This is a genomic window from Martinezella rhizogenes (assembly GCF_007002745.1).
GTDB classification, from domain to species: domain Bacteria; phylum Pseudomonadota; class Alphaproteobacteria; order Rhizobiales; family Rhizobiaceae; genus Agrobacterium; species Agrobacterium cucumeris.
Map to the genome: position 1 here is coordinate 1 of NZ_SGNY01000013.1, position 114,043 is coordinate 114,043.

Annotated in this window: 103 protein-coding genes and 17 pseudogenes (1 of these 120 cut by a window edge); 43 read left to right on the forward strand and 77 right to left on the reverse strand. The window is 57.4% G+C overall.

Annotated elements, in window-relative coordinates; translation table 11 throughout:
* Positions 1-98: pseudogene (locus tag EXN68_RS28135) on the reverse strand (3-oxoadipate enol-lactonase); the annotation flags it as partial.
* Positions 99-193: 95 nt separating this feature from the next.
* Here EXN68_RS28135 and pcaQ point away from each other — a divergent pair.
* Positions 194-1,138 (forward strand): pca operon transcription factor PcaQ, encoded by a 945-nt coding sequence (gene pcaQ, locus EXN68_RS25570; RefSeq protein ID WP_142843420.1) that lies wholly within the window; start codon positions 194-196, stop codon positions 1,136-1,138.
* Here pcaQ and EXN68_RS25575 read toward each other — a convergent pair.
* Positions 1,132-1,362: pseudogene (locus tag EXN68_RS25575) on the reverse strand (4-hydroxybenzoate 3-monooxygenase); the annotation flags it as partial. The gene pcaQ and the pseudogene EXN68_RS25575 overlap by 7 nt on opposite strands.
* Before the next feature lie 481 nt (positions 1,363-1,843).
* Positions 1,844-2,605: an IclR family transcriptional regulator gene (locus EXN68_RS25580; RefSeq protein ID WP_142843421.1), complete on the reverse strand. Its 762-nt coding sequence runs from the start codon at positions 2,603-2,605 to the stop codon at positions 1,844-1,846.
* 138 nt (positions 2,606-2,743) lie between these two features.
* Here EXN68_RS25580 and EXN68_RS25585 point away from each other — a divergent pair, with 138 nt between their 5' ends.
* The 13 genes from EXN68_RS25585 (at position 2,744) to EXN68_RS25645 (ending at position 17,303) form a co-directional block, all read left to right on the forward strand.
* Entirely contained in the window at positions 2,744-3,451 is a 708-nt protein-coding gene (locus EXN68_RS25585) for a 3-oxoacid CoA-transferase subunit A (RefSeq protein ID WP_142843422.1), read from the forward strand.
* Positions 3,448-4,143 (forward strand): CoA transferase subunit B, encoded by a 696-nt coding sequence (locus EXN68_RS25590; protein WP_142843423.1) that lies wholly within the window; start codon positions 3,448-3,450, stop codon positions 4,141-4,143. The genes EXN68_RS25585 and EXN68_RS25590 overlap by 4 nt, the downstream gene beginning before the upstream one ends.
* A 10-nt stretch (positions 4,144-4,153) precedes the next feature.
* Positions 4,154-5,359: a 3-oxoadipyl-CoA thiolase gene (gene pcaF, locus EXN68_RS25595; protein ID WP_142843424.1), complete on the forward strand. Its 1,206-nt coding sequence runs from the start codon at positions 4,154-4,156 to the stop codon at positions 5,357-5,359.
* A gap of 586 nt (positions 5,360-5,945) precedes the next feature.
* Positions 5,946-6,638, forward strand: a complete 693-nt coding sequence (locus tag EXN68_RS25600; protein ID WP_205125329.1) for a TetR/AcrR family transcriptional regulator — start codon at positions 5,946-5,948, stop codon at positions 6,636-6,638.
* A 698-nt stretch (positions 6,639-7,336) separates the two neighbouring features.
* Positions 7,337-7,741, forward strand: coding sequence for a cupin domain-containing protein (locus EXN68_RS25605; protein ID WP_142843426.1), 405 nt, complete (start codon positions 7,337-7,339; stop codon positions 7,739-7,741).
* A gap of 177 nt (positions 7,742-7,918) precedes the next feature.
* The gene (locus EXN68_RS25610) at positions 7,919-8,959 is read left to right on the forward strand and encodes an aliphatic amidase (protein ID WP_142843427.1); all 1,041 of its coding nucleotides are present in this window, start codon (positions 7,919-7,921) and stop codon (positions 8,957-8,959) included.
* Positions 8,960-9,025: 66 nt separating this feature from the next.
* Positions 9,026-10,168: an AAA family ATPase gene (locus EXN68_RS25615; RefSeq protein ID WP_142843428.1), complete on the forward strand. Its 1,143-nt coding sequence runs from the start codon at positions 9,026-9,028 to the stop codon at positions 10,166-10,168.
* A gap of 165 nt (positions 10,169-10,333) precedes the next feature.
* Positions 10,334-11,899, forward strand: a complete 1,566-nt coding sequence (locus tag EXN68_RS25620) for an ABC transporter substrate-binding protein (protein ID WP_142843429.1) — start codon at positions 10,334-10,336, stop codon at positions 11,897-11,899.
* 57 nt (positions 11,900-11,956) lie between these two features.
* The gene (locus tag EXN68_RS25625) at positions 11,957-12,898 is read left to right on the forward strand and encodes an ABC transporter permease (protein ID WP_142843430.1); all 942 of its coding nucleotides are present in this window, start codon (positions 11,957-11,959) and stop codon (positions 12,896-12,898) included.
* Complete coding sequence (locus EXN68_RS25630; RefSeq protein WP_142843431.1) at positions 12,898-13,779, forward strand: ABC transporter permease; 882 nt, start codon at positions 12,898-12,900, stop codon at positions 13,777-13,779. The genes EXN68_RS25625 and EXN68_RS25630 overlap by 1 nt, the downstream gene beginning before the upstream one ends.
* A 3-nt stretch (positions 13,780-13,782) precedes the next feature.
* Positions 13,783-15,441 carry an ABC transporter ATP-binding protein gene (locus tag EXN68_RS25635; protein ID WP_142843432.1) on the forward strand — a complete coding sequence of 553 codons (1,659 nt, stop codon included), beginning with the start codon at positions 13,783-13,785 and terminating at the stop codon, positions 15,439-15,441.
* 64 nt (positions 15,442-15,505) lie between these two features.
* On the forward strand, positions 15,506-16,324 hold the full coding sequence (locus EXN68_RS28090) for an AraC family transcriptional regulator (protein ID WP_142843433.1): 819 nt from the start codon (positions 15,506-15,508) through the stop codon (positions 16,322-16,324).
* A 283-nt stretch (positions 16,325-16,607) separates the two neighbouring features.
* Positions 16,608-17,303: a GNAT family N-acetyltransferase gene (locus EXN68_RS25645; protein ID WP_142843434.1), complete on the forward strand. Its 696-nt coding sequence runs from the start codon at positions 16,608-16,610 to the stop codon at positions 17,301-17,303.
* Between the two features lie 831 nt (positions 17,304-18,134).
* Here the strand turns inward: EXN68_RS25645 and EXN68_RS25650 are convergent.
* From EXN68_RS25650 to EXN68_RS27985, 4 genes and pseudogenes are all read right to left on the reverse strand, one after another.
* Positions 18,135-18,773 carry an NADPH-dependent F420 reductase gene (locus EXN68_RS25650; protein ID WP_142843435.1) on the reverse strand — a complete coding sequence of 213 codons (639 nt, stop codon included), beginning with the start codon at positions 18,771-18,773 and terminating at the stop codon, positions 18,135-18,137.
* Positions 18,774-18,806: 33 nt separating this feature from the next.
* Positions 18,807-19,610 (reverse strand): inositol monophosphatase family protein, encoded by an 804-nt coding sequence (locus EXN68_RS25655; protein WP_142843436.1) that lies wholly within the window; start codon positions 19,608-19,610, stop codon positions 18,807-18,809.
* A 349-nt stretch (positions 19,611-19,959) separates the two neighbouring features.
* Positions 19,960-20,785 (reverse strand): annotated as a pseudogene (locus EXN68_RS25660) (IS30 family transposase); the annotation flags it as partial.
* A pseudogene (locus tag EXN68_RS27985) lies at positions 20,786-21,051 on the reverse strand (IS21 family transposase); the annotation flags it as partial.
* A 185-nt stretch (positions 21,052-21,236) separates the two neighbouring features.
* Between EXN68_RS27985 and istA the strand changes: the two are divergent.
* Positions 21,237-22,447: pseudogene (istA, locus tag EXN68_RS25665) on the forward strand (IS21 family transposase).
* Between the two features lie 36 nt (positions 22,448-22,483).
* Positions 22,484-23,363 (forward strand): annotated as a pseudogene (gene istB / locus EXN68_RS25670) (IS21-like element ISRel3 family helper ATPase IstB).
* 54 nt (positions 23,364-23,417) lie between these two features.
* Here istB and EXN68_RS25675 read toward each other — a convergent pair.
* The 7 genes and pseudogenes from EXN68_RS25675 to EXN68_RS25705 all read right to left on the reverse strand — a co-directional run.
* Positions 23,418-23,669, reverse strand: a pseudogene (locus tag EXN68_RS25675) (IS21 family transposase); the annotation flags it as partial.
* Positions 23,670-23,765: 96 nt separating this feature from the next.
* Positions 23,766-24,551: pseudogene (locus EXN68_RS25680) on the reverse strand (hypothetical protein).
* Between the two features lie 271 nt (positions 24,552-24,822).
* Entirely contained in the window at positions 24,823-25,935 is a 1,113-nt protein-coding gene (locus tag EXN68_RS25685) for a class II histone deacetylase (RefSeq protein WP_142843437.1), read from the reverse strand.
* Between the two features lie 204 nt (positions 25,936-26,139).
* A complete protein-coding gene (locus tag EXN68_RS25690; RefSeq protein ID WP_142843438.1) occupies positions 26,140-26,946 on the reverse strand; it encodes an ABC transporter permease in 807 nt (268 codons plus the stop codon).
* Positions 26,939-28,180 carry an ABC transporter permease gene (locus EXN68_RS25695; protein WP_142843439.1) on the reverse strand — a complete coding sequence of 414 codons (1,242 nt, stop codon included), beginning with the start codon at positions 28,178-28,180 and terminating at the stop codon, positions 26,939-26,941. The genes EXN68_RS25690 and EXN68_RS25695 overlap by 8 nt, the downstream gene beginning before the upstream one ends.
* 3 nt (positions 28,181-28,183) lie before the next feature.
* Complete coding sequence (locus EXN68_RS25700; protein WP_142843440.1) at positions 28,184-29,302, reverse strand: ABC transporter ATP-binding protein; 1,119 nt, start codon at positions 29,300-29,302, stop codon at positions 28,184-28,186.
* A gap of 372 nt (positions 29,303-29,674) precedes the next feature.
* Positions 29,675-30,721: an extracellular solute-binding protein gene (locus tag EXN68_RS25705; RefSeq protein WP_142843441.1), complete on the reverse strand. Its 1,047-nt coding sequence runs from the start codon at positions 30,719-30,721 to the stop codon at positions 29,675-29,677.
* A gap of 412 nt (positions 30,722-31,133) precedes the next feature.
* Between EXN68_RS25705 and EXN68_RS28225 the strand changes: the two genes are divergently transcribed.
* Both EXN68_RS28225 and EXN68_RS25715 read left to right on the forward strand, forming a co-directional pair.
* Positions 31,134-31,496 carry a MarR family winged helix-turn-helix transcriptional regulator gene (locus tag EXN68_RS28225; protein ID WP_404944534.1) on the forward strand — a complete coding sequence of 121 codons (363 nt, stop codon included), beginning with the start codon at positions 31,134-31,136 and terminating at the stop codon, positions 31,494-31,496.
* A gap of 63 nt (positions 31,497-31,559) precedes the next feature.
* Positions 31,560-32,040: pseudogene (locus EXN68_RS25715) on the forward strand (DDE-type integrase/transposase/recombinase); the annotation flags it as partial.
* Between the two features lie 36 nt (positions 32,041-32,076).
* On the opposite strand, the pseudogene EXN68_RS27990 reads toward EXN68_RS25715, so the two are convergent.
* Positions 32,077-32,421: pseudogene (locus EXN68_RS27990) on the reverse strand (transposase); the annotation flags it as partial.
* Between the two features lie 286 nt (positions 32,422-32,707).
* On the opposite strand from EXN68_RS27990, the gene EXN68_RS25725 reads away from it, so the two are divergent.
* From EXN68_RS25725 to EXN68_RS27770, 4 genes and pseudogenes are all read left to right on the forward strand, one after another.
* A complete protein-coding gene (locus tag EXN68_RS25725; RefSeq protein WP_142843442.1) occupies positions 32,708-34,075 on the forward strand; it encodes an aminotransferase class III-fold pyridoxal phosphate-dependent enzyme in 1,368 nt (455 codons plus the stop codon).
* A gap of 151 nt (positions 34,076-34,226) precedes the next feature.
* A complete protein-coding gene (locus EXN68_RS25730) occupies positions 34,227-35,687 on the forward strand; it encodes an aldehyde dehydrogenase family protein (protein WP_142843443.1) in 1,461 nt (486 codons plus the stop codon).
* The gene (locus EXN68_RS25735) at positions 35,674-37,314 is read left to right on the forward strand and encodes an FAD-dependent oxidoreductase (protein ID WP_237681490.1); all 1,641 of its coding nucleotides are present in this window, start codon (positions 35,674-35,676) and stop codon (positions 37,312-37,314) included. Before EXN68_RS25730 ends, EXN68_RS25735 begins: the two co-directional genes overlap by 14 nt.
* Positions 37,315-37,483: 169 nt before the next feature.
* Positions 37,484-37,742 (forward strand): annotated as a pseudogene (locus EXN68_RS27770) (IS630 family transposase); the annotation flags it as partial.
* Positions 37,743-37,905: 163 nt separating this feature from the next.
* Here EXN68_RS27770 and EXN68_RS25745 read toward each other — a convergent pair.
* The 9 genes from EXN68_RS25745 to EXN68_RS25785 form a co-directional block, all read right to left on the reverse strand.
* Positions 37,906-39,078, reverse strand: coding sequence for a threonine aldolase family protein (locus EXN68_RS25745; protein ID WP_161991483.1), 1,173 nt, complete (start codon positions 39,076-39,078; stop codon positions 37,906-37,908).
* Positions 39,079-39,172: 94 nt separating this feature from the next.
* A complete protein-coding gene (locus tag EXN68_RS25750) occupies positions 39,173-39,538 on the reverse strand; it encodes a cupin domain-containing protein (protein WP_142843446.1) in 366 nt (121 codons plus the stop codon).
* 915 nt (positions 39,539-40,453) lie between these two features.
* Complete coding sequence (locus tag EXN68_RS25755; RefSeq protein ID WP_142843447.1) at positions 40,454-41,950, reverse strand: leucyl aminopeptidase; 1,497 nt, start codon at positions 41,948-41,950, stop codon at positions 40,454-40,456.
* Positions 41,951-42,424: 474 nt separating this feature from the next.
* Positions 42,425-43,714 (reverse strand): MFS transporter, encoded by a 1,290-nt coding sequence (locus EXN68_RS25760; RefSeq protein WP_142843448.1) that lies wholly within the window; start codon positions 43,712-43,714, stop codon positions 42,425-42,427.
* Between the two features lie 168 nt (positions 43,715-43,882).
* On the reverse strand, positions 43,883-44,575 hold the full coding sequence (locus EXN68_RS25765) for a type 1 glutamine amidotransferase domain-containing protein (RefSeq protein WP_142843449.1): 693 nt from the start codon (positions 44,573-44,575) through the stop codon (positions 43,883-43,885).
* A gap of 297 nt (positions 44,576-44,872) precedes the next feature.
* Complete coding sequence (locus EXN68_RS25770) at positions 44,873-45,700, reverse strand: alpha/beta fold hydrolase (RefSeq protein WP_237681491.1); 828 nt, start codon at positions 45,698-45,700, stop codon at positions 44,873-44,875.
* A gap of 181 nt (positions 45,701-45,881) precedes the next feature.
* Positions 45,882-46,718, reverse strand: a complete 837-nt coding sequence (locus tag EXN68_RS25775; RefSeq protein WP_142843538.1) for an alpha/beta fold hydrolase — start codon at positions 46,716-46,718, stop codon at positions 45,882-45,884.
* A 251-nt stretch (positions 46,719-46,969) separates the two neighbouring features.
* The gene (locus EXN68_RS25780) at positions 46,970-47,416 is read right to left on the reverse strand and encodes a GlcG/HbpS family heme-binding protein (protein WP_142843450.1); all 447 of its coding nucleotides are present in this window, start codon (positions 47,414-47,416) and stop codon (positions 46,970-46,972) included.
* 62 nt (positions 47,417-47,478) lie between these two features.
* Complete coding sequence (locus EXN68_RS25785) at positions 47,479-48,177, reverse strand: type 1 glutamine amidotransferase domain-containing protein (protein ID WP_142843451.1); 699 nt, start codon at positions 48,175-48,177, stop codon at positions 47,479-47,481.
* A 146-nt stretch (positions 48,178-48,323) separates the two neighbouring features.
* On the opposite strand from EXN68_RS25785, the gene EXN68_RS25790 reads away from it, so the two are divergent.
* Positions 48,324-49,238, forward strand: coding sequence for a LysR family transcriptional regulator (locus EXN68_RS25790; RefSeq protein ID WP_142843452.1), 915 nt, complete (start codon positions 48,324-48,326; stop codon positions 49,236-49,238).
* A gap of 254 nt (positions 49,239-49,492) precedes the next feature.
* Here EXN68_RS25790 and EXN68_RS27840 read toward each other — a convergent pair.
* From EXN68_RS27840 to EXN68_RS27775, 14 genes and pseudogenes are all read right to left on the reverse strand, one after another.
* A pseudogene (locus EXN68_RS27840) lies at positions 49,493-49,713 on the reverse strand (ATP-binding protein); the annotation flags it as partial.
* Between the two features lie 286 nt (positions 49,714-49,999).
* The gene (locus EXN68_RS25800) at positions 50,000-50,917 is read right to left on the reverse strand and encodes a LysR family transcriptional regulator (RefSeq protein ID WP_142843453.1); all 918 of its coding nucleotides are present in this window, start codon (positions 50,915-50,917) and stop codon (positions 50,000-50,002) included.
* 164 nt (positions 50,918-51,081) lie between these two features.
* The gene (locus EXN68_RS25805; protein WP_142843454.1) at positions 51,082-51,747 is read right to left on the reverse strand and encodes an RraA family protein; all 666 of its coding nucleotides are present in this window, start codon (positions 51,745-51,747) and stop codon (positions 51,082-51,084) included.
* Positions 51,748-51,765: 18 nt separating this feature from the next.
* On the reverse strand, positions 51,766-52,587 hold the full coding sequence (locus tag EXN68_RS25810; RefSeq protein WP_142843455.1) for a carbon-nitrogen hydrolase family protein: 822 nt from the start codon (positions 52,585-52,587) through the stop codon (positions 51,766-51,768).
* 26 nt (positions 52,588-52,613) lie between these two features.
* Complete coding sequence (locus tag EXN68_RS25815; RefSeq protein WP_142843456.1) at positions 52,614-53,348, reverse strand: HpcH/HpaI aldolase family protein; 735 nt, start codon at positions 53,346-53,348, stop codon at positions 52,614-52,616.
* A 26-nt stretch (positions 53,349-53,374) separates the two neighbouring features.
* Positions 53,375-54,166: an ABC transporter permease gene (locus tag EXN68_RS25820; RefSeq protein WP_142843457.1), complete on the reverse strand. Its 792-nt coding sequence runs from the start codon at positions 54,164-54,166 to the stop codon at positions 53,375-53,377.
* 14 nt (positions 54,167-54,180) lie between these two features.
* Positions 54,181-55,071, reverse strand: coding sequence for an ABC transporter permease (locus EXN68_RS25825; RefSeq protein WP_142843458.1), 891 nt, complete (start codon positions 55,069-55,071; stop codon positions 54,181-54,183).
* Between the two features lie 3 nt (positions 55,072-55,074).
* On the reverse strand, positions 55,075-56,103 hold the full coding sequence (locus tag EXN68_RS25830) for an ABC transporter ATP-binding protein (RefSeq protein ID WP_404944535.1): 1,029 nt from the start codon (positions 56,101-56,103) through the stop codon (positions 55,075-55,077).
* Positions 56,104-56,368: 265 nt separating this feature from the next.
* A complete protein-coding gene (locus EXN68_RS25835) occupies positions 56,369-57,439 on the reverse strand; it encodes an extracellular solute-binding protein (RefSeq protein ID WP_142843460.1) in 1,071 nt (356 codons plus the stop codon).
* Between the two features lie 754 nt (positions 57,440-58,193).
* Positions 58,194-58,637, reverse strand: coding sequence for a pyridoxamine 5'-phosphate oxidase family protein (locus EXN68_RS25840; protein ID WP_161991484.1), 444 nt, complete (start codon positions 58,635-58,637; stop codon positions 58,194-58,196).
* A 188-nt stretch (positions 58,638-58,825) separates the two neighbouring features.
* A complete protein-coding gene (locus EXN68_RS25845; protein ID WP_142843462.1) occupies positions 58,826-59,176 on the reverse strand; it encodes a cupin domain-containing protein in 351 nt (116 codons plus the stop codon).
* Positions 59,177-59,412: 236 nt separating this feature from the next.
* Positions 59,413-60,135 carry a pyridoxamine 5'-phosphate oxidase family protein gene (locus EXN68_RS25850; RefSeq protein ID WP_142843463.1) on the reverse strand — a complete coding sequence of 241 codons (723 nt, stop codon included), beginning with the start codon at positions 60,133-60,135 and terminating at the stop codon, positions 59,413-59,415.
* A 193-nt stretch (positions 60,136-60,328) separates the two neighbouring features.
* Positions 60,329-61,774 (reverse strand): MocR-like pyridoxine biosynthesis transcription factor PdxR, encoded by a 1,446-nt coding sequence (pdxR, locus tag EXN68_RS25855; protein WP_142843464.1) that lies wholly within the window; start codon positions 61,772-61,774, stop codon positions 60,329-60,331.
* Between the two features lie 138 nt (positions 61,775-61,912).
* A complete protein-coding gene (locus EXN68_RS27775; protein WP_193559557.1) occupies positions 61,913-62,206 on the reverse strand; it encodes a hypothetical protein in 294 nt (97 codons plus the stop codon).
* Between EXN68_RS27775 and EXN68_RS25860 the strand changes: the two genes are divergently transcribed.
* The 4 genes from EXN68_RS25860 (at position 62,171) to EXN68_RS25875 (ending at position 65,323) form a co-directional block, all read left to right on the forward strand.
* The gene (locus EXN68_RS25860) at positions 62,171-62,902 is read left to right on the forward strand and encodes a YggS family pyridoxal phosphate-dependent enzyme (protein ID WP_237681503.1); all 732 of its coding nucleotides are present in this window, start codon (positions 62,171-62,173) and stop codon (positions 62,900-62,902) included. The genes EXN68_RS27775 and EXN68_RS25860 overlap by 36 nt on opposite strands.
* Before the next feature lie 215 nt (positions 62,903-63,117).
* Positions 63,118-63,849 carry a helix-turn-helix transcriptional regulator gene (locus tag EXN68_RS25865; RefSeq protein ID WP_309546943.1) on the forward strand — a complete coding sequence of 244 codons (732 nt, stop codon included), beginning with the start codon at positions 63,118-63,120 and terminating at the stop codon, positions 63,847-63,849.
* A gap of 73 nt (positions 63,850-63,922) precedes the next feature.
* Entirely contained in the window at positions 63,923-64,588 is a 666-nt protein-coding gene (locus tag EXN68_RS25870; RefSeq protein WP_142843466.1) for an acyl-homoserine-lactone synthase, read from the forward strand.
* A 183-nt stretch (positions 64,589-64,771) separates the two neighbouring features.
* Positions 64,772-65,323, forward strand: coding sequence for a hypothetical protein (locus tag EXN68_RS25875; protein ID WP_142843467.1), 552 nt, complete (start codon positions 64,772-64,774; stop codon positions 65,321-65,323).
* Between the two features lie 11 nt (positions 65,324-65,334).
* Here the strand turns inward: EXN68_RS25875 and EXN68_RS25880 are convergent, their stop codons facing one another.
* The 5 genes from EXN68_RS25880 to EXN68_RS25900 all read right to left on the reverse strand — a co-directional run bounded on the left by EXN68_RS25880 (position 65,335) and on the right by EXN68_RS25900 (position 69,413).
* On the reverse strand, positions 65,335-67,146 hold the full coding sequence (locus EXN68_RS25880) for a relaxase/mobilization nuclease domain-containing protein (protein WP_237681493.1): 1,812 nt from the start codon (positions 67,144-67,146) through the stop codon (positions 65,335-65,337).
* A gap of 175 nt (positions 67,147-67,321) precedes the next feature.
* Complete coding sequence (locus tag EXN68_RS25885; protein ID WP_142843469.1) at positions 67,322-67,714, reverse strand: hypothetical protein; 393 nt, start codon at positions 67,712-67,714, stop codon at positions 67,322-67,324.
* A gap of 5 nt (positions 67,715-67,719) precedes the next feature.
* Complete coding sequence (locus EXN68_RS25890; RefSeq protein WP_142843470.1) at positions 67,720-68,121, reverse strand: hypothetical protein; 402 nt, start codon at positions 68,119-68,121, stop codon at positions 67,720-67,722.
* A 3-nt stretch (positions 68,122-68,124) separates the two neighbouring features.
* Positions 68,125-68,874: a ParA family protein gene (locus EXN68_RS25895; RefSeq protein WP_142843471.1), complete on the reverse strand. Its 750-nt coding sequence runs from the start codon at positions 68,872-68,874 to the stop codon at positions 68,125-68,127.
* Positions 68,875-69,017: 143 nt separating this feature from the next.
* Positions 69,018-69,413: a hypothetical protein gene (locus EXN68_RS25900; RefSeq protein WP_237681494.1), complete on the reverse strand. Its 396-nt coding sequence runs from the start codon at positions 69,411-69,413 to the stop codon at positions 69,018-69,020.
* A gap of 133 nt (positions 69,414-69,546) precedes the next feature.
* Here EXN68_RS25900 and EXN68_RS25905 point away from each other — a divergent pair, with 133 nt between their 5' ends.
* From EXN68_RS25905 to EXN68_RS25930, 6 genes are read left to right on the forward strand one after another with little or no spacing between them, the layout of a single operon-like run.
* The gene (locus EXN68_RS25905; protein WP_142843473.1) at positions 69,547-70,227 is read left to right on the forward strand and encodes a thermonuclease family protein; all 681 of its coding nucleotides are present in this window, start codon (positions 69,547-69,549) and stop codon (positions 70,225-70,227) included.
* Positions 70,227-70,880, forward strand: coding sequence for a thermonuclease family protein (locus EXN68_RS25910; protein ID WP_237681495.1), 654 nt, complete (start codon positions 70,227-70,229; stop codon positions 70,878-70,880). The genes EXN68_RS25905 and EXN68_RS25910 overlap by 1 nt, the downstream gene beginning before the upstream one ends.
* Positions 70,877-71,500 (forward strand): thermonuclease family protein, encoded by a 624-nt coding sequence (locus tag EXN68_RS25915; protein WP_142843474.1) that lies wholly within the window; start codon positions 70,877-70,879, stop codon positions 71,498-71,500. Before EXN68_RS25910 ends, EXN68_RS25915 begins: the two co-directional genes overlap by 4 nt.
* On the forward strand, positions 71,501-71,815 hold the full coding sequence (locus EXN68_RS25920; protein WP_142843475.1) for a hypothetical protein: 315 nt from the start codon (positions 71,501-71,503) through the stop codon (positions 71,813-71,815).
* A gap of 8 nt (positions 71,816-71,823) precedes the next feature.
* Positions 71,824-72,195, forward strand: coding sequence for a hypothetical protein (locus tag EXN68_RS25925; RefSeq protein ID WP_142843476.1), 372 nt, complete (start codon positions 71,824-71,826; stop codon positions 72,193-72,195).
* A gap of 21 nt (positions 72,196-72,216) precedes the next feature.
* Positions 72,217-72,756 carry a hypothetical protein gene (locus EXN68_RS25930; protein WP_142843477.1) on the forward strand — a complete coding sequence of 180 codons (540 nt, stop codon included), beginning with the start codon at positions 72,217-72,219 and terminating at the stop codon, positions 72,754-72,756.
* Positions 72,757-72,789: 33 nt separating this feature from the next.
* Here EXN68_RS25930 and EXN68_RS25935 read toward each other — a convergent pair whose 3' ends face one another.
* Positions 72,790-73,131 carry a helix-turn-helix domain-containing protein gene (locus EXN68_RS25935; protein WP_142843478.1) on the reverse strand — a complete coding sequence of 114 codons (342 nt, stop codon included), beginning with the start codon at positions 73,129-73,131 and terminating at the stop codon, positions 72,790-72,792.
* 303 nt (positions 73,132-73,434) lie between these two features.
* On the opposite strand from EXN68_RS25935, the gene EXN68_RS25940 reads away from it, so the two are divergent.
* The 3 genes and pseudogenes from EXN68_RS25940 to EXN68_RS28140 all read left to right on the forward strand — a co-directional run.
* Positions 73,435-74,781 carry a hypothetical protein gene (locus EXN68_RS25940; RefSeq protein ID WP_142843479.1) on the forward strand — a complete coding sequence of 449 codons (1,347 nt, stop codon included), beginning with the start codon at positions 73,435-73,437 and terminating at the stop codon, positions 74,779-74,781.
* Positions 74,782-74,963: 182 nt separating this feature from the next.
* Positions 74,964-75,424 (forward strand): annotated as a pseudogene (locus EXN68_RS25945) (mobile mystery protein A).
* Positions 75,421-75,558, forward strand: a pseudogene (locus tag EXN68_RS28140) (mobile mystery protein B); the annotation flags it as partial. The pseudogenes EXN68_RS25945 and EXN68_RS28140, both read left to right, overlap by 4 nt.
* Positions 75,559-75,598: 40 nt before the next feature.
* Here EXN68_RS28140 and EXN68_RS25955 read toward each other — a convergent pair.
* From EXN68_RS25955 to EXN68_RS26030, 15 genes are all read right to left on the reverse strand, one after another.
* On the reverse strand, positions 75,599-75,931 hold the full coding sequence (locus EXN68_RS25955; RefSeq protein ID WP_142843480.1) for a hypothetical protein: 333 nt from the start codon (positions 75,929-75,931) through the stop codon (positions 75,599-75,601).
* 82 nt (positions 75,932-76,013) lie between these two features.
* Entirely contained in the window at positions 76,014-78,776 is a 2,763-nt protein-coding gene (locus tag EXN68_RS25960) for a type IV secretory system conjugative DNA transfer family protein (RefSeq protein WP_142843481.1), read from the reverse strand.
* Entirely contained in the window at positions 78,745-79,794 is a 1,050-nt protein-coding gene (gene virB11, locus EXN68_RS25965; protein ID WP_142843482.1) for a P-type DNA transfer ATPase VirB11, read from the reverse strand. Before virB11 ends, EXN68_RS25960 begins: the two co-directional genes overlap by 32 nt.
* Positions 79,791-81,125 (reverse strand): type IV secretion system protein VirB10, encoded by a 1,335-nt coding sequence (gene virB10, locus EXN68_RS25970; RefSeq protein WP_142843483.1) that lies wholly within the window; start codon positions 81,123-81,125, stop codon positions 79,791-79,793. Before virB10 ends, virB11 begins: the two co-directional genes overlap by 4 nt.
* Positions 81,126-81,134: 9 nt before the next feature.
* A complete protein-coding gene (locus EXN68_RS25975; protein WP_237681497.1) occupies positions 81,135-81,947 on the reverse strand; it encodes a TrbG/VirB9 family P-type conjugative transfer protein in 813 nt (270 codons plus the stop codon).
* A gap of 17 nt (positions 81,948-81,964) precedes the next feature.
* Positions 81,965-82,699 carry a VirB8 family type IV secretion system protein gene (locus tag EXN68_RS25980; protein WP_142843485.1) on the reverse strand — a complete coding sequence of 245 codons (735 nt, stop codon included), beginning with the start codon at positions 82,697-82,699 and terminating at the stop codon, positions 81,965-81,967.
* Positions 82,700-82,804: 105 nt separating this feature from the next.
* Positions 82,805-83,881, reverse strand: a complete 1,077-nt coding sequence (locus tag EXN68_RS25985; protein ID WP_237681498.1) for a TrbL/VirB6 family protein — start codon at positions 83,879-83,881, stop codon at positions 82,805-82,807.
* 211 nt (positions 83,882-84,092) lie between these two features.
* Positions 84,093-84,884, reverse strand: a complete 792-nt coding sequence (locus EXN68_RS25995) for a conjugal transfer protein (RefSeq protein WP_142843488.1) — start codon at positions 84,882-84,884, stop codon at positions 84,093-84,095.
* 27 nt (positions 84,885-84,911) lie between these two features.
* Positions 84,912-86,084, reverse strand: a complete 1,173-nt coding sequence (locus EXN68_RS26000; RefSeq protein ID WP_142843489.1) for a lytic transglycosylase domain-containing protein — start codon at positions 86,082-86,084, stop codon at positions 84,912-84,914.
* Positions 86,062-88,581, reverse strand: coding sequence for a VirB4 family type IV secretion/conjugal transfer ATPase (locus EXN68_RS26005; protein ID WP_142843490.1), 2,520 nt, complete (start codon positions 88,579-88,581; stop codon positions 86,062-86,064). Before EXN68_RS26005 ends, EXN68_RS26000 begins: the two co-directional genes overlap by 23 nt.
* Positions 88,582-88,584: 3 nt before the next feature.
* The gene (locus EXN68_RS26010) at positions 88,585-88,911 is read right to left on the reverse strand and encodes a VirB3 family type IV secretion system protein (RefSeq protein ID WP_142843491.1); all 327 of its coding nucleotides are present in this window, start codon (positions 88,909-88,911) and stop codon (positions 88,585-88,587) included.
* A 2-nt stretch (positions 88,912-88,913) separates the two neighbouring features.
* The gene (locus EXN68_RS26015) at positions 88,914-89,273 is read right to left on the reverse strand and encodes a TrbC/VirB2 family protein (protein ID WP_142843492.1); all 360 of its coding nucleotides are present in this window, start codon (positions 89,271-89,273) and stop codon (positions 88,914-88,916) included.
* On the reverse strand, positions 89,270-90,328 hold the full coding sequence (locus EXN68_RS26020; RefSeq protein ID WP_237681499.1) for a lytic transglycosylase domain-containing protein: 1,059 nt from the start codon (positions 90,326-90,328) through the stop codon (positions 89,270-89,272). Before EXN68_RS26020 ends, EXN68_RS26015 begins: the two co-directional genes overlap by 4 nt.
* Before the next feature lie 682 nt (positions 90,329-91,010).
* Positions 91,011-91,673: a hypothetical protein gene (locus EXN68_RS26025; RefSeq protein ID WP_237681500.1), complete on the reverse strand. Its 663-nt coding sequence runs from the start codon at positions 91,671-91,673 to the stop codon at positions 91,011-91,013.
* A gap of 497 nt (positions 91,674-92,170) precedes the next feature.
* Positions 92,171-92,917, reverse strand: coding sequence for an SDR family oxidoreductase (locus tag EXN68_RS26030; protein WP_142843495.1), 747 nt, complete (start codon positions 92,915-92,917; stop codon positions 92,171-92,173).
* 127 nt (positions 92,918-93,044) lie between these two features.
* Here EXN68_RS26030 and EXN68_RS28145 point away from each other — a divergent pair.
* Together EXN68_RS28145 and EXN68_RS28150 are read left to right on the forward strand one after the other, a co-directional pair.
* Positions 93,045-93,410: pseudogene (locus EXN68_RS28145) on the forward strand (cupin domain-containing protein); the annotation flags it as partial.
* Positions 93,411-93,477: 67 nt separating this feature from the next.
* Positions 93,478-93,894 carry a helix-turn-helix domain-containing protein gene (locus tag EXN68_RS28150; protein WP_309546944.1) on the forward strand — a complete coding sequence of 139 codons (417 nt, stop codon included), beginning with the start codon at positions 93,478-93,480 and terminating at the stop codon, positions 93,892-93,894.
* A 109-nt stretch (positions 93,895-94,003) separates the two neighbouring features.
* On the opposite strand, the gene EXN68_RS26040 is transcribed toward EXN68_RS28150, so the two are convergent.
* The gene (locus EXN68_RS26040) at positions 94,004-94,891 is read right to left on the reverse strand and encodes an NmrA/HSCARG family protein (RefSeq protein WP_142843496.1); all 888 of its coding nucleotides are present in this window, start codon (positions 94,889-94,891) and stop codon (positions 94,004-94,006) included.
* Between the two features lie 99 nt (positions 94,892-94,990).
* Here EXN68_RS26040 and EXN68_RS26045 point away from each other — a divergent pair, with 99 nt between their 5' ends.
* On the forward strand, positions 94,991-95,395 hold the full coding sequence (locus EXN68_RS26045; RefSeq protein WP_142843497.1) for a winged helix-turn-helix transcriptional regulator: 405 nt from the start codon (positions 94,991-94,993) through the stop codon (positions 95,393-95,395).
* A gap of 73 nt (positions 95,396-95,468) precedes the next feature.
* Here EXN68_RS26045 and EXN68_RS26050 read toward each other — a convergent pair whose 3' ends face one another.
* The 3 genes from EXN68_RS26050 to EXN68_RS26060 form a co-directional block, all read right to left on the reverse strand.
* Positions 95,469-95,726 carry a hypothetical protein gene (locus EXN68_RS26050; RefSeq protein WP_142843498.1) on the reverse strand — a complete coding sequence of 86 codons (258 nt, stop codon included), beginning with the start codon at positions 95,724-95,726 and terminating at the stop codon, positions 95,469-95,471.
* An 884-nt stretch (positions 95,727-96,610) separates the two neighbouring features.
* Positions 96,611-96,934: a hypothetical protein gene (locus EXN68_RS26055; RefSeq protein WP_142843499.1), complete on the reverse strand. Its 324-nt coding sequence runs from the start codon at positions 96,932-96,934 to the stop codon at positions 96,611-96,613.
* Positions 96,935-97,329: 395 nt separating this feature from the next.
* Complete coding sequence (locus EXN68_RS26060) at positions 97,330-97,764, reverse strand: DUF3846 domain-containing protein (protein ID WP_142843500.1); 435 nt, start codon at positions 97,762-97,764, stop codon at positions 97,330-97,332.
* Between the two features lie 616 nt (positions 97,765-98,380).
* Here EXN68_RS26060 and EXN68_RS27995 point away from each other — a divergent pair.
* A pseudogene (locus EXN68_RS27995) lies at positions 98,381-98,779 on the forward strand (thermonuclease family protein).
* A gap of 156 nt (positions 98,780-98,935) precedes the next feature.
* Positions 98,936-99,049 (forward strand): annotated as a pseudogene (locus tag EXN68_RS28230) (WGR domain-containing protein); the annotation flags it as partial.
* A gap of 636 nt (positions 99,050-99,685) precedes the next feature.
* Here EXN68_RS28230 and EXN68_RS27780 read toward each other — a convergent pair.
* A complete protein-coding gene (locus EXN68_RS27780; protein WP_011982966.1) occupies positions 99,686-99,856 on the reverse strand; it encodes a hypothetical protein in 171 nt (56 codons plus the stop codon).
* A gap of 472 nt (positions 99,857-100,328) precedes the next feature.
* On the opposite strand from EXN68_RS27780, the gene EXN68_RS26075 reads away from it, so the two are divergent.
* Positions 100,329-100,607: an HU family DNA-binding protein gene (locus EXN68_RS26075; protein ID WP_142843502.1), complete on the forward strand. Its 279-nt coding sequence runs from the start codon at positions 100,329-100,331 to the stop codon at positions 100,605-100,607.
* Positions 100,608-100,717: 110 nt separating this feature from the next.
* Here EXN68_RS26075 and EXN68_RS26080 read toward each other — a convergent pair whose 3' ends face one another.
* The 12 genes from EXN68_RS26080 to EXN68_RS26135 all read right to left on the reverse strand — a co-directional run bounded on the left by EXN68_RS26080 (position 100,718) and on the right by EXN68_RS26135 (position 111,035).
* Complete coding sequence (locus EXN68_RS26080; protein WP_142843503.1) at positions 100,718-101,032, reverse strand: DUF736 domain-containing protein; 315 nt, start codon at positions 101,030-101,032, stop codon at positions 100,718-100,720.
* A 712-nt stretch (positions 101,033-101,744) separates the two neighbouring features.
* Complete coding sequence (locus tag EXN68_RS26085) at positions 101,745-102,722, reverse strand: hypothetical protein (protein ID WP_161991485.1); 978 nt, start codon at positions 102,720-102,722, stop codon at positions 101,745-101,747.
* Positions 102,719-103,342 (reverse strand): RES family NAD+ phosphorylase, encoded by a 624-nt coding sequence (locus EXN68_RS26090; RefSeq protein WP_142843504.1) that lies wholly within the window; start codon positions 103,340-103,342, stop codon positions 102,719-102,721. The genes EXN68_RS26085 and EXN68_RS26090 overlap by 4 nt, the downstream gene beginning before the upstream one ends.
* A complete protein-coding gene (locus tag EXN68_RS26095) occupies positions 103,314-104,030 on the reverse strand; it encodes an antitoxin Xre/MbcA/ParS-like domain-containing protein (protein ID WP_142843505.1) in 717 nt (238 codons plus the stop codon). Before EXN68_RS26095 ends, EXN68_RS26090 begins: the two co-directional genes overlap by 29 nt.
* Positions 104,031-104,158: 128 nt before the next feature.
* A complete protein-coding gene (locus EXN68_RS26100) occupies positions 104,159-105,085 on the reverse strand; it encodes an ArdC family protein (protein WP_142843506.1) in 927 nt (308 codons plus the stop codon).
* 251 nt (positions 105,086-105,336) lie between these two features.
* Positions 105,337-105,795 (reverse strand): ProQ/FinO family protein, encoded by a 459-nt coding sequence (locus EXN68_RS26105; protein WP_142843507.1) that lies wholly within the window; start codon positions 105,793-105,795, stop codon positions 105,337-105,339.
* 150 nt (positions 105,796-105,945) lie between these two features.
* Positions 105,946-106,545: a hypothetical protein gene (locus tag EXN68_RS26110; protein WP_142843508.1), complete on the reverse strand. Its 600-nt coding sequence runs from the start codon at positions 106,543-106,545 to the stop codon at positions 105,946-105,948.
* A 410-nt stretch (positions 106,546-106,955) separates the two neighbouring features.
* Complete coding sequence (locus EXN68_RS26115; RefSeq protein WP_142843509.1) at positions 106,956-107,291, reverse strand: hypothetical protein; 336 nt, start codon at positions 107,289-107,291, stop codon at positions 106,956-106,958.
* Positions 107,288-108,175 (reverse strand): DUF7007 domain-containing protein, encoded by an 888-nt coding sequence (locus tag EXN68_RS26120; protein ID WP_142843510.1) that lies wholly within the window; start codon positions 108,173-108,175, stop codon positions 107,288-107,290. The genes EXN68_RS26115 and EXN68_RS26120 overlap by 4 nt, the downstream gene beginning before the upstream one ends.
* Positions 108,172-108,648 carry a hypothetical protein gene (locus tag EXN68_RS26125; protein ID WP_142843511.1) on the reverse strand — a complete coding sequence of 159 codons (477 nt, stop codon included), beginning with the start codon at positions 108,646-108,648 and terminating at the stop codon, positions 108,172-108,174. The genes EXN68_RS26120 and EXN68_RS26125 overlap by 4 nt, the downstream gene beginning before the upstream one ends.
* A gap of 68 nt (positions 108,649-108,716) precedes the next feature.
* On the reverse strand, positions 108,717-109,190 hold the full coding sequence (locus EXN68_RS26130; RefSeq protein ID WP_142843512.1) for a hypothetical protein: 474 nt from the start codon (positions 109,188-109,190) through the stop codon (positions 108,717-108,719).
* Between the two features lie 93 nt (positions 109,191-109,283).
* Entirely contained in the window at positions 109,284-111,035 is a 1,752-nt protein-coding gene (locus EXN68_RS26135) for a ParB/RepB/Spo0J family partition protein (RefSeq protein WP_142843513.1), read from the reverse strand.
* A gap of 795 nt (positions 111,036-111,830) precedes the next feature.
* Here EXN68_RS26135 and EXN68_RS26140 point away from each other — a divergent pair.
* A complete protein-coding gene (locus tag EXN68_RS26140; RefSeq protein ID WP_142843514.1) occupies positions 111,831-112,613 on the forward strand; it encodes an NYN domain-containing protein in 783 nt (260 codons plus the stop codon).
* Positions 112,614-112,724: 111 nt separating this feature from the next.
* Here the strand turns inward: EXN68_RS26140 and EXN68_RS26145 are convergent, their stop codons facing one another.
* On the reverse strand, positions 112,725-114,043 hold the final stretch of the coding sequence (locus EXN68_RS26145) for a DEAD/DEAH box helicase family protein (RefSeq protein WP_142843515.1). Its footprint extends 3,784 nt past the window's final position; the window shows 1,319 of its 5,103 coding nt (coding positions 3,785-5,103); its start codon lies off the right edge, out of view; it ends in the stop codon at positions 112,725-112,727.

The following is a 114,043-nucleotide window of genomic DNA, read 5'->3' on the forward strand; positions in this document are numbered from 1 at the left end:
GTGCCAAGCGAATTGATGAAGGCGATGACCGGCTTGCCGCTGTCCAATCCCTTGACGCGATAATGGATCACGGTCTCGCCGCAGCGCAGAAAATGCATGATGTGCTCCTCCCTGTCGGGGATATTGCAAGCCGGTTCCGGTTAAGTAAAATGACATTATCGATGAAAATCATAACCTATGGATTATACGAGCGATGGTCGACCAGCGTATCAAGTTTCGCCACCTGCAGACTTTCGTGGAGGTGGCGCGCCAGAAAAGCGTCATCCGCGCCGCCGAAATCCTGCATGTCAGTCAGCCGGCGGTGACAAAGACCATCCGCGAACTGGAAGAGATTCTTGGCGTGTCATTGTTCGACCGGGAGGGGCGCGGCATCCGCATCAGCCGTTATGGCGAGGTGTTTCTGCGCCACGCCGGTGCGACGATGACGGCGCTGCGACAGGCGGTCGATTCGGTCTCGCAGGAGGCGGCACGGGCCGGTCCGCCGGTGCGGGTCGGCGCTCTGCCCACGGTTTCGGTGCGGATCATGCCGCAGGCAATGGCCGGTTTTCTGGCGGAAAAGACCGGCAGCCCGGTGAAGATCGTGACGGGCGAAAACGCCGTGCTTCTGGAGCAGCTGCGTGTCGGCGATCTCGATCTCGTCGTTGGGCGTCTCGCCGCGCCGCAGAAAATGGCGGGCTTTTCCTTCGAGCATCTTTATTCGGAGAAAGTGCGCTTCGTGGTGCGCGCCGGCCACCCATTGCTGTCACCCGGCCTTTCGGTGTTCGATCACCTGCATGAATATCCGGTGCTGATGCCGACGCGGCAATCGGTGATTGGTCCTGTCGTCGAGCAGTTCCTCATCGCCAACGGCGTGTCGGCCCTGCCGATCCGCATCGAAACCGTGTCCGACGCCTTCGGCCGCGCCTTCCTGCGCACCAGCGATGCGATCTGGATCATCTCCGAAGGCGTCGTGGCGGCGGATGTGACGGACGGCATTCTGGCGATCCTGCCGGTCGAAACCGGCGATACCAGCGGGCCGGTGGGGCTGACGGTGAGGGCCGATACGCAGCCCTCGCTGCCGTTGTCGCTGTTGATGCAGGCTATTCGCGAGGCGGCGGGTGAGTTGCTGGATGGGAAAACGGAAGCTGCTTCTCAGTAAGGAAGCCCGACATAATTTTCCGCAAGGGCCGTGGAAGCGGCGCGCGATTGCACGAGGTAATCCAACTCCGCTTCCTGTATGCGCTGGCCGAAATCTCCCGTATCGGGAAAACGATGCATCATCGTCGTCATCCACCATGAGAAACGCACAGCCTTCCAGACGCGGGAAAGCGCCTTCTGCGAATAGGCATCAATGCCGGCTTCGGACCTGTCACGATATAATTTCCAAGTTCATCAGGCCTGTCATGAAGGGTAGGTGATCACGCTCGTCCCTGCGAAGTGAACCAAAAACTCCGACCGGGCTTCTGTAACCAAGGCACTTTCGCGGTCGGTCGGTGAGGTCGCGTGCCCGCTGATTGAGTTCCTGTTGGGGTATGACCGTGGTCAGTAGCCGCATAAGCCTTTGCAAACGATGCCGACGCTCTGTGCGGATGTCGTCGGCGTCCGTTGGGAAGAAGCCGCTTTTGTGACGCTCACGATCGCGGGGCTTATTGCGCCTAATCGCGCGATAGATCGTGGAGCGATAAGACTGAGTGGCGGGCTATTTCAATTATTGGCCCGTTGCGTTCGACAAAGTGATAGAGGCGGCGGCGGATTTCATCCTAGAAACACTCGTCCCTCCGGTCTTCCAACCGGTGCATGATGCCGCCCGCCTGGCCGCTGGCCGAACAGCGAAAATGGGTGATTCCGGCGCGCGGTAAGAGCCTCAGACCAGCATTCGCGCCAGTTCCCGCTGAACGGAAAGAAGCGCTGGGAGATAACGCTCCACCAGTTCCTCCATCGAGGCGACTGAAGCGGCAAGCCCGACATTAAGCGCGGCAACCGTCTGGCCGCGCATGGTTTTCAGCGGCACGGCGATGGAGCGAAGGCCAATCTCCACTTCCTGATCAATCAGCGCATAACCGCGATGGCAGGTCACCTCGATTTCGGTGAGCAGGGCTTGCATGTCTGTGATCGTGTTTTCCGTGCGGGCAACCAGCCGGGAAGCTCCGAGAATGTCGCGTTGCCGCTCGGGTGTTTGTGCGGAAAGCAGAACGCGACCCATGGAGGTGCAATAGGCGGGCAGACGCGAACCTGGCATCAGCGCAATGGACATGACCCGTTGCTGGGCGGCGCGGGCGACATAAACGATTTCGGTCTCGTCCAGGATGGAAACCGAGGTGCTCTGGCCGATCTCCTCCGAGAGACGGTCGATGAGCGGCTGGACGATCTTCGGAAGCGGCATGGTGGCCAAACAGCCGGTGCCGAGCCGCAGCACCTTTGGCGTCACGGTGAAGAACTTGCCGTCATAAGCCGCATAACCAAGTTCCGAAAGCGTCAGCAGACAACGCCGCGTCGTGGCGCGGTCCAGCCCGGCGATCTCGGCGGCATCGGAGATGGAAAGCCGCGGCCGCTCGGCGCTGAAGGCCTCGATGACCCGCAAACCCTTGGCGAGACCGCCCATCATGTCTCTTTCACTGACGGCCATGCTCAAGCTCCATTTGTGCGATATACGAACAAAAATCATATAACGCACAAAACTCTTGCCGTCGAGACTGTTTCGGCTTTACCTCAGGGCCACGCAGCCTTGCAGGTCCATCCGCTCGGCTGGATGGAGGTTTTGAGAATGGACAAGACAATCAAGAGCGCCGAAGAGGCGCTTTCGGGCATCGGTGACGGTGCGACGATCATGATCGGCGGTTTTGGTGGCTCCGGCGCGCCGATCGAGCTGATCCACGCGCTGATCGACAAGGGACCGAAGAACCTGACTGTTATCAACAACAATGCCGGCAATGGCCGCATAGGCATCGCCGCGATGATCGATGCCGGCATGGTCAAAAAGATGATCTGCTCCTTCCCGCGCTCTTCCGATCCGCGCGCCTTCACAGACCGGTATCTGGCCGGCGACATCGAGCTGGAACTGGTGCCGCAGGGCACGCTTGCGGAGCGCATCCGCGCCGGCGGTGCCGGCATTCCCGCCTTCTACACCCCGACGGGCTTCGGCACGGAACTGGCCAATGGCAAGGTCATCGCAGAATTCGACGGCCGCTCCTATGTGCAGGAGCGCTGGCTGAAAGCCGACTTTGCCATCGTCAAGGCCGAGCTTGGCGATACCTACGGCAACCTCACCTACAACAAGGCGGGTCGCAATTTTAACCCACTGATGTGCATGGCTGCAAAGACTACCATCGCCCAGGTCTCCAAGATCGTCGCCGCCGGCGAGATCGACCCGGAGCACGTCGTCACACCCGGCATTTTCGTGAACGGCGTCGTGGAAATCCCCGATCCGCGACAGGAAGAAGTCCTCATTCGCGCCGGAGTAGCCTACGCATGACCCAGACCATCGACACCCGCGACGATATCAAGCTTTCCAACGCCCAGATTGCCTGGCGCGCGGCGCAGGACATCGAGGACGGCGCTTACGTCAATCTTGGCATCGGCTTTCCGGAAATGGTGGCGCGCTACCAGCCGCCCGGCCGTCAGGCGATCTTCCACACCGAAAACGGTATATTGAATTTCGGCGAGGCCCCGCCGGAAGGCGAAGAGGACTGGAACCTCATCAATGCCGGCAAGAAGGCCGTGACATTGAAGCCGGGTGCCGCCTTCTTCCACCATGCCGACAGCTTCGCCATGGTGCGCGGCGGGCATCTGGATGTGGCGATCCTCGGTGCTTATCAGGTGGCGCAAAATGGCGATCTCGCCAATTGGCGCGTCGGTTCCAAGGGCGTGCCGGCCGTCGGCGGCGCCATGGATCTGGTGCATGGCGCCAAACAGGTTTTCGTCATTACCGAACATGTCACCAAGAACGGCGAACCGAAGCTGGTTGAAAAATGCAGCTTCCCGCTGACCGGCGTCGGCTGCATCACCCGCATCTATACCAGCCATGCGGTGATCGACGTGGTGGACGGCCGTTTCGTGCTGCGCGAAAAACTGCCGGCGATGACGTTTGAGGAATTGCAGGCCATGACCGGCGCGCCGATCATTGTGGATGGTGCGGTAGCCGATCTCGTTGCCCCGGAACTTTAAGGATAAATCCATGACCGAAGTCTATATCTGCGATTATATCCGCACGCCCATCGGCCGCTTCGGCGGCGCGCTCTCCTCCGTGCGGGCCGACGATCTCGGCGCGGTGCCGCTGAAGGCGCTGATGGAACGCAATACTTCCGTCGATTGGGAAGCCGTCGAGGATGTGATCTTCGGCTGCGCCAACCAGGCGGGCGAGGACAACCGCAATGTGGCGCGCATGTCGCTGCTGCTTGCCGGCCTGCCGGTTTCCGTGACCGGAACGACGATCAACCGGCTGTGCGGCTCGGGCATGGACGCCGTCATCGCAGCCGCGCGCGCCATCAAATCGGGCGAGGCGGAACTGATGATCGCCGGCGGCGTGGAAAGCATGAGCCGCGCGCCCTTCGTTCTGCCGAAGGCGGAAAGCGCCTTTTCGCGCAATGCCGAAATCTACGATACCACCATCGGCTGGCGTTTCGTCAACCCGCTGATGAAGGCACAATATGGCGTCGATTCCATGCCCGAAACGGGCGACAATGTCGCGGTCGACTATCAGGTCTCGCGGGAGGATCAGGATGCTTTTGCGGTGCGCAGCCAGCAGAAGGCGGCTGATGCTCAGGCCAACGGCCGTCTCGCCAAGGAAATCGTCCCGGTGACGATCCCGCAGCGTAAGGGCGATCCGGTTGTTGTCTCCAGTGACGAACATCCGCGGGCGACCAGTCTCGAAGCGCTGGCGAAGCTGAAGCCGGTGAACAAGCGCGATGGCGCGACGGTAACGGCGGGCAATGCATCCGGCGTCAATGATGGCGCGGCCGCGCTCATCATCGCTTCAGCGGAAGCGGCGAGAAAATATGGTCTGACACCGATTGCCCGCGTTCTCGGCGGGGCCACCGCCGGCGTGCCGCCGCGCGTCATGGGCATCGGCCCGGCGCCGGCCTCGGCCAAGCTCCTGGCACGGCTCGGGTTGAAGCAGGAGCAGCTCGACGTGATCGAGCTGAACGAGGCCTTCGCCAGCCAGGGCCTTGCCACACTGCGCCAGCTCGGCATTGCCGACGACGATGCGCGGGTGAATGCCAATGGCGGGGCGATCGCGCTTGGCCATCCGCTCGGCATGTCAGGAGCAAGGATCACGGGAACAGCAGCGATCGAATTGCCTTTAGCTGCAAAACGTTACGCACTGGCGACTATGTGTACTGGTGTGGGACAAGGGATCTCTATCGCCTTTGAGCGAGTGTGATAACGCAAACCAACAAGGATGATCTTGTTAGACAAAGTATCTAGTTTCCAAAAACTTAGGGGAATGCTGCGCTCCTATGAAGACCCTGGCCTCCGAGGCTTACTATCTCTCCATGGAAGAGAGGGCTGGTTACGACCAGCAAAAGCACGTCCTCCAGCGTCTCCTATAATGGCCGTCTAAAATGAAGAGCCAGCCCATCAAATTGGCCGTGCGGTCGAGTGTTCAACACTTGGCAGCACCTTCGAATGGATTCATGATCCACGGTCTGCCGACGGACGCAGGGTGCTTGACATTCCGTTCTCTTCTACCATGAAATCCGTCAGAGGCCGCCAACTGCTTTTACAACTGCCTGCATTAGCGCCTCATAGACAAGGATCAGCGACCTCATCGCTTGGGGTGGGTAGGCATTCTTTAGTAAAGCGAACGTTATCTCCAGCGGGCCATCGAGAAAGGACAATTTCGACGAAAGTGCGATCTTCTTCTATCTTTCAAAGCATGTCCTGCGCCTTTACAATACGCGTCGCGTAGCACAATATATGAGCATAAACTCTCTTCTTACATCTCGCATTCGAGACGACGCATGCCCATGGATCAGACCAACCAGCCTCGCAAACGCCCCCGACAGGCGCGTTCCGCCGCAACGGTCGCCAATATTCTGGAGGCGGCAGCTCGCATTCTGGAAACGACGGGACCGGCTGGTTTTACGACCAATGCCGTGGCACGCGTCGCTGGTGTGAGTATCGGTTCGCTCTATCAGTACTTCCCCACAAAGGAGGTCATCACGCGCGAGCTCATTGCCAGGTCGAACAATGAGCTCCTGGTCGAGATTCGAAAGATCGCGAGCGAAGGCCCGCCGCGCAACAGGCTCGAGCGCATCCTCGAGGCAGCCGTCGCCCTCCAATTGCGACGCCCGGCTCTCGCCCGGCTGCTGGACCAGTTGGAGAAGCAGTTGCCAATAGTCCCGGACCGAGATACCAACGAGGCCCTTATCGCCATCATCACGAATTGCATTCAAGGCGCGGGCTTCAGCTGCGATCCCAACGTTGAAAGCCTCGACGTCATCGCCATCGTCAAGAGCATTGTCGATGCGGCTGGCGAGCGGGACGAAACCGATCAGCTCCAGCTCTCGATCCGCGTCAAGCGTGCTGTTTTCGGTTATTTGCGCGAGCCGGTGTCAGTGCAGAACAACGACTGGGGGCGGAAACAATGCGCTCCCCTGAGTGGTTGCCACGGGCTCATGACAGCCGACGGGGGTGGTAATGTTGTGGCGGTAGGATAGGGGCGAACCTAAGCATTAGCAGCGTTACCCCGGCGCGGACTCACGGAGGCAGGATCATCCCGAGTGTGAAAGATCTTCCGACTCCGAAGGCAACGACCGGAGTCACAGAAACGGCAATAGGCCTGATAATAGAGCAAGTGTGGCAGATTCTGCCAGTGCCCGGCACGCAAAGAGCACGTCTGCCTAGCGAGGGTCGTCCTTGCGGCTGATCAGGGCCGCTAGCGGATTCGCGATCATGAATGCCGCGGTGAAGCTTACAAGCAGGACACCCCCGAGGCGGGGCTCATGCTGTACTCTTGAAACATTGGCGCAATCCACCTCCCGAAGCCAAAGAAGAGCACATTTTCGGAGACAGATAGTTGTCGCGGCCCAATCGGCCTGTCTTTCGATCAGCCGCGCTAGCTTTTCGATGAAGTGATCATGTCATCCGAATAGATATTTGAGAAATTTATTTAATGGATTTTAGATATTCAGATGCGATTACATCGCGATAAAACAGACCTGAACCGTCTGCCCGTGTTTCTGGCCCTTATGAACACATTCCACGGCTGGGCAATCGGAGGGATTAGTACCCAACCGATCTGCAACTTGAAGCATTTCACCGCTATCGGTGTCCATTTCACGACAAACATTGTCATTTTGTTTCCCCAAGACCCTTCGTACACTCTTCTAATCAACCACTTTAAATGGAGGAAACAATGACCACAGGCTTATTCAAGGAAATCGGCTTTATTCGTCAGGCAGATATGCAACCAGGTCCGATAACCCCTGGACAGAACCGCCGCAAGGCGCTTGAAGTAGGTGATCTCTGGGTAGGACAGTGCCACGTTACCGCGCTTGATGCGCCCAGTCAGTGGCATCATCATCAGGACTTCGACAGCGTGATGTACATGCTCTCGGGTCGTATCCGCGTTGACCATGGCGTAGGCGGAAAAGAATCCTTCGAGCTTGGCGAAGGCGAATACGCCTATTTTCCCCGTCGAAAGATCCACCGTTGTGAAATCCTCGAAGGCGGTGACAATGTTCACTACGTCTTTGTCCGCGTCGGCAAGGGCGAAACGGTCGAGAATGTCGGCGGGCCGGAAGGGTTTGACAAAACCTGATCGCATTCGCCGACGAATGACAGTTCGCGTCCCTGAGACGCGTCATTTCACATGATCTTATCCGGTTGAGGAACAGGAAATCCCGTCGCCGTCGGCTTTGACGCTCATGCGGCCCAACCGACGGCGCGCCGGATTTTCTCGGATGATCAACCCTTTAATCGAAAGAGGAGAGCTTCAGTGAGACACGGTGATATTTCCAGCAGCCCCAATACTGTGGGCGTGGCCGTCGTGAACTACAAGATGCCGAGGCTTCACACCCGCGAAGAGGTACGCGCGAATGCCGAAAAGATCGGAGAGATGATCGTCGGCATGAAGCAGGGCCTGCCCGGGATGGATCTGGTGGTATTCCCTGAGTATTCGCTTCAGGGGATAATGTATGACGAGCAGGAAATGTATGACACTGCCGCCACGATTCCGGGTGACGAGACCGAAATATTCGCCCGTGCGTGTCGAAAGGCCAATGTCTGGGGCATATTTTCGCTCACCGGCGAGCGGCATGAGGATCATCCGAAAAAGCCGCCCTACAACACACTTATCCTGATGAACAACAAGGGCGAGATTGTCTCGACCTACCGGAAGATCCTGCCTTGGTGCCCCATCGAGGGCTGGTATCCCGGCAGCGCGACCCAGGTCGCCGAAGGACCAAAAGGCCTCAAGGTCTCGATGATCATCTGCGACGACGGCAATTACCCGGAGATCTGGCGCGACTGCGCGATGAAGGGGGCCGAGCTGATCGTGCGCTGCCAGGGATATATGTATCCGGCCAAAGAGCAGCAGGTGCTGATGGCAAAGGCCATGGCCTGGGCAAACAATTGTTACGTCGCAGTTGCCAATGCAACAGGCTTCGATGGCGTCTATTGCTATTTCGGCCATTCGGCGCTGATCGGCTTCGACGGTCGCACCTTGGGCGAGTGCGGCGAGGAGGAATACGGCATCCAATATGCCCAACTCTCGATCCCCGAGATCCGCGACGCCCGTGCGAATGATCAGTCGCAGAACCACCTCTTCAAGCTTCTTCACCGCGGATATACCGGGGTCCATGCCGCCGGAGAGGGGGATCTGGGCATCGCCGATTGCCCGTTCGAATTCTACAAAACCTGGGTGACGGATGCCAAAAAGGCCCGCCAGCAGGTCGAAGAATTCACCCGCACATCCGTAGGCGTTGCCAATTGCCCCGTTGGCAGCCTTCCGACCAAAGCCAGGGAAAAGGAAGCTTGAGGCCTCCGCTGAGGGGAGCTGGTGCATGCAGTGTCACACAAGCGCATGAGACGGAGTTCGGAAGACATGCCTTTCCTCAACGACATGCTGGCCGATACCGCAAGGCGGCAGAAAAACGCTGACGCCCTGTGTGCGGAAACACGTTCCGTCGAAAACGTGATTGCGACTCATCGGTTGGCGAGCGGGACCGGTCTGAACAGCCGGTTCCAGTTTGATGTCGATATAATCGCAAGCCATCTGCACCGCGACATAATCGGACAGGCTGACGCGATTGAGGCGGTAGTCGATATGCTGCGGATAGTCCGCGCCGATATCGCAGATCCACGTCGCCCACTTTACACGTCACTTCTGATGGGCCCCACAGGCGTTGGCAAAACCGAACTAGTGCGGGTGCTTGCCCGGGCGATGCATGGCGATGCCGATGCGCTATGCCGGATCGACATGAACACGCTTTCGCAAGAGCATTACGCTGCAGCAATCTCGGGGGCGCCGCCAGGCTATGTCGGATCGAAGGAGGGGCGAACCATCCTCGACCAGGACAAGATCGAAGGCACCTCCGGCATGCCGGGCATCGTATTGTTCGATGAACTCGAGAAGGCCAGCCCGACCGTGGTGCTGTCTTTGCTGAACGTCTTTGACAACGGTATCCTGACGACTGCCTCGGGTGAGCGCACCTACTCCTTCAGAAATGCGATCATCTTCATGACCTCGAACCTTGGTGCCGAGGAGTTGCGCCGGAAGGCCGAGGCGGAAGAAGGCCCGTTATGGCGAAAGTTCCTGCAACCGGGCAGCCTTCGTGCTCCCGCCAGCGCCATCGCGCAAAAGGCTTTGCTCGGTCGCTTTCCACCCGAATTCGTCAACCGGATAGACCACATCGATGTCTTCAACTGGATTGACCATGCCTGTATCGACGCCATTGTCGAGCTTGAACTGGAAAAACTGAACCGTCGTCTCACCCGCCACGAGACGCATATCGAGATTTCGCCGTCCCTCAGAAAATATCTCGCCAAGGAAGGTTTCGACCGCCAGTTCGGTGCTCGATCACTGCGGCGAGCAGTTCGACGTTTCGTCGAAATTCCTTTCGCCAGACACCTGTTGTCTGAACCACCCCCGGCAGTTGGGCAGGGCCGTTGCTACATCTGCGAATTGCGCCAAGGCAGCGTTTCCTTCCGCCAGGTTGCCGGAGAGGGCGACAATAACTTTCGATAGGTCCCGGTTTGATACCAAGGCTGATACCGGCGTGTGGCCGCAAGATGATGACTGGGAATACTCAACGGACGCGGGTCTGCCACGCAGAGGCTCTTGGTCCACAATTCAAATAAGCCGACAGTAAGATCGAATGTGGAAGGCTACAACAAACCAGAGAGGAATAAAATGTTCAAGAACATCATCGCCACACTTTTTAGCTTAGCCTTAATAACCGACGTCGCGTGGGCCGAGACAACCGTTAACGCCGTCATGCACTCGGGGTTACGCGTACTGGACCCTGTCACCTCAACCGCACAGATAACGCGTAATCATGGTTATATGATCTATGACGTGCTGATCGCGCAGGACGCAAAATTCCAGCCGCAACCACAGATGGCTGACTGGACTGTCTCCGACGACAAACGAACCTACACCTTTGTTTTGCGCGATGGCTTGAAATTCCACGATGGGCAGCCGGTGACGGCGGCCGATGCAGTAGCCTCTTTGAACCGCTGGGTTCAGAAGGATCCGGGCGGGCAGGTCATCATGGACCGCACGGAAAAGCTCGACGCTGCCGATGACAAAACCATTACCTGGACCCTCAAGGAGCCTTTCGCTCCCATGCTGGAAATCCTGTCCAAACAATCGACCTTGGCACCCTTCATCATGCCCGCGCGTGTAGCGAAAACGCCCGTGACCGAGTCGATTTCCGATTACACCGGCTCCGGTCCTTTCATTTTCGTCAAGGATGAATTCCAACCCGGCATCAGCGTCACCTATGCCAAGAACAATGACTATGTGCCTCGGAAGGAGCCTGCCGACTGGATGGCCGGCGGCAAGGTGGTGCACGTGGACAAGGTGAAGTGGGTGAACATGCCGGACATCCAGACAGCGGTGAATGCGCTGTCGAGCGGCGAGATCGACTATATCGAACAGATGGAAGTCGATCTGGTACCGCTGCTGGAAAACGACCCCAATGTCACGGTCGAAATCCGCGAACCGATTGGTATGCAAATCATCGCACGCATGAACTTCCTGCACCCGCCCTTCGACAACGTGAAAGTCCGGCAGGCGGCACTCAAGGCAATCTCGCAGGAGCCTGTCCTTGCAGCAATGGTCGGCAATCCGGATTTTTACTCGATCTGCGGCGCAGTGCTGGGTTGCGGCACCCCATTGGAAAGCGAGACAGGTAGCCAGACGCTGACACAAGGCGGCGGCGTTGAGGAAGCCCGGGCATTGTTGAAAGAAGCGGGCTACGACGGCACACCGGTCGTATTGCTGGCGCCAACAGATCTGTCGGCGTTGTCAACGCAGCCGGTCGTCATTTCCCAGATGCTGCGTAATGCCGGCTTTACCGTCGATCTGCAACCGATGGATTGGCAGACGCTGGTGACGCGTCGTGCCTCGCAGGCAGCTCCGGCCGACGGCGGCTGGAACCTCTTTGCGACCTATTTGATCGTACCCGAAATCTCCAACCCGATTTCGAACCTGATGCTAAATGGTCGCGGTACCGATGCCTGGTTCGGCTGGCCTACGGACGACAAGATCGAGACCCTGAAAAAGGAATACATAGCCGCCACCGACGCCGAGACGCGGAAGGCTGTTGGCGAAAAGATCCAGAAGCATGCGATCGACAACGTCCTGTTGGTGCCGCTGGGGCAGAATACCCTTCCCCAGGCGAGACAGAAAAGGATCACCGGCATGATCAACTCGCCTGTACCGGTATTCTGGAACCTGCAGAAGGCCCAGTGATGCGTCATGCGGGGGCGCCAGGAGCGCCCTTGCCTCTCTTTGAACCGGAGGTTCTCCATGCTAGGTTATATCTTGCGCCGGATTCTGGCCGTGATCCCGGTCATGTTGCTGGTCGCCGTGTTTGTCTTCGCCCTCCTACGCCTGACCCCCGGGGATCCGGCCGCGATCATCGCCGGCGACCTGGCTGCGCCCGCACAACTCGAACGCATCCGCGAGGCCATGGGGTTGAACCAGCCGGTGCATATCCAGTTCATTAAATGGATAGGCCAGCTTTTACGCGGCGATATGGGTACTTCTCTAATTTCCAATACGCCGGTTTCGTCGATGATCGCAGACCGGATAGGCCCGACCCTGGCAATCGCGTTATTGACCATCATAATGTCGATCTGCATTGCCGTGCCGATGGGTGTCATCGCCGCATGGAAACATCGCAGCGCTGCCGACTATGCAGTGATGAGCTTTTCGGTGCTGGGCTTCTCGGTTCCGGTCTTCGTGATCGGCTACGTCTTCATCCTGATCTTTTCGCTGAAACTGGGCTGGTTCCCTGTCCAGGGCTATACATCGATCATCTCCGGGTTCGGGCCTTTTCTGTCCAATGCCTTCCTACCCGCGCTCACGCTGACCGCAATCTACGTGGCGCTGATCGCCCGGATGACCCGGGCTAACATGCTGGAAGTGATGGGCGAAGACTATATCCGCACCGCCAGAGCCAAAGGCGCTCCCGAACGACGCGTGCTGTTCCGCCACGCGCTCAAGAATGCCGCCGTGCCGATCCTCACCGTAATCGGTTCAGGCTTTGCACTGCTGATCGGCGGCGTGGTGGTGACGGAAACCGTCTTCAACATCCCTGGCATCGGGCGACTGACCGTCGACGCAATCCTGGCCCGTGATTACCCGGTCATTCAGGCGATGATCCTGCTGACCAGTTTCCTATACGTGCTGGTGAACCTGCTAATCGATCTCAGCTACACCTTCTTTGACCCGAGGATCCGTTACTGATGAGGGATAAACTACAAGTACAGCCCGCTTCCGCCACGCAGCCTTTCCTTCGGCTGATCCGCCTGCCCAACCTGGGTCTGACTCCGATGGTTGCCATCGTAGTGCTGTTGCTGATCGTTGCGGTCACCATTCTGGCACCTTGGATTGCCCCACACGATCCCCTTAGGATGGACCCGCTCGTTCGCTTGAAAGGCCGGATCGATGGCCATCCGCTCGGCACGGACAATTTCGGCCGTGATGTCCTCTCGCGCGTGCTGATCGGGGGGCGCCTGTCCCTGGCCATCGGCATCACGACAGCGGTGGTGGCCGTGTCTTTTGGAATGGTGATCGGCATGATCGCCGGCTTCTTCCGAACCGCAGATGCGGTGATTATGCGGATGATGGATGCATTGATGGCGATCCCTTCGATCCTGCTGGCCATTGCGCTGGTGGCGCTGAACGGCCCTTCTGTCGGCTCTGTTATCGCCGCCATCACCATCCCTGAAATCCCCCGCGTGGTGCGCCTTGTCCGGGCCGTCATGCTCGCCGCGCGAGAGGAACCGTATGTCGAGGCCGCCATCGCCCTAGGCTCGTCCATGCCGAAAATTCTCTTCCGACATCTGATGCCGAACACGCTTGCACCGCTGATTGTCCAGGGCACTTACATCCTCGCGTCCGGCATACTCACCGAAGCGGTCCTCAGCTTCCTGGGCGCAGGCGTTTCTACCGAGACGCCAACCTGGGGCAACATCATGGCCGAGGGGCGGATGTTTTTCCGCATCAAACCGGAACTGATCCTCTATCCGGGGCTGATGCTGTCGCTGTGCATCCTATCGATCAACCTCCTGGGCGATGCAGCACGCGACATGCTGGATCCCCGGCTCAAGAAACGCGCGGGGTAACCAATGCAGTTCAAGTCACGCAATTTCGACGCCATTCCGTCGGCCCTCTGCGTCGAGGACCTTACGGTTGCTCTGGCCAATTCGAAGCTTCAGGTGCTGAAGGGCATCGATGTCACAATCAGGCAAGGCGAGACGGTCTGCCTGGTCGGTGAATCCGGATCGGGCAAATCGGTGACCTCGCTGGCCATAATGGGTTTGCTGCCTCAGGCATTGGAGGTGTCGAAAGGCAAGATTAACCTCCAGGGGCAAAACCTCCTGCCGCTCTCGCAGGCGCAGATGCGGGAGCTTCGCGCGGCCCGCGTAGCGATGATTTTTCAGGAGCCCATGACGGCGCTCAACCCGGTCCTTCGCATCGGCGATCAAATCATGGAGGTAATGGAGCTTCACACCAACCTGAGCCAGTCCGAGCGCCGCAAACGCGCCAAGGCAATCATGGAACAGGTCCACCTGCCAGATGTCGATCGCATCTTTCGCAGCTATCCGCATCAGCTGTCGGGGGGGCAGCGTCAGCGAATCATGATCGCGATGGCCCTCGTACTCGAACCCGTGTTGCTGATCGCGGACGAACCGACGACCGCGTTGGACGTAACCACGCAAAAGCAGATATTGTTGCTGATCGACGAGCTTCAACACAAGCACGGCACTGCCGTGCTGTTCATTACGCATGACATGGGGGTTGTCGCCGAGATAGCCGATACGGTGTATGTCATGAAGCATGGTGAGGTCGTCGAGCACGGCCAGGCCGAGCAATTGCTGCGCCATCCACGTGAAGACTATACGCGAAAGCTTTTGTCATCGGTCCCAAGCCTTATGCCGCGCGCGCCACGCAGCGAAGGAGCCGAGGTGGTTCTGTCGGTGGAGCGGCTGAACAAAGTATACGGTGGCGATGGCATTCTCAAAAAGCTTCCGCAGGCCCATGCGGTAAAAGATGTGAGTTTCACCCTGACGCGCGGGCGGACGCTCGGGATTGTCGGCGAATCCGGCTCCGGCAAATCGACGGTCGCGCGATGCATCATGAGGCTGATCGACCCGACCTCGGGCCGGGTGGTGCTGGATGGCAGCGATATCGCCAGCCTGTCGCGTGGTGCCTTGCGCCCACATCGCAAAAAGCTTCAGGTTGTTTTTCAGGATCCAATGCGTTCGCTGAACCCACGCTGGGCCATCGCACAAAGCCTTATCGAGGGACCGTTGAACTACGGTACTTCGTCTTATGATGCGATTGCGGAGGCGAAGCGCTTGCTGCGCGTCGTCGGCCTGCCCGAGGACGCGATGCGTCGATACCCTCATATGTTCTCCGGGGGCCAGCGACAGCGGATCGCGATTGCACGGGCAGTGATGATGCGCCCTAATGTACTGGTCGCTGACGAGGCCGTATCTGCGCTCGATGTTTCGGTTCAGGCGCAGGTCTTGGAGCTATTGGATCAGCTTCAGCAGGAGTTCGGGATCGCTATTGTCTTCATTACCCATGATTTGCGGGTCGCCGCCCAGATCTGCGACGATCTGATCGTCATGCAGCGCGGCGAAGTGGTGGAACAGGGACCAGCAAGCCGCATACTCGGCGCGCCGGCCCACGCATATACTCGCGCCCTGATCGACGCTGCCCCGGGACGAAATTGGGACTTCCAAAACTTCTGTTCGATGAACGAGGTCCGTATCACTTGAAACGTTTGTCAAGGGCCCGGGTCCTTGGCTTGCGAGAGGAGGAGTAAAGGCATATTTTGAAAACATGTTAGCGAACCAGGCATTCTTGTCGCCGGAGCGTGATGCTCGCCTTGCTGTCTATGAATGTGCGAACAGACCGGCAGTCGGGTTTTCGGCGGACTATCCGGCCGGGCTGGTCTCGGGAATGCACAGTCACCGGCGTGCGCAACTGATCTATGCAATCTCGGGCGTGATGCGGGTTGAAACGGACAAGGCGTTGTTCGTCCTGCCGCCGAGCAAAGCACTTCTCCTGTCAGCCGACACTGCGCACTCCATTACGATGGAAGGGTACGTTGCCATGAGGCAGCTATTTCTGAACCCAGAAACGGCGAGCAGCATGGCCAGTGCACCGAGGGTCATGTCGGTTACGCCTCTTCTGCGCGAGCTTCTCGTAGCGCTTTGCGGTGAGCCGCCCGACTGGAAGCTGGATGGTCGCGGCAGTCATCTCGTGGCGCTGATCATCGGAGAAATCGCCTGCGCTCGGACACTGCCGACGAAACTGCCCCTGCCGAAAGACCCCCGCGTCAAAAATCTTGTTCGGGCCATACTGGATTATCCCGGTGATCGCCGCGGCCTCGACATCTGGGCCGATAATCTTGGCGCATCGGCTCGCACGATAGACCGGGTATTCCTGCGCGAAACCGGATTGAGCTTTGGGCAATGGCGGCTACAGGCACGCCTGAATGCGGCATTCGTGCTCCTGATGACCGATGGAAATATTACCCGCATCGCCGCAGAGGTGGGCTTTGCAAACCCTTCCGCCTTCGGTGTTGCCTTCCGGCGCACCTTTGACTTGACCCCCGGTCAGGCACGAGACCTTCAGCGCCAGCAACCCGAAGATTGACTGTTTCACGACAGAAATTGTCATTCCCGTCTCAATCTGCTTATGCAATTCTCAAGACGAGAGGGTGCGAGGAACGAAAACACCTTGCACGGATTGACTAAGATATCCGTTACGCTCGCCACCTTAGGCGCGGATTCGCACGCAAAAGATGTAATGCTCATAGCTGTGGCTGTGGCTGTAACGGACAGGCCGCGCTAGATGTTTTTATGGTGATCTTTCCCTTCTGAAACGCAACCTAGAATAAACGACTCCGAGGAATTTCCCGGCACTGGAGAGGATTGGAATGCTAACGGTCGGATTTCAAAAACCACAAAAGCAAGTGATTCAAGGTAGGTCCGTTTCGCTGGTGCCGCTGGTCGCCGCCGATCATGCGGAGGACTTATTGGTAGCGGCAACGGTGCCAAATCGGCAAGAGAAATACCGTTACCTTGCAGATCTACCGCCTGACACGATCGAAGAAGCCCTAAGCTGGGCGGAGAAAGCGGAAAAAAGTGAAGATCCTATGTTTTTTGCCGTAATCGATCAGGATACTGGAAAGGCAGTGGGTCGGCAGGCGTTGATGCGGATAGATACGACCAATGGCGCGGCGGAAATCGGTAACATTTACTGGGGTCCAGCCATGGCACGGAGTATCAAGGCGACCGAAGCACTCTTTCTCACTATGGAGTATATTTTTGATAGGCTCGGTTATCGTCGGTTCGAATGGAAATGTGACAATAACAACGAACCGTCAAAAATCGCCGCCAATCGATTTGGTTTTGCCTATGAGGGCCTTTTTCGACAGCATTTCATTATTAAGGGCAGAAACCGCGACACAGCATGGTTTTCAGTTATCGACAAGGAGTGGCCTTTGCTGAAGACGGCATATCAGATTTGGCTGGATGACGATAATTTTGACGCTGAGGGAAAGCAAAAGGTGGCCCTTTCCGCTTTGACAGCAAAAGCATTGGGACGAGGAAACCTCCCTTCGCTGGTCTGACCCAATACCCACCAAATATCGGGAAGAAGGCAGTGATTACCCCGGATATCCATGTGCGAGGTTTGCAGGTATTACAGCAGCCTAACTCCTTAACTGCCTGTACATTCGCTGCCAATGCGCCGAATCCCTCGAATGCCGCATTCAAGTCAGTATGAACCGATAGCAGTTGCGGGTCGTCGGGAAACTGCGTGTCTCAGGAACGTGGTCACAATGCCCGATGACCGCTGCAGCATATGAATCCTTGTGAGTATCGATGCCAAGTAGTGTGCGGGAGGTTGTGCAAAAACCATTGGGGATTTGAACGGCCATGGCAGGCTGGTGATGTCCAACGTCACCAACTCCATAGGAGCCCCACCATGACCAGGAATGAGAATAAACCATCGATAGCCGCCGTCAAAGATTTGATGGGTTAGAACCACGACGCGTTGCGCAAGATAGTGCAGGATCTGCTGCAAGCGATGCTGAAAAGCGAGATGACCGAGGCGCTCGGTGCCGCTAAGAGCGAGCGGGCCGAGGCTCGGATCGGCTCCAGAGTCTCGACAACTTCACTTTATAGATCCCTGCGGACAGGCTATGACCTGGACGGCGCGCTGCTACGCAGGGCTTCGCGCGCCGTCGGCCACGGCAGAGCAACCTTCCCGATGTGCGATGGCAGCAAGCTCATTTCCCGAGACCTCGACCAAGGGGCCTATCCTAACAACGTCACGCTGGACTTCGCATGGCTCGGCAGTCCTATGCCCAACTCCAGTCTAGATATGCCAGAACGGTGTGGAACAAGCTTCACGGAGAACCCGTGGCGCTGTCCGCGAATGTCACGGCCTCTTCGCGTGCCTATCGTGCAATTGTAAGAGCGAAAGGGGCAAGCCCGTGGTTAGCAATGATCGGTGGGACGAAATTCATGAAGCCTTCGGGCCCTCGCGCGGAGATGATGCCTCCCAAGTCTTCAATCAGGCCGTCTGTCCAGCCAAATTCCAACAAAAGGGCACGGACCAAATGCTTAGCATCAATGCTGTTCCCAGATAGAAAAGCCATAGGCTTAACCGACAAAATGTCAGGATCGGCTATCACCGAAAACAGCATGGTGTTCAGCGTTTTTACAATGAGTGCGTCTGGAACCGCCTCCTGAAGCTTTTCACCAACACTGCTTCCTGGGTACAGCAAGCCCCGCGGGTTTCCGTTGCCGTCCCGCAGTAGAGCGTTCGACACGTCTACGACAACCTTACCTGCCAGATGATCTGAGAATGGTTTTAGATACGCAACGCTGGTCTCGCCCGGTGTCGCGTTAAAAATGACATCATTGTCGCTAACAGCTTCTTCCGAGGCGACGAAGCTTCCCGAAGGCCCCTGCCAGTTAGACGCGGCCTTGCCGATATCGCGAACGCCGACAGTGAATTGTTTTCCAGATTTTTCCAGGCGTTTGGCAATCGCGGTCGCGACACGGCCAGCACCGAGGATGGCGATCTTTTTCACTTGCTATTCCTTCTTGCTAATGGGTTTTATTGATCAGAATACTGAGCCCAGCAGTTCGACAAGGGACCCGGAAAGTTGAGGAGGGGCGGCCAGGAAGTCATGGCTCTCCAAAGACCAGGGACGACCGTTGATATCCGTGACAGTGCCGCCAGCCTCCTGCACAAGAAGTGCACCGGAGACTAGACCAGAGTGAATCGCGCTTAACTGCCAGAAGGCATCCATCCTGCCGTCAGCGACACGGACGAGTTGCATGGTCGAGGGTACAGAAACACTAACCGTTAGTGCATGCTGCAGCAATCGATAAGTTGAATCGGCAATCTGTCGGTACACTTCGGCGCTCTCGCCAGGCGTGGCCTGGCCCGTCCCGACCAGCGCCCCGTTAAGCTGGTTTTTTACGGAAACCCGGATTGGAGCGCCGTTGAGAAATGCTCCACGGCCTCGGCTTGCGGTATAGGTCTGGCTCAGAAGCGGGAGATGCACGGCCGCGTGAACGGGGACATTGTCACGGATCAACGTCGCAGTAATGCACCATTCCGTCGTGCCGTGTACATGATTAATAGCACCTTCCACCGGATCAATAACCCACCGCTCACCGAGCGAAAGCAGGCCATGGGCATTCTCGTCTTGTTCTATCGGGATATCCGGTTGAATGCTCGCCAACCGCTTGCGGAGAATGTCGGTCGATACTGCATCAATGTCATGGATCAGATTGGTGATCTCATCGCGTGAGGCCGGGCGACGATTGGCAGAAAAACGTTCTTTGAGCTCAAACCCGGCCATCGAGACTGCGTCGACCATTCCGAGGAGAGTACGTTGGTCTTCTAGTGTTTCAATCATTTTATATTCCTTTACGATCCTCGTTGAAAGACAAATATGTGAGTAAATGCTCTCTTTTGGCAACTCGCATTGGGAACCGCTTGTACGCATGGATTAGACGCCCCATAAACCCCACAAGCGCCCGCAGCAGGCACACTCCGTTGCCACAGTTGCCAATATCCTCGAGGCCGGAGCTCGCATTTGGGACGGCGAGATTGGCAGGTTCACGATCCATGCAGCTAACTCGGCGACGTCGGCATCGGCGCTCTTTCAGTCTGCTCACGGAACATGCGATCACGCGCGCGGGATTGCCAGCAAAACCGTGGAAAAGCTAACCCAAGTGCATCATGCCGGCGTCTAGGGTAGGGGATCACCCCTCTTCCTGCAAATGTGCCATGAACACTTCTGCCGGGGTTTTGTATCCGAGGCACTTTCGAGGTTGGTCGTTGAGGTAGCGTGTGAGGTGAATGAGGTCTCGCTGAGAGATGGTTGCAAGATCCTTATCGCCTGGCATGAAGCGGCGAATGCGCTTGTTGGCGTTTTCCACGGCTCCCTTTTGCCACGGTGCACTAGGATCACAGAACCAGCTACGCGCGCCGATCCCTTCTTCCAAAGCCCTAAATCCAGCAAACTCGGTACCGCGATCAAACCTGAAGCTCTGATGCGCGAAGGCCGGCAAAGGAGAAAACGCTCTGATGAGCTTGTCCATGATCGGGCGAGAATGCCGGCTCGGATTCTTGATGAGAACGGTTTAGCGGCTCTCGCGCTCGACGAGGGAGGTGACATTGGCATGGCCGAGTGGACGTTCGAAGATGAGGAGGTCCGCCCTCCCAATGCCCAAACTGCGATCTATCTCCAATAAAATCAGGCCGTTGGGATATGCGGTGCGAGGCTGGAAACGCACCGTCCCGTGGCTTCCTGGAGCGCAGTGGACGACGTTTGCGGCGTGCTTCCAGTAGATACTGATAGAGACCAAGGGCATAATCTTCCTTGCTGTAGATAAAACGATAGATTGTCTCTTTACAGACACGCACGGGGCTGTGCCCCTCCAACAACAGGCGCCCGGCGATCTGCTCGGGAGACCAGCGTGCCTCCAACTGATTGATGATCTCGGTTCACAAATTCGGGTGCCGCCGCAGCTTTCTCAGCCGGCGTCGCCGGTCTTTGGAGATATCGTGAGCTACCGTGCTGTAGTAGGCGAACGTCAGTTGCGACGCGCTCAGAACTGCGACATAGATCTGAGCTGCGCGGATCTCGCCGGTAGATGGATCGATGATCGGGATCGTATGGCCAGCATAGTCGCATTCCATGCGACACCAGCAACGTGACGGCTGCGGTAGGTGGGCCTGGCTCGGCTTTCATGATCGGCAAACCGGCCGCAAAACCAGGTGTACCCATAGCCATCCGGATGAGCTTCCCGGTATTCTTGCCACAGCAAATGGAGCGTGACGCCCTTGCGCTTCAGCTCGCTGGCCATCTTCGGCCAGTTCGGCTCGACGGTATTGTCAGTACCGGAGCAATACTCCCCATTAGTGCCGTTTGAATCTTCCCCAGGTGCTGCGGCCGCTGGTCTTCCGGGGCGCGCCCCGGAAGACCAGCGGCGCGTCATCGCCGATACTCCTTCCGATGGTCGGAAGGGGGACATTGGTGATCAAGCTGAGGGAGACGATCATGATCCTGGATCTGCATCAGCAGGGGCTGACGGTGTCGGCTATTTCCAGAGAAACAGGCATCGATCGCAAGACGGTGCGCAAATACATTGAACGAGGCCTTCAGGCTCCGGCTTATGGACCGAGAAAGCCTCGCGCGACGGTTATCGATCCGTTCGCTTCATACCTGCGGGAGCGGGTGAAGGCCTATCCCGGTCTCACTGGCAGTCGGTTACTCCGAGAACTCCGGGATCGAGGTTATGCCGGCGGTTACACCGCCGTCACAGACTTTCTTCGTGACGTGCCACCTCCGGCAAATCCAGGTTTCGAAGTTCGCTTCGAGACGCCGCCAGACGAACAGGCCCAAGTCGACTTTGCCCAGTTCCATGTCGTTTTCACCGATGAGCCAATGACACCAAGGATCGTCTGGTTGTTCTCGATGGTGTTGGGACACAGTCGCCTCATCTGGGCTCGCTTCGTCATGCACCAGAACCTGCCGACCGTCCTACGTTGCCACATCTCCGCTTTCGAGGCGATTGGTGGTGCGCCGCGGGAGTGCTCTACGACCGGATGAAGACTGCCGTTATCGGCGAAGGTCAGACGGAGGGCATCATCTACAACCGCGCTCTGATCGATCTGGCCCGCCATTATGGCTTCCATCCTAAGGCGGGCAAGGCCTACCGAGCCAAGACAAAAGGCAAGGTTGAGCGGCCGTTTCGGTATATCCGAGAAGACTTCTTCCTCGCTCGGTCGTTCCGCAATCTCGACGACATGAACGCCCAGCTCCGGCACTGGCTCGACACCGTCGCCAATCCAAGGAAGCACGCGACGACCCAACGTGTCGTCAACGAGGCCTTCGCCGAGGAGCGGCCGTATCTGCGGCCGCTACCCCTGGCACCGTTCAAGTCCGTTCTAAAGCTGGAGCGCCGCGTATCGCGGGAAGGCATGGTCAGCATCGGCGGCAACACCTACAGCGTTCCGGATGCGACCCGCAGTCAAACGGTAGAGGTTCATTCGCTTGCCGACGAGGTCCGCATCTTCGAGAACGGCACTCTGATCGCGGCTCATCCTGTCCTGGAGGGCCGTAAACAACGTCGGATTCATCCTGATCACCGACGAGCAATCACGACGCAACACTGGCCACAAACACGAGGCGAAGCCCTTGTCGTCAAACCCGCCGGCGACACCGTGCTGCAGCGGTCTCTATGACGCCGTCGGCAAGGTCTTGGCAAAGGAGAACCGCCCATGAGTGCAACACTCGATGCCGTACCATCCATGATCGACCGTATTCGCCATGACCTGGTCGGCCTGAAGATGCCGCGCGCACTGGAGGCGCTCGACCATGTTGTGCGACGCCTCGAACACGGCGAGCTGTCTGCCCTTGAAGCGATCGATATCCTTCTTTCCGAGGAGTTGACCCTGCGCGAGAACAGCCGCATCAAGACGGCGCTACGAATGGGCAGGCTTGCGACGATCAAGACACTCGTTGGTTTCGACTTCACCTTCCAGCCTTCGCTTGACCGCGATCGCATCTTCACCCTGGCGCAGCTTGGCTTCGTCGATCGACACGAGGCCGTGCATTTCCTCGGCCCACCTGGAACCGGCAAAAGTCATCTTGCCACGGCGCTCGGCGTCGAAGCCGTAAAAGCTGGAAAGAGCGTCTACTTCACGAACCTTGCCGACCTCAAAGGTTCGTTGGCCCGTTCAGAACGAGAGGGTCGACTTCAGGAGCGCATTCGCTTCTTCTGCAGGCCAAGCCTGCTCATCGTCGATGAGATCGGATATCTGCCGGTCGTCCAGGGTGGCGGCAATCTGTTCTTCCAACTCGTGAACGCCCGATATGAAGAGGGGCGATGATCCTGACGTCAAACCAAGGCTTCGCTGAGTGGGGCGATGTTTTGGCGATCCTGTCGTCGCAACCGCGCTGCTCGACAGCCTGCTTCATCACGCCGTCGTCGTGCAAATCGAGGGATCGAGTTACCGGTTGCGGCAGCATGCCGAACTCATGCCGGAGCACGTTCGATCCAAAGCCCTTATAGCGCCCCCGGCATTCGCACCACCTCAAAAGCCACGCGGCCGGCCGCCGAAAAATCCGCAATACGCCCTGTCGTCCACGTCGGCATAAGTGGGGAATTTTACTTCGGCACAACTGGGGAAAATTCACCCGGCATTGACAGGTATCGCGTGGAGGCCGTCCCATACGCCGGAATAGTCGATGCTCGAGAACGTCGTCCTCGTCCAGGCCCGGAGGTAGAGGCCAGACCGCAAGCCCAGATTCCCTTGCCCGCAGTAGGTACGTCGAAACCGATGTCTTGCTGATCTTCAGCCGATCGGAAACGGCACGTATCGATAATCCCTGCTCGAAGGTAAGCCGCAGGATCGATCGGATATCCTTCACGTCAGTATGTCTCGCTTGCTTCAGCCTGGGCATCATGTCCTCGCTCAAACCACGAGGAGAATGTGCCAGATCGGCGCTCACGAAAATCGATCTAAATCCGCCGCGAGAACTGTCCGCGGCTTTGTGAAATCACTGTCCCGTACTTATTGAAATCGGTGTCCGCGACTTACTGAAATGCCTGTCCGCGACTTTGTGAAACCCGCAATCTGACTCCAATTGCAGGCAGGCGGACCAAAGCGGCGTCTTGTGGAAGGCTCCGTCTTGAAGAAGCGTGAGCCCTTCTCGTGCCTCATAAAGCAGGCCCAGCCAGCACAGGCGCCGCAGGACGCCATATTGGAGATAGGATTTGAGGTCCCAGGCTTCCAGGGTCATTTCGGTGGCGGACAGAGGTGCCATGTCTGGATAGAGGATCTTCACGACCTCCAATGGCGTACAGCCCTCTCTCGCCTTGATATTGAGAAGATTGAGGAACATGCGCCACCAACGTAACCGAGCTTGGACCTCTTCTTTGCGCTCGGTAGCGTGGACATAGGAGTAGAGATAATCCGTGGCGACGAGATCGAAGAAGGCTTACGGGTTCACCAGAAACTCGCGACCTCGTTTGGTTGGCAGCAGCACATCCTTTTTCTGGCGAAGAAGCTTCAGATGGCGGGTCATGTCCCGCACGACCCAGAGCGGCGGCATGTCACTTTCGTTCAGCACTTTGTTCATGCTGTAGAGGTCTTCGGCTGTGAAGTCGGGCCAAAGGAAATTCACAGCGGCCCAGTGCACGAACTTGCGGTTCATGGCGCCGGTCGCGGTCAATCCTATGCCACCCTCAGCGTCAGCATAGGCAACCGCAAGAAGTATGCCGCGAAGAAGAGGTGACAGCTCGGCGACATCGACGTCACCCTGCAGCTTGATTTCCGGAAGCATCGTTCCGCTTTGATTCCTACCCGCCCCATGCTGCGTATCGGAGTATCAGCCGGCGATGGAAGAATTGCTACTGAGAAAGCTAAAGCCGAAGGGGCGTGTTTACCACCCGCCCCGATCTGATCTTGCAACCCGGTCCAGCCGGTCAGATCGGGGCTGGTAGGTGTGCCGTGTGGCGACCAAAGGACATTTCTACTTTGCCCGGCGGCGGACATTCCAACCTTGCCGCCACAATTCGCGCATGGTTTCGACATGCCTGCGGGATCGGCCGTTACTAAAAAAGATACTTGGCCATTTCATCGATCAGCATTCTTTGATGTACGACCATTCGTTTGTTCGGCTGCCGTAGAATGAGCCCTGCTAGAAGAGGATCTTGAACACCGGTGCTAAATCCTGAAAGTGCCTCCAAAACGGCTAGACCACAGAAAGGGATGTATACTTCTGAATAACCGCCCTCATGAATGACGGCAACTCTGCCGCCGCACAGACAATCCGCCGCCTCCAGTATAGCATCGGTCATCGCTCGAAACGTTTCGCTGTGCAGTAACATTCGACCCATGGGATCGAGCCCGCAAGCGTCAAGTCCATTTGCCACGACAATCAAATCCGGTCGAAACGCTTCAAGTGAGGGCTGTACGATCCGTTTAATCACATAAGCGTAAGCTTCATCTCCGCACCCGGGAGGCAGAGCAATATTCAAATTGGATCCAACTCCGCGGCCTTCTCCGCGAAATTCAATAGTATCGTTTGGTTCAAAGGAGAAATTTTTTTCTTGGTGGATCGAAATCGTTAAAGTATTCGGGTCTTGGTAGTATATCGATTGTGCACCGTTTCCATGGTGCACGTCCCAATCAATTATCGCTACTTTGTCAATTCCATGACGCGAGCGGGCGGCCTCTATCGCTATTGGAATGTTTGCTAAAAGACAATTACCCATAGGCTTGTCAGCAAGACAATGATGACCGGCTGGCCTTGAAAGAGCATACGCATTTTTGGCCCTTTTTGTTACCACCGAATCAACTGCTGAAATAGCCAAGCCGGCCGAAATCGCAGCAACTTCGTATCCCCCGGGAGCAAACGGCGCAGTTCCTCCCAGATCACCACCGCAGGTGTCGCTCAGCTCTTTGAAGTCCTCAAGATATCGCCGCGTATGAATTCTAAGCAAGTCCTCTATCGACGCTGGTTGCGCTGACGGCATTCCGAGCTGTCCAGCTAAACCGGAGACTTGGACTAAAGAAAGCAATCGTCGTTTTGAGTCAGGCGAATCTGCCGTCCCACTGCCTGAGGAGGGCTGTACCCATCCCCCTACCGGGAGCGTGTGAACGTAGGGTGTACCGGAAGTGTGCCAAAATGTCTGTTCGTGCGAAAACAGGAGCGTGCTATTCATATGTATCCCTCGCTATTCGTCCGTCACGGCCCTGTTGTGCCTTGTGTTGAAAGTTTACGGTAATTTCGGTTTCTTGGTTGGACTGACCCAACGTTATTGCGATCGAGAGGCCCAAGCGCCGGTCGACCTATCAGTTTCCGTTTTGCCCACGAGGGCCATGTGAGTGGGCCCTAATAGAGATATCAGCGTGCTTTGCGAGTTAGATCAACGTTGTCGTGAACGGAGCCAATCAGCAAAACCGAAAAGAAACGTCGTGGCGAGGATCAACAACGTTGATATCGCAACGATACTAGGATCAAGCCGATATTGGAGCGACGACAGCAACTGCCTCGGAAGAGTGAATTGTTGTGGACCTGCAAGAAATACTGCAACGACCACTTCATCAAACGACTGGACAAAAGCCAGTATTGCCCCCGAGAGCACGCCAGGTAGAATAAGCGGCAGAACGATAGTCCGGCCAACGGTGCTAGGTGACCCGCCGAGACTTAGTCCGGCTCGGATTAATTGAGGATCCAATCGTCGCAATGACACCGATACCATCAGAACAACGAATGGCACGCTCAAAATTGTGTGCCCAAGTACCATCGCCCAATATGATCCCAGTAGACCAATCTTCGCCATAAAGAAATAGAGAGCCAACGCGGTGATTACCGTGGGAACAATAAGGGGAGCCAAAAACACACCGGTTAGTAAGAGTGCAGCGCGTTTTGACCGAAGCTGATATAGGCCGTAGGCCGCTGACGTGCCGAATAATGTTGCTAGCAAGCTTACCGGTACCGCAATCGCAATACTGTTCTTCAAAGCTGCAAGCCAAGGGTCCGGTCTCAATACTGTATGGTACCAATCGAGTGTAATGCTCTCAATCGGATACCGAAGATCAGCAGAGCTGTTGAACGAGAGCGGAATGATCGCCAAAATAGGAGCCAGTAGGAAAAGCGAAACTAGGCCGGCAGAAAGTGTGACCAACGAGACGGCAACGCCGCTGGACCTAACACTTGTAGATTTAGCCATGATTGTCTTCCTTTTCACCTAACAACTTTCTTACCGCAATGGCGAACACTGCTACGGCTCCCAACAATACGACCGCGAGCGCACTCGCCATCGGCCAATTCGCGCTCTGTAAAGCTAGTTGTGCAATGACAGTACCAAGCATTGCGTCGCGCGCACCGCCTACAAGCGTGGGCGTTATGTAAAACCCAAGGGTCACGATAAATGCTAGTGAGCCGCCACTTACAACGCCCTGCATAGTTTGTGGAAAATAAACCTGAAAGAATGCAGCGGCCGGTTTCGCACCAAGAGATTTAGCAGCCCTGATTTGCTCATGACCGATCGTTTTCATGGTCGTTAAGATTGGCAATACAACGAACGGGAGCATCATATGGATCATCGCGATATAAACTGCGCCTCTTGTGTAGAGAAGCTCCAATGGAGATGAAATAAGTCCAAAGTACATCAGGAATTCATTAATAAGTCCGTTTTTCTGAAGCAGCAGCATCCAAGCGGCTGTCCGGGCCAGTAGGGATGTCCATAACGGTACAAGAATTAGTAGAAGCAATATTCTCGCCCTGCGCTCCGGCGAATGTGCGATTGTCCAGGCAACGGGATAGCCGAGGACGACGCAGCAACATGCAACCACTAAGGCGACCCAAAATGTCCTAATAATTAGAGAAATATAGATTCTTTGATCTGACGGCACGTTGCTGATTTGTCCGTCTTCGTTGTAAGAGAGGTCAAACGCCGCAAGCAAATGCGCACCAGTAATAGGCGATGTAGAAGCTTTAAGGGTCCGCCAATATTCGGCATCATCCCAGCGTTTATCGATCCTGACCAACTCTTCCCTGTTAATTTCATGTGACGTTGCTTTCAAATCGGTCCTTGTGGCAAGCAAGAGTGACCGGAAGCCCGCTTTTTTCTGATTCAGCGCCGCTACCGCGCTCATAAATGTTTTTTGGCTGCTGCTTCGTATGTCGTCGGCTAAAGATGTATAAACTTCGTCGCTTGGCGGTTGAGTGCTGTCCCAGTTACTGAGACTGGCGGAAGTGCGCGGGAACGCATCTGGGATTTCAGGCGCATGCACACTAGTAAGAAGTAGTAGGAACAGAGGCAGAACGAAAGAGATTGCCAGTAGCGCAAAAAGAGGCGCGATCAAGAAAATCGCACTTATACGACGGCGCGTCGAGGAGGATTTAGACCCATGTAGGGGTTTCAATCCAGTTTCTGGTTTCCTCACGAGAGACTTGATCACCGATTAGTCCCTCTCAGCTTTTTTGTTTGTGGGATCGAGCGCACGACAGTCAGAAGTCTGCCAAGCTAATGATAACCGCATTCCGATTTGGATTTGTAAACCATCTGCAGGTGGAATCTCAGCCAGTATCATGTCGGTGCTATCGAGCAAACAACGAAGCCGGATGCGCGACCCGATGTAAATCTTTTCAACTACACTACCGCAGACGACGTTTTCGTCTTTACCGTCCGACTCAATGATACGAAGTTGTTCGGGACGGATAGCTAAGTTCACCGATGCGCCGGGAAGATGGGAGCCTATCAGGCTAGCTAGGACCAGTGTTCCGTCTCGTAGCTCTACCTGGCAAGTGGTGCCATCAATGGCTTTTAGCATCCCCTGAAGGGAGTTGTTCTCTCCAATAAAATTGGCAACGAAAGATGTATTCGGGCGCTCGTAAACTGTATCCGGTGAACCAATTTGCTGTATCGTTCCTTGGTCGAAAACCGCTATACGATCCGACATCACAAGCGCCTCTTCCTGGTCGTGCGTCACATAAATCATACTTATACCGAGTTCGGAATGAAGACGGCGTATCTCTAGCTGCATGTGCTCGCGCAGACGGCGGTCAAGGGCGCCGAGTGGTTCGTCAAATAGGACGACCTCCGGCGAGAATACCAGCGCCCGTGCCAAAGCGACGCGTTGTTGCTGCCCCCCCGACAACTGTTTTGGGCTTCGATCTCCCATTGCATCAAGTTTCACCATCGCCATTGCTCTTGTGACTTGGGCCTTGATCTCTTCTCGATTGAATCCTCGTTGCCGAAGAGGAAACGCGATATTCTGTGCGACGGTCATGTGAGGGAATAGCGCATAGTTCTGGAAGACGACACCGAAGTTGCGTCTGAAAGATGGAACCTGTTGGAGATCTCGGCCCTTAAAAACCATCTCTCCCGAAGTTGCATCTTCGAAACCTGCCATGATCATTAACAGCGTTGTCTTCCCTGAACCTGACGGCCCCAAAAGCGTAAAGAATTCTCCTTGCTCAATCTTGAGGTTCACGTCCTTGAGAACAAAGGAGCGTCCGTCATACGTTTTGCGTAACGATTGAAACTCGAGCAATGGTTCGGTTGAGGGGGGGTTCGGCATTGAGTGCTCACTATCTGAAATCTGAGGAAACAACTTGCGTTGCTGAAGTCAAACTCATTCTGGTTAGCGACCGACGCCGCTACGAGAGTTTAAAGCCGTCATGAATGGACGTTTATGTCGCACGAAAGAGGCTTGAGACCGGACACCCTTATCTAAGGATACGAACTCTTTCGCGATGGGAAAGTCGGCCCGCTCCGGTGCGATATTGCCCGACCTTAAGCTTTACCGTACACGAATCTCATGCTTTCGCGATGCTGCTCTGACTTCCTCAATGTATGGAATAGATACACGAATCCATTCGGTCTGATGGACGCGCCGCTATGGACACCTACTTCAAACCATACATCGAGGAAGTCGAAACCGGTTGGACTTTTAGCTCTTGCTCCAGGAGTTCCATCTTTGAGTCAAGCGATCACCATTGTCGAGCCAAAAGGAAACTGCGTCTGGTGTGCCCAGATCAATCGCGGTGTCCAAATTGCGTCCAACCGGCAAAAGCTTCACCAAATCAGGCGGCAACAAATCAATCGTCTTCTTCATTGCAGGGCCCATTGGCATCGCCTTGATAAAATCGGCCTCGCGCTGAGGGTCTGCATAAAACCTCAAAAATCTTTCAGCGGCATCTCCCTTGTCGGCGTCGGCGACGATACCGAAAGCGTCATAATTGAGAAGTGCGTGATCCCACAGCATGCCCAGATCGTCATTCTTGCTGTTTTGCAATGCTATGCGATGGCTATACGCGGTAGACATTGTCACGTCGCCCCCGGTGAGCATGTCTATCGACTGGGCGCTCGTGTCCCAAAACAAAAGCTGTTGCTTGATCGTATCAAGTTTGCGGAACGCTCTGTCCACGCCCTCATCCGTGCGAAGAGTCTTATACAGATCAGCGCGAGTTACTCCATCAGCAAGGAGCGCAAATTCAAGAGAGAATTTAGGACTATTTCTCATGGCGCGCTTGCCAGGAAATTTCGTCAAATCGAAGAAATCATTGATAGAGACAGGGGGCGGCGACGACGATTGCTTCTTGTAAGCCACAGTGACCGCTGTGATTCCCACACCGACCCCGCATTTGAACACGGCGTTCGGGTTGAAAACATCCTCAAGCCCGAGCGCTTTCAAATCCAATGGACGGAGGTATCCTTCGTCGCAGGCTCTAATTTGTTCAGCAACCTCGGTTTCAACGATATCCCATGGGCGCTGCCCAGTATCGATCGTTGCTTGGATTTGACCCCACTGAGTACTTGATTCCTCCACTTGAATTTTTACACCTTCCTTCTCAGCAAACGGCTTGAAAAAATGTTCCGACATTTTTTCGGTATAGAGGCCGCCTGGTGATGTTAAGGTTAAATCGCGAGAGTAAGATATATTGGGTATCGACGTTGTTACGCAGACTGCAAGTACGGTGGACATGATGTTTTTCATAGCATTCCCCTTTTTTATTGATGCCTTGTTGAGTAACGTCTGCTTGGATTTCTTTCTCTTCTAGAGGCAACCGGTCAAATTATTGATCGGCAGTCCTCGCCGTCGAGGACCAAAAATGCTCTTCCCATGCATTAATGCTCATATGTATGAGGATTTTTTTGTCGCGTGTCAAGCTGACTTCGGCTAATCCTGCTCATGCTGAATCAATTTTCGAAGACCCTCATCAACCAGCGAATGCGCCCATTATTCTAGAAGTCAACGAAGGCGCCTGCAAACGAAGTAGATCGGAAGTAACTTGTGCGATCAAAATAACGGCGAACAGGCGGCACGCGATGACGCAGCGCTCACTAAACTCCATGGCCGACCAGGCTTTTTGCTCAGGCGCGCCCTGCAGTTGTCAACCAGCATATTCTTGAAGCACTGTGGGCCAATTACGACCACCCAGTATGGGGTCATCGTCGTCTTATCTAAGCACGACGGTTTATCGCAAAGGGAGCTAGGCGATCTTCTTTTCCTTGACCGAACGACTACCGCATTAGCTGTGAAGATCCTTGAGCAAAAAAAGATGGTTGCAAGAACCCGTGATGCAAGCGATGCTCGCCGAATGGTTTTGTCTCTGACAGAAACGGCTAGATTGGCACTTCCAGACTTATTCAGTTGCGCCGAAAGCGCGCAAACAGACCTACTTATGAGGCTAAGTTTAGAGGAACGGTTAGCTCTGCGAAGAATATTGGAAAAGCTGATAGATGGGCAATCTGGCGAGGGAGTTCCTTAGGGCACGACTGTTTCCAAAGTTTTGATCCCTGCGGACATCACCGTCCTCCAGCCTGCGCTGGTGGACGGTCTGGAGTTCACCTGCTGGAATGGAGAGGTCCTTCGTCTCGCCTTCATCATCGACGCCTTCGACCGCGAGATCATCGCCTGGACGGCGGTAGCCAATGCAGGCATTTCCGGCTGAGACGTGCGCGACATGATGCTGGAGGCAATTGAAAAGCGGTTCGCAGCAACCCGAAGCCCTCACGCTATCGAGCATCACTCGGACAACGGTTCGGCTTATACAGCACTGGAGACTAGGCTATTTGCCGAGGCGCTTAATCTGACGCCCTGCTTCACGCCGGTGGCCAGACTTCAGTCGAACGGAATGTCCGAGGCATGCGTCAAAACCCTGAAGCGAGATAACCCCGGATCGCCGCACCACCGGACGCCGAAACGGCGCTCCGGCTCATCGACGGTTGGATCGATGACTACAACAAAATCCATCCTATTCCGCGCTCAAGATGGCTTCCTCTCGGCAGTCCATCAGGGCTAAATCAATCTAGCCGACCTGTCCGGTGAAACGGAGAGCACTTCACAAAGGCATTGCGCATGTGGCAGCCCTGCCAGGTGGCGAGGAGCACCTTCGAGACCGCTGCCTTGATACCTTCATGGGCATCGGGGTCGACGAGCTTACGCTGTACAAACCCCGTCTGATCAGCTTGCGTAGGAATCCCGTCCAGGTCGCCTCGGCCTCGAAGGCGCCGATCTCCATGCCGAGCACCCCGCGCCGCCATCGATGTTGACGCCCACCGCAATGATGACAGCAACAGAGACGGTGCGCCCGCCGCGACGAATCTTGAGGTCGGTCGCTCGATTCACAGATAGGGCAGTTCACTTTCGATTGCCCTGTAGAGGAAGACCCTCACCTTCTCATCGATCTGTTGAAGACGGCATGGGTTTTTATGTAGACAGTACTGGCTTACTCAGGATTTGAAGCTCAATACCATTTCTAGCCAAGAGAATTAGTTATAGCTCCGCTCAGGCAGCGGGAAGGGAAGCACCGGTTATAACAAAACTCATCGCTTTTCCTCCCCAACAATCGGTAGCAGAAATATTACCTTGACAGCCTAATACGCATACGTATGATCATTTTAAAATAAGCAGAACCGGAAATGCATCATTTTGGCTCATAAAGCCCGTGCCCGGAACCAATTCAGCGAAGGTTTAGATATGACAAATGAACAACATATCCTCGAAGCTTCTTCATCGAGCCTCTGGCATCCAATGCAGAGGCCTTCCGATCTGAAGTCCAACCCCCCAATGATGATTGTCGAAGCTGATGGCATACACGTTGTCGACAATTGCGGCAGAAGATATTTGGATGCAACTGCGGGTGGCCTATCAAATGTGACTCTTGGCTATAGTGCTAGTTCTATCAAGCAGGCAATGGCGAAGCAGCTTGATAAGCTCCCTTATTATTCTGCGTTCCGGGGCCATACCAACGAACCGGCCGAGAAGCTTTCTCATCAGCTCACCGAAGAATGGTTTAAGTCCGAAAATATGCGCAGGGTCTTTCTGACGTCAGGGGGCTCTGACTCCGTTGATACCGCGATGCGCCTCGCTCGACAGTTTTGGAAAATTCAAGGCTCGGGTGACCGATACAAGTTCCTGGCAATGCGGAATGGGTATCACGGAACTCATTTTGGGGGAGCATCGCTCAATGGGCGATCGGCTGTTAGGCGGCCTTACGAGCCACTCTTGCAGGGATGTTTTCATATCCCCGTGCCGTCAACGTTTCGGAATACATTCGATGAGCAAGACCCGGAAAAGCTAGTGCGTCTTTGCATTTCGGTACTTGAGGAGGAGATCAATTTTCAGGGTGCCGATACAATCGCCGCACTCTTTGCTGAGCCAATCTCGGGAGCGGGAGGCTTGGTGGTGCCGCCCGCATCATTTTGGCCGGAACTGCGGCGGGTCTGTGACAAGTATGATATCCTGTTGATTGCGGATGAAGTTATCACCGGGTTTGGGCGAACTGGTGAGGATAGCGGCTCCAGAGTATGGAACGTTAAACCGGACATGATGTGTGTCGCTAAAGCCATTACAAGTGGCTACTTTCCACTAGGCGCGACCCTACTGAATGAAAGGGTTGCCAGCGCTTTCGAGACGAATGAGAGCGTGAAATCGCTGATAGGCCATGGCTACACCAACAGCGGGCACCCGGTCGGCTGCGCGGCGGCCATTGCGACGCTTGATCTCTACCGATCGCTCGGGACGACTGCCATGGCGAAAGCTCGTGGAGATATGCTCTTGAAGTCATTGATCGAGATGATGGATCGATTTCCTAAAATTGGTCAGGCTAGCGGCAAGGGGCTTCACCTCTGCTTAGATATTGTGGACCAACCCAATACGAACGTCGCTGCGTCCATGGAACAAATGACAAAGATATCATTGGCCGCCGAGGCCGTGGGTTTGCTCGTCAGAATCAACGGTTCTCAGGTTTTGATTACGCCGCCCCTAATCGTAACTGAAGCGCAAACGGTAGAGATTGCGGATCTGTTGCGATTAGCGTTGGATAAGGCGTTTCATGTAGAGTGACGCTCACTCAACCACTTCTTTTTAATCCGTCGATTTTCGGCCGCTTTTGGATCTTCGAAAGCGAGACAATGCCGGTACTATAACGACCCCAAAAAAGACAGTATCACCCGCACAGCGCCGCGAAGCGAGATCAGGGAACGAGGAATCGTCGATGAGACTTCCAATTGCACATAATTATATCGATGGGACGTGGATCACAGAAGGTGAACGTCAGACTACCACCAATCCCGCCACTGGCGAAGTGTTGGGGCATTACGTCGCCGGGTCTGAAACACTTGCAAACCAGGCAATTTCATGTGCCAGGCAAGCGTTCGATACTTCAGATTGGGCGTCTACTCCTCGGCTCCGGGCGGAAATGCTGCTTGAGTTCTCCGAGTACTTGAGTGAGCAACGAGACCAAATAACCGACCTTATCGTAGCCGAAAACGGTAAGCTTAAGCGTGAGGCACTCGGGGAAGTGAATGCCTCAATTTCTGAGGCACGTTACTATGCCGGGTTGGCGCGAGCCATAACCGGGCGCACGATTGAGACAGAGCCCAACAAGCTATCCCTAATGAATCGGGAAGCAGCTGGCGTAGCAGGCATCATTGTTCCCTGGAATGCGCCGGTAACGTTGCTCGTGCGCTCTCTCGCGCCGGCACTCGCAGCTGGCTGCACCACGGTGATTAAACCTGCACTCCAAACTCCGCTCATCCACAGCGCCGTCTTAAATTGCCTGGAGCGATGTGAGGCTTTGCCGCGTGGTGTGGTCAATTCAGTTAACGAATCGAATGACGAAGTGGGAAAAGCTTTGGTTGCGTCAGATTTGGTTGACGTCATCAGCTTCACCGGATCCAGCGCGACCGGAAAGAACATTATGAGGGGGGCCGCGTCCAGCCTCAAGCGCCTTTCACTTGAGCTCGGGGGAAAGGCTCCAGCGATAATATTCGCGGACGCCGATCTCGAGAGCACGTTAAAGGAACTTCTCAGGGGCGCTCTCGCAATGGCCGGGCAGGTATGCGTCGCAGCGACGCGCTTTCTTATACACAAGTCGATTGAGAAAGAGTTTACCGAACTCGCAAGATTGGCATTTGCGGCGGTGAAAACCGGTCCCGGCTCCGACCCTTCCAGCCAGATGGGTGCCCTGATCGATATTCAGAGCCAGAGCCGCTTGGCACGTCTGGTTGAGCAAGCCGGCGAAGAAGGTGAAATGATCCTGAAAGGTCGCATTCTTGAGAAGGGTGCGTTCATTACGCCTACGCTCTTCAAAATTCAGAATGTGGCTTCAGAGTTGGTTCAGGAGGAACTCTTTGGCCCGATCGTGTCGATCGAGACCTTCGAAGATGAAGACGAAGCTATTCGAGCCGCGAACGCTACGAAGTACGGACTAGCCGCGAGTGTGTTCACCAACGACATAAACCGTGCTTTGCGGGTTTCACGTGCACTTCGCGTCGGGACGGTGTGGCACAATTGTCATGGACGGCTTTTTGCCGAGGGGGAGACCGGCGGTTACAGGCATTCAGGCTTTGGAAGATTGCATGGAGTTGAGGGGTTGAACGAGTTTCTAGAAACTAAGCATGTATATATTGAAGTAACCCAAAATAAAAATGGAGGTCAGCGTGAGCAAGTCTGATTCATGTTTCGACGCGGACGTAGTAATTGTCGGGGGAGGACCGGTCGGCACAGGGCTTGCAATAGAATTGGCCCAACGCAATGTTTCCACTATCGTTATTGAGAAATTCCCGCAGCCACAGCAGGTCCCAAAAGGTCAGAATTTGACCCAACGGACGATGGAACACTTCCATTTCTGGGGAGCCGAGCCTCAACTACGTGACAGCCGGACCGTGCCCGAAAAGGAGGGCATCGGTGGCCTGACTGCCTACGGCACCTTGCTTGGCGAGTATCAATACGACTGGCTTCAGCGCGATCTCGTTCAGCAGTATTATTTCAGAAAAAATGAGCGCCTTCCACAATATAAAACCGAAAGAGTGCTCAGGAACCGCTTAAAGGAACTTGCATCTGCGCGTGCCATGTACGGTTGGTCTGGCACTGAGGTTGACCAGGACGCTACGGGCGTTAACGTCACGATAAGCTCCGATTCTACGCAAGAGCAACGCATACTACGTGCCAGATATGTAGTGGGGTGCGATGGGAGCCGATCAGTAATTCGACAAAAGGCTGGCATCACGCAGACCCTCGCTGACCATGATAAGTTAATGGTCTTGCTCGTGTTTCGCTCGAAAGGACTTCACCAACACCTCGCTCGTTATCCTAAGAAGTCGTTCTATAATACTCTCCACCCGAGCCTTGACGGGTACTGGCAATTCTTTGGTCGTGTCGATTTTGGTGAGACGTGGTTTTTCCACGCTCCTCTTCCTGAGGGCGTGGATAAAGACAAATTCGATTACGTATCGTACCTGCACAACGCCGTTGGCGCGCCGTTCGACGTCGAAATTGAGTACAAGGGGTTTTGGGACCTCCGGTTCGCTATTGCCGATAGCTATCAATCAGGGAGGATCTTCGTCGCTGGCGACGCAGCCCACAGTCACCCTCCGTATGGTGGCTACGGGATCAACTCAGGATTTGAGGACGCCAGGAATCTCGGGTGGAAGCTGGCTGCGACGATACAGGGCTGGGGTGGAGAGAATTTGCTTGGGACCTACAGCAGCGAAAGGCATCCTGTTTTTGTTTCGACAGCAAAGGATTTTATTGCTCGCGCAATCGAAGAGGACCGTAAATTTCTTAAGAACTATGACCCTCTCGTCAATAGGGCCGCTTTTGAGGCAGAGTGGGCGGCGCGTAGCGTGCGCGCGAGCAGTGAGGTAGACGCATTTGAACCTCATTACGGTGGCTCGTCCGTTATCTGCGGACAAGAGGGCGACGCGACCAGTGCGCTCGGCTCTCATGAGCATCGAGCCAGACCTGGCCACCATCTTTCTCCAGCTGTGCTCTCCGATCATGGTAATGTTTTTGACGCTTTGGGTCCGGGCTTCACGCTGTTGTTCCTGGATACGGCGGAGCAGGACGACAGCCTTTTTGCAGCCGCCGCATCGGCGTTGAATCTTCCACTGAAAATTATTCGTGACAATTCAACATCGTTCCGCGACAGATACAAAGCGCGTTATGTTTTGGTACGACCGGATCAATTTGTTGCGTGGGCATCAGATGAAATTCCAACTGAACCAGCTCGTATACTTCGACAAGTGAGTGGGTTTCGACACGGAGCCGACGTCAAACGAGATTTTGAGATGGAGCTTTAGGAACTTGTAGGGGCGTCGGCGGTATTACGCCAACGCCCTTACTTTTGCTTTTGAGGCAAATTTAACGCGAGCTAGAGCACGTCCATTGAACGCGGAATCGCGTTGAGGATTCCCTTTGCTGCCGAATCCTGCTTCCATCGCTCCAACTGGTGATTTGGTCGGAGGCAATATCAGCGGAGCTTTCAGCGACGATCTGCGTAGCCGCGTTCTGCTGCGTCACGGGATGGGATGTCGGCCAGCTCCGCAGCAGCCCGATTTGGATTGGGATTTCAACAGCCATCGCCTGGATTGCGAGTGCGCGGGTTGGGCGGTTGTCGCCTGCGAAACAGCGGCGACGCGGCGGCTCGCGCCTTGATGCCCACGAGGACTTCATCGTCGGCCTGATCAAAGAGACGAAGGACACTACCCTTAACGAGATAGTTCTGCGATGGCGGGACCGCGTAGCTTGCGTTGAAGGGCGACGACGACAAGACCAGAACCGCGGGTAAAATCGCCTTTATGTTAAGGCTCCAATTATTCTAAGTTGCTCAAGTGATGCCGACTCGGCGTCATTTCCACCCCCCCCCGGTGCCGATCAAAGCACGAGCGCCGTCAGCGGTTTGTGAAAATCCGCAAGATTTCGCCGGGATCACGGCGCAGCAGGCTTGTGTTAGTGTATAGCTCCATCTGTCCGTCCTTTGGCTTGCAAGCAAAGATGTCGGCCGCGGTCAGACGGTCCGCTAGACCTTCGGCCCGGTCAGGCTCCACTTTGAGAAACAGCTTATTAGTACCGTTGGGGACCTGCTCGATCGCGAACCCGCCCGCCGCCTCGAGACCCTGCACGATGTCTGCGAAGCGATTCCGAGACGCCAGATAACGTTCATTGAAGGTTGGCAAGGAATGCAGCACCGGCAATACCGCCTCCCAGCCGCTGAAAATCAGGCCTCCGTACACGCGCCGCATTTCCCGAACGCGCGACGTCATGTCCCGCCTTCCTGCTAGTACCGCTCCAAAAGATGCACCGAGGTATTTGTAAATCGACATGTAGACGGTGTCGAACAACGCGGCGGTCGCGCGCAGGTCAAATCCCGGCGTATCGGCAAGCATGAGCGCCCGTGCACCATCCCAGTGCATTCCGACATTCCACTTCTTCGCGTGCGCCGAAATTTTCTCCAACGTGTCGAAGGGAATACTGGCTCCATGCATGTCGTTCACAGGATTTTCGAGAGAGATGGCGCCGACATTGGAAAGAAAGGGATTCGTCTCGCCGGCTTCTAGCGCCGTCAGGATCTCGTCGGGCGTGGGGGTCGGGTGACCGGCCGCCATCGGCACGAGATTCACGCCACTCGGGGAGGAGTCGCGCTCCGCCGCATAGACATGGCTATTGGCCTGAACAAGTGCGCGACGACGTTCGCCGCATAGTAGCCGGAGGGCAATACTGTTCGCCATCGTTCCAGTCGGCAAGAAGACGGCATCTTCCTTGCCGAACATATCGGCCACCATCGCCTCCAGGGCGCCGACGCCGCCGCCTTTCAGATACCATTCGTCAGGGTCGCGCTGCTTTTCCAGCAGTTTTGCGAGACCTGCCACGTGATCGCGCGCTGGTAACGGCTCGAAGTCGAACGCCAGAGACACCGTGTTCACGGTGAATTGGTGCGGACAGAGTGTCAGCTCGCTCTGGCGGAGCGGCGGCAATGATGTGAACGGCAGCGTGCGGCCAATGGACCTTAGCGAGGAACCATATTGCGTCGCCGCGCTACCAACGGGACCATGAGAACCCGCCATCGGACCTACCGTGCGACTTGTAAACAGGCCTCGACCCATGGGCTGCTATCTCTGTTGACTGATTTAAAGAAAATGACGTCCCCCATTTCCAATGTTAGCGCAATTGCTCTTCGATGCTTCGCGTCCGGTCGGTGATCTCGGCGCCAGTATGTTGGGTCGACACGGTCTCAATTAACAGCACCCAGCACTCTTCTTCCGCTACCGGATTGTGGCGCACGCCTTTCGGGATCGTAAGGAACTCGCCCTCGCCGAGCTCGGCGACCTCGGCCTCAAATTCGATCCGCAATCGTCCCCGAACGACGTAAAAAAGCTCGTCTTCGGCGTCGTGCGCATGCCACACCAACTGGCCTTTTAACTTGGCTGCCTTCAAATATTGATCGTTGACGCGGCCGATCACCTTCGGCGACCAGTGGTCCGTGATGCCGTCAAACGCGGCATTAAGGCTTTGAGGAGCAAACATTCTCGATCCTATACCTAGTGCGAAACGCGATGACGTCGCTTCCGCTTTAAAACCTGCCCCGAATTTATCTTAGCAGCTCAGTCGATGCCAAGGCGTCGCTTCCGCACGCTGCGGGCAACGCCGGGGAAGATTCAACTATATCCCTAAAAGATGTGCGAAATGCAAACAGGTAAACGTTTATGACGGCAGATGTTTGTCCGAACCTTTGCAAGATAGACGGTTAACCAACGCCGATCTTGCAAATTGGGTCGCATCAGATGCGTCACCATGGTGGACCAGTTGCCGTCGTTCACTCAAAAAGAGTCGACATTTTTCTCAGGCAGATGATACATAAAATCAAGGGCGTATTGAAAGATCGGCCTACCTTAGCTCTGTGGAGGTTCGGACGTGGGGAATTTGTGAAACCGGCACGTCACGTGCGATGCCGCCTGCTGCGCGACATACGCACGGCGCAATCTCTCTTTCGCTTCGTTCATTATAAATATCCTGACAGCATGGATGAAAGAAACGGCGGCGCTGACCTACCCCTACCCTAGCTTCATCAAGTTGCAGCGTGTGAATGCCCTTTCGTCGCGCGATCAAATATTGAACCTGCCCTGGCCGCCTCTGAGTGTGTCAGCGTGATCAAGAGTGACCACACGTTCCCTGACTAACTTCACCGCTTCAAGCTTATACTCGCGGCTGAATATTCGTCTTTGCATTCATACTCTCCGGTTTCAGGAGCAACATCTTAACTCGATGTCCATGAAACCGGCAGCAGGCCATTTTCGGCCACAGGTCCGCAGATGTTTGTTGACCATGGCATGGTGCGGCGCTCATCAGCTATGGTCTACGAGATGAACTGTCGGCCGTGGCCGCGTATCTCCGAGCTAAGATTCGGTCAGGTGATAAACGAGATTGCTATCAGGACGTCACTCAGTTCTCGTAGTTGGAGCGAACGAGTTCATCGAGCAGACGTACACCGAAACCCGAGGCCCAGGACTGGTTGATTTCATCGGTCGACGAGCCCATCGCCGTGCCGGAAATGTCGAGATGTGCCCATGGCGTATTCTTGACAAAGCGCTTGAGAAACTGGGCCGCGGTGATCGAACCGGCATAATGGCCGCCGACGTTCTTCATGTCGGCTGACGTGCTGTCGATCATCTTGTCGTATTCCTTGCCAAGCGGCAGGCGCCAGAGACGTTCCTGCGTCGTCAGTCCGGCGGCCGTAAGCTGGCTGGCGAGCCGGTCGTCATTGGTGAACAAGCCCGCGTGGTGGCTGCCGAGTGCCACCATGACGGAACGGGTCAAAGTCGCAAGGTTGATCATAAATTGCGGCTTGAACCGATCATTGCAATACCAAAGTGCGTCACACAGAACGAGCCGACCTTCGGCATCGGTATCGATGATCTCAATCGTCTGGCCGGACATGGAGGTGACGATGTCTCCCGGACGCTGGGCGTTGCCATCCGGCATATTTTCCACAAGGCCGATGAGGCCGACGACGTTTACCTTGGCCTTGCGGCTCGCAAGCACGTGCATCAGGCCGGTGACGGCCGCCGCACCACCCATGTCACCCTTCATCTCCTCCATGCCGACGCCCGGCTTGATCGAGATACCGCCGCTGTCGAAAACCACGCCCTTGCCGACAAAGGCAACCGGCCGGTCCTTCGGCTTGCCACCCTTCCACTGCATGATGGCCAGCCGTGGTGGCCGCACCGAGCCCTGAGCCACACCAAGCAGCGCACCCATGCCAAGCGTCTTCATTTCCCTTTCGGTGAGGATTTCGACTTCGACGCCGAGCCTTTCCAGTGCCTTCGCCCTGGCCGCGAATTCGACGGGACCAAGAATATTGGCGGGCTCGTTGACGAGGTCACGGGCAATGAAGACGCCTTCTGCGATCGCCTGGGAACGGGTCGCCGCCGTCTTGGCGCCGGCGTTCGCTCCCGTCACGATGGTGACCTTTACCGGCTTGGTTGCCCCCTTCTGGTCATCATCGTCCTTCTTCGCGGTCTTATACGTGTCGAAGCTGTACGCATTCATTTCCATGCCGAGAGCGAAATCGGCAGCAGCCGTGCCGGATACCTCAAGGTCGGGCGCATCGAGAAAAATCGCGACGTTTTTGGCACCACAGATCTTGGAAGCTGCGGCCCCGCCGGCCCTGAGCCAGTCATGTGGGGTCAATTGGGCAACATCGCCCATGCCGAGTACGAGAATGCGGTCAACGGGGGCACCCTGCGGTGCAACGATATGCAGAGTATGCAACGACTTTGCCTTGAATTTGGCGATCCGCGCAGCCTTTTCAATAATTCCATCCGGATCGGTTTCCGCCGCCCCCGCGGCCTGTTTCCCGTCAAGTGTCTTAAGGACGATTGCCAGACCGCCGGATAGACGGGCTGATTTGCTGAAATCAATTTCGAGCTTCAATGACATAAGAGACTCCAGAACTGCATTGTGTAGCTGCCGCTATGTAACATTGCGGTTATAGTGACAAATACTCGCATCAACCGTAAGCCCCGAAAAGGGTTCGCGCACCGTTCTTGGTTTCGATGACGTTGGCAAGGCACGGTTCGCTGAACTCAGAGAGAAATTCCACGACGGAGCGCCGGAAATATGAACGTACCATGTTCTGGTGTGAGCAATCCGTTGTTTGAAATTCGGCTGAATGGCCAAATCAGCGTCTTCGCTATCACAGTTGAGTATCACTTCATTGAAGCACCCGCTCGAATTCGGCCGGGTGGCAGCACGTTGACCTGCTCCAAGCTTTAGTAAAATTCACGGGTCAGGTGATCACCGAGATCTGGATGGACCCTTTGCACTATACAAGTCCAATGTCCATCAAAGGCCCTTGCTCATTTCCTGACGAACCGAGAGCCGATGTTCGGCGCTCGTGCCGCGAATATTGACTTATTTGCCCGCGCGGCGGCGGTGATGTCGATGTGGCTGCAGGAACGGCGAGAGGGCGACCATCAACATTGCCACCGCGGCAAGAATCCAAAGCGGAATGCTAAAGCCGCCGGTGCTGTCGCGGAGGATGCCTAAAAGTAGCGGGCCGAGTGCGCCCGCGAAGTAGCCGATCCCAATCACGAACGCTGTCCAGCCATTTGCGTCGTGAGCATCGACCGCGTTGTCGAGGGGCAAGATCATCCCAAGCGTGAAAGACCCCCCGACCCCAAAGGCAATCACCGGGATGAACAGGAAAGGCAGTAGGTCGGGTGAAATGGCAACAGCCGTACACCCGACAAGGGCCAATGCTGCAAACAGCGCAATCACTACGCGGCGATCCTCGCCGCGGCTGATCAAACCTGCCAGCGGATTTGATACCATAAAGGCAGCGGTAAAACTTGCAAGGAGGAAGCCAGCCGCAGCTGGGCTCATGCCGTATTCTCGAAACATCGGCGCTGTCCAGGACACGAAGCCGAAGAACAGAACGTTGTTAGCGGCGAAGTAAAGTGCAATCAGCCATGCCGTAGGTTTACGGAACGGGAGACCGCGGCGAGTGACTTGCGGTGACTCGGTCGCAAGTAGTTTCAATCCACGTTCAGTACGTGCAACCACCAGCCACGCTGCAATTGCCACGAAGCAGGGAAGCGCGAAGACGCCCGAACTGAATCGCCAGCCGCCACTAAGGTTGGCGAGTGGTTCGGTCAGACCTGCCGCAAGAGTGCTGCCCAACCCCAATGACATTGCATAGATCCCCATCAGTACAGCTGCGTGCCGGGGAAAGGTCTTTTTTGCAAATCCCGGGATCAGCGCGCCTACGATCGCAATTCCAGCTCCGACTCCAAAGGTTGAAGCCAGAAGCATACCGATCGAACCGGAGAGCGCTCGCAAGGTTGTCGTCAGCATCAAGCCGACAAGGGCAATCAAAATGACCTTGTCTCGACCCAACTTGTGGGCAAGCCAAGGCGTCGGAAATGCCAGCAGGCCCATCAACATTGCCGGGATGGCCGTCAGCAGGGAAGCCTGAGCGTTGGAAATGCCAAATTCCTGGCGGATATGTGGCAGCAATGGCCCAATCGATACGATTCCTGGTCGAAGATTGATCGCGACCAGCACGATTACCGCGGCAGTAGCGGCGAACGAGAGTGATGCCGGCCGGGTCAGCTTCGCCGGAGCGGCGGCCCTCGCCTCGACTGTCTGGAGATCCCGGAAACAGTTATGCGCTACCGGGCGAGCAGAGAGGATGTGCGTCATTGAAGTCTCCAAGGCAAGGAACCGCGGCGGCAAAACAATCATCGAACCGGACATTAGGTCGCGCAGCTGGGAAATGCGGCCTGGCCCGAGGTCCGCCCCGCTCTGGACGAGCGATCGGTGTTAAATCCCCGGGCCAAGGCTACAGGAGCTCATTTTGAGCGGCGGCGATCAAGCAACTTTCAAGTTTTTCAGGTTGGCAAGCAGGATACCGGCCGTTTCCACGGAGGAGCCAGGGTTTTGGCCCGTGATCAGCAGGCCATCTTGGACTGCGTACGACTGCCAGTCACTACCGCTGGAATACAAGCCGCCATTGTCCTTCAGCATGTCTTCAACAAGAAACGGCACTACGTTGGTGAGACCCACGCCATCCTCTTCAGAATTTTTGAAACCCGTGACCTTCTTCCCGCGGACAAGCGGCGTACCGTCGGCAGCTTTTACGTGGCGCAAGACGCCCGGTGCATGGCAGACCAGCGCCACCGGCTTCCCGGCCCCGTAGGTTGCTTCGATAAGGGCAATCGAATCTTTGTCTTTAGCGAGATCCCACAATGGGCCATGGCCACCCGGGTAGAAGACGCCGTCATAATCGTCCTGGGAAACAGAGGCGAGTTTGGCCGTCGTGCTGAGTACGGCCTGCGCCTTGGCGTCCACGTGGTAGCGGCGAGTGTGCTCGGTCTGGAAACCTGATTCATCGCTCTTCGGGTCGAGAGGCGGCCGGCCGCCTTTCGGAGAAGCAACGGTAACGTCAGCGCCGGCTTCGAGGAAAGCATAATAGGGAGCAGCAAACTCTTCGAGCCAGAAGCCAGTCTTGCGGCCAGTGTTGCCGAGTTCGTCATGTGAGGTAAGTACCATGAGAATTTTCATTTTGCAGATCCGTTTTGTTTGTTGGAATTAGATCGGCGTCGGTTCCGATGCGTTGATCATGCCAGCCGACTTCGCATTCAAGAAATTTATTTCCTGTATCGTAGTAATTCATGCGAGATGATATCTAGCTAGGTAGGCTCCTGCACCGCGTGGTCCGGCAAGCACGTGCCGCCGTCTCGTTTTCGCAAATAGGCCCGAACACCTGATAAAAGGAGGTTACCCAAAATCTTCGTCGTTTATGGCGAAGGCTAAAGAGCATATCTTCAGCGGACGCGATGGTGTCCGATATCGATCGGATTATTTTGCAGCCTCGACGATCAGCTTCGCCACGACATCGGGGTGGGACAGCATAACGACGTGGCTCGACGCTACTTCTACCGCTGTCGCCTTGAGACGCTTAACCTGGTCTCGCTGCAGCTGCGGTTGGATAACCTTGTCGTCGGTGGCGACGACCTCGAAGGAGGGAACCGTGTGCCAGGCCGCCTGGGTTACAGGCGTAGAAACGGCCTTGATCCCAAACGCTCCCTGCGTCGCTGCGATCAACTCCTGTTCGTCGCGGGGCACATCGGCTGCGAAGTAATTGAAGATGCCTTCGTCGGTGAATTTCAGATATCCGGCATCATCTTTTTCGATAAATGACCTTCCAGGCGCGTCCGGATAGGGCTTTTGCGTGTCGAGGACCGACTGTCCGACGTCGGGAGCGTAGGCGGCAACGTAGACCAGCGAATGCACCTTCGGATTGACGCCCGCCTGGGTAATGACGACGCCGCCATAGGAATGTCCGACCAGCACCACCGGCCCTTCAGCATCAGCAATCGCCCGGTTGGTGAAAGCGACATCATTTTCCAAGGTGTCCAACGGGTTCTGAACAGCCACAACTTTTAGCCCTGCCTTCTTCAGAAGCGGGATGACCTTGTTCCACGACGAGCCATCAGCGAAGGCTCCGTGAACGAGGACTACGGTCTTGGCCGTGGAGTCTGCCGCCGCGACTGGCAAAGCCATGGTTGCTGCGATGGCGAAGGCCGCAGCAACTGATTTGACTGAATTCGGGAGTTTCATTTCATGCATCCTTTTTGAGAACTTCATTTTTCTGTGGGTTTCTTTCTGCCGGTCACGCGAGGGCATTTTCGCATTCTTGCTTGAGATTGGGCGCGCACTTCTCCGGCCCGAGCCAACTCCAGTTGAAATTGGGCTCAGCGTCAGTGGCGCTTGAAGATTGAGAGAATAGTACCCCGATGTCGTCTTGATGGATCTGGACCGGGTCAACGAGGTCGCGGCGGGTTTTGCCGCGGCCATAACGTTTGCATCAAGAGCGAACGAACGCGAGAAGGTCTGCGTTCAGAACATCGGCATTAACGGTGAGCATGCCATGCGACAGTCCGGGGTATGTCTTGAGCGTGCCCTTCTTCAGAAGCTTGATCGACTTGTGGGCAGAGTCGGCGATCGGCACGATCTGGTCGTCTTCGCCGTGCAGGACAAGGGTCGGGACAGTGATTGCCTTCAGGTCCTCGGTCTGATCGGTTTCGGAGAAGGCTCGGATCCCGTCATAATGGGCCTTAGCACCACCCATCATGCCCTGACGCCACCAATTCTGGATTACGCCTTCCTGAGCCTTAGCACCGTCACGGTTGAAACCGTAGAAGGGACCCGCAGGAACGTCCCGGAAAAACTGCGCACGGTTAGCGGCTAGTGCGGAACGGAAGCCGTCAAAGACTTCCATAGGTAGACCTTCGGGATTTGCAGCGGTCTTCAGCATCAGCGGCGGAACTGCTGAAACGAGCACAGCCTTTGCCACGCGGCCGGCCGGGTGGCCGTGCTTGGCCACATAGCGGGCAACTTCGCCGCCGCCAGTGGAATGTCCGATATGGACGGCGTTCTTCAGGTCGAGCGCTTCGACAACGGCAAAGGCGTCGGCGGCATAATGGTCCATGTCATGACCGTCGGCTACCTGGGCGGACCGCCCGTGGCCTCGACGGTCATGGGCGACGACGCGATATCCCTTGGAGAGAAAGAACAGCATCTGGGCGTCCCAATCGTCCGAGGACAACGGCCAGCCATGATGGAATATAATCGGCTGAGCGTCTTTCGAACCCCAGTCTTTGTAGAAGATTTCGACGCCGTCCTTTGTGGTGATCATGCCCATGATGTTATTTCCTTCCATGTATGTTGCGGCTGTCGCCGCGCTAAGGCTTGAGGATGTGAGAAGAATGGCCGCCAGACCGGTTCCAAGACCGAATGTTTGCCGACGGGTGAAACTGAGATTGCCAGTACTTGTCATCTGCTCTCTTGGCTCGGTCATGGTTACTTCCTGGTCGCTGGCGTGTCTTTAACGATGTCTAGTCCCGTCGCGGACCATACAGCTGGGGTGAGAGGTGATGTATCGCTGGCGATGCTTCAAGCGTCGCACAGAACACTCGCATGCGAGAGGACAGCATGAAGAGCTTCTGCGCCGGCCTCAGCAATTGCGATGTCATCAGCGATCGTGCCGCCACTAACACCGATCGCACCGATCTTTTGGGTCTGGCCCTGGATCGGGATCCCTCCTCCGAAGACGACGACTCTTCCGCCGTGGGAATGCTGGATGCCGAAAAGCTCTGCTCCCGGCTGAGCCAATGCGCCCAGTTTGTCCGTTCTCACATTGAAGACTTGCGCGGTGAACGCCTTGTTGATCGCCAGTTCGACAGATCCCGATATCGCACCGTCTTGGCGGACGAAGGACAGAAGGTGCCCATCTGCTCCGATAATGGCAATCGAGCACAGGACGTTCCTTGCATTCGCTGTAGCGAATGCTGTGTGAATCATCTTTTGAACATGCACTAGCGTCAGGTTTGGACTGGTCATTTTGATTCCGTTCTTTGATGGGCAGCCGCCGATCGTTAGCGGCTAGCCACTACGCTCAAAATTCAAGCTGCCCGAAGCCGTGCCTGCCTCACGGCGGTAACGAGCGCTTCGGCGGCCTCGCCTGACGACCCCGGGTTTTGCCCGGTGATCAGCTGGCTATCCACGACCGTGTGGACGCCCCAGTCCTTCACCTTGGAGAAGACCGCTCCCTGACGGACGAGTTCGTCCTCGACCAGGAACGGAACTACCTTGGTCAGCCCTACAGCTTCCTCCTCGGTGTTGGTGAAGCCGGTGACGTAACGTCCCTCAACGAACGGCGAACCATCGGCATTCTTGACATGACGCAGGACGCCCGGAGCGTGGCAGACCAGTGCGATCGTCTTGCCGGCTGCGATGAAGGTTTCGATCAGCCGGATGGAGTTCGCGTCTTCAGCCAGATCCCACATGGGGCCGTGTCCGCCGGGATAAAAGACCGTGTCGAAGTCCTTCTGGTCAACGCTATCGAGGCGGACTGTCTGGGCGAGCTGAGCATTCGCTTGCGCATCACTCTTAAAGCGCGCTGTCAGGTCGGTCTGGAACATCGGTTCGTCGCTCTTGGGATCAAGCGGCGGCTGACCGCCCTTTGGCGAGGCAAGGGTGATTTCCGCGCCGGCGTCCTTGAAGACGTAGTATGGAGCTGCGAGCTCTTCGAGCCAGAACCCAGTCTTCCTTCCAGTGTCACCGAGCGTATCGTGCGAGGTCAGTACCATGAGAATTTTCATCGGCGTATCCTTTGGTTGTCGCGGCCCAATCGGCCTGTCTTTCGATCAGCCGCGCTGGCTTTTCGATGAGGTGATCATGTCATCCGAATAGATATTTGAGAAATTTACTTATTGGATTTTAGATATTCACGTGCAATTACATCTCGATGAAATATGACCTGAACCTTCTGCCCGTGTTCTTGGCCCTTATGGAGGAGCGAAGCGTCACGCGAGCCGCCAACCGTCTTGGCATCACGCAGCCAGCGCTGTCGAACTCGCTTAACCGTCTTCGCGATATGCTCAAAGATCCGCTGTTTATCCGCGAGCGCTATGGAATCAAGCCGACACAGTTGGCTGAGGAAATCACACCGACGATCGAAGCCGCGCTGGCGCAGCTTGATGATCTGGTCGTCCATCAACAGGATTTCAATCCTGCAAGCGCCGAGCGCCTGCTCCTGATCGCGCCCAACAGCTACGTGGAGCTGGTTCTGATGCCGGCGCTCGTGGCCAGGCTGCGCGAGCAGGCCCCTGGAATCAAGCTTCGCATGACCCCCTTCGGCAACGATCTCGCCGATACGGGTGTGATTTCGGGGACGACTGCCATAGTGCTAGGAAGGATCATCGATCCACCTGACAACCTCGTTGTCCAGCATCTGATGGACGATGGACTTGCCTGTATCGTTCGAAGGGACCATCCAGATGTCCGTGATCACCTGACCCGTGAGCTTTACGAGAGCTTGAAGCATGTCAACGTACTGCCACCCGGTCGAATTCGAGCGGGTGTTTTCCAGGCTTTGGGACAGCAGAATCTCAAGCGTGAGGTCGCCGTGTCCGTCACCCACTTCCTTTCAGTCCCGGAGATGATCGCTGTCACCGACTACTGCGCGACGCTCCCGCGACTAATTTGTCGCAACCTTGAGCATGACCCACGCCTGAAGGTGATTCCAGCACCTGTCGACCTAGGTACGTTCCCTGTCGAGATGGCGTGGCATGTGCGATATCGTCACGATCCCGCGCATCGGTGGCTCAGGGGAGTAGTAAGTGAGCTCGCTAAAAACGTCATGGCCAGTGTGAAGAAGTAGAAAGTGGGAAAGCTCGGAAGCATGAGATAGGCAGTGTAGTCACGTCAATCCCGAAGAAAGCCGAGTGGCGAACGGTGCCTCGGCTGGTGGGCGGACTAGACGATTTGCATCGGCGAACACCAATCTGCGAGTGGCAACACTCGACAAGCCGAGCATTTCGTGGTCAACGCTGTCTGGCAGGTAGAACTAATTATGAAGTTTCTCAAACCTTCCGTGTCAACGGCGGAGTAAAAACCGGCCAGGCGGGGTCTCAGGCGCGCGCGGCTTTGTGCGAGACTGTAGCTGTCGCCATCCAGCTCCAAGATGTTGACGTGGTGGGTGATACAACCGAGCAGTGCACCGTCAGGCGCTCTGACCCGAGCGTCTCCGTCCATTCGTCAAAGGGAAGATTGCTGGCAATTAACGTCGCACCGCGCTCATCGCGTTGTGAAATAAACTCGAAAAGCAATTCGGCGCCGGTCTTGGAAAGCGGCACGGGATTCCTGCTTTTCGGTGACCAACAAAAAGAACACGAGGTTTTGCTCGGTTGTTCCGCGCCTGCGCGGCCGCTACCAATCAATACTCGTTAGAAATAAGTCTGTACTCAAGCCTGTGCTTAAGTCTTCGTTTTTGCGGGCTCGTTCGAAAGGGCAGTTCAATCTCAGACTCGAACGATTGGCATTGTCAACCTAATGGTTTTACGTTGCACAGCGTGACGGTGCGAGTGTCATTCCCATAGGCCTGCCCGCCACGATCAGCACTAAGGCCATCAGTCCATAACCCTATGCTTTCGCTGCAAGTGCGTTATCATATAAAGCGCAAAATTCGCTTGCCGCGTCGTCGGCGATCGAAGCGACTAGCGATGCTAGGCGCGATGGGGAGTTGGCGAGGTAGACTGCGAAATATTCAGTTGGAGGAAACGTTTGTTGCACGTTCAACACCTTCAGGAGCCCTGTTCGCAACTCATTCTGAATGACGATTGGCGGCAAGACAGAGATTCCAATCCCGGCTGCGACCATATTTATGGTCGTACCAAGAGAATTGGAATAGTGGATAACATTGTCTTCGAAAGAATTCTCAGGCAGATATTCGATCAACCGACGATGGTTCCGCGTGCCTGCTTCATAGGAAATAATGGGATGCATTAGGAGATCGCTTCGGGTCCACGCAACATCCGCATCTTTGAATTTTCCTTTTGCGATCCAAAACATGCCGAAATTGCATAGCTCGGTAATCCGATATAGACTCACGTCAGTTCCATGGAATCCAAGGATAATATCTACTTCCCGCTGTTCCAACTTATCTAAAATGACCTGAGACGAATCCGTTGTAACGTAGATCCTGATGCGGGGGAATCTGGTCCGCAGCACTTCCATTATGCGAGGCAATATTGTCATCGCCATGCTTGGGAGAACCCCGATCCGGACCGTACCTTCAGTGGATAGAGGCGGCGCTATCTCGCTGACGAGTTGATTATAGCGGGCGATAATATCGCGAGCGCCGGACACAAACGCTTTACCCTCGCGCGTGAGATGAACATCGCGAGTGTCGCGGTCAAAAAGACGAACACCGAGTTCCTGTTCAATGGCCGAAATGCGGTTGGAAATCGCAGCTGGCGTGATGTTCATCCGGTCCGCGGTGACTCGAAAGTTCTTTAGTTCCGCAAGCCAGACCACCGTTTCCAGAAAACGAATATTCATCGCGTGACGCGCCTCGCTGCTCTTGGATCAATCTCGCCCATTATCCACACAATAGTGGCTTTCAGCTCCTTTTTTGCGGAATCGTATTCTTTCCAATGTCGCAAGGAATGTCGGCAACTCGCCGCGATCCGGTAATCAGCCTTGAACTACCGTGAAAAGAGGTGTCACACGATCTGCGCCAAAACCTTGGCGGTAGCGCCTGTCATGTCGCCTAGTTTCTGCACCTTGTCGCGCACGCTGGCCTCGTGCTTCTTACCGGTGTCCTGACGATTCAGCGCTTCTTCGGAAACAGCCCGCACTTCATCACGCGGAATGACAAGAACGCCGCTTTCATCGGCCAGAATGGCATCGCCCGGCATCACCACGGCACCGCCGCAGCTGACGGGGACGTTGAAGCCGCCGCCGAGATCGTAAAGCCGCGTCGTGATCGGTGAAAGACCGCGCGACCAAATAGGAAAATCCGAATCCTGGATTTCCGTGAGGTCCGTGCAGGGGCCGTCAACAATGCCGGCAACCGCGCCGGATGCCTTGGCCGCGATGGTGACACCACCGCCCCAGCAGGCATATTTGTCATCGCCGAGACGATCGACGACAATGATGTCGCCGGGGCGCAGTTGGCCGGTGGCGTGGTGCAGCAGGGTCGAGTCTGGACCGGCAATGGCCAGCGTCACGGCGGTGCCGACAACGCGGCGGCCGGGAAGCAACGGCTGAATCTGCCGGTCCATGAAACCCATCAGCCGCCAATGGCCGACGGTTGCGGTTTCGACGCCGGAGAGAAGATCGAGATCTTCCTGGGGGATCTGCTCGGGCATGTCCTTGATGATGTACATGATCAAATTCTCCTTGGTTTACGCGCAGGCGAGGCGACGATGCTGGGTCATCGGGATGAGGTTGCGGACACGCTTGATTTCCTTCGGCTCGATGCGGGCAGTGACGTAACCGACCGGATCGGAGGCGCGGGCAATCGTGTGGCCCCACGGATCGCAAACCAGCGAATGGCCGTAGCAGGCGCGCTTTTCACCATTGACGGTGACGCTGCCGGTCTGGCCGCAGGCGGCAAAATAAGTTTGGGTTTCGATGGCGCGGGCGCGGGCCAGCACTTCCCAATGGTCCTTGCCGGTCTGCAGGGTGAAGGCGGCGGGCAGCACGATGACGTCGCAACCGGCCTTTTCAAGCTGCAGAAAGAGTTCGAAGAAGCGGATATCGTAGCAGATGGCGCAACCGACCTTCATGCCGTCGATGTCATAGGTGACGATATCGTCGCCCGGCTTGACGGTGGCGGATTCCTTGTAAGCCGTACCATCGGGCGCGACGATGTCGAACATGTGGATTTTGCGGTAGGCGGCCACTTCCTTGCCTTCGCGGTCGAAAACGAAGGAGGTGTTGTAGATGCGGTTTTCGCCCTCGACCTTTTCCATGATCGTGCCGGCATGGACAAACACCTTGTTATCGCGGGCAAAATCCTGCGCCATCGTGTAGGCGGCACCACCGGCCGGTTCGGCTAGTGACAGCTTTTCTTCGGTCGTGGTGCCGTAGACTTCGAAATATTCCGGCAGGACGATCAGGTCCGGCTGGTCGTTCTTCAGCGCTTCCGTCATCAGATCTTTGGTGATCTTCAGGTTGGCTGCGCGGTCCTGCTGTGGATTGGTCTGGATCAGGCTGATTTTCATGAAAATTCCTCCAAATACGATGTCGCTCAGGCGACGATCTTTTCCTGCTTGAGTGCGTTGATGGTGGACATGATGCCGGCGCGCAGCGCCATGTTCTGGGTGGCGACGACCAGCATTTCGGCGCCTTCTTCCAGCGCGAAGGTGCGTTCCGCCGGGGACCAGGCGGGCATGATCCATTTTTTGCCGGCGTCGCGGGCGGCCTTGGCGATACGGGAAAGGTCGCGGCGATCTTCATCGTTGAAGGCGTAGGCTCCACGGCCGCAGGCGAGTGCCAGATCGGATGGGCCGGGGAACAGGCCATCGACCGTTTCAAGCGCTGCGATCTTCTCGACATCGGCAAGGCTCTCGGCCGTCTCGATCATCGCGTAGCATTTCGTCCGCTTGTTTTCCTTCTCGAAGGCATCGGAAGACGGGCGGGCATAACCGAACACGCGGCCACCGGCATAGGAGCGGATGCCGAGCAGCGGGTATTTGGCAGCCTTTGTCACTTCGCGAGCGTGATCGACGCCGAGAATATGCGGCAGGATGACCCCGTCGGAGCCGAAGTCGAGGGCCTGCTGGATGGCTTGGGTGGTCGGTGCGATCACCTTGGTCAGGGCCGGAATGCCGAGCGACTTGGAAAAGGCGAGGAACTGGTCGAGCGTGGCGAGATCGAACGTGCCGTGTTCCAGTTCGATGACAAGCTGGCTGACGCCGCAGGTCTTGGCGATTTCCAGAAAGCCGAAATGCGGCTGCGACATCCAGAGCGCGATATTATCCATTTGGGTAGTCTCCATTGCAATTTCAGTCACTTGCCGATGGTCTTCGAGAGGCCAAGCGTGCGTTCGATCAGGAAGATCATGAGAAGGGTGGCGCCGACGAGGACGACGGAAACGGCGGCTGTCATCGGATCGGTCTGGCTTTCGACATAGTCGAAGATCTCCACCGGCAGGGTGCGCAGGCGCGGCCCGGTGATGAAGAGCGAGATCACCACTTCGTCGAAGGAAAGAAGGAAGGAAAGCGCTGCACTGGCGATGAAACCCGGCATCATCAGGGGCAGGGTGATGCGGCGTACCACCGTGAAGGGCGAGGCGCCGAGCATCGTGGCTGCATCCTCAACCGATGGCGGCAGGGTGGAAAATGCCGTCAGCATGATGCGGATCACATAAGGCGTGGTGATGATCAGGTGGGCGATGATCAAACCCGTATAGGTGCCGAGCAGGCGTGCCTGCACGAAGACCAGAAGGATGGCGAGGCCGAGCACGATCGACGGCAGGAGAAGGGGTGCCGTGAACAGGTTGAGCAGAAACTCGCGGCCGATGAACTGGCGGCGGCGTATCGCGAAGGCGGCGGGCACACCGGCGGCAAGGCCGAGGATCGTCACCGTAACGGCGATGACAAAGCTGATCCACAGCGCCTGGGCAAAACCGGCATGCGAGAACATCGCGGCATACCAGCGAAGGCCCCAGCTTTCCGGCGGGAAGGTGATGTAGCTGTCATTGCTGAAGGACAGCGGCAGCACGATCAGGATGGGCGCAAGCAGGAAGAGATAGATGCAGGCGACGAGGAGCCTGAACGGGATGGTCAATTGGCCGATCATGTCAGGGTTCCTCCTTAATCGAAGCGCTTGACGACGCGGGAATAGACCGCGAGCGCAAGGCCGAAGATGATGAGCACGATGACGGAGATTGCAGCAGCCGTCGGCCATTCCAGCTGGATGACGGCCTGGTCGTAAATCTCGGTCGCCAGCAGGAAGACACGTCCGCCGCCGAGCAGTTTTGGCGTGATGAACGAGCTGATCGACAGCACGAAGCAGAGCAGGCAGCCGAGCGCGATGCCGGGCGCAGTCAACGGCAGAATCACGCGGCGGAAGCGCGTCCAGCTGTTGGCGCCGAGCGAGGCAGCGGCCTCTTCATAGACGTTTTCGAGACGGCCGAAGCCTGCGATCAGCGACAGTGCCATGTAAGGGATCAACACCTCGACCATGCCAATAAAGACACCGAGCGTGTTGTTGGTGAGGCGCATCGGGCTGTCAATGATGCCAGACGACATCAGGATGCCGTTGAAGACGCCCTGATCACCGAGAATAACCATCCAGCCATAGGTGCGCACCACGCTGCTGACGAGAAGCGGCGAGACGGTGATGACAAACAGCATGTTGCGCCATTTTGGCGAGACCCGGTGCAGGAAAAGCGCGATCGGATAAGCGCAGCAGAGTGTGATCAGCGTGACGCCGAAACCGAGGATAAGCGAGTTGGAGACCAGTTCGAAGCTAAAGCTGTCGGTGAAGAAATCGCCGTAGTTTACCAGCGTGTAATTGTTGGTCAACACGCCTCCGCTGCCGCTTTCGATGAAGGAAATCATGCCGAGGCGAATGACCGGCAGGACGAAGGCGACAAAATTGATGATCGCCATGGGCAGAAGCAGGCCGATGAGAAGGAAAGGAAATTTCCTGCGGCGAGCGGGCGCATCTCCAATCGGTGCGGATGAGGTGATCGCTGCCATGGATCAGCTCCCTGAACCTTGGCCAAACACCTGCATGTCCTGCGGCGTCCACTCACAGAGAAGCTTTTCGCCGCTCTGGAAACAGTGCCCGGCGCTGGCCGTGTGTACTTCGGTAGTCAGCGTGTTGCCACCGATATCGATGTCGTATTGCACGACGTCGCCGATATAGGTGACACGGGTCACCTTGCCGTGCGCGGCGTTGGTGACCATACTGACAAGCGAACGGTCGCGGCTCGGTGTCAGACTGATGCGGTGCGGGCGGATGGCGGCTTTCGCCTTGCCAGAGGTGAGGCCGCGCGTGTTGCAGGGGTAAACCGAAGCGCCGATGCGCACCCGGTCGAGCGCTTCGATCTCGCCGTCGAGGATATTAGTGCGGCCGACGAAATCGGCGACGAACAGATCTTCCGGACGCTCGTAAATGTCTTCCGGCGTGCCCAGCTGGGCAAGCTTACCCTTGTGCATGACACCGACGAGATCGCACATGGTGAGCGCCTCCACTTGATCGTGGGTGACAAAAACAGTGGTGATCTGCAGTCGCTTCTGGATCTCGCGGATTTCGATGCGCATGTCGTCGCGCAGTTTGGCGTCGAGGTTGGAAAGCGGTTCGTCGAGCAGGAGCAGGCGTGGACGGATGACGAGCGCGCGGGCAAGTGCGACGCGCTGCTGCTGGCCGCCGGACATTTCCTTCGGCTTGCGGTCGCCGTAACCTGGCAGGCGCACCATCTCGAGGGCTTCCTCGACACGGTCGCGGGCTTCGACGCGGCCAACGCCGCGCATTTCCAATCCGAAAGCGACGTTCTGCGCCACCGTCATGTGCGGAAACAACGCGTAGTTCTGGAAAACCAGGCCGATATCGCGCTTGTGCGGCGGCTTGTGGGAAATGTCGTCGCCGTCGATGGTGATCTTGCCTCTGGTGATGTCCAGAAGGCCGGCAATCATGCGCAGCGTTGTCGTTTTGCCGCAGCCGGAAGGGCCGAGAAGGCCGAGCAGCTTGCCCTTCGGCACATCGACGTCGAGATCGTCGACCGCCATGTAATCGGCGCCATAGCGCTTGTTGATCCCCTTCAGCTTGAGAAAGGCCTGATCGCCGGAGTTGGTTTCAGCGGCCGGTGTTTCCTGGCGCAGTTCCTGAGTTTGCATGTCGTCACCGTTTGCGGATGTGAGGTCGTCGAGGGCAACGGCACCAAGGTCCCGTCACGATGGCGTGGGTGCTCGATCACGCGTGGGAGGACGCGTGCCGCAGGGTTTTCTAAGGGTGGGCGGAGTCCGGGCCTTGAGCGGCCCGGAATTTTTGGGCTTAGCGACCGGCCGGGATGATCTTTCGGCGCCATGGCTGCAGGATGTCGTCGCGCATCTCGCCGATCGTCATCCAGTCGACTGGGATCAGCTTTTCGCGCTGGACCGGGTCCATCATCGGAATACGCTTGGCGGTGGCTTCGTCCACCTGCGTCTTGGTGTTCACCGGTGCGTAGAACATCGCTTCCGCAAATGCGGCCTGCGCTTCCGGGCCGATCGCATAGTTGATGAAGGTCTGTGTTGCTTCCGGTTCGGATGCCTTTTCAATAGCGCTCACGACGTTGATCTGTGAGGCGGTGCCTTCGCTCGGTCCGACGGAGCTCATGCGGCCTTCGGTCTGATCAATATAGAACTGCGAACGGGCGTTCCAGCCGATCGAAACCGTGGCGGTGCCATTAGCAACAAGCGTGTAGGCATCTGGCTTCGGTTCCCAGGACTGGACGCGTGGTGCCAATTCCACCAGCTTTTCCACACCCGGATCGATCGTGTTCTTGTAATCGTGTTCGCCAGCCATGCGGTTTGCGATGATCGTCAGCAGGATCGCCTGAATGTCGCCACCACCTTGAGCTGGCAGCACGACCTTACCGGCTTGAGCCTTGTCCCAAAGGGTTCCCCAGCTGGTCGGTGCAATCGGGAAAGCCTTCGAATTATAGATCAGCGTCAGCGTATCGTAGGTTAGCGGAATGGCGGCCCCGCCGAGATCCTTGCCGATGTCGCTGATGTCGGGATAATTCGAAAGCTTTGATGTGTCGAGATCGACAATAAGTCCTTCGTCTTTGGCAATCTTTGCTACCGAAAGGTCATAAATCACGGCATTCACCTGCGGTGCGTCTCGCTGCGCACGCATGTTGCCGAGCGAAGTCGCGGCATTCAGAACGCCGTAATAGCTCACGGTTATATCGGGGTGCATTTTGTTGAAGGGCTCGATAACGGCCTTCTTGTAGTTGTCCTCGAATGCCCCGCGGTAGCCCATGACGGTGATATCTGCAGCATAGGCTCCGATGCTTGAAGATGGTGCGGTGGTTGCTACAATCGCGACGAAAAATGCGGCGTTATTAAAGCTTTTAAGCATATCGTAGTTCCCCTAGTCTGTTGGCAGATTTATAATGGAAACAATAAGCATCGTACCCGGGGGCGTCCAACGATTAAAATCTACCGTCTGTTTACTTTTTCTTTTGAGCATGCTTGCCGGTCGGTGAAGCCTGGTCGTCAACTGCTCTTGCGCGGCGTTACCGAGGCGGAATGGCTTTATAGAACCGAGCTTTCAATCCGTTGGATAAATTGGCAGGTCTTCAGTCGCACACAAATCATACCCTGAGGGAAATGCGTGCTCTCAGTGGGCTCGGAGACTGCAGCTGGCTAGGACGAGAGCAATCGATATCGGACCTTAGCGCACGGCCCTGCAGAGAGGCTTGCTGAACGGTGACGCGCGCCCGCGTAGAGAGCCGTAATTCGGATAGCTTGAGCTCAGTCTCATTCTCATGGCTATGACTGGTAAATAACTTTGTTGTGCGCCGGCCGCTTGCCTCGTTGGCAAAAGGCGTGCGGTGCAGTTTGAGATGATGTCATCCTTCGCAGACCCAGAACCACTTAGAATACGGTTTCCAGCGAGGCGATCTTTAGCACTGTCAGCGCACGAGGACGCTCCAGTGCGTCATTGAAATAAGCGCAGCAATTGGACATTGATTTTCAACGTTCCGCTTCTGAGTTCAGAAGTGAACGATTAAAGCTTCGACGGATCCAGGCGGGGAGTCCGGCTACCGCTGATGGGGCAAGGTGTTCCAGCTCCAGCAGTTTATAGGGCGTTATTGTCCTACCTCCAAAATTTAACACTGATAGTATCTGATCCAATCTGCTCTAATATGATCCTCTTCTGTGCCATCGTCATAAATCGGGGAATGCAATAGTTTTGCTTCATGTAGTGTAACGAATACAATTCCTTTTATTCTTGAATAAAGTGATTCCCATTTTAGAAAATGAGATATATGATTATTGAATTCTGTTGAATATTTTTCGATGTACCTTGCTTTCCCCGCCAATCGACATGCTTTCCGGCTAAAAACGTCTACGTAGACGATTTCGACATCTGGATTTCTTTTTATATTTCGAACCGTGTTGGGCGAACGAATGTCGCCAAAGATTATCGTCGTGGCGTCAATAACCACACATGTTCCCTTGGGTGATACGGCAGGTTTACCATCGGGTGTCACAGTCGCGACCAGTCCGATGGAATTGCGTTCGATCAACGTCCGCATTTCAAAAGTTATCATTTTGTTCACCCGCGCCTGGAGGATTGCATGTGGGCTGTGAAAAAACTGGCCCCCATCGCGCGTAGCCTTCACGGTTCCCTGTGTGACTGAAAATGTGCAACGCGATCTCTGCGATAGTTTGAGGTCCAACGGTTTGCGCAGCCCTGCATTCGTAAACTGCTTCGCTGAATGGCGATCTTTTGTATCTCTCAGTAAATCGTATAAACCTTGCGGATGGTTTCGATTACGTCCCATCGGCCCGTCCACCCTTTCGGCAGCACGAAAAGGTCGCCAGCGGTTATTTTCGTCGTGATTCCGGTGCTTGCATCCGTCAACGTGGCAACGCCCGCTAAAATGTAACCGACTTCAGTATCAGCGCGGTTTCTCACCGGCCACCCGCCAGGCTGGCATTCCCAAATTCCGACATTGCCCATAGCATTCGGAGCGATCCTCAACACGCCAAGTTGAGGATCACCGCTGTCCGCTCCTGGCCTCTGCCCGGCTGAGGGTAGATGCCCCTCCTCCACTTCATTGCTTTTCAAAATGGTCATGGCTGTCATCTTCGTCTCCATAGGAAGTATAAATTTCCATGATGCGTAATATTGCAAAGACCGCAGGGGCATTGCGGTGCAATCGTACCCAGCCAAAGAAATCTGGGCAGGGTTCAACTTTGCGTATGCTAAAATAATGTGGTGGCTTGGGTCTAGCGGGCCCATCAACCCAAGTTTGGGCCGACTGACATCTCAGTTGGTCACTGACAATTGCGACGTTCTAACGCGTGCAGCACGTCGGGGCGTTAGCCCAACGGATAGGATGTCGCGTAGGCGTCCAGAAGGGCTTCATCGAGACGCCGACCTTCGGTGAAAGGCGTCAGCGTCGAGGGGCGCTTCACCTCCGGCAGCAAACGGGAACACGGCTCTGGAGCGCCGAGCACAGTGTGGACCGGCAGCCGCTCAGCATAGATCGGGAGCAAGTAGTCGTCGTCGTCATCGGCAACACCCTTAGCGCGGATCTTAGCCGAGGCCTTTTCGATATCCATATAGATAACCGCTGTTGCCTTAATCTCCTGCCTGGTACTCTGCCGCAGCATTGCGGTGCGCGCGGGGAAAAAGCGATCAACCATCATGACCAAGGCCCGCTCCTTTTCTGCCTGGTCCTCGACTAGCCGTGCATTGCCAAAAGCCATCACCGAGCGGTAGTCTGCGGAATGATTGAAGCCGCAGCGCGCCAGGACAAGACTGTCCAAATGGGTGACCGTTAGGCATGCCGGTTCGCCTGCCGACAAGTTACGCAGCATGCGGCTTGCGCTGCTGCCGTGCCAGTACAACCGCTTGCCTTCTCGCCAGAACAGTGTCGGTGTGCAATAAGGCTGCCCGTCGATGACGTAGGAGACATGGCTGAGCGCTGCGGAATCAAGCAGCGCGTGCACAGTTTCAAAGTCGTAGGACCCGCGATCATGGCGTCGTTTCACTCGGTTGATTTCATTGATCGGGTATCCGGTGAGGGTATCGTCTGACATTTATTTTGCTCCATGAACCTTGTGAACACATATTTGAGGATAATAGTGGTCGTTAAAAGGGCCAATTTTAGCTTATTTAAAGCACCCACTTTAGGGATGCAGTGCCATCGAGCGGGATGGCGAACAATCTGCAAAATTGCGGCCATGGGCATCTTGACTATTGAACCTGAATTTTTTGGCTCCGCTGCGTGGGTTAGCTAAACACCTTACCGTCACTCTCTACATAAGCCCGAGCTACTCGCCCGAGTATCTCGGATGCTTTCGTGAGTTCGGAGAGTTCATAGCCGGAGAAGCCGAGAATAAAGCCGTTATGTCGTGCGGGAACTAGCCGCGTTTCCGACAGGAGCACTGTTTCAACACCGGCGGCCGCTCGTATGATTGCGGCTGCATCTTCCGGGAGATCTTCAGGTAGATAGGCCAGAAGATGCAGCCCTTGTGGTGGAACCATGATTTTTAATGCATGCCCTGCGGTGGACTGGAGAACCGACGCCACGGTGTCGCGCGCCGCCTGATAACGTCGCCGCATCCGGCGCGTGTGATCGGCGAGGATGCCGTTGGCCATAAGGTCGGCAATGGCACCTGATATGAAACTTTCGGGAAACCGGTCATATATAGAGCGAGCGCGGACTACGCGATCGAGCACGGTGGGTGGCAATACTACATAAGCAACCCGCAAGGCGGGAAATAATGACTTGGAAAAGGTGCCGAAATAGATCACCCGATCGTGACCGCCGAGGCCCGCTAGCGCAGTCAGCGGCATTCCGCCATATCGGAACTCACTATCATAGTCATCCTCAAGCAACCAGGCGTCCGATGCTCTGGCCCAGTCGAGAAGTGCTACGCGGCGGGCCATACTCATTACGACGCCTGTCGGAAACTGGTGCGAGGGCGTCACGTAAGCAGCGCGAGCGCCAGGGTCCTGCCGTCGCCCGGCCGCAACGTCTATCCCTTCGCCGTCAACCGGTACGGGTGTCATTCGGAGCCTTGCGGCCGTTATGACGCGATGCGCGACAGAATATCCAGGATCCTCGACCCAGACGGCATCGTCCGGTTGAAGTAGCGCTTCTAGGCAGATTCTGAGCCCATGCTGTGTGCCGCTGACGATCATCACGCACCCAGGATCGCAGATGATTCCGCGGCCTGCAGCAAGAGAGGTCGCGATCTGTTGCCGGAGGGCCTCCAAACCCCGCGGATCACCATAGCCGGCTTCGGCCGACGTTGCCTTGACTACCCGATGTCGTAATGCCGTTCCCAGACGCGACACTAGGAAATCATCCCGGGCGACATTACCAAGCGCAAACGGCAAGGCGGGAGGCGGTGCGAAGCCACTGGAAACAGCCGGGGACGTCGCAGTTCGCGTCGGCAGTCGAGGCGCGACAAAAGTCCCGGCCCCTATCCGCGTTTCAATTAACCCGTCGCTTTGCAGATGTTCATATGCAACGACTATCGCATTACGCCCTATCCCAAGTTGCTCCGCCAGGATGCGACTGGAAGGGAGCCGGCATCCGGCGGTCAACCGGCCTTCAAGGATTGCTGCGCGCAATCCGGCATGAACCTGAAGCGGCTGGTTTCCGGAAGTATTATCCAACGCCAGCGGAATATCCAACACCTTGATGCGTCGTTTCGAAGTGGTTGCCATATTCTTCTCCAAATTGGCTCTTTAGCCAACCAATCTGGCGGTGTTTAATCAAAATATCAAGATGATACGCCTGTAATCTAGCCGAGCCCGGACTATGCTATACTCAAATCGCATAACTGCCATTCTAGTTAATGGCGGTCACGATGCCAGACGAAACCTCTGTGACCACGCCGCGCTCGACGAAGCGGTGCTGCCCATCTTTGGCGATCCATCGCGTTTGGGCAGGCCGACCGGTTGGCCGGGTTCGGCGGCACTGAACAAGAATTCGGCGCCAGATTTGACGGAGATCCTGAGAATGCTGATGTGTTTTACTGGCGGGATGAGGGCGGTATGAGTAACCGATTTGACAAAATCAGTATCGTTGAACGCTTCGGTCTGGACCCTCGCGGCCGTATCATGGACAATCTGGCAACCGTTGAGAGTCGCATACATGCGGCCTGCGACCGAGTTGGGCGGCCCCGCTCATCGGTTCGGCTCCTTCCGGTAACAAAGACCCTCCCTGCCGAGATTGTTCGCTTAGCCATTGATATAGGCATGACAACGCTCGGCGAGAACAAGGTACAAGAGGCCGTGGGAAAGTCGCAATCACTGATGGGTCTCGGCGTGCGGTGGTGTGTGATCGGTCACCTCCAGACCAACAAAGTTAAACAGCTTGTTTCGTTTGCCTCCGAATTTCAGGCTCTTGACAGTCTCCGGCTCGCCAGTCTCCTGAATGAGCGTCTTATTGAGGCTGGACGCACGCTCGATGTCTTCGTGCAGGTCAACACCTCTGGTGAAGCGAGCAAGTACGGCATTCTGCCGGACGAGGTTGCCGCCTTAGTCGCTGAGCTACCCCACTTTCCGGCGCTGCGGCCGAGGGGACTGATGACGCTGGCTATCCTTAAGGGACGTCCAGATGAGGTCCGCGGATGCTTCCGGCGCTTGCGGGAGGTGCGGGATAGGCTACAGAGGTCGTACCCCGGATGTGGCATTGAGTTGCTCTCTATGGGGATGACCAGCGACTTCGAGATCGCCATAGAGGAGGGTGCTGATATCGTGCGTGTAGGCCAAGCGATCTTTGGAAAGCGCCCGACAAAGGACGGCTATTTTTGGCCGGGTCTCCCGCTGAACACTCGTAGGACAGATTAGCTTGTTCAAGGCCGTGTCAGGTCTGCGGCTATGTGCCTTTGCACATACGCCAAATTCGGCAGCCGAAAACTCCGACATACCGGTCGGCAAAGATGGCGTAGTTGTGTTTCGATGGTTAACCGGCCAATTCAACCGGGCTGACAGTTGTTGAGCAAAATCACAAGTGAGTGATAGTATTTTTTCTATTTAATATAGAAGTGAGGGGGACGGTGGAAGTGGAACAACTCGATCGTTCCGAGAAGATACTTAGAGAAATCGGTGCGGCACCGTCAGTCGAAAGTGCTCTATCAGTGTTCCAGCGGGCTTACGATATCGATTTCGTAACCTACCATCTGGCGCTGACGGTTGCTGATGTTGTCGATACCCCTTTCGTGCGCACCACCTACAACGCCAAATGGGTATCTCGCTACTTACTGCGCGATTACGTCAAAATCGATCCAATACTTCGTGAAGGCCTCGTCCGGCAGATGCCCTTCGACTGGCGCGAAGTCGAAGTACCGAGCTCAGCCTATGGCTTTCTTCTGGACGCGCACAATCACGGGATTGGCCCTAATGGGTTCTCCATTCCTATCATCGATAAGGCGCGTCGAGCTCTCTTTTCTGTCAATTCGCACAAAGCCGGGGAGGAATGGGGTGCAAGCATCAGACAATTCTGGAATGAATGGCGGGACTTGGCGGTTCTTATCCATCACAAGGCCATCTTCGAACTTCACGGCGAGCACGACCCGGTCCCACAGCTATCCAGTCGTGAAATCGAATGCCTGCATTGGACTGCTCTTGGGAAAGACAGCATCGACATTGCTGTCATGTTGAAGCTCTCGGAGCACACGACGAGAGCCTACATCAAGTCGGCTCGGCACAAACTGGGTGGCGGTTCGATCACATTTACGATCGCGCGTGCGATACAGCTTCGACTGATCAATCCTTTTGGCAATACCCCCAATTGAGGGTACCATCGTGGGGAATTTATTGTTTCTCGTGGAAACCTCATGATGCCTCCCATCAATGATGGAGGCAAACATGTATCTTCTCTTACAGGCTCAAGAATATCACAGGCATGTCGACCTCCTCGATCAGTCCTTCCGGCTGAGAAAGCGGGTTTTTGCGGACCAACTCGGTTGGGATGTGTCAGTGTCTGGCCCGTATGAAAGGGATCGCTACGACGAACTCCACCCTGCCTATCTCATATGGTGTAGCGATGACCGGCAGGTACTCTACGGTTCGGTCAGACTTATGCCCACAACGGGCCCTACTCTTCTCTACGATGTCTTTCGCGAGACATTTCCGAATGCTTGCGATCTCGTTGCGCCCGGCATTTGGGAAGGAACCCGCATGTGTATCGATGAAGAAACTGTTGCTCGCAACTTTCCCGACATGCGTCCAGATCGTGCTTTTTGCCTGCTTCTCCTTGCGCTATGCGAAGTCGCCCTCGACCATGGCATCGATACACTGATCTCGAATTACGAACCGCACATGCGCAGGTACTATAAACGCGCCGGTGCAGAGTTTGATGAGCTTGGTCGTGCCGATGGCTATGGAAGGTTTGCGGTATGCTGCGGAGCATTCGAGGTTTCGCAACGCGTCTGCAGCCAAATGCGGTTGAGATTGCAGATTACTCAGCCCTTGTATGCAGGCAGTTCATTCGCGGCGCGGGAGCCTGAAACGCCGGTGCTTTTGACCGCTTGAACTATGGCAATCGCGCGGGTCGGGAAGGGCGTCGCTGCCCTTGTAAATGTAAGGTACTGAACGTTTTGGTCATCAGACATGAATAGCAATGGCAGAGCATTCCGGAGAATTGGGTCTATCGGCCTTGTCATCTTCGAGCGAGATGGCACCCTTTTGAGACGGAACAATCCGCCTCGGGATTTCATGCTGGGTGATATCAGCAACGACTTCGTCCAAATGCTACAGCACCTGCGACGGATCGGCGTAAGGTTCGGGTTCATCTCGGATGCAAGGGGGATGGACGTCGGCACTCACGGCCCGGCAGAATTCGGAGCCCTCACCGGAAGACTCGACAAATTGCTGCAGATCCGGAACGCGATGCCCGATTTCTGGATGACATGGGGTATTTCTCCGCAAGGAATACGAAAGATACCCCAAGCGGACGAGGCGCAACGAGGTACGGATGGATTGATCCCCGCGATGATCTTACACGCCGTTGAGTGGTATGGTGTAGACAAGAAGGACGCCATATTTGTCACCAGCACTGCTGTTAGGCTGCTTGCGGCAACCAGCGCCAACATATCGTCTATCCAGTATTCTGGATTGCCGGAGGATCGAACGATCCGGGTTTGGAGAGAAATGGAACGACAATATTTTAATCGGTCCCCGACCGTGAACGCGCAACAGCTTAACACTGAGATTCAACGGATTTTGGGACTGAGCCGCCAGTCAGCCAAATGCAATGAACAAGGATGAGTATCATCCACTCAGCGGCTCCGGTCGCGATCCTTTTCCTGAGGCGGACGAAGTTTTATCGACTTCTGTGACTCGTGAGACTGTCGCTGAGGCTTTTCACGCTTTGGATCTGGCCGATCCGCTTCCGGCCTGTCATATTCGGCGTTGGAGCGCGCGATGCGTGATTGATCAAGCGATCGGTTGTTCGAACTCTTGTTGACGACACCCTGCTCCGCAACATGATCGCGGCCGGCTGCCGATTTCGTCGCCAAACTGTTCACGCTGCTTTTCTGTTGACCCGCGGCATCACGATCGCGGTTTTTGACCACCCGTGAGTCAAGCTGCAGCCCAACGACCTTCGCAATAATCTTCGTCGCCTGTTCGAAGATCAGTCGATCGGCGGGGTTGGCGATCTTGGTGGCGAGGCTCACTGCGGTGTTCGCCAGTGTCTCCTTCGCAGCCTTCGCCTGGGCAGCGCTGATAGGTGTCGATCTCAGCATGTGCTCTTCTCCTTTCTCGTTTGTTGGGTCACGACCGGCGCGGACCGCTGTCTCAAGCCGCCGGTATTCATGTTGGAGGCCTATCGACAGGTCCTGGCTAAGTTCGCGCGCCGTGCTGGGCGCAGACCGATTCTTCCCTATCTCGTCCAACATTTTCAGAATGAGCCCAACTGCGCGCCGGCTCTGATCAAGCCGCTTTTGTGCATCCTGCAATCTGGGGGCTGTCGGCGTATCGCGGACCTTCGCCAGAACTTTGTCGACGACGTTGCTTGGGGCCGTGGCTCCCATCCGGCGGAACATTTCCCATTCCCAGCGCTTGACGGGCGGAGGGCCTGCCCGCTCAAGCCGCTTCTGACGGTCGATCGGGATGCCCCGTTCGCGTGCCTTGTCGGCGAAACGCAGCCGCCATTCCGTAAAGTCGCGGATGTTCGGATTGAGCATCTTGCCACTGGAATTTCGTAGCGCAACGATCACATGCATGTGTGGATGCTTGTCGAGAGCATTGCGATTATGGACGGCATAGGCATAACGGTGCCCGGCGAATTGTTCTCTTAGAAAATCACGCCCGGCAGAAACAAGCCGATCGCGATCGACAGTTGCCGGTCCTGACAGCAACAGGTGCATGAAATCTCGCGGCTGACGGGTTTGCATGAGGGCACCGACGACTTTCCCTTCTGCCGTCAGCTGTTTGTGATCCGCAGTGGTGATTTCGCGCCGCTCAGCGCCATGGAGGTAACGTCCGCTCCTGCCTGGACGCTCCTCGACATGCGTCGTCGTAGAAAGCGTTACCTCCGCGCCCCTGCGCTGCATGGCGTGCAGAGTTGCCGTTAACCCCTTTGGACCTGAAGAAAACTCAGCGGGGTATCGAGAAATCGGCGTAATTCCCTCCTTCCGGAGAGCTTGATCCACGCGTCCGTCGATCGCATGCGCCACGTCGAGTTCTCCTGGAATGCGATTGCTGCTGCTTCGATCCGACCTGTCCTTCTTCTCGTGAGCAATTACCAGGGCGAAATGCAATCTTGTTTGCCCGTTTACGCCATCGCTGACACTGAAGGCGTAAGTTCTTGCAGGGTCGCCGGCTTTATGGAAACCGTCGGCAGCGAGTGAAGCAAGTGCGCGGGCTACGCCTTCCCGGCGGGTGTTTTCAAGCTCGTAAGTCAGACGCAGCACGTCGCTGCTCCCCTTGCGATTGCCGAAATCCCTCTCCCATGAACGCACCGCTTGGTTTAGATCCGATACTTCGCGACCATCCTGATCGAGCGCCTTTTCTTCCTTGCTCTGGTAGGCAAGCACGTTATGGGCCGAACCCGCGCCGGCACCATAGGAAAGGACCTTCACCACCACTGCATTGTTGCCTGTAGCACGACTGATCGCCGAGGCAGCACCAGCATGTGTCGTCGACGGTCGTTTGCTCTGGCCGGCTGCCGGTCGTTTTCCCCCTCCTCCTCCGCCGCCTCCACGTCGGCGCAGATCGTCTTCGATCAAATCAAGATAGCTCGGTAGTCGCCGACCTTCGGGTCTAGACTTCGAGGGATTTCTGGAGACCTCGTTCATCGTGTTTCCTGATCAGCTCGACAATGTAAGATGACGGCCGAACAAAGGCGGCATCGCGGACGGCGTCGATGGCCCCCATCACCTCGTCCAGCTTCTGTGAAATCAACCTTGTCCCCTCAGCCAATCCGACGTCTTGCGCCAACAACTCCTCATTGCGCCAGGCAAGTTCGCGAAGAAACTGGTGCATGTTTGCCATTTGCCGATCATGTTCTTCGAGCATTGCGGGAACATGCATGATCTCCCTGGTGACGATCAGTTTGGCGACGATGTTGACAGAGACGTCGAGCCGTCCGGCTAGTGCATCGACATTGCTTAAGATGTGATCCGGCAGACGAAACATGATGGGCGGGTGTCGCATGCGGTCTAGAGCCCCCTTGCCTTCAGCGCCTCGAGGATGAGCCTGTGTGTCGCCGATGACAGTTGCTCATGGCTCTCCAACGACACTCGGAAAATCTTGGTCAACACGTCGTCGTCGATGTAGAGCGATATCCGTTTTCGTTTGCCGGACACGCCAGCCGCCTTTGCGGGCGCCGTCGCCACAGGTCGTTCCTTGCGTTCTTGCCTGGCTGGGGTGTGGGCCTTAGGTACATTGGCCGCAGAAGGCGCGGTTTCCTCTCCTTGGGCATCACCATCGGGCATGAGTGTGTCGAGGTCGATGGTCGTCGGCATATACGATGTCGCGGCCTCCTGAACATCCTTAGACTCCTCTTCGCGGGATCGGGCAAGGGCGAGAATGTTTCCGGCAGGCGTTCTTTCCCTCGACATCGTTTAGGCGGCCTCCGCCTGCAGAAGCCCGATGAACTCGTTGTTGATCCTCTTCACAAGATCGATTGCGTCAAGCACGCTTTCCGATGCCCTGCGCTTGGCCGACGGCGTCAACGACGGATTGTCTGCGATGCCCGCAAGCTTGGAGTAAAGGGAACCATAACCGGCCCCGACATCGCTGAAATGATTGCTCTTGCGCACGACCGTCTCGACCATGGGTATCCGGCCGCTCGTCAGGATGGCATGAACCTCGGGAAGGGACCGATTGTGTTTAAGGGCGATCATGTCGATGTAGTTCCAGATCGCCGCGTAGGGGATCGGTCCCCTGTCCCGCTTCCGGCCGATCTCGGTCAGGATCGTTGCCACCTTGATCGCTGAGGTCGCGGCTGTCGGTTCGGGAATGACGGGAATGAGGATTGCATCGCACTCGTGGTAAACCTCGATCGCGCGCTGATGCACGTAGCCGCCGACATCGTAGATCCGGATGTCCGCGTCTGGGGCCTTGTCGAGCCGCTCACGAAACCTGTCTCCAGGCCCTACGCGCAAATGTAACAACGTCCCGTCGGTCGGCAAAAGCCCCCGCTTCATGGAGACATTATACCAGCGCGTCGATGATTCCTGCTCGTCGCAATCGATCAGAAGCGTCCTGTGGCCTTGCTGCGCAAACTCCGCAGCAAGATTGACGTTCAGGGTCGATTTTCCGGCGCCGCCCTTGAAAGTCGATATGGCGAGCGAAAGAGGTTTGACTGTCATGAAATCCGCACCCTTTGAGCCGAAGCCGATGTTACGATCAACCGATCCCGCTCACGCGCACACGTTCGAAAGCGGAAGATCGAAATCCGTTCAATTCGGCAAGTTGCCTTCGTTCTCCACATGACAAGAGGGAAACGCGTTCTTTACCGGCCGCGAAGCTTTGCTAGTGCTTCATCCTGACGTCGGGCTGCGATGACCCCCTCATTGATCCGCATAATGTCGCGCTCACGTAATGCCTCGGTAAGTGGATCTCTCACTGGCCAGAAACGGAGAATTGGCAGGATAAGCAGCAAGAACGCGGTGATTGTCGCAGCCTTGAACCATGCCGATCGCTCATTGAGATCCGAAGCCCACTGCCAAATGTTCTCGGTCGTTTCAAGCGGCAGAAAGGCATAGGAAAACGTCAAGACTACCCAGTAGCCGACGAAGGCCGCAACCAGAATGCATGCCGCTGACACCAGTAGAAAACACGCAATCCGGATCAACAACCAAACAGCACGGAACGGAAGTGTGAAGACCGTGAGTGCCTTCCGATACATTGCCATCCTCTTATCCCCACACACAAATCGAACGTCTGAACAACCTTACCTCAGTTTTCAAAACTTTTCCATACTTGCACTACAGTACAATTTCGTGCATGTTCAAAAAAGTCAACAGGTGACGGATGCGAACATGAAGAATGGCGCATGGCGATTTTCTCGCCGCCTCATTTACAGCCTTTTGGGTGCTCTGGTCGCGCTGCCCGAGACGGTCAGGGCGGACATGGCTGAAGAGTTCGTCAGCCACTACCAGCAGGCTTATGTACAGGGGCGAGACCTGATCCCCGCATCGCCGACACCATTCGACACGTCCTCGATCATAAGGCGACTTGATCTTGAAAGTGTCACCCCAAAAGCGGCGTTGAGCGGCAGCGCATTTTTCGCAGCGGATGGAACGATCATCAAACTTGCAGGGGTTCAAGGCTGTCTGTCGACCGAGCCGCTCGAATATGCGGGTGTCATTGCCACGTGTACCATTATCTCACTTGCAGCGATGACGGCGACCATCGGCGAGGTACAGGCTATCGCTGGCACTGCATTCCCCTGCCATGAACTTGGACGGAACTCCGGCCAGCCGACGGTACGATATGCGGAATGCTTTTTCATGGACGGAGACACGGTGCGGTCGCTCTCTGAGGTACTCATCAGCAAAGGCGTAGCGTTTGCTTTCCGTGATCGTACTGGCCAGCCGATCTTCCCGGAATATGCTCGGGCGGAACAAGTCGCGCGAGGAGCGAAAACTGGTATCTGGGCCAGCGCCCATTTCTTCCATCCCTACGGTGAGCGTTACCGCGCCAATCCGACAATGCACTGATGCAGATCGGAACCTTGATGCTTATTTCCACGATCGCAGTCTCCGGCTTCTACGCAGGCTTCGTCATAATGCCGATGCTGGCCGGCAGTGAAGCTCCACATACGCAACCGCCTTGGCTGCCCGTCGTCCCCGTTCAGACCTCGCAAGCTGACGCTCCTGCCACGGAAGACGTGGCGCTTCCGCCATCTTCCGCGTTCGCACCATTCCCGACGCATGCACAGTTCGAGACCGGCGATAGCTGGGTCTCAAACGGGCAACGATATCGGCTCTATGGGCTCCAGTCATGCCTTCGCGGGACCGCCGTTACCGTATCCCAGGGAAGCTCGCGCGACTGCGGTGAATTCAACGTGATCATGATGCAGGCGTTGGTCAGGGACACAAAGCCCGTCTGCGCAACCATTCAGATGGTCGACCAGAACAATGCCGTGGTTGCATGTCAGACGACTGCCGGGGAGCACCGATATGATCTTGCGACCTACGTTATCGCGCAAGGATGGGGATTTGCGGCAGTCGACAGCACCGGCCAGGTTATTGTTCCCGGATATAGGGTCGCTGAGGAAAGCGCCCGCAACGCCCGCGCGGGTCTTTGGGGCTATCCAGATATGCCGCACCCTGTCCCTGTTCTGATGCAACAAGCGGGAGTGTCGCGATGAAGCTTGCCACCATCTCGACGATTGTCCTCGCTCTCATCCCGACAGGGACGCTGGCGCAAGCCCGCCCATCCGACGTTCCCCGTCAGATATACGGCAAGGTTCAGGTCATTGATGGCACCACATTCGAGTTCGTCAAAACGCGTCAGCTTATCCGTTTGGCTGGATATGAAGCCCCCAGACTGGCGCAGAACGCAACGACCGAAGGTGTGACATGGCCTGTCGGTCAGGTCTCGCGTGCCTGGATGATCCTTCGGACGCTTGGCCAGGACGTTAACTGCGCGCCTATCGGTCGAGACAGCAACAAGAACCTGATCGCGCATTGTTTTGTTGGTGAGACAAATCTGGCAGCGACGGCAATCGCGGAAGGGATCGGCTACGCCTTCAACTATCGTAATGAACCCCAAGTCCCTGCCTATTTCGATATTGAAAGAAGGGCGAGAGGGCTCGGTTTCGGCATCTGGTCGTCGCCTGACCTGTCTCCTCCCTGGCTCTACAATGCATCGCCAGAGCCTGGTGATCTGTCCGATGGCCCCGCGTCAGCCACAGAAGAGGGGCTTCCCCTTCCCCTACCCGTCACTCCCGACAAAGCACTGTCGTTCACGCAGGTGCACGGAGGTTAAATGAAACGCCCTTTCGAAACTTCGACCGTTATTGCCATTCTACTGGCTGTTTCTCCTTTTGCCGCCGGCGCCCAGGACGGCGCCACCCAAACCCAGATCGAGCAACGCGATCCGGACTTTTGCGGCGCGGGTGGTGCTGGTTGCGATCCGGCAGACGTGCAGCAATGGAAGGCGGTTGGCAACAGGCTTGCAGACCTGTCTTCGGCCGACCTCAGCCAATACGCCTACGCCTGCGCCAAGCATCGCGAATGGAAATCGGAGTGTGAAACCAATCCGATCGCGATCCTGAAACGCCTTGGGATCGAAGGATATTGAGGTTGCCGATGAAGAAGCTCGACTACGGATCGCTTATCGCCGCTGGCATTGCTTTCCTCGTGGGATCTGCTGGCGGGTACACGATCAACGAGTCTGTACGGGCCGACACGATAGTGGAACTTGAACAGGAGGTCGCGCGGCTGGAGAGTGAGCTTCAACGGCAGCCGGCGTTTGACTTTCCCGACGACAGGCAAGCGAGTGCTGCGATCGCCAAATCGGGCCGCACGATCCGTATCTCGGAGTGCAAACCTCGTCAGGCCGTACCTGGTGTCACCTGTACCGGCATCATCACAACAACAAGCGGTTCCTTCGCGGGTACGACGCAGCCCGGCACCCTGTCGTTCGCGAAAATCGACAACACCTGGGTTCAAATCCAGTAAGCCACTCAAAGGAGACGCACTGTGAAGGCGATCGTGTTATTGTCCGCTGGCTTGATAGGTGCGCTTTCGGCGGTGCCAGTAAAGGCCGAAGACGCTGAATGGGGATGCCAGGTTCTGCTGTGCGCCGCATCGAAAAACCCATCCTGGCACGGTATCTCCTACTGCGTGCCGCCAATGCGCAAACTCATCACCGCCATGTCCAGACCCGGCTTCTCCTGGCCCATCTGCCACGAGGCGAAGGCGGGAAAGCCTGGTCATGAAACCTACGAGGATTGCCCTGCTGGCACCACGGTGGGCTACTCCTCGCGAGGTGGCGACAACAATTGGCGGGGAGAACCTGATCAATGCATCGAAACGGTCAATGTCTGCCGGGCATCGGGTCAGCACGATGGCAATACCAGCTCAGCAGGGTTGACGAACAATCGGCGATTCGGCCGGGATGGCGAAAGCTGCATCCAGCAGATTGCCACTCCGCGCCCTCACCGCGCGGATCCCTACTATTTCGATATTCCGAACGACAACGGGGCGAAAGAAAGGTTCTGGTTTAACCTGAACCACTAGGCTTCTCCTGCCGCAGCTGGGGCGACCACCGCATCACGAGTCGGTCGCGGCGCCTCTCTGTTTCTTTCGGCGGGCTTTCCAAACCGCTATCCGATGGAGGTCGGCGTCAGTGATCCTGAGCAAATCCTCGATGACGACATTCCACTCGCGCTGCATCTTGTCGAGTGTCGATAGTTTGACGTCTCGCATGGCACGCGTCACCTGCGATATGTATGCTTCGTGTACGCCGAGCTGCTCAGCAAGCTCCCGATTCGTCAATTTGCGCTCGGCCTTCAATCGTTCGAGACCGATAGCAAGCCTCTCCTGGAACGACAACGTGTCGATCGTCGAAATGTCCACGGCCTCCACCGGGGGCTGGCGTTTCAGACGGGGCATTGGTCGCCACCCCCAGCCCCGATCGGACTTACGCGGCGACAGACAAACATGCCGCCAAGGTAATGGCAGGGCGCACTCCGATGGCGCATTGGAACTCTCCTTGAAACTCTTGTGCTCATCCGTCACCCGATATCGACCAAAAACTACACCGTCCAAGCGTAAACCAATTGTTGTCCCTAGTTCAAATTGGGCATTTCACAACCCCGTTACGCTTCGTACACCGGCACGATCCGCCCATGCAAGCGGAGCTGCTGGGACCGCAGGGCCGGAGGAAGGTCTGCATCCTCCTGGTTCGCAAAATTCATGCGCATAGTTGTCAGGAACGGCCCCGCTCACAGCTTGGCAGAGCTTACCGAGGAAGAGGCCGCAGCGCTTCGGGCGTGGTATGGTAATGCTGCTTCCAATGCTGAGAAGTTAATCGCCCTCGCTGTGATCCGGCAAGCCAAGGTGATGAACGGCTGGATCGAGTGCGATTGCCTCACCGGTCGGCTCCAGCCCCTCCTCGCTCCGATCCGGCAACAGCACACCTATACGCTGCGGCGATTGACGTCGAAAGACGAAGACCCTGTTCGCCATAAGGAGCGGCCAAACCACACAATCAGTTGCCCTTTTCACGTGGATAAGGACGCCACGCCAGCGCTCATCGATCGTAGCTACCACATTCGGCCTCTCCGAAAGTCCGATCGGAGTTACATCGACGCATTGCCGGCCATTCCCGACCGTCTTGCTGACGTCGCCGAGCACGACGTCAATCGCTCGACGGAGCGAAACGACAGACCGTCGAGGCTCGGCGGCATCCTGTGGCGGTTGCTCGACGACGCTGGTGTGAACGTCGTTTCTCCCCTGCAGGATGAGTACGATCTGACACTAAGAAATCAGTTGTCAAAGCTGCGCGCCGCCGCCAAAGAACTTCGAGTCTTGAGAACATGGTCATTTAATGCCCTGCTGTCGACGTGGGCGGCCGATTATTGGGCAACTGACAGCCGCTGGCAACGCCTGCTCGAAACCTCGCGTCCAGACTGGCCCGGAACGCTTCGTCGCACGGGCTTCATGCTGCTGTATGCGAAATCCATATCCGTTCAGACAATCTTGCCGGCATCGTCCTCGCGACCAATCGACGTGATCGGGAAAGTGCGGCAGCCGTTGCGCGGTGACCCGGCGGGGCGCGGCCCATTCCTTACTTTGCTGAACGTGGACTTCGGCGACGATGACGAGGGACCAGCCAGGGCTGTCCAAGCCTATGCCCAGCCGGTCTACAATGGCGACACGTTGTATCCGGTGGAATCCGGTTTTGAAAGAGATGTGTGCCATCTCCTGTTCTGGCTTCAGGGGTCCCTGTTGGAAGGCGTTCATGATCTCCGTATCAAGATCACCAAGCCGCTTTTTGCGACCGAAACACCGCTTGGGCCCTGCCGGCCGGATTTCATAGTTGAAGCAACTTACAAGGAACATACGCCCGCAACTTTGATCGTCGAGGCCTTCGGCATGGAAACTGATGAGTATCGCGAGGCCAAGGAAAAAACCGTTCCGCGCATGAAGCAGCTCGGACCGATGTTCAGTATCTTTCCCGAGGATCTAACGGAGGCAAATGCGCAAGCGACAGCGAAGCGCCTGCAAGGTTGGGTCATCGACAATGTCCGGCACGTGTGAAGCGTAATTGCAAGGATTTCAGGGATGCGCAACAAACCGTCAGGCAGGCTATGGACTGATTTTCAGCTTAATAATATCAGGCTATAGCCGTGTTTTGATACTTTCCATTTCACGTTATAAGCTGATCCCAGGTTTGTGGAAATCAGGCTATGGCCTGAGGTGGCACTGGCAGGCAGGGCAACGTGAAAAGCGATGCCCGCAGGGGAGCCCGACTACGGCTCGACGAGAGGCTCGACGGACTTAGGCCGACCGACCGCTCAAAGGCGCCGCCGAAGGGCGGGTGCGCGCGTTGCGCGATGCGATCGGCATGACTGGGGCGCAACTCGGCGCGCGAATGGGCATCCGGCCGCAAACCGTCGAGACGATCGAAAAATCCGAGGCGGCAGGTACGATCCAGCTGAACACGCTGCAGCGGGCGGCCGAGGCGCTCGACTGCACTCTCGTCTATGCACTCGTCCCGAACACAGCGCTCGAAGCGATGGTCAATGCGCGCGCACGCAAGATCGCGGTGCGCGAACTGCGGCGCGTCGCGCATACGATGCGGCTGGAAGCGCAGGGCACGGACGATGCCGATCTTGAAGCAGGTATCCAGACCTATATCCGCGACCGGCTTTCCGACCGTGATCTCTGGAACGAGACATGACCGATCTCTTTCAAAAGCCGGAGGATGCGAGGCCGCTCGATCCGCAGGAACGCGAGGCCCTGCTGCAGAGCTGGATCACGCACAGGAAGGACCTCAACGAAGCCGAGCAGGAGAACATCGTCGAAGCCGCCGCTATCAATGGCTGTAGGTCAGCCCTCAACGAACTGGTCGGCTCTATGGATACTCATCCAGCTCGCGCTTTGCCGCAGCAAGGAGGGCATCCTGAACCGCCACCAGCATGTCTTGAGGGCAACTCCCAAACATGCGCGTTACAAGTTCGTCCGCGAGATCAGACAGTGTTGGCTTAAGCCTCTTTGGAAACAGATGGTCGATTTTGCTCTCGTCAGCACCGAGGCGCCTGAGCTCGGCGCGCATCGTTCTCAGTTCCATTTCGCGCTCCTTCACCATCAGCCAGAAGCCCGGGTCGGCACGGGCCGCGGAAACGATTCGTTCGAGATGCCGTTCATCGGCGATATGAAGCGCCGACAGGCGCTCGATTTTGGCCATGGTTGGTGTTCTCCTGATGCTCGGGCACCGCGACCTGACTTGGTCTAGCCCTGTGAACTACGATTGATCTGAGGCCAGCCAGCTACTCGTTCCCCGGCATGCTATCGGGCGCCGCACCATCTTCGCGCAAAGGATCGCGCGCAGTGTCTGCGAACTCGCGTAGCCATGCCTTCGAACTGTCCTCCGTCAGCTTGCCTGAGAGAGTGTCTATGAGGAGTTCAACGTCCGCGTTCAGCGTTTGTGGCTCAACCACATTTTCCGCAGCCTGCAGGAAGATGATGTCATTCAAAGCCTGAAGTTCGCCTCCGAATGCTTCTCTTACTTCCTGGCGTCGGAGAATAGGAGAACCGGATGCGCCATCCGGATAATTCTGCCGCCTTGTCGGAGATCCCAGGTAGAAAGATTGGCCAAGCTTTTCTTCATCGACATCGAGATCAATGTTATCGGCGTTTTTGACGAGGGCTTCCTTCGGCTCACCACGTTTCTCTCTCCGGCCAGCCGCGCTATGCGAGGGTTTACGTCCCGGCTGTGGCTCATCGCCAAATTCTTCTTCTCCTAGGCCTGCGGCGCGAGTCTCATCGAGGTCCAGACGGCGACGCAGCTCGTCAAGAGAGGAAATATAAACGTGACGAACGCCGTCCTTCACGATGTAGCGAAGATCTTGCGGCTTCCGGACCCGCTCGATGGCAGCCAGATCGATGTCAGCTCCGAATTTCAAGCCGGCCTGATCGCTGGGCGCGGCTATATCCGGTGCGGCTGGCGTGACGGACCCGAGGCGGTCACTGTCGGCTATCGTCCACTCAACAGGCTTCAGACAGGGTTTCGATACCATCTTGAACTTGCGGACTTTCGCGAACATACGCTCGCCCCCGGCGTCCAGTTTCATGATCCGCATCAGCGGCATGCCGGTGACCTGCAGGATCGCCTCTTCCGGTTTCATCATCATCAACGTGTTCAACGGAAGGAGATCGACTGACATCGGCACCTTCGAGATTGATCGCTGACGACGGCCATGGCGATGGGAATAGGACGATTGTTCGACCCATTCCGTCGTCTTTCCGGCCGCGAGCGAGACCGCCATTGCATCGTCCTGGTTCTGGAAGTTCATGAAGACCTTGATCGTCGACGCTCCCATCAGAATCTTCTGTCCGGACCGCTGGTACAATCGCTCCAGCTGGGCACCGTCCTGAAGGATAAAGACGAACCGCACCCCGTTCTTGCGGATCAAGGGGGCGAGCGTCAGCACCGTGTCAATGCGGCCACCATTGCCAAACTCGTCAAGCATCATCATCACTTCGTGCTCGCCATCGGGCAAAGGACCCATTTGAACCAGCTTGTCGGCCATTTGCTGGATGAACATCGAGATCAGCCGCTCATAGATCTGGATGGCATTCCAGTCGGCCTGGATATAGATCACCAGCTTGCGCTTCCGTATGGTATCGACCGGAATGGTGGTGATTGATGTCAACGCCTCCACGAGCGGGTTCTGCAGGAAGTTGAGCTTGGCGACGATTTCGGCCGCGATCCCCTCACCCAGCTTTTCGTGCCGGCCGGCAAATTTGGTGAGCTGCATACGGGTCTGGTCGGAAAGGACCGTTTCGTAGTTCTCCAGCAGCTGAACAATCGCCGTACGCTCGTCGGACATCGAGTTAAGGATACGGTACAGCTCGCTTAGCGACTTGCGGGTGTCGGGGCATTCGAGCACGAAGCCAAGCATGGCGGTGAGCAGAATCCGGGCGCTCTCCTCCCAGAAATCGGAAGAATCGGAGCGAAGCCGCTCCGGCAGCAGCATCTGCGTCAATTTCTGGAGGTCGGTGATGCGCTGGTGTGGATCCGTACTGATCAGGTCAAGCGGGTTGTAACCGTCGGTAAATTTCGATCCTGGCGCCAGCAGAAAAGTCTCGAATCCCTTGTCCTTCAGAAAACCGGAGGTCTCCTCGAACAGCTCACCGCTCATGTCGAGCACCACCTGCGAGCCCTCGAAACTCATCATTGAGGGGATAACAAAGCCACGCGACTTTCCCTGTCCGGGGGAGCCGATCAGCATTACATGCTGGTCACCATCGTTGCGAAGAAGAAGTCCTTGCTTGAGACCAAGCACGATCCCGTGTTTGTCGCGCAGGCGAAAGTCTGCCGCATCCTTGAGGGTGGCGAGACGGGCACTGCCCATGATCATCCGCTGACGTTTCTGGATTGCTGCACCAATCGGAAACCCCACCAGCGCGCCGGCGGCGGCGAGCCCCACGAGTGTAGCCTGGACCGTCTGCCGGGAAGGCCGCTGATAGACCCCGGCTGTATCCGTCGTTCCGAACGGCGCCTGATACATTGCGGCAAGATGGCTGCCGTAGTAGCTGGCGATTTCGGCATGTTCGCCAGCCTTCGTGGCGACGAGATAAAAGGCAAAGCCGTAGATAAATGCGCCAGCCCAGGAGGCGGCAAAGATCAGCGCGGTCAGCGCAATCAGGCTGAACATCGAACGGACATGCAGGAGATAAAGGATCTTGCGGGACAGCGCCCTGCCGCCCTTGAGCATCCAGATGCATATCAGGAAGAACAGGAAGGGTGATGCAAGCGTGAATGCCAGAAGCGACAAACCAAGCGTATTGCGCGTATGGATGATCGACCAGGTGTAGCGAGCGGCATCGGCGAACCGCACGTGGCCCACATAGTCGAAATACGACAGTGAACCGAAGGAAACAACATAGGCGTCGTAGATCAAAGTGAAGAAGGCCAGCCATATGCAGACCACGCCAACCAGCGCGACAGGCAGTGTGAGAAAAGACAGTTTCTGGAGACCCGTCCATTTCGGGCGATCAATCTCTCCGTCCGTGAATACGCTGGCCATGTTCATCAACCTCGTCGGCAAAATAGATCTCGCTGACACCGCGCCCGCCGGCGGCATCGCTCTTCTTCAACTGGACTACGATCGGGATGATCGAGCGGATGTAGCGGATGATATCGTCGCGTTCCATGCGGACATTGCTGTTGAGCACCAGCGTCGACAGCCGGTTGAACGCATGATGCGGCGAGTTAGCGTGGATCGTTGACATCGAGCCGGGGTGACCGGTGTTGATGGCATTTAGAAAATCAAACGCCTCGTCGCCCCGCAGCTCGCCCATGAAGATACGGTCGGGCCGAAGGCGAAGCGCTGTCGCCAGCAGGTCGCCCATCGTCACCCTCGCCTCCCCTTGTCCGCCCTTCGATACCAGCAAAGAAACGACATTTTCCTGGCGTGGCTCCAGTTCGGCCGTGTCCTGCATGAGAATGAACCGCTCATGGTCGGGGATTGCGGTCAGCATGGTATTGAGGAAGGTTGTCTTTCCGGTGGAAGTCCCGCCCGAAATCAGCATGCTTCGATGATTGGTGGCCGCCAGTTTCAGAAAATCGCGCGTCTTTCCGATCCGCAACAGTCGCGAGAGCTCGATATCGACATCATCGAGATAGTCGTCGCCGGTTACCTTTGTGAAGCGGAAGGCGCCCGCTTCCTCATAGTCGTTGAGGTCGAACCGGCGGATAAACTGCTTGCGGATCGAGAAAGCGTGACCGGTCGCCGAGGTCGGGCTCAAGACAAACTGGACGCGTTCGCCTCCCGTCAGTGTCGCCGAAAGAAGTGGATTTTCGGCATTGATCGTCTGCTTTGTGAAGGAGGCAGCGCGGGAAGCCATGTGCCGAATGACATCCTGATCAAGACCATCAATCTGGTGGCGTACCATCCGGAGCTGCCCGATCTTCTCCAGCCAGACCTCGTTGCTGCGCTGGCAAGAGATTTCGACCACAGCGGGATCATCGAGGAATGACCGGATCGGTTCGAGCGCCTCAGTCAGAAAGTGCTGTTCGGCGGAAATCTGGGGGCGCGCATTCATTTGCCGTATCTCACCTTGCGCAACCGCTCGAACTCTTCGCGGACCGGGTCAGGATAAAGGCCGGCGAAATCGAGGTCGCGCGTCACGAAGACATTGATATCCGAGCCCTGCGGAATGTGGATGGTCGGACGGATGTTGCGGGAATCCTCGAACGCTGTAGATGCAATTTGCTGGATACCCGATGCGATGGTTTCCGCCGCAATCGCACGGGCACGGTCCTGTGAGGTCTCACCGTTGTCCTGCGGAATGCGGGTGACACTGCCATTGTCGTTGACGATGGTGATGTAGCGATCTTGCCTCTGGCCAAGCTGAGCGATGTATTGTGTCGCGCCACCGATCAGCGTCATAAGGGCCGGCGGTCCGAAGCGTTCCCAATTCTTTCTGTCGACCATGCCGGTCATGCCCGAACGGCCAAGACGGTCAGTCCCATAGGAACCGAGCTGCACCGAGACGCCATCGCCGCGGATCATCCGCGTCCAGACAATCAGTATCCGCTCCTGCCCCCTCTGGACGCCGGACTTATAATCACCGATCAGCGAGGATCCAGCGGGGATAAGAATACGACGGCCATCGAACGAATAGACATCCTCACGCACAATCCCTTTCACCATGCCGGCGAGATCGGAGTTGATGGCTGTTTCGAGCGTGCCGCGGATCATCGTGCCCTGCGGTATCCAGGCATCGGTCCGGCGATTTTCTGTGGCGACCGACACCTCCACCCCCTGTCCGCCCATCGCCTTCAGGAAGGCGCGATCGCCATCGACAGCCCCGCCGCCATCTCCAGTAACGGTATTTGATGCGCTCGCCGTGCTATTTGCCCCAAACGGACCTGAGCTAGAAGCGTCGGACGACGTCGCCGAAGCGCTTCTCGTCTGGTCAGATTGATCGAAGACCATGGCGGAGGAGCGGACGCGCTCCAGCAACTTCGCCTTCCGCTCCAGCTCGATGCATTTCGGGTCGTCGGGATTTTTGCCCCGGGAGCAATCGATGTCCGCGGGCGGTACGACGGGGGCGGCGGCCGGCACCCGCGGCGCCGGTGGTGGCGGAGGCGGAGGTGGTGCTGCCGGGACTTCGACCGTGGGGAGCGGTGGCGGTGACGGCGTCCGGAACCCTTCATTTCTCGGCGTCTGGACCGGGCGGAATTCTTCACGAGGCGTCGTGTCGATCGGCGGCTCTGCCTCCCCGCCCGCCAGGAGAAAATAGAGGACCACACCAACGCCGGCTATACCGGCGGCGACTGCGAACGGGCGCATGAGGCCTATACCACCGCGCCTGACCTGTCCGCCGATGGACGTATCAGTGTCGATGGAATGGTAGTTGGGATCCGACATGAGCGCCTCCTATCTTGATTGCGATTGTTGGTTGGATGTCCCGCTGCCAATTCGCTTCGGCGATACCGCGCCCTCGATCGGCGCCGGTATATCGGCAGGCGTAGTCCTCAGATTGAAAAGGCAGGTCTCGGCTTCGGTCCCAAAGCGCAGCGTCCATTGCCGCGAGACCTTGTCGATAACGATGTAGTCGGCCTCGCGGCGATAATTCACCAGGCTCTCGCGCCGTCTGCCATCGACGATGAAGATTGCCGGGATGTCGCCGGTGAATTTCATGAAGGTCTTCAATCCATCGTCGAAGACCCAGAGCGGTTTGGCTCCGTCACTGCCCTTGAACCCGTAGTCGTAATTGACCTTGTCGCGGCGGATGTTCTTGATGTTCGGATTGCGCTGGGCTGCCTCAGCCTGTTTCCAGAGCTCCGCCGTGCCTTTGAGGCCCGCATCCTCGGGATAGGTGAACCGCAGCTTGAAAGTCTGGTTCTGCATCGCCTTGCTGTCGTTGACACGCAGGTCAAAGGAGTAGGTCCGCTTCGTCGTGACCACCGACAGGTTGGTGGCCGCATCCTTCTCCATCGGTTTCAGGGTGAGCGAGCGCCGGTCGGCCGAGGTGAGGATCTGCCAGGAGACGGTGTCACCCGCGACAACCTGCGTTATGTCCTCATCCGCGCCGAAGAGGATCGTCGTCACCAGCCCGTAGGTGCCCGTCACGAGGAAGACTTGCTCGGCCGAATAGGGAAGTGAGCGGATTCTCGGGTCGAAGCGACCCGGCCTGGCAACCAGTTCAGCATGCGCAACCAGTGGACCCAGCAGCATGAACAAGGACATTGCAACCGTCCGCCGCATCATGGCGCGACCCCTGACGGCATGGTCTCGGGCACTCTCGCATACTCGGTCACGACAAAGCCGAGAGGATTAAAGAGACGGACCCGGTTACTGGCGGAAAGGTTGATCTGCCGGTAGCGTATCGTCGCCGACCAGCGCGTGATGACATCGCCACCACGGCGACGTTCCCTTGTTTCAAAGCGAACAGCCATGGTCGACGGATTAAGCGGATTGACCGAGAGGATTTCCGGGCGGATTTCTCCGGTTGCGCCGAGCATCTTGACCGGCCCCCTCGGATTGGAGGGGTTCATCCAGGCCTCGTAGTCTTTGAAGGCCTGCGAACCGGGTTCCGACCACAGCGCAATCATGTCGAAATTATCCGACAGGTAGCGGGGATCGTAGGTTTCGCGGCGGATCACGTAGTTGCCAGCGAAAGCCGCGCGCACGGCCTGATTTTCCGAGACCGTCGCACGGTCTTTATCGAGCGTAGTCACCGTCTCCATGTAACCGGTATTCCGGTCGACGATCAGCGGTACGACCTCGGTGCGAACGAGCGGAAAGAGTTGCGCCACCGAAAAAGACAGCACGCCTGCAACAGCCCAGCCGGCCACGGCAAACCCCAGCAGGATGATGCCGATCAATGTGCGAAGCGAACGGTTCTTCTCACCCCAGGAAAGGTGCTGGTCGTAGATGTCCTGCGGCCCGACAACCTGGTCGGTTGGTACGGCTCGCAACTGCCTTCTGAACAATGCCACGTTCTATCCCCAAAATCATGATCGTCGTTAGGTTTGCGAGCTGCGTCGTCGGTCAGACCCGGCTTCCATATGGATAAGCTGGATTCGACCCGCGCATTTCTCGCCTCATTCACCGCTGCGCCGGCGCATGGTGAGCATCCGGCCGAGCGCTCCGGCACCCGCCATCGTGCCGCGGCCGGCAAGTGCCGCCGCCGTCAACGCGCCTTTTGGCCCTGCCATCATGCCAAGGGCCACTGCGGCGGCCTGCCCGCTTCTGGAAGTGCTGGAACCGAGTCTCGCGCGAGCCGCGCCGTATATCGTGCTGGCGCCGCCTCCGCCGGGCGTACCTGACGTCATCGTGCCGTAGGCAAATGTTCTCGCGAAATCAGGAACCTCGAAAATGAAATAGGAGATCAGCGCCAGGTAGAGCACCATCGCCAGCACGATCGCGAGCGCATTTTCCTTGGTCGCCATGTCGCCACTGATCGTGTCCATCATGCCGATCAGAAAGCCGAACGACAGCCCGGCCATGACATAGGTGAAAAGCAGCATGAACATGCCGTAGGCGATACCCCTCACCCATGCATCGAAGACGAAACGCGTGATACCGAAGAAATAGCAAAGGATGGCGATCGGGCCGATAGCCAGCATGACTGCGGTGATCATCTTGGCGAACAGCGTCACGCCGGTCAGGATGAGCAGCATCGGCAGCAGGCCAAAGACCAGTACGATGAAGACCACCACTGCACCGGTAACGTTCGGCAGCCATCCGGATTCATAGGAATTGAACAGCTGCATGGCGAAGTCGTAGACCTTGCGCGACATGCTGGCGACTTGGCTGGCAAGATCGGAGCCGGCGGATTGCCCTCCCATCGCCGAAGAAATGGCAGCCCCAAGATCCTGCGGTGACGTCAGCACGAACTGGCCGATATTGTCGTAGAAGGTCGCCCAGGACATGACCAGCGCATAGGCAAGCGCGAGTTTCGAGGCCGTGATCGCCATATCCTGAAGAGATACGCTCGACAGGCCGAGCGCGCCCCAAAGAAAGTAGAGAATGAGAAACAGCGCCAGGATAGACGAGACCAGATTGCCGTTCTCGGCGAACAATCCCCAGGCCCTCTCAAGGGATGCCTCGTTGATCTTGTCGAAGTATGAGAGTGCGTCGCCATAAAAATTGACCGCATAGCTGACCGGATCCATCATCCCCCCTGAAAGGAGTTGACGGGTCGCATCGGACCGCAATCGTTGTTGACGATGTCCGCGAGCGCTTGCTCCGGTGCGGTCGACTTCCGCCCTGTCTCGTAGGCGAGAGCCGGTATGGGGTTCTCATCGGCTGAGCATTTCGCCAGCTGTTCGAACTTGCCCGCGCATCCGGACAAGATGATAAGGGCGAAGACCGGAGCCTGGAGAAATCTCACTGGTTCTGCTCCTCGAATGCCTGTAGCTGGTCGCGAATCGAAGATTCGCCCGCGCCACCACTGCCATCGCGCATCACGCTGTCGGGAAGCGTTGCGAACGTCTTGAGGTTCTGGGATGAGGTTGCGAGGGCCGCCTTATACTGCTGGTTCAGCAGCATCACCTGGTTGTTGAGCGAGCCGACGGCCTCGTTGGCGGTCTGGTTGCCCTGCAGCACCATCTGCGTGTTCTGTTCGAGCGCGCCCTTCAGATCCTGTGCCGTGCCGATCTGCTCCGTCGCCTGCATGAAGGCGTTCTGCCGGTCCTTGGTGGCGCTGTTCATCGCGTCGGTAAGGGCAGTCAGCGTCGTCAGCGCGTTGACGCCTTGCGAATAGGCTTGATTGGCGCCTGAAAGCTCGCCTCCCTTGACGGTATCGACAACCATTTTCACCAGATTGAGCCCATTGATCAGCTTGGCGGCGGTGTTTTGGAATTCACCGCTGATGCCGCCGAACAACGCTTCGTTTCCCGACAGGATGCTGTTGAAATCAGGCGCCTGGCCCATACTGAACCCATTGCCGGTGGCGAGCTTGGCAAACTGGCTTGCATCCTGTGACCGGTCGCCAGTAATCGCCTGAAGCGTTTTGATCGTATTGTCCTTGACGATCGACGTGTCGCCCTGGATCTGCTTCGAGAGCTTTTCGATCTCCTGGCTTATCGCGATATTGGCCGCGTCTTTGACCGGGACCTGCGCAAAGGCGTGCGACACAGTGGTGATGCTGAGCGCTGCGGCAACAACGATTTTCTTCATCTGCCTGTCCTCTCTCTCTCTTCCTGTTCAATTTGCCGTTGGCCTGGCGTCGACGACTGTCACGAGCCCGAGCGCCGGATCCTCCAAAACCGAGAAGGTCGCGACATCGCCAGTGGCGCGTGCCTGCTCCTGAAGGTCCTCGAGCCAACGCTTGATCTGATCTGTGGTGGCGGTTGTTGGCACCGCAAAGCATCGGGTGCTGCCGGTATCAATGACTGTCGAGGGGCACTGGACTTCAGCCATGACGAGGGAACCATCGTGGTCCTTGGCGTTGCCGCCTCCCGAGCCGCGCAAGGCCGCAGAAGAAGACTGGAGCCCAGCCTGTAGACGCTGCAAATATTGCTGGTTTGCCGCTAGCGATTTTCCCAGAAGCTCGTTCCAGACTGAACCGCGTTCGACCTGCGCCTGAGTATTGCGGTCGACCGCCTTTTTCAGCTGCTCCCCGCATCCGCGCGCATCACTGACGGTTTCCGTCTCGACATCATCGCCCGACGGGGTCCGGTCGCCGTTCTCAGCCTTGTTCCGGCTGTAGTAGGCCGAGACTTTTTTGACGTAGTCTTGTGTCTCGGGAATATTGGGTATCCTTCCGTTCTGGAGGGACTGACGATAAGGCCCGGCATTGTATCCAGCGGCGATCAGGTCGTAGCGATTGCCGAACATGCCCTGCAGTTGCTTGATGTATTTGACGCCGCCGCGGATATTGTCGCGCAGGTCGTAAGGGTTGACGCCAAGTCCCGCCGCAGTCCCAGGCATCAGTTGCATGACGCCGGTCGCGCCAACCGGCGAGCGCGCCGATTGGCGGAAGCGTGATTCCTGCTCGGCAATCGCCAGCGCAAAATTGGGATCGACCCCCTGGCGGATGGCCTCGTCCGCCACCATACGGGCGACTTCCTGCTGGCTATGCGTGCGTTTCGACGGGCTGGCAGGCGTGGTCTCACCGGCCATGCCCTCGGCCGAGCAATCCGCCGGCGCGCCGGAGCCCTGCCCGGGCGCAACGCTGTCGGTCGTTCCGCCTGACGCACCCTTCAACCCTTGCGTATCCGACTGATAGGTCTTGTACCAGTTCTCCGTCGCCTCCTGGATATTGCGGCGGGCATTGTCGATTACCGGGACCTGCGCGACCGCAGCGACCGGTGTAAACATGCTGGCCAGTACCACGGCACCGACGGTCGCCAACTCAGGAAGTCTTGCGTTTGTCATCGGACACATCCCCCTCCCAGTCGCAGAATTTCGAAAGCCAGGTCTTCGGATCGTTGCCATATTCGTCGAGCAGCATCTCGACCTCGCGGACGGTCTCCTCGCGACCGGACAGGACCTTGATGAACTCCGGCATGTGGGACATGTCGACACGGGCGATGACGCTGCTCTTTGCCTGCTTGATCAGCATGAAGCGCGAGGCCGGATCGCCATTCTTGACCCAATCGAATTCAGCCCTGGAAAGACCGAAATGCTCCATGTAGGAGTTTTCGTCCGCCTTCGGATTGGCAAAAAAGATGTTCGTCGACGTCTGTTCAATGATCGTCCGGCTGACGCTCGACTGCACCACGTCGTCGGCCGACTGCGTGCCGAAAATGACGAGACCGTTCCGTTTCCGGATGGTCTTGAAATAGTCCTTCATGGTGCGTTTGAACTCGTCGTCGTCGAGCAGCTTCCACGCCTCGTCCATCAGGTTGATGATCGGCGCCTTGCCGTCATAAACCTCGTCGAGCCGATGGAACATGTAGAGGAGTGCTGCCGTGCGCACCGAGGGATCGTCGAGGATAGACGTCATATCGAAGCCGATCATCGGCCGGGAGACATCGAGATTGTCGTCGGCATTGTCAAAGAGCCAGGCATAGGGTCCGTGATCGACCCACTTGTCGAGCCGCGCAATCAGGCTTCCCTCCGTCCGCTCGCTGCCCGCCAGCAGGGCGCGAAGTGACGACAGTCGGCGATAGGACCGGTCCTTCGTCTTCAGGACCGACTTGATCGCGGTGCGGATGATGGTCTCTTCCTGTGGTGTCAGGCTTTCGCCTTCCTTTGCCGGCTTCAGCATGAAGCTCAGGAGACGATAGAGGAAGACTCGGTTCTCCTCGGTATCGTCGAGGAGAAGCGGGTTCCATCCCGACGGTTCGCCGGGTTCGAGCGTCATGTAGGTTCCGCCCGCCGCCCGTACCATGATGTCGAGGCCGCGGTCCTTGTCGAAGACGATGGTCTTCAGACGCGGGCTGACGCGGTAGGCCTGGAGGATCAGGAAGGCCATGATGACGGTCTTGCCGGAGCCGGTCGGCCCAAACACCGTCGTATGCCCGACATCGCCCTGGTGGAAGTTGAAGAAGAACGGCGTCCCCGACGTCGTCTCGAATATGGTGATCGCCGGGCCCCAATGGTTGCCGTCCGGCTTGCCATAGGGATAAGCGTGGAAGCTGCTCAGGCCCGCACAATTGAGCGTCGAGATAACGGCACGACGGGCTATATAGGCCTGATTGCCAGGAAGCTGCGCCCAATAGGCCGGCTCAGCGTTCAGATCCTCGCGGACATAGGAGGCACCCAACGCACCAAGTTCGTTGCCAATCAGGGCGACGCCGTCGACAAGCTGGATTGCGGATCTCGCCACCGGCATGACCGTGAGATGATGCTCAGAGAAGGCAACCCGTTTCCTCGCCAGTTCATCGCGCGCAATATCCAGACTGGCCTGGACGCTGGAGCCGCCCTCATCAGCTTTAGACAGCTGCCGATCCAGGCGTTCGATACGACTTCTCGCGGCAATGTCGTCGATAAAGGACATCGACTGCGTCAGCACCATCTCGAATGGAAGCTTAAGGATATAGTCGAGCATGCCGGCGCCGGTCTCGGGCGGATACTCCTTCAAGGAAACCATTGCGGCATAGCGGTCATCGCCGGGCGTATCGCCCTGAAGATGGATGGTCCGGTTGCCGATCGATGTGCGACGCGCCGGCAGCATCGCATCGATGGGAAGGTTGCCGAGCCGGATCGGCCGGACACGGCCGCCGTTCAGCAGCGTGTAGAAGAATTCGCATTGTTCCGAAAACCAGATTTTGGAGGTTCCCTCCTCAACCTCCATGCTTTCAGAAAAGTCGCGATAGATGGTCTGGCCGTTGCCCAGGTCCGCCTGAACACGTTGCACGTCGCGCAGGACTTTGGGTCCATAGGCGGCGAGCGACTTTTCGAGCGCTTTCGTCGCCTCGACCAATTTATCCCGCATCGAGCGAAACTGCTCCTTGCGAACGACATCGCCGCCGATGCCCATGATGCGGGACAGCGCGGACCCTTGTTTGAACAACGGGCGCACGACGAGCGAGATATAGGTGTCGTTGACGAACATCTCGTTGCGAGAGATGCTCGCTTGATACACATCGTCCAGTCGCTGGATGAAGGGGTCGGTGAATGTTGCCGGCAAGGACGGTGCGACCTTGCGCCTGACGACATGGGTGTAGGCCGCGAAATTGCCAATCGAGGAAATGGCGCGAAAAGCCGAGTTGCGCTGCCGATGCAGCATGTTGATTGTTTCGATGTCGGCCGTTTCGAACGAGAAGCCTGTGAGACGCAGGGTCGATACCAGGCAATCGTTCTTTAACCGGATAATGCCGTTTTCGATCGGAACGTAGAAGGGAACGTGGGTTGAGATACTGCGATCGGCGAAGATCTCCCAGCCCTTCGATAAACTTCCCTTCAGCGATCTTGCCATCGTGCTCATCGGTCAGGCTCCGTAGGTCCGGATGCCCCCGCCGAGTTTGCGGCCGAGGGGATTGACGCCGCACATGCTGAGGCGACCGAGGATGTCGAAGAACCAGAGATCGAGTTTGACCGTCAGCACATAAAGAATGCCGTGCAGGATGACGAAGGAGACGGGAAACCACAGGATGGAACCCAGCACCATGAACACCATCAGCGAGACGAAGCATTCCGCCAGGAAGTAGGTGTACGGGATCCCCATTACCGTCGGCGGCCGCGTGAGGGCCAGGATGACGGGATAAGATTCGATATAGTCGTCCCCGCCAGAAGTCTTGTTGCCGGAATTCGCCATGTTCACGATCCGGCGCCAGCTAAGAAGTCGACAAGCTCAGCGGCAGCGAACATGCCGGCGAGGCTTCCACCGACTCGCAGAAGCGCGCCCCAGGACCAGAAACCAAAGGCGGCAGCCAGGAACATGCCGATGAACGCGATCGCTCCGACGGAGCGGCCGAATGCGCCAGTGAAGAACTGTACCAATCTGTCGGCAGCATTCTCCAGGGCATCGAGGCTCTGCGCTGCCGCCGGCTCGTATTGACTGACGAACAGCACCGAGGCGGCAAGCAGCACCATCACCGCATGGCCGGCCCACTTGCGTTTGACCAGGGAGCGGCAGGTGACGCTGCCAACAAGAATTGCCATGACCACTATGTTCATTGAAGTACCTCTTCCTTGACGATTTTGACCGGGCCGCCGAGTTGCGCTGCGTTCAGCGGCTGTGGGAGGCGGGTGTCCGACGCGAGCGGGCTTGCAACTGAGAAGACGAGCATCGGCGACCTTGCCCGGTCGGCCGGGCCTGAGCGGCGGTGCTGATTGGATTGAGAGACAGGTGCCGGAGCAGGTGTCGCTGCCTGGAAACTTGCCGGCTTGCCGCTGTAATAGCCGACAACACGCGTCGCATAGTCAGCGGTCTCGCGGATAAGAGGCAGGGACTGATGCGCATCGATGCGGGGTTCGCCGGCATTGTACGCGGCGGCGATCAGCACTGGATTGCTATACTTGGCGATGAGGACTCGCAGGAAACGTGTGCCTGCGCGAATGTTCGGCCCCGGGTCGGTGAGGTCATGGACACCAAAGGCCTCGCCGATGGCAGGCATGACCTGCATCAGACCGACGGCGCCGGCGGGACTGACAAGGCCGGGGTCGAAACGAGCGTTTTCTGCACGCATGATCGACAGAACCCAGTTCGGATCGACCTCCTCCTCAGCAGCGATTTCCACTGCGAGTGCCGCGTAGTCTTCGGGCACGCCGGAAAGAAGATCGGGACGGGCTGGCGTCCTTGTGTGATCGGAGGCCGTTCGGGGTTCGATGGCCGGATTGGCAGACCGATGGACGATGTCTGGGTCAGACGAGAAGACGCTGATGGGCGAGAACACGGCGCGGTCGCGCCGTGTTCTCATGCTGCCGGCCGCTTCTCCCGGTAGCTCTGTGTTACTGTCATCGGGCTCAATCGCTGCTTCTGCAACGAATGACAGAATTGCGGGAACTCCATTGGTATTGGCCTGTCCCCAAAAACGCTCATTGAAACGGGTGAGATCGATGCTCGGCGGTGGCTGTGGGTCAGCGTCGACAGCAAATGTTGGCAATGCGCCAGGCTCACTTGAGGCTTCACCCGCGAACCGGAACGACCAATCGGTATGGTCATTGTTCTCGTCGATTTTGAGTGGGTCGCTCTCGGCGAACGTTGCGGCGAGACATGTGGCCAGAAACACAGACGTCACCGCAGGCCAGACTGCCCTTCGTAACACTCTGGGTCGCGGTCTCATCGCAGAAGAAAGCGGGCTGTCATCCATTCCGAACCAGTCCATAACTTGCACTTCAATACAAGTTATGGACCGCAATCCGCGCCGGAAATCAACTGAAAAATATATCTGGAGTACAAGTTTTGCCCCGAAGGCCAATGTCGCCTTGAGGAATATTCAACGAAATCAGTCCCGTAGACGGGACCACCGATCCGGCTTCCATCGATACTCAATCTGGTCACGATCGCCTAAAATGCGTGCCAAACGAACAGCGGTTCCACCTTTGACCAGAACAGAACCCGCATCCGCTCCTGACCGCCCGTGGTAGATTCGGCATGTGAAATTGGGCAGTTCGTTCTGAAGTCTGGATGCCGGCCAGCAGGTGGAAACCTGGTAGCGATCGCTGCCAGAACCTGCCGGCAGATCGCGAGAGGACTGCTGCACCGGGCCGAGACGATGACGCCCGAACGCCGTACCATACTCCAGCTGGCACTCGGTGATATTTCTGGGATAGTTCCTGCAGGCTGTGAGGCTGAGATAGGCGTATGGCGCGGGGGGCAACGGACGAGGCGCCTCTCTCATCTGTCCACACGCGGACAGGGAAACTGCGATCGCAAATGGCCACAATAATGGTGTCGAGATCCGCACGGTTTCACCTCCTGTTTTCCTGCTGATATCCGGCCTGTTCGAGGGCTTCGAGAAACAGATCGCGCGCAAGCCGGCAATAGGGCGAAGAGGCCTGCGCCACATGAAGCTGCGTCAGCAACAGCCCAAGACTGGAAATGGCCTCGACCACCTCCACGAGATCGTCGTTAAGGCCAGCACGGAACATCTCGCGACCTTCATGACCTTTGACGACAATCGCATAGTCGTTGCGCGCCACACTGTGCCAGAGTTCGAGCGTGCCAGTCTCGCCGGTATGGCCTTCCGTGTCGCTGGCGAGCATCAAAGCGTAGTCCGGATATGGCATGTCGGATTGAACGATCGAGGTGCCGCCGTGAAACTCGGTCAGAACCGCAGCCGACGCAAATAGAAGCAAGCGCTCGTTGACCAGCAATCGCCGTTGTCCAAGGTGGACGAACGCATTCATAACGGGTGACCTTAACAGATTTGGCGCCAGACTTTCCTCGCAGTGTTCGCAGATCGACACCAACTGATCGTTTCTCAAAACGAACCTGTTGTGAAAGCGGTCGGCGAGGAAGCGTCCTAAGTTCTGTGTGCGACCACCGAGGATTTCGACGAATGCAAATGCGCCGAATTGAGCCCACGGTTTTATCAGGGCTTCGCTTTCAGCCGACGATGCGGCAGTATTCACCAGGCTCGATGGCCCGACGACGATGCCGGCTGAGCGGCTTTGCGCGCCACAATCCGGGCAATCAATGCAGACCGAAACCTTGTACCATTCAGTTGTTAGTAGAGATCGATGGTTTGTCAGAAGAAAACCCGTCTTGCTATGCGGCCTTGTTTGGGCGTCCCCGATATCGGTGCAAAACGACCCCTTCGCTTTGCGGCTTGCTCGATATACGCCTGAAAGTATCGACTTGCTGAGGCCTAACTTGTACTTCAGTGCAATTTTTAACAGGCAAAGGGGAAAGACTCAAGATAAGAAAGTCGGATCTGGTGATGACGCTGAACCAGAACGATTCCGTTGTGCATTCCCCGGTCGCCGACCTGCGTAGTCAGAGAAGCAGTGTTATGCCTTGGCAGCCAACTGCGGATAGGAAGTAGATCGTCATCTGATTGTTATGATATGAGGCCCGATGCAGATCGGCTGGTCTGTGCATCGGGCATGAGCCTGTAAGGCTGGGTAGACTAGTGATTTAGCGCAACCGCGTCAGCACCTGCCGGAATACGCATCGGGGCGGATGGATCGGTAGCCGCACGCCAGATGGCGTCAGCGACATCCGAAGAACGGGTCTTGGGCGCGTCCGACGTTCTCATCGCCGCAATCACGCCATTGGCAAACTCGGCATAGGGCGCGGGAAAACCGCCGTTTTCCTCCAATCGTGAGATCGCGGTGCTGCCGAAACTTGTCTCCGGCGCGGCGCCGGGCAATACGATCTTTACTTCAATTCCAAAGGGGGCGAGTTCTAGCGCAAGGGATTCCGTGAAGGCGTTCACGGCTGCTTTGCTAGCTGTATAGGCCGACAGCAGCGGCAGCGGCTTCATCGTGACGCTTGAGGTCACGTTGATGACAACGCCCGTTTTTCTTTCGCGAAATTGAGGCAGGACAGCGCTGATCATGCGCATGGTCCCTATTGTATTGGTCTCGAAGAGGGACCGGGCAACATCGATTGAAGTGCCTTCAAGGGCATTGAGCCAGCCGATGCCCGCATTGTTGACCAACACGTCGATCGGCCCCGCCGCCTCCACTGCATCTCGAACGCTCTCGTCACTGGTGACGTCGAGAGGCAAAATGACCAACTTGTCAGACTTTGGCAACAGGTCACTACGGGGCGACCGCATGGTCGCGATCACCTTCCAGTCGCGATCGAGGAATAGCTTGGCGGTATCGAGACCAAAGCCGGAGGAGCAGCCGGTAATGAGCACGGTTTTCATGAGAGTTCCTTTCAAGGTGTTCCAACGCAACTTATGCGGACCCAGAAGACAGGACGCGCTATCATAGCGCATACTGATTCCATTAGAGATCGTCCTATTGATCGACCCTCTTGCCGAAATCGTCAGCATGCTGCAGCCGAGCTTACCCTTCTCAAAGGCGGCGAGCGGATCCGGAAATTGGCGCGTGGACGGAGATGGCGACGGAAGCCCGTTCTTTGCACTTATCCTCGAAGGATCGGCAAGGCTTGCCCTCTACGGACAGCCAAGCATCGAACTGGCGGAGAACGATTTTGTGCTGATTCCGGCCGCCTGCCGCTTTACAATGTCGAGCAATGCCGAGACAACCGATGACTCGCAAGACCCACTCAAGGTCACGCGACTCGGCGACGAAACGCGACATGGTGATCCAACTGGTAGGCCCAATATGCGCGTGCTGATCGGGCAGCTGGCCTTCGGCTCTCCTGATACGACCCTGATATTCGCACTCCTGCCCCGCCTGCTGCACGTTCGGGGTCAGGCGCGCCTGACCGCACTCGTACAGCAGGCCGGCCAAGGGGATCGTGCTCGAAAGGCAGCTGCAACTTCTCTTGATCGAGACGTTGCGCTCGGATGCCGCCGGGGTGGAAACACCCGGCCTGTTGCGGGGCCTTGCCGACAAGAGCCTCGGCCCGGTCATCCGTCAGATGCACCAGGATCCCGCCAAAGCCTGGACGGTTGAAGAACTGGCATCCACTGCGATGCTGTCACGGTCGGTGTTCTTCGACAGGTTTCAAAAGCAGACTGGCATGGCGCCCATGGAATATCTGCTGTCCTGGCGGATGGCACTGGCCAAGGACATGCTTCGTCGCAAGGACGGAGGAATGAAAGAGATCGCCAGACGGATTGGCTACGGCTCGGCAAGCGCTTTCAGCTTTGCCTTCTCCCGCTTTGTCGGCGTCTCACCGAGCCAGTACGGGCAAGATCCAGAGGGTGTTTAAACGTTCCGTTGATGCCGATGTGGACGATCTGGAAGCATGGCTGCATCCCTGCTTGAGCGACCGCAGAGACCAGTGCGGCCCGCATGTTCTTGTTAAAGCTGGCGTAGTCTCAGGAGACCGATGCCGACAATGCTTCATCAAGATGCTTGCGCCCATTGCCAGCAAGCCAGGCCCTGAGAGTGAGTAGATCGGGGTTGATGTCACGCATCACTTCCAAATCCACGCGCTCGGCGAGCGGTCCGTCTTCCAGGCTCTTTGCCATATGCGCCAGATCAGCGTTTGCAGCCAGAATGTCTTCAGGAAGCCGTTCATAGATTATCGGGCGACCGGCTGCTTCACTGAGGGCGACCTCAAGCTCGCACCCGGTCAATCGGTCGCTTGCGATCTTAAGCGTCGCGCCGCCAAAGCGGGATTTGTCGGCAAGCACGGCAGCAACGAACCGGCCGATGTCTTCCACGGCGATTAGCTGAATGGAATGATCCGGTCGGATCAGGGAAACCAAACGGCCCTCATCCAGACCGAAGCCGGGTCGTAAGAGCATTTCCATGAAAATCATCGGCCGGATGATGGTGGTCGTCATGTCGAGTTGTCGAACATGGGCTTCGATACGGGGCTTGGCGTCGAAACGCGGAACACCTGTCAGATCATTCCCCACGCTGGCGCCCGATGAATAAACAAAATGATTGATATCGGCTTCGGCAGCTATATCTGCAATCGATATACCATAACGAGTTTCGTCCTCGGCTGCCAGGTTTGCTGGCAACGCACTGAAGACACCATAGGCGCCTTTCATCGCCGAGCGGATAACATCGGCTTCTTCAAATGAACCCTGTACAAGCTCGACGCCTGCATTCCGCAATTGCACAGATGCAGCTTTGCTCAAATCCTGAACGAGCGCGCGAACGGGCCATCCCGCCTTCAATAAAGCATTGGCGACAGATCCTCCCTGTCTTCCGGTAGCGCCGAAAACCAGAATGGGGTGCTTGCTATTGGTCACTTGAAACCCTCGCGTTAAAACAAGGACCATCTATATATACGGATGTAATTTTGCCGGAAGACGGCACATTTTTCAGCATCAGGCACAGGGACGATACCCTTGGAAGAACAGATCGATGTCGGCCCATCGCGCGGATCAGAAGACGACAGACAGTTCAGGCCCATCCCGTCAAACGGGGTATGCAGCCTGCTGAGCGACAAATGGACTGTGCCGGTTCTTTGGCGTCTTTCTCTCGCGGAAGGTCATCGGCTCCGCTTTTCGACCTTGAGAAAAGAGGTCGGTGAGATCACCCAGCGCATGCTGACACTCACGCTGCGCAATCTCGAGCGCGACGGCTTTGTTGTGCGTCACTATTTTCCCGAAGTGCCGCCGCGTGTCGAGTACGAACTGACAGAGATCGCCCATGGAGCTTTGCGCGCCCTCGAGGGATTTAACTTCTGGGTTCACGACAATCTGGACACCATCAAGGCGCGCCGGAGCGCTTACGACCGGGCAGAGTCTTAGACCAGATCCCCGAGAAGAGCTGAGGTGGAGAGGCCGCGTCAGGTAACCGTTTCGCCACGCCCGCTTTCCGCGCTCAACGGCTGCGTTCAAAATCGCAAGCCGCATTTTGTGATCTCTCGCTGTCGATCGTTCCGGCTGAGATGTTTAGGCCCGTCGTATCAAAACGACGGTTCGCCGATTGACGGATTTGCCGATAAGAGCATTCGCCGGTTTGCTCAATGACAGAACAACCTGTTGGCGGTTTCACCTCTTCGGCCAACCGGTGTTTCACCGCTTTTCCGCTTCGCTGATCCACCGCTTCTCCGGTTGGCGTAAACACCGATTCGCTCATTCACCGACTTGCCCAATCACGGATTCGCCTGTTTGCGTATGCACCGGGTGACTGCTTCACCTATTCGGCGAATAGGTGTTGCGTCATTTCGCCGATACGCGGCGTTGCCGATTTACCTATTCACCCAAAGACCCAGACACTCATTCGCTTACTTGCGGATACACTCACTCGGCAAAACACCCATTCGCACCATCGCTGATACGCTGATACGCTGATACGCTGATACGCTTGACCACTTATTCACTGAACCGCGCAATCACCAATTACCGAAGTCAGGGAATATCTTCAGCCTGATGGAGGCTGCCCGGTCTCTCTGACGACCATCGCCCCTCGGGCGAAACGGCTAATGGTATACCATTAGCCTATCCTGCCATCTTCCACCACCATGTCCGGACTACGTGCCCGACCCGCCAAAGCTGTTGCGAGTCGTCAGACGATGGAACAGCGATCACAGGTGTACCACCTGTGATCCGCGGAGGAGGAATAGCACGTAGTCCGGACATGGTGGTGGAAGATGTTGAAGCGAGCCGCCCTCGGGAGCAGTCGGGATGCCCGTGACCGAAGGGAACGGACATCGATGACATGCGAACGACGGGTCGGCGAGCGCACCGCAGGAGAGGATGATCGTCTGGAGCGGATGCCTGAAGCATGAGGGCGCAGCGCAGGACGATCATCCTCTCCGTATTGTTTGGGGAAGTCGCGGCAGCGTCCGTTTACCGGCCCGAACGGCCGGGCGGGGCTCGCCCCGCACCGCAGGGAGAGGGGTGTTTGAGGGGAGAGGCGGCAAGTCTCTCCCCTCAAGACCGCGCGCAGGCTCGATGCCGGCAAGCGGTCAGGACCACGCGGAAAGACGAGAGGCAACCGTGCCGCCTCTCGTCTGCATTTCAGTCGGTCCCCAGTTCGCGGATCACGGCGGCGACAGGCCAGTCGCCGAAATGGGTCCGGCGTTGGGCAACGAGGATGTCAACGGCCGTCTCATTGGCCTCGATGGCTCGGATTGCCTCATCCATATCGTCATAGGGGCCGAGATTTTCGACCGGCTCATAGTCGCCATAGTCTTCGTCCCAGCCGCCGGCGATGTATTGCTGCGCGTTTGTGACACGCACCAGTGCCCGTTCAGCCGCGTGGATGAGACGGAACCCCTCGGTACGCTGCCGCCAGTATTCCGGGCTTCCACCATCGATATATTTGATCTTGCGCTGTGTCATAAGAAGTCTCCTTTCGTTTTCTGACGGAAGGAGGCCGCACGATAGCCGCGAGGGGTCAGGGATCGCGGCACGCGACCGCCGGAGGCGGCAAGCGGGGGAGCCGATTTTCTGATGGCGCCATAGGCGACGGCTGAAAATTGGGGGAACCGCGCAGTCCTTGACGCCGGAGTGGCGGGTGCAAAATGGGAAGTCAGAGAAGAAGAGCCCACGGCGCCAAAGGCGCCGTGTCCGTGTGGAGGGAGAGTGTGAGAGGGCCAGGCCCTCTTTCCGTCGGGCGGGCCGGTCGATCCGGACCACCCGGCGAAGCTGCGACGACAGGGCCGCAACATCCGAAGCTCCATAGCGCCTAGGACAGAGTGAACCGGGACGGGATTGCCCGCCCCCTTCTGCCGCCGTCACGCCGTGGCGATCACGGCCGGATTGGCGGCCTTCAACGTGGCGGTAAAACCGCTGACGCGGCTACCGAAGACATGCGGCCCGCTGATTGCTTCGAAAGTCGGTGATAGAACCGGGAACCGGATCGTCAGGATCGCGGCAAAATCCTCGATGGGCCGTTTCGGTGATACGGTTTCGCCAAACTGGTCGGTGCCGACGATGAGGAGGTTCCCGGCCAGCGGACTTGCATAGTCGGCAACCTCGGTGAAGCATGGGATCTCGTCCATCAGACCGTTGTCGTCAACGATAATGCAATGGTTCCGGTCGATCCGCACCATGTCGATGAGGTTGCATCCGATATGACGGCGAATGTCGGCAAGGCTGTTTGCCGGATCGATCGTCACCATGCGGATGCTGCGGGTTTCGACTTCGACAAGATAGGCATTGAGGGTCATTTTGAAGCTCCTTCGGTTCGCGAAGCGAAGGGCCTTTGGTCAGGAAGCAGGCCCCGCTCCTGCTTCCCGAGTGCGCGCGGAGCGGCGGGTGAGAGGGGGGCAAGGCGCAGTCGCCGGAGGGGGATCACCCGTCCTGCACAAGCAGGGCGCGGAAGGACGGGGAGACCGGCGCCTGCACCTTGCTGGGGAGAGAGGGCGGCGCCCTCTTTTCCCGACCAGACCAGGCTGAATCGCCGGAGGCGATTGCCATCTGCGGCGCAGCCGCGCGAGTGGATCGTCACCGGGATCGGCGGAGACCGCCTGCGGGCTCCGTTCGCGCAGCGAATAGAGCCGTCCGCGAAGCGGCTCGCCCTGAATGCCCTTTCATTCTGTTGATATTCGGATAAGGCGGGAAACAAGAACAGATTGCGAGGACCGGCAGGCATTGAACAAGATCGTCAAGCTCGATGAAGAGCGAAGCAAACGAACTGACAAGCGGAAACCAGCCGCCACGGCTGAAAGAAGACCGCCGAAACGGCCGAGGTGGAAACCCAGCCGCATCCGACCCAGCATCATTGTATTGGCGACCATCATCGCTTTGGTGGTGCTTGGTGGATATCTGGTTGCGACGCAGGACATCACCGCTGATCTCGGACCGCCTATGGCCGCAGAGGCAGGCGATCCGATTTTGGTTCGCTTTGGCATCTGTCCGGATGGACTGCACCGCGACTGCGTGGTCGACGGCGACACGTTCTGGCTTGGTGATCAGAAGATCAGGATTGCGGATATCGACACGCCGGAGCTCAGCCCGCCGCGGTGCGAGGCGGAAAGGATCAAGGGCGAGGCGGCGAAGATACGTTTGCTCGACCTCCTCAATGGCGGGGCATTTTCGCTTGTGGCGGGTGATCGGGACGAGGACCGATATGGCCGGAAATAGCGCAGGGTTGTCCGCGACGGACGGTCCATTGGCGAGATCCTCGTTTCTGAAGGCTTAGCGCGGCGCTGGGACGGCGCGCGCCATCCCTGGTGCGGTTGATCCATCACCGTTATGAATCGGTCGAGCTACACCGATTCAAATCTCTGGTTGGACGCGGTATCGGCAATCGACGATTCTGTCGTCATGATTGCGCAGCCCTATCAGCTTTATATCGAACGCAAGGACGCCTCGATGAACATGGCGCGTTACTATGCCATGGATATCTCGGAAACCCTGTTTGGAGAGACCCTGCTGACGCGCCGCTGGGGACGCATCGGCGCGCGCGGCCAGTCGAAGGCGCATATCTTCCGGCGTGAAGAGGAGGCGGTGCTGCTGTTTCTCGATCTCGTTCGCCAGAAGCGGGCACGCGGCTATGGCCCGGCTGGACAGCAGATGGAACGAGGCCCGCGCGGGCGGGCCTCGACAGGCGCCTTATCGGCGCCGGTTCCAGTTCGTCTCGAAGGCGATCTCGATCTCGACGAAGAACGGGATCTTGATTGCGAGCTTGAGGCCGAGTTTTCCTTTGCGAAAGAAATGGCCGGCGACTTTGCCGAGTGCGCGGAGCCGGCGACCGGTGGCGGTAAGGAATTGGGCGAGTTGGCGCATGAAGTTTACTCCTTTCGATAACGTGTCATTGCGGGGATAGGCGGCGGCCCGGAAAGGCGTGCTGCACCCGAAAGGGCCGCAGCGTATGCGGAGGACCTGCCGGCGACGGAATTTTGCGGTGCGAGGAGCCAAAGGCTGAGGAAAATTCTGTTGACGGCAGGTTGCGGTACGACGACCGGGCTGCAACATCCCCGATGCCGATGACAGGGGATCGAAAGGAAGGACGCGGCATACTTCCCCGATCTCTTCCGGTGAGATGCAGGCTGCGGTGTCGATGTGATCGGTGGCGATGCGGAGCGTCGGGCCCTGGCCGCCGGTCGATCCGGCGGGCTGGGCCAGCAACTGCGGCCGAAGCCTCCGTCAGAACGGAGGCTCCGAGGAATGGCTGCCGTCCTGTTCGGCAAGCGCGGCGGCCAATTCGGCCTGGGCGAGTTCGAGCTCGGCCTTGATCTGGCGGCGCTCGGCGGCATCGACTACGGCCCGCATCTCGGCGCGCAACTCTTCAACCTGGATTTCGAGGGCATAGGTCATCGTCGTCTCCTTGACGTTTGTGAAAGACGAGGACCAGCGGCGTGAGGGGATGGCGGGGTCAAGGATCGCGGCACGCGACCGGCGGAGCCGGCGTATGGGGGAGCCGATTTTCTGACCCGGCCCTTCGGGACGGGGCTGAAAATTGGAGGAACCATGCGTCCTTGAAGCCGGCATTTCCGAACGGCACAATGGGACGATCTGAGCAGACCCCACCTCTCCGTATGGCACCGGCAAGATGCAGGCGGGTTGGATGCCCGCCTGCGTCTCATTGGATTGGGAGGGACCGGACGTGTTCACCGGCATTCTACCATCGGGCACGGGGAGATCGCGCGTGGGGGCTGAAAAGCGCCCATTGAACGCATGATTCCTGTGGTTTTCGAGACTTTTTGGGCACATACGGAAGTATCGCCCCTATCGTTGCCACATCTTCAACATCATACCGGATGGGTCAAACACGAGGAGCAGTTATATTATGACCACGACGAATGAAATTGCGGACAAGATTGCATCCGAGCAAAACCTGAGCAAGACGCAGGCCAAGGCGATTGTCGAGAGCGTATTCCGGCAGATCACTGAGGCGGCGCTGGCCGGTGCTGAAACATCCATCCCGAGCTTTGGCAAATTCAAGCTCAAGGAAACCCCGGAGCGCGAAGGCCGCAATCCTGCAACCGGCGCGACGATCAAGATCGCGGCTGCGAAGAAGCTGACCTTCACGCCGGGCAAAGCCTTGAAAGACTCGCTCAACGCCTGACCCATCCTCATAGCAATAGCACAGCCGGATCCGGAGCGCTGCCCGGGTCCGGCTTTGTTGTTTTCGGGTGAACGACCCCGCCTTGCGGCGGGGCCATCCGGAGATCCCGGTCATGCGACCTCGCGGTTCGGACGGGACCAGACGAGGACGTAGTCGCCTTCCTTCTCAGTCGGCCACAGGGCGGCGTTGATCGGAGCGTTGAAGCTCGGATCGTCGAGCTTGAGGGAGATGTAGGGCTCGCCGTTGGCCGAGACTGAATTCCAGCCGGCGCCCACTTCGGCAGCGCCCGAGGTGACGCGGAAGTCCGGGGCATCGCGGGAGACGCGCTCGATGGGATTGAGGCGGGCCTTCATTGCGACGGTCAGGGTGCGAACGTTGCCGCTGATGGTGTTGCCGTTTGAGGTGAATTCGCCGATGACTGCCATTGTCGTGATCCTTTCGGGTTGATCAGGCCGCGACCATCGCGTCCTCGATGACTGTCGAATGGATCGGGGACGATCGGACCGCATCCCGAAGGGACCGCAATGCAATGGAGGGCGGCCCAGAGACGACTTTCTTGGCCCGCGAGGAATGCGGACGAAGTTCGCAGGGGAAGAAAGTTGGCGATGCCGTTGCGGGAGAACGATCGAGGCGCAGCCGTTCTTCGATCAGACATGTCAAATCAAGGCCGTGTTGGCCGCGCCCATATTCCAGGTCCGAACGGATGACGTCATTGGCCCCACCCAATCGTCGGGGGAATTTGCCGTCTGATAACGGCTGGCCTCGAAAATGTCTTCCGAGTCTCTTCGTCAATGGTGGCTTGTGTTCCGATCGGCCGCATATTGCCGTTGCTTGACCATCGTCGCCACGAACGGCCTGCTTATGCAGCGCGCCTGATGTCAGCCGCGGCACGCCGGCTCTATATCGTGCATGGCAGGAAATGTCGGCCGCTGACCCCGAACCGGTCAAGGCGCGCGAACCTGGTAACGATTTGAGCGCGGCGCCTTTTCTACGGCATCACATCCCGGTCGACTGGTGGGCATGCCAGGTTACCGAGGTGCGCGCCAGGAAACGGATGGTCACCATGGACGCGTGGTCAATCACCGTAAGTTCCGCTTTAAGCGGCGTGATCGCTGTGCCCTTCACTGGCACTTCAATTCAGCTACGCGATCGGAAGCGAGGGCGACGGTCGATCAGGAGAAGGCCATCTGGTCCCGGCGAAGCCTCCCGGTCTCTGCGGGCGGCGTAGAATTGCGCTTTGTCCTCAAGCATCGCAAACAGTTCATTTATCCGCCGCCTGCGCGCAAATGCGTTTGGGGGTCTTTCGCTGACAAGTGACAGGACTTCCTTGTCGACACCGAGAAAGACACCGTCGTCGATTTCCCGTCCGACGTAACCGGCGCCGACGTCGGCACCAAGCCCCTCCCCGTCCCCATCGAGGAAGAACGCATAGGCTCTGGCGATCGCCTCATGTTCGTCGAAACGGACACTGATGCCTTCACCGCCCTTCGGCGGGTCGACAACCTTTCCTTCCGGTCCCGATGCCTTCATCATGAAGAAGCTCGCGCAACGGGTCGTCGGGGGTCGGCCGTTGATAGAATGGAGTGCCGACACCTGCCCCAGCGCCTTGTTGACCGCTGCAGTGCTTGGCCGTCTTATCCGCCCCTTGCTTTCGAACACATGCCGCTCCGTGCGGCGGATACCAATAAAGTCCGGTCGTGACTTCGGCGCCGGCGGCACCGCGCCGGGTTTCGGCGTAACCGGTGTCGTGGCGGCTCCCCATGTACAGCTTCTCAGACCCGCCACATGAACGAGATACTCGATGTTCATCCGGTCCTGCGCGCACCAATGTGTGAACGCCTCGCCGAACAGGAACGACACGGCCGCCTTCTCGGTCTGCTCCAGATTGCGGAAATAGGTCGTCGTATGGAGATTATGATCAAGATATCCGGTCGCCATGGCAACGAGCATTTCCTCGCGCCAGCGACCGACCGTGCGGATAGCTGCACGCCGGCTCGGATAGCCGACCGTCATTAGAGACCGGATAAAATCCGCTCGGGTGGCCGTCAGGGTCAGTGTCCCGTTGAGGCTGCCGAACCGACCAGAAAACCGTGAGAGCGTGAGGATGCCTGTCATGGAAAGCAGGCACTCCGGACCGAGACACCGATTTCCTTCAACGCAGGCACCAGTCCCGGATGACGCAGAAGTTCGATCGCGGGCGTCGTTGCAAGTTTATGCGTTACCGCGCGGTCATAGACCGCGACACAATAGGCGCTTGTCAGCCGCGATGCATATAACAGCCCGTCCGCGTCAAAGGTCCCATAGACGGCCTCGCTCAGCGCCTGGCCGTCCTTGTGTGTTTTCGCGCGGGCCGCATCGGTGCTGACGCCAAGCCTGAGAAGACCTGTGGTTCTCAGATCGAGGACCGTCAAGGGATCGACTGCCGATACCTCGGCAACCGCCCAGTCCTCAAACTCCGTTTCGTCGAGTACGCGGTCAGTGCTCCCTTCGAAGCGGTCGCGCACGATCGTCTCAGCAATGGCGGTTGCCAGGTCGCGTGCGAGATAGACCAGACGAAAGCGCTTGTGGGGACTGGAAAAGCGGCTATTACCAAAACCCATACCGAGTGGCGTCGCCATATGGCTGCGCGGCAAAACGCGCAGCCAGGCATCGGGCCGAAACGCCAGTGCGAGATCGGCAACGGTTGCAGGATCGAGCTTCACTGTCTCAGCCGAAATCCCGCTCGGCGGCGGCAAGAACCTCGTCCAGACGGTCGCTTTTCATGAGGTCGAGCGGCGTGGCGCCCATCTCTGCTTTTCTCCGGATCAGCCACTGCCATGCGACACGAGGGTTGGCGATGATCCGCGTTACCTGGCCCATGCCCTCAACCGGGCGTCCATCGACGAACTGGGCCAATGGAAAGACGTGCTTGCGCTCACCCTTGAGCAAGCCAATGACCGCGCCACGCCTCTGCCAGTCGTGCAGGGTCGACCGCTTCGTGCCGAACGTCTTTTCGATCTCGGCCGGTCCCGCAACGGGACCAGCCCAGTCTTCCAGACGCATTGGCTCTGCGAAGGCTGCAAGGCGGCGCCTTCCTTCATTGAGATCGATTGGTGCGGGAAGACCGGCACCCTGACTGACCTCGATCGGCTTGCCAACCGCAAGCGGCTTCAGGCGGGCGCCGGTGTCTGACACAAGGCCAGCGACAGCGACCTCGACGGCTTGCGCCAGCTCAAGTTCGTCGGCAACGATCCGGCGTTGCTGATCGGCGGCGAGCCGCGCGGTTGCCGCGGTGACGGCGGCGACGACACGCCCCGTCGCGGCAAGCGCTGTCTTGGAAAGACGTGGGTTATGACGGGCAAGGACCTCGACGACATCGGCAATGGCCGCCGGGTTCAACCCGGACAGGCTGGTTGCAGACGATCTTCTGACGGATGTGACCATGTTCGAGCTCCTATCATCGACGTCGAAAGATAGTACAAATTGTCCGGAATGTCCAGATTACCGGAAACACTTTATGGCATTTGATCGCCAGGCAAGCAAGGATTCGGAGTCTGGCGGACGAAGCGCAACTATGCAGCCTCCTTTGTTTGAAATGTGCCCGGCTGGAGACTGTGCAGATAGGCAATCGCGCGCTGTGCGTGGGCTGCCGCCTGAAAGATCGCACGTTTATCACCGCCCAACACATTCAACCATGAATTGAGGTAACTTGCATGATCCGGTCGGGGCTCCATCTCGGGTGATATTCCGAGGTCTGCGGCTAAAAAAACGCTTCCAAGTTCGGCAATTAGCTCTTCCCGGCTTCGTTCGGACTTGTCCTTTGCGTAGCGTGAGAGGTCACGTCCAACGCGGTGGGCACTCGCCGTCCAATGGGTCGCTTCGTGACTCAGGGTTGCATAATAACTCGCTGCGTCCTTGAAGGACTCAAAGGGCGGCATCTGGATGAAGTCCTGGCCCGGCGAGAAGTAAGCCTGAGTGCCACCATGCCGGATGATCGCCCCCGTGTTGCGAAAAAAGCGGTCGGCATGCTCGATCCGCGCGACCGGATCGATCTTGGGTACCGGGCGATGGTAATAGTGGTCCGGCAGACCGTCGATTTGTTCGACGTTAAAAACGCTGTAGGCTTTCAGGAAGGGTATTTCCCGGTCGACCTCGCCACCTTCGCCATCATCTTCCGACTTGGTGAACCGGCTGGCAAAGACAACGGTCGAGCCGCTTTCACCTTTGCGGACGGCTGCATCCAGCTGCAAGGCCTGTTTGAAAGTCATCCATATCGGCGAGGAAAATCCTCTAGCCATACCTTCCGACCACAAAAGCAGAACGTTTACACCAGAGTATGATTGTCCGTTATTACGAAGTGGCCGTGTCACCCGGCCGGTCGCATTGCTGGCGCTCCACGGCTGTATCCAGGGACGCACGCCTTTTTCGAGTTCGGCAATGATCCGGTCCGTGATCCTGGCGTATAGATCGGCTTTGGCGCCCTGTTCTTTCCTGCTCATTTTTCTAACCTCCATTCAGGAGGCCGCACCTGCTGCGGCCCCGTCGCGGAGGGACGAATGCAGGAGATGTAAGGGGGCAGGCCGCACCGGAACGGCCGCAACGAAGCGCAGGACGGCGCAGCCGTTGCGGCATGCCGCCGGCTCCTGCAGGACCGACAGCCAGGACGGGCCGTAGCGGGCGCTGGCGATCAGAACTTCATAACGCGGAAAAAACGGCCGGAGGGGGAACGGGTCAGCCCCGGCAAATCCGGTCAGTTGTTCTCGCCGGAGCGGCTTTCGGATTGCTCGCCACCTGGGCCGCCCGCGCTTGCGTTCTGCGATTTCCGTTGCAGCCGGATCTCGGCGACACGGATTTGCGCCGCCATTTTGTCCTCCGGACTGACCTGATTAACACGGTGGCCTTCTATATCGTGGCGCATGGCATCCGGCTGCGCCAATGCCAGAAGGTAGCTTTTCGTCGATGCATAAGCGGATATCGCCCGGCGAAGGCGAATTTTTGCGATCCCGGGCTCAAGACGGGCGCTGAACGATGCGAATAGTCCGATCTCGAAAGGCAAGACGGGATCGGTATCCTTCACGGGAAGGACCGGCGCCGGTTCCGTCAGCAATTCATTGATCGCAGCGGCCTTACGCAGATCGTGGACACTGGCCGGGATCGGTCCTTGCGAAGTGCTCCAGGGCTTTACGTTCGGGATCGGTTTGCTGTCCATTTCGTCCTCAAGAATGAAGTCGTCAATGTCGATATAGATAGATGAGGGTAACGATTAAAAGCACACATGCGGAAAAAGCGCCGTAAGCGCTTGAGCGGGTTGCGTCTCGACATGGGAAAAGGCGGGGCCGAAGCCCCGCCTGCGGGCGGCTCAACCAAGAGCGTCCATCTGCGCGTCGGCCGCCTTGCGGTCGAGGGAATGGCCGGGGTTTTCGACCGGCCGATCGAATGGCTTCCAGGCCTCACCGACAACCTGCTCGTAGGCTGCGACGGCCCCTTCGGCCGCCATGCGAAGCGCGTGGGACTGGATGCCCATGTCGGCGGCGAACTCGCGTTTGCGCTGTGCGGTACTGTCATATCCGACCGGGCCATCGAGATCCTCATCGCGGGCGTCGTTGGCGGCCTTGGCCGTGGCGTCGCGCGCTTCGGAAACGGCTCGACTGTAGAACTGCCCCGCTCCATGGGCGGATCCGACATAAGCTCCGACGACGCGCTGGAGATGGATCTGCATCGCCCTCTCGCCAAGGCCTTCTGAAAGGCTGTCGGCGGTCTCGATGATCAGTCGCTCATGCAGTTCGCGAATGCCATCGCTGTCAACCACCGCGGTACCGAAGCTCTCGGCGATCTTGAGCGCCTGTGCAATATCGGGGCAAGTGAGCCGGACCATTTCGAGGGTCGCGCCTTTGCGGAGCTGGACGACACGGGCCGACGGACGGGCGGACTGACGGGAGGGGGTTGCGGACTTGGCCATGTTGGTTTCCTTCTCGGGTTTTCCTCCGGGGACCCGAAGCGGCCCCTTGCCGCTCCGTCCCTCGGGTGCGGTCCAGAAAAGCCGGCGGAATGACGGTTGCTTCAGGGTCCGGGGCAGCCATGACGAGCAGCATCGGCTTGCGGCCAAGCGGGGCTCTGCCCTGTGCGGGACGCGGGCTGGTGATGAGAGGCAGGCTGTTCCGGCCGCCGCGCGGGGCGATAGCGGCCTTGAAGCAAACGGCCGCCGGATTAGACCGCAACACAACCGAGGGGCGGAGCGGCAAGGGGACGAGACCATCATCGGAAACGCGCGGGGGCGGACCCAACCTGAGATCACGTCCCCTCACCTTCCTGGCGATCGCCGCGCCGCGAGCCCGTGTTCTCAGCCGCAATACCCTCCGTTCGGGCCCCTCATGCAGCTTTGCGCCAGACGTCTTCGCCGAGTGTCTGCCGCAGCGTGTGGATGGCTTGCTCCTGACGGGCCAGTCTGCCTGCGAGGCCATCGAGTTCGAACCACCGTTCGAATTGCAGGCGATCGAGATGCGTCTGAAACAACATCTCGTCACTGCGGCTCCATCGCGACCTGGATCGTTTGCGGGCGCGGTGTCTGGCTTTCGTGTTCTGCGTGATCGCGATGCGTTCGGCCCGGCCGGCGATTTGTCGATGCACACGATCGAGGTGATGCCGGGTCTCGCGATGTGCTGCTTCCATTCGGTTCAACAAAGCGCGAGGGTTTGCGGGTTTCATGCGGTCGCCCTCCGCGCATCCCCGCCGATGAAGCTGGAAGGACCGTCATAGAGCTGGTGAAGCGCCTCATCGATGACAAAACCGAATGGACTTCGGGTTCCATAGTCTGGACTGGGTACGAGATAGCGGCGCTCTGCGGCATCGAGGGTGCGCTTGCCGCCAAGCGTGGCGATCACTTCAGTCATACCGTCGTGGTGGCTGGAAAGGATCGCCGAAATGACCACCCAGTCGCCGACATGGCTCTCATCGAAAAGCCGGCGGGCCTTGGTCCAGGATTCAGCGGGGTCAAGGACACAGCCGTGGATCGTCTCCCAGGCATCCGGCCATGTATTGCGGATCGTATCACAGGCGATCCGGTGTTCGTAGGTGGTGAACAGATCCGGGAATGTCAGCGCGACGATGGCCCATTCGGCATCTTCTTCGTACCATCGGCATGCCTTGCGTAGCGCCGGGTGGATCCGCAGATTGCGTTCGGTCGACAGCTGAAATCCACCGTGACCGGCCGTCACGTGCGCCGTCACACCCTCGCCGTAGACTGTCGCCATTTGCGAGGTGCCCCATGGCGTGCTGCAAGCGGTCCGCTTCTGGACACGCGTGAGGGCGGATAGCTCACGACGATGCTGTGCTGTTTCCAACACCCGATCACGGAACGCCTCCTCATTGGCCAGCCGACCTTCGTGCCCGTAAAAATCCCCGCGCTTTAAAGCGGTGAGCGGCCTTGAAACCCGCCAGGCACTGGCGAGAAAGCCGCCACCGTCGGCAAACGGGAGCATGGCAAGTGTGATGTCGTCGATGCGGGCGACCGGAAAGTCCTCGGCGTTGCGCGCGAACTGAACCCCTGAAAATTCAGGGGTATCGGTTTCGTCAGGAATGATCGATTTCATCGGACCGTTCTCCCTTCTATCCTGTCGGCCGCGACTTCGTCCGCCGTCACCTCGACAATGACCGTTGGACGGAAACCGCAGATCGTCACCCATTTCTCGGCATCAACCTGGTTGCAGGCGAGGTGGAGAAGTTCGGCATCGTCGCCGCAATGATCGAGGACACGGACGGAGCCGGCCTCCGGCCGGGAGATCACTGTGAAGCTGAACTCACTGTCGACGGAAAATGTGCGGAAATCCGGGCCGATGACATCGCCGAGATCGTCAATTCCGTCGGTGGTCACCTTGAAACTGGCGGGGATGAGCGACTGCCCCATGACAGAATGGCAGAGTTTTCGGACGAGCCGACCCTCGGCGTTGTCGCGCCGCCACTGGGCGCTGGCCCTGATGCAGTCCCTCGGGGGACGGGGCTTGCCGTTCTTCCAGGAAACGATCGAGCCGAGCGGCGCCCGTTCGAAAATCATGAGTGCGGACATGGTTGTTCTCCTATTGCGGCGAGTGCTGGAAACGAAAGCGCCGCCGGACGTTATCCGGCGGCGGGTGATTACGCGGCCGCTTGGTCGGCCGAAGGGCTTTCCTGTGTGCGGGTAACCTCTTCCAGCACGGCCTGGGGATGCCGATGCCTCAGGAGCCACTCCTCGGCGGCTTGCCGATCCGCCGCGAGGTGAACGAGCTCCGCACCTTCACCGGGACGATCGAAGATACGGACCGAACCGATCGCAGGTCGCTCGACGACCGCAAAACTTAAGGTACTCGCACCGACATCGAAGGTACGAAAGACTTTCAGGACCACGGTGCCGTTGCTGCCATAATCGCCTTCATGGATGGTGAAGCAAGCAGGTGCGGTGTAGGTGCCGCGGGTCTGCGAAGCCTGCTTACGGATCAGGCGCCCGGAGCTGTTACGTGTCTTCCAGGCGCCAAGCTTTTTCTTGTGGCGTTCCGGGGGACGAGGCGTGCCATCGGACCATGAGACGACGGAGCCGATGGGAACGAGATTGAAAACGAGAGAGGCGGACATGCGATATCTCCTTGAGTTGCGAAAACGGGAAGGAAAAACGCCGCCGGTGATCACCGGCGGCGGTATTGCGTTCAGGAGTGGAGAGTGCGCGGCCTATTCGGCGGCGATGCCATAGGCGGTGTCATCTTCATCAGCGGTTGATGGATCTGCACCCTCATCAAAGGCGTCGTCCGGCAAGCCGGCTTCGTCCTCCGCATCCGATGCCGGATCGAGGTGTTTCTCAGCGACGTCCTCCTCACCCTCGGAAGGCGTTTCTTCCTCTTCCACGTCGACCACTTCACCAAGCTTGATCAGGTCAGCCACGGCGTTGGGCGCCGGAGCAAACAGGGCGGACGGATGCACGAAACTGCTGTCCTTGAGGTGGTCGACGAGCGCTGCGCGCGTTTCCCGAACCCTTTGGCGCGGCGAGACATTCACGTCCTTGGCTGCCATTTCAAGCGCCTGCCGTGACAGGCAAACGAGGAAGTCTTCCGTGCCCATATTCGGCAGATAGCTGTCTGCCCCCACGGTATCGCCGGCAATGCGCGAGACGATACCGCTGTTCGACATGCCGCGGCGGCATGAGAGCACGTCAACCAGAACCGAGCGGGCGGCAACGCGCAGGGTGTCGAGGTCGAAGGACAACTTGCCTTTCTCGTCGATCAGGCGAGCTGCGTGTCGGGCGAAGCGCTTCGTGCCGGTCATGTGGTCACCTACGCCGGAATCGACGCGGACATTGACGCCTGCGAAGGCAAGGACGAGCAGTGCCATCAGCGTATCATCCTCGATCGGAGCGCGTCCGAGTGCTTCATGCAGGGCATCGGTGCGGTAGTCGCCGATAATGTCGAGGCCCTTCTGGGTGACATCAGGGCGCTGTTTTGCCGCGTCGTCCACCACAGATACTCCTTCACCGGTAGCGCCCTTGCCACCGGGCTTCTTCACCTCGGGAAGCCGGTAATGAACCGTCTGCACCTTGCCGTCCCGGTCGAGATAAAGGCCGGTCTGATCGGACTTCTGCGGCTTGCCGTAAACCCGCTCGGCCTTCTTCGGCAATTCGGGCTGTCCGTATCCATTCACCTCGACGACGGCGCCACGCTTGGGAAGATTGGCCGTCATCCATTCGTGCTGGGCGCCGAGGAACCCCTCGACATTGGTGGTGTAGCGGCTGTCCTGGTCAGCAGGGGCGAACAGATCCTCGACCCACTCGATGCCATAGGCCGTAGCGAGGTCGTCGCCGAAGCTTGCGTCCTTGGCATACATGCGCTTCTTCGTCAGTGCATTGGCGATCGACCACCAGGACGCGGTCTCACCCTTCTTCGGCTTGTTGGCCTTCCAGACCTCCTTCTGCTCGTCGAGGCTTGCAGCCGCGATGATGCGGAGCTGCTGTTCCGATGGCATGTCGCCGAGCGCCATCTGGTCGAGCATGGCGGGCAAGACATTGGCCAGTAACCTGAGCTTGCGGACCTGGCGGACCTGCAGGGTGAGCGCCAGCGCGATCGCTTCTTCGGTCCAGCCCAGTGCAACGAGGCGTTCGATACCGCGCCATTGGTCAACCGGATTGAGCGGTTCGCGGGCGGTGTTTTCGACCATGGAACGCATGGCGCCATTGTCGTTGGCGGCGTCGTCGACAAGCACCTGAATTTCCGTGAGACCAGCTGCAATCGCCTGGCGCACACGGCGATGGCCGGCATCGATAATATAGCCATTGCCGCCATTCTTCTCGGGTTCGACGACCGGCGGCTGGATGATGCCGACCGCCTTGATCGTCGCAAGCAGCAGGGCGTCGCCCTGGGGCGAGGATTTCGACTGGCGGCTCTTGTCGGGATTGTCTTTCAGAGCGCGTGGATCGAGGGTAGTGAGATGCATCGGTTTTTCCTTTACCGGATACGGAGCCGGCCCTGTGCCGGTCCTGTTCGCGTCTTCTTTTTTTCCGAAGACATCTCCCGGACCGCAGGGCGCCCGGACCGGTGCAACCGCGCGCGAACATCCCTGCTGCAAAGGCAAAGCGGGGCTTACAGCCCTGCGAAGGCCGCGCGGCCGGGATGGTGAGGGGGCGGTTGAGCGATAGCGGCAACGGGAGGACTGGCCTGCGACCGGTTCCCTTCCTCATTTTCTCTTTTTCTTATTTTCCTTCATCCGCAGTTCGGCACTTGCCGAAGTACGAAGGGCTTGCTGAGCACAAGCGGCCACCGGCAGTGTCAGGAAGGATTGAAAGCAAAAAAAATGGGCCTGCGGAAACCGCGGCCCATGAAGTGTGGAGATCCTTGACCTCCAGAGGGAAACAGCTGCTGCGACGGCACTGGGAGGAAACCGTCAAATGCATCAGCTACAGGCTTTATGCTCATTTATTGACCATAAGGAAACCAATTATTGTGCAATGCAGCCGTGCACATGCTGCGCCGCGGGCATCCACCCAGGCTTCAGTCACAGCATTATTATCATCGTGCACCTGGCAGGAGCGTGATCCGACGCGCTATCTCACCCGCTGCGGCTTCAACCAAACGGCCCGAAGTAAAGGCGAGACGCACCGGCTCATTCATCGCGTGCCATATTCTACGGGAGGCGGGATATATCGGTGACGCAGGAAAAAGGTGGTTGCCAGACAGTACGAGCTCGTTGATGCTGAGTCACCGTCAACCGTGGTAGGCAGGATACTGTTGCATGGCAGAACCCCGCTCGCCGCGGCTTGCGGTGCTGATCGACGCTGACAATGCGTCCGCGAAAATTGTCGACGGTCTGTTCGAGGAAATTGCGAAGATCGGCGAGGCAAGCGTTCGACGCATATACGGCGACTTCGCGAGTGCCCGCTCAAAGGCGTGGATCGACGTTCTCGCAAGGCACGCGATTATCCCTCAACAGCAATTTTCCTACACCACCGGCAAAAATGCTTCCGACATCACGCTTGTCATCGACGCGATGGACCTCCTGCACAGCGGGCGCTTCGACGGCTTTTGCCTTGTGTCCTCCGACAGCGACTTTACCCGCCTGGCATCGCGTATCCGTGAACAAGGCATCGACGTTTTCGGATTTGGTGAACAGAAGACGCCTGAGAGTTTCCGCCAAGCATGCCGGCGTTTCATCTACACCGAGAACCTTTTGCCTGCGGTCGCGTCGAACGGCACAGATCCTGCACATGAAACATCCTCGCTCCAGCCTCCGAGCGCCGCCACGCCAATTATCAGGAAGGTTATCGCCCAGATGGAAAGCGAAGACGGATGGGTGCCACTCGGCGCGGTCGGGAATCAACTTGCAAACCTGGCATCCGATTTCGATCCGCGAACCTATGGATTTCGGAAGCTGAGCGATCTCGTCAGGAAAACAAACAACTTCGATATCGATCACGCAGAGGGCCGCCCGCTCCGTATCCGGGTCAAGCAGAAATCATCAGGGAAAAAAGCTGACGCTGCGGCCGGCAAGGGGCAGCCACTGATCGATGAGAAATAGTCCTTCGGCCTCATGACGCCAAGGGGCATTCCTGGACCACGCCGATACCGGAGGCATCGCCAGACAAATCGTCGCCTGCGGTCAGCAGGAAATGACAGGGACTGCTACCGATCAGGCCGCATTCGCCACACTTTGGGCCTCCTCGCGCGCCGATGCAGCCAATGCATCGTCAACATCACGAAGTTGCCGGCGTTTTTCGGCAAGTTCCTCGGTGAACGCGAAGACGCCTGCGTCACGGGAGCGGTAGGAGGTGAGCCGCCGCTGCAACTCCTCCAGGCGCTGGCGATAGCGAAGGCGTTCCCCCTCGAAGTCGTCGAGCCCATGCTCCAGTCGGGAGACTGCTCCAAGCGGCGTGACTGTCACGGGTAGGTCGATCTCATATTCGGCCCCCGTCCGTTGCAGCACCGTCTGGTAGTGATAGCTGTCCTTGCCGAAGCGCTCACCGTCATAGATAAGATCGAAACCACCGATCGATGCGATATGCGCCTCGCCTTCCTGCTGAAGCTGAACGAGGGTGAGGATCTCCTTCAGGACTGCGCGGCCGGCCTCCTTCCGCTCAAGATATTCTTCACCAATGACGGTCATCGCGAAAGCCTCGCCGGCGGTCGGGACAAGGCGCTCGATATCCTTACCGATTTCTCCAATGCGCCGGGTGGAAACCTCGATGTCGCGTTCCGCCTCCCGGATCTGCCGGCGAACTGCGAAAAGATCGTCGTCATGAGCGGCACGCAGTCGCTCAAGGCGAGCGATGTCTGCCTCGAGACCGGCCTTGCGCATCAACCTCTCGTCACCACTGGCGATGGCCTTGGCCATTGCAAACTGGTTAGCCTGCCCCTCGCCAAGATCCTCGAGACGGCGGATCGAGGTGTCGCCGGACAAAGCCGCTGCAATGAACCGGGCCTTCCGCTCGTTGTTCTGCCACATGCTGGCATCGAGCGATCCTTGCGTTGCATAGGCGAAGATGTCGACGAGATCGTGCTGATTACCCTGACGAACGATGCGACCCTCGCGCTGCTCGATCTGCGATGGTAACCACGGAACGTCGAGGTGATGCAGCGCCTTGAGCCTGAGCTGGGCATTGACCCCGGTGCCCATGGTCTCGGAACTGCCGATCAGGAAGCGCACGCGACCGGCGCGCACATCCCCGAACAAGCGCTGCTTCGCCTCCGTCTTCTTGTAGTCCTGCATGAAGGCGATCTCGCTCGCCGGCACACCGAGCCGGATCAGTTCGTCCCTGATCCATCGGTAGGCCGAGAAGCCGCGGGTCTTTTCGACATTGATCGTGCCGAGATCGGAAAAGATCATCTGCGCGGCGCCGGGAAGCTCGTATGGCTTTCCGTCAGGGCGAAGATAGGTCTGTTCGGATGTCTCCTGCCAGATACGATAGGCGTTGTCGATCAGGAGGTTGAGCTTGTTTTCCTTTTCATTGT

Excerpts from the sequence above, each read along its gene's own strand:
- EXN68_RS25925 (WP_142843476.1), top strand. The coding sequence starts at position 71,824 with ATGAAGAAGCTCGACTACGGATCGCTTATCGCCGCTGGCATTGCTTTC.
- EXN68_RS26030 (WP_142843495.1), bottom strand. The coding sequence starts at position 92,917 with ATGAAAACCGTGCTCATTACCGGCTGCTCCTCCGGCTTTGGTCTCGAT.
- EXN68_RS26085 (WP_161991485.1), bottom strand. The coding sequence starts at position 102,722 with ATGACAGGCATCCTCACGCTCTCACGGTTTTCTGGTCGGTTCGGCAGC.
- EXN68_RS26080 (WP_142843503.1), bottom strand. The coding sequence starts at position 101,032 with ATGGCAGTCATCGGCGAATTCACCTCAAACGGCAACACCATCAGCGGC.
- EXN68_RS25810 (WP_142843455.1), bottom strand. The coding sequence starts at position 52,587 with ATGAAAATCAGCCTGATCCAGACCAATCCACAGCAGGACCGCGCAGCC.
- EXN68_RS25860 (WP_237681503.1), top strand. The coding sequence starts at position 62,171 with ATGGACAATCTGGCAACCGTTGAGAGTCGCATACATGCGGCCTGCGAC.
- EXN68_RS25630 (WP_142843431.1), top strand. The coding sequence starts at position 12,898 with ATGAGGGATAAACTACAAGTACAGCCCGCTTCCGCCACGCAGCCTTTC.
- EXN68_RS25585 (WP_142843422.1), top strand. The coding sequence starts at position 2,744 with ATGGACAAGACAATCAAGAGCGCCGAAGAGGCGCTTTCGGGCATCGGT.
- EXN68_RS26130 (WP_142843512.1), bottom strand. The coding sequence starts at position 109,190 with ATGTCCGCCTCTCTCGTTTTCAATCTCGTTCCCATCGGCTCCGTCGTC.
- EXN68_RS25975 (WP_237681497.1), bottom strand. The coding sequence starts at position 81,947 with ATGTCCTTGTTCATGCTGCTGGGTCCACTGGTTGCGCATGCTGAACTG.
- EXN68_RS26060 (WP_142843500.1), bottom strand. The coding sequence starts at position 97,764 with ATGACCCTCAATGCCTATCTTGTCGAAGTCGAAACCCGCAGCATCCGC.
- EXN68_RS25600 (WP_205125329.1), top strand. The coding sequence starts at position 5,946 with ATGGATCAGACCAACCAGCCTCGCAAACGCCCCCGACAGGCGCGTTCC.
- EXN68_RS25955 (WP_142843480.1), bottom strand. The coding sequence starts at position 75,931 with ATGGCCAAAATCGAGCGCCTGTCGGCGCTTCATATCGCCGATGAACGG.
- EXN68_RS25935 (WP_142843478.1), bottom strand. The coding sequence starts at position 73,131 with ATGCCCCGTCTGAAACGCCAGCCCCCGGTGGAGGCCGTGGACATTTCG.
- EXN68_RS26000 (WP_142843489.1), bottom strand. The coding sequence starts at position 86,084 with ATGACAAACGCAAGACTTCCTGAGTTGGCGACCGTCGGTGCCGTGGTA.
- EXN68_RS25780 (WP_142843450.1), bottom strand. The coding sequence starts at position 47,416 with ATGACCAGTCCAAACCTGACGCTAGTGCATGTTCAAAAGATGATTCAC.
- EXN68_RS26110 (WP_142843508.1), bottom strand. The coding sequence starts at position 106,545 with ATGGCCAAGTCCGCAACCCCCTCCCGTCAGTCCGCCCGTCCGTCGGCC.
- EXN68_RS26125 (WP_142843511.1), bottom strand. The coding sequence starts at position 108,648 with ATGTCCGCACTCATGATTTTCGAACGGGCGCCGCTCGGCTCGATCGTT.
- EXN68_RS25845 (WP_142843462.1), bottom strand. The coding sequence starts at position 59,176 with ATGACAGCCATGACCATTTTGAAAAGCAATGAAGTGGAGGAGGGGCAT.
- EXN68_RS25815 (WP_142843456.1), bottom strand. The coding sequence starts at position 53,348 with ATGGATAATATCGCGCTCTGGATGTCGCAGCCGCATTTCGGCTTTCTG.
- EXN68_RS25825 (WP_142843458.1), bottom strand. The coding sequence starts at position 55,071 with ATGGCAGCGATCACCTCATCCGCACCGATTGGAGATGCGCCCGCTCGC.
- EXN68_RS25730 (WP_142843443.1), top strand. The coding sequence starts at position 34,227 with ATGAGACTTCCAATTGCACATAATTATATCGATGGGACGTGGATCACA.
- EXN68_RS26075 (WP_142843502.1), top strand. The coding sequence starts at position 100,329 with ATGACCACGACGAATGAAATTGCGGACAAGATTGCATCCGAGCAAAAC.
- EXN68_RS26005 (WP_142843490.1), bottom strand. The coding sequence starts at position 88,581 with ATGAGCACGATGGCAAGATCGCTGAAGGGAAGTTTATCGAAGGGCTGG.
- EXN68_RS26010 (WP_142843491.1), bottom strand. The coding sequence starts at position 88,911 with ATGGCGAATTCCGGCAACAAGACTTCTGGCGGGGACGACTATATCGAA.
- EXN68_RS26050 (WP_142843498.1), bottom strand. The coding sequence starts at position 95,726 with ATGAGCGAATCGGTGTTTACGCCAACCGGAGAAGCGGTGGATCAGCGA.
- EXN68_RS25895 (WP_142843471.1), bottom strand. The coding sequence starts at position 68,874 with ATGACAGTCAAACCTCTTTCGCTCGCCATATCGACTTTCAAGGGCGGC.
- EXN68_RS25625 (WP_142843430.1), top strand. The coding sequence starts at position 11,957 with ATGCTAGGTTATATCTTGCGCCGGATTCTGGCCGTGATCCCGGTCATG.
- pcaQ (WP_142843420.1), top strand. The coding sequence starts at position 194 with ATGGTCGACCAGCGTATCAAGTTTCGCCACCTGCAGACTTTCGTGGAG.
- EXN68_RS25830 (WP_404944535.1), bottom strand. The coding sequence starts at position 56,103 with ATGGCGGTCGACGATCTCGACGTCGATGTGCCGAAGGGCAAGCTGCTC.
- EXN68_RS26055 (WP_142843499.1), bottom strand. The coding sequence starts at position 96,934 with ATGACACAGCGCAAGATCAAATATATCGATGGTGGAAGCCCGGAATAC.
- EXN68_RS25655 (WP_142843436.1), bottom strand. The coding sequence starts at position 19,610 with ATGATTGAAACACTAGAAGACCAACGTACTCTCCTCGGAATGGTCGAC.
- EXN68_RS25800 (WP_142843453.1), bottom strand. The coding sequence starts at position 50,917 with ATGAATATTCGTTTTCTGGAAACGGTGGTCTGGCTTGCGGAACTAAAG.
- virB10 (WP_142843483.1), bottom strand. The coding sequence starts at position 81,125 with ATGTCGGATCCCAACTACCATTCCATCGACACTGATACGTCCATCGGC.
- EXN68_RS27780 (WP_011982966.1), bottom strand. The coding sequence starts at position 99,856 with ATGACCTATGCCCTCGAAATCCAGGTTGAAGAGTTGCGCGCCGAGATG.
- EXN68_RS25620 (WP_142843429.1), top strand. The coding sequence starts at position 10,334 with ATGTTCAAGAACATCATCGCCACACTTTTTAGCTTAGCCTTAATAACC.
- EXN68_RS26100 (WP_142843506.1), bottom strand. The coding sequence starts at position 105,085 with ATGAGCAGGAAAGAACAGGGCGCCAAAGCCGATCTATACGCCAGGATC.
- virB11 (WP_142843482.1), bottom strand. The coding sequence starts at position 79,794 with ATGAATGCGCGCCCCCAGATTTCCGCCGAACAGCACTTTCTGACTGAG.
- EXN68_RS25820 (WP_142843457.1), bottom strand. The coding sequence starts at position 54,166 with ATGATCGGCCAATTGACCATCCCGTTCAGGCTCCTCGTCGCCTGCATC.
- EXN68_RS26115 (WP_142843509.1), bottom strand. The coding sequence starts at position 107,291 with ATGAAACCCGCAAACCCTCGCGCTTTGTTGAACCGAATGGAAGCAGCA.
- EXN68_RS25875 (WP_142843467.1), top strand. The coding sequence starts at position 64,772 with ATGCTGGGTGATATCAGCAACGACTTCGTCCAAATGCTACAGCACCTG.
- EXN68_RS25920 (WP_142843475.1), top strand. The coding sequence starts at position 71,501 with ATGAAACGCCCTTTCGAAACTTCGACCGTTATTGCCATTCTACTGGCT.
- EXN68_RS26095 (WP_142843505.1), bottom strand. The coding sequence starts at position 104,030 with ATGGTCACATCCGTCAGAAGATCGTCTGCAACCAGCCTGTCCGGGTTG.
- EXN68_RS25765 (WP_142843449.1), bottom strand. The coding sequence starts at position 44,575 with ATGAAAATTCTCATGGTACTTACCTCACATGACGAACTCGGCAACACT.
- EXN68_RS25785 (WP_142843451.1), bottom strand. The coding sequence starts at position 48,177 with ATGAAAATTCTCATGGTACTGACCTCGCACGATACGCTCGGTGACACT.
- EXN68_RS25850 (WP_142843463.1), bottom strand. The coding sequence starts at position 60,135 with ATGTCAGACGATACCCTCACCGGATACCCGATCAATGAAATCAACCGA.
- EXN68_RS26105 (WP_142843507.1), bottom strand. The coding sequence starts at position 105,795 with ATGGACAGCAAACCGATCCCGAACGTAAAGCCCTGGAGCACTTCGCAA.
- EXN68_RS25615 (WP_142843428.1), top strand. The coding sequence starts at position 9,026 with ATGCCTTTCCTCAACGACATGCTGGCCGATACCGCAAGGCGGCAGAAA.
- EXN68_RS25635 (WP_142843432.1), top strand. The coding sequence starts at position 13,783 with ATGCAGTTCAAGTCACGCAATTTCGACGCCATTCCGTCGGCCCTCTGC.
- EXN68_RS25805 (WP_142843454.1), bottom strand. The coding sequence starts at position 51,747 with ATGTACATCATCAAGGACATGCCCGAGCAGATCCCCCAGGAAGATCTC.
- EXN68_RS26120 (WP_142843510.1), bottom strand. The coding sequence starts at position 108,175 with ATGAAATCGATCATTCCTGACGAAACCGATACCCCTGAATTTTCAGGG.
- EXN68_RS28090 (WP_142843433.1), top strand. The coding sequence starts at position 15,506 with ATGTTAGCGAACCAGGCATTCTTGTCGCCGGAGCGTGATGCTCGCCTT.
- EXN68_RS25840 (WP_161991484.1), bottom strand. The coding sequence starts at position 58,637 with ATGATAACTTTTGAAATGCGGACGTTGATCGAACGCAATTCCATCGGA.
- EXN68_RS25905 (WP_142843473.1), top strand. The coding sequence starts at position 69,547 with ATGAAGAATGGCGCATGGCGATTTTCTCGCCGCCTCATTTACAGCCTT.
- EXN68_RS25685 (WP_142843437.1), bottom strand. The coding sequence starts at position 25,935 with ATGAATAGCACGCTCCTGTTTTCGCACGAACAGACATTTTGGCACACT.
- EXN68_RS25985 (WP_237681498.1), bottom strand. The coding sequence starts at position 83,881 with ATGATGGATCCGGTCAGCTATGCGGTCAATTTTTATGGCGACGCACTC.
- EXN68_RS25750 (WP_142843446.1), bottom strand. The coding sequence starts at position 39,538 with ATGTTTGCTCCTCAAAGCCTTAATGCCGCGTTTGACGGCATCACGGAC.
- EXN68_RS25890 (WP_142843470.1), bottom strand. The coding sequence starts at position 68,121 with ATGTCGAGGGAAAGAACGCCTGCCGGAAACATTCTCGCCCTTGCCCGA.
- EXN68_RS25995 (WP_142843488.1), bottom strand. The coding sequence starts at position 84,884 with ATGAAGAAAATCGTTGTTGCCGCAGCGCTCAGCATCACCACTGTGTCG.
- EXN68_RS25790 (WP_142843452.1), top strand. The coding sequence starts at position 48,324 with ATGAAATATGACCTGAACCTTCTGCCCGTGTTCTTGGCCCTTATGGAG.
- EXN68_RS26140 (WP_142843514.1), top strand. The coding sequence starts at position 111,831 with ATGGCAGAACCCCGCTCGCCGCGGCTTGCGGTGCTGATCGACGCTGAC.
- EXN68_RS25690 (WP_142843438.1), bottom strand. The coding sequence starts at position 26,946 with ATGGCTAAATCTACAAGTGTTAGGTCCAGCGGCGTTGCCGTCTCGTTG.
- EXN68_RS25590 (WP_142843423.1), top strand. The coding sequence starts at position 3,448 with ATGACCCAGACCATCGACACCCGCGACGATATCAAGCTTTCCAACGCC.
- EXN68_RS26135 (WP_142843513.1), bottom strand. The coding sequence starts at position 111,035 with ATGCATCTCACTACCCTCGATCCACGCGCTCTGAAAGACAATCCCGAC.
- pdxR (WP_142843464.1), bottom strand. The coding sequence starts at position 61,774 with ATGGCAACCACTTCGAAACGACGCATCAAGGTGTTGGATATTCCGCTG.
- EXN68_RS25725 (WP_142843442.1), top strand. The coding sequence starts at position 32,708 with ATGACAAATGAACAACATATCCTCGAAGCTTCTTCATCGAGCCTCTGG.
- EXN68_RS25605 (WP_142843426.1), top strand. The coding sequence starts at position 7,337 with ATGACCACAGGCTTATTCAAGGAAATCGGCTTTATTCGTCAGGCAGAT.
- EXN68_RS25900 (WP_237681494.1), bottom strand. The coding sequence starts at position 69,413 with ATGTATCGGAAGGCACTCACGGTCTTCACACTTCCGTTCCGTGCTGTT.
- EXN68_RS25960 (WP_142843481.1), bottom strand. The coding sequence starts at position 78,776 with ATGGCCAGCGTATTCACGGACGGAGAGATTGATCGCCCGAAATGGACG.
- EXN68_RS25885 (WP_142843469.1), bottom strand. The coding sequence starts at position 67,714 with ATGCGACACCCGCCCATCATGTTTCGTCTGCCGGATCACATCTTAAGC.
- EXN68_RS25760 (WP_142843448.1), bottom strand. The coding sequence starts at position 43,714 with ATGACGCACATCCTCTCTGCTCGCCCGGTAGCGCATAACTGTTTCCGG.
- EXN68_RS25645 (WP_142843434.1), top strand. The coding sequence starts at position 16,608 with ATGCTAACGGTCGGATTTCAAAAACCACAAAAGCAAGTGATTCAAGGT.
- EXN68_RS25870 (WP_142843466.1), top strand. The coding sequence starts at position 63,923 with ATGTATCTTCTCTTACAGGCTCAAGAATATCACAGGCATGTCGACCTC.
- EXN68_RS25700 (WP_142843440.1), bottom strand. The coding sequence starts at position 29,302 with ATGCCGAACCCCCCCTCAACCGAACCATTGCTCGAGTTTCAATCGTTA.
- pcaF (WP_142843424.1), top strand. The coding sequence starts at position 4,154 with ATGACCGAAGTCTATATCTGCGATTATATCCGCACGCCCATCGGCCGC.
- EXN68_RS25755 (WP_142843447.1), bottom strand. The coding sequence starts at position 41,950 with ATGTCATTGAAGCTCGAAATTGATTTCAGCAAATCAGCCCGTCTATCC.
- EXN68_RS25915 (WP_142843474.1), top strand. The coding sequence starts at position 70,877 with ATGAAGCTTGCCACCATCTCGACGATTGTCCTCGCTCTCATCCCGACA.
- EXN68_RS25580 (WP_142843421.1), bottom strand. The coding sequence starts at position 2,605 with ATGGCCGTCAGTGAAAGAGACATGATGGGCGGTCTCGCCAAGGGTTTG.
- EXN68_RS27775 (WP_193559557.1), bottom strand. The coding sequence starts at position 62,206 with ATGTATGCGACTCTCAACGGTTGCCAGATTGTCCATGATACGGCCGCG.
- EXN68_RS25910 (WP_237681495.1), top strand. The coding sequence starts at position 70,227 with ATGCAGATCGGAACCTTGATGCTTATTTCCACGATCGCAGTCTCCGGC.
- EXN68_RS25835 (WP_142843460.1), bottom strand. The coding sequence starts at position 57,439 with ATGCTTAAAAGCTTTAATAACGCCGCATTTTTCGTCGCGATTGTAGCA.
- EXN68_RS25705 (WP_142843441.1), bottom strand. The coding sequence starts at position 30,721 with ATGAAAAACATCATGTCCACCGTACTTGCAGTCTGCGTAACAACGTCG.
- EXN68_RS25745 (WP_161991483.1), bottom strand. The coding sequence starts at position 39,078 with ATGGCGGGTTCTCATGGTCCCGTTGGTAGCGCGGCGACGCAATATGGT.
- EXN68_RS25775 (WP_142843538.1), bottom strand. The coding sequence starts at position 46,718 with ATGGGCATGATCACCACAAAGGACGGCGTCGAAATCTTCTACAAAGAC.
- EXN68_RS25940 (WP_142843479.1), top strand. The coding sequence starts at position 73,435 with ATGCGCATAGTTGTCAGGAACGGCCCCGCTCACAGCTTGGCAGAGCTT.
- EXN68_RS25770 (WP_237681491.1), bottom strand. The coding sequence starts at position 45,700 with ATGCCCTCGCGTGACCGGCAGAAAGAAACCCACAGAAAAATGAAGTTC.
- EXN68_RS26015 (WP_142843492.1), bottom strand. The coding sequence starts at position 89,273 with ATGAACATAGTGGTCATGGCAATTCTTGTTGGCAGCGTCACCTGCCGC.